79 protein-coding genes, 2 tRNA genes and 3 rRNA genes (1 of these 84 only partly in view) are annotated in these 115,343 nt (G+C 44.9%); 31 read left to right on the top strand and 53 right to left on the bottom strand.

The annotated features are described in order from the left end of the window. Positions 1-227: 227 nt before the first annotated feature. Positions 228-827, top strand: a complete 600-nt coding sequence (locus tag FSB76_RS27855) for a GNAT family N-acetyltransferase (RefSeq protein ID WP_147059319.1) — start codon at positions 228-230, stop codon at positions 825-827. A 425-nt stretch (positions 828-1,252) separates the two neighbouring features. Here FSB76_RS27855 and FSB76_RS27850 read toward each other — a convergent pair whose 3' ends face one another. From FSB76_RS27850 to FSB76_RS27830, 5 genes are all read right to left on the bottom strand, one after another. Beyond that, complete coding sequence (locus tag FSB76_RS27850; protein ID WP_147059317.1) at positions 1,253-3,577, bottom strand: S9 family peptidase; 2,325 nt, start codon at positions 3,575-3,577, stop codon at positions 1,253-1,255. Between the two features lie 366 nt (positions 3,578-3,943). Then, entirely contained in the window at positions 3,944-4,972 is a 1,029-nt protein-coding gene (locus FSB76_RS27845) for a class I fructose-bisphosphate aldolase (RefSeq protein WP_147059315.1), read from the bottom strand. A gap of 129 nt (positions 4,973-5,101) precedes the next feature. Beyond that, positions 5,102-6,829 (bottom strand): CocE/NonD family hydrolase, encoded by a 1,728-nt coding sequence (locus FSB76_RS27840; protein ID WP_147059313.1) that lies wholly within the window; start codon positions 6,827-6,829, stop codon positions 5,102-5,104. Between the two features lie 125 nt (positions 6,830-6,954). Further along, positions 6,955-7,653 carry a LytR/AlgR family response regulator transcription factor gene (locus FSB76_RS27835; RefSeq protein ID WP_147059311.1) on the bottom strand — a complete coding sequence of 233 codons (699 nt, stop codon included), beginning with the start codon at positions 7,651-7,653 and terminating at the stop codon, positions 6,955-6,957. A gap of 221 nt (positions 7,654-7,874) precedes the next feature. After that, entirely contained in the window at positions 7,875-8,732 is an 858-nt protein-coding gene (locus tag FSB76_RS27830) for a sensor histidine kinase (protein WP_147059309.1), read from the bottom strand. A 348-nt stretch (positions 8,733-9,080) separates the two neighbouring features. Here FSB76_RS27830 and FSB76_RS27825 point away from each other — a divergent pair, with 348 nt between their 5' ends. Beyond that, the gene (locus FSB76_RS27825) at positions 9,081-9,473 is read left to right on the top strand and encodes an RNA recognition motif domain-containing protein (RefSeq protein WP_147059307.1); all 393 of its coding nucleotides are present in this window, start codon (positions 9,081-9,083) and stop codon (positions 9,471-9,473) included. 182 nt (positions 9,474-9,655) lie between these two features. On the opposite strand, the gene FSB76_RS27820 is transcribed toward FSB76_RS27825, so the two are convergent. Beyond that, on the bottom strand, positions 9,656-10,336 hold the full coding sequence (locus FSB76_RS27820) for a response regulator transcription factor (protein ID WP_147059305.1): 681 nt from the start codon (positions 10,334-10,336) through the stop codon (positions 9,656-9,658). Between the two features lie 195 nt (positions 10,337-10,531). Here FSB76_RS27820 and FSB76_RS27815 point away from each other — a divergent pair, with 195 nt between their 5' ends. Together FSB76_RS27815 and FSB76_RS27810 are read left to right on the top strand one after the other, a co-directional pair. Next, entirely contained in the window at positions 10,532-13,384 is a 2,853-nt protein-coding gene (locus FSB76_RS27815) for a sensor histidine kinase (RefSeq protein WP_147059302.1), read from the top strand. Then, positions 13,385-14,080, top strand: a complete 696-nt coding sequence (locus FSB76_RS27810) for a response regulator (protein WP_147059300.1) — start codon at positions 13,385-13,387, stop codon at positions 14,078-14,080. Between the two features lie 194 nt (positions 14,081-14,274). Here the strand turns inward: FSB76_RS27810 and FSB76_RS27805 are convergent, their stop codons facing one another. Continuing rightward, positions 14,275-17,538 carry a glycosyl hydrolase gene (locus tag FSB76_RS27805; protein WP_147059298.1) on the bottom strand — a complete coding sequence of 1,088 codons (3,264 nt, stop codon included), beginning with the start codon at positions 17,536-17,538 and terminating at the stop codon, positions 14,275-14,277. A 333-nt stretch (positions 17,539-17,871) separates the two neighbouring features. Further along, positions 17,872-18,753, bottom strand: a complete 882-nt coding sequence (locus tag FSB76_RS27800) for a universal stress protein (protein WP_147059296.1) — start codon at positions 18,751-18,753, stop codon at positions 17,872-17,874. A 245-nt stretch (positions 18,754-18,998) separates the two neighbouring features. Between FSB76_RS27800 and FSB76_RS27795 the strand changes: the two genes are divergently transcribed. The 3 genes from FSB76_RS27795 to FSB76_RS27785 are packed head-to-tail and all read left to right on the top strand — an operon-like array spanning position 18,999 to position 21,183. Further along, complete coding sequence (locus tag FSB76_RS27795; RefSeq protein WP_147059294.1) at positions 18,999-19,859, top strand: universal stress protein; 861 nt, start codon at positions 18,999-19,001, stop codon at positions 19,857-19,859. Positions 19,860-19,885: 26 nt separating this feature from the next. Beyond that, positions 19,886-20,323: a hypothetical protein gene (locus FSB76_RS27790; RefSeq protein WP_147059292.1), complete on the top strand. Its 438-nt coding sequence runs from the start codon at positions 19,886-19,888 to the stop codon at positions 20,321-20,323. Between the two features lie 5 nt (positions 20,324-20,328). Continuing rightward, positions 20,329-21,183: an adenine nucleotide alpha hydrolase family protein gene (locus FSB76_RS27785; protein WP_147059289.1), complete on the top strand. Its 855-nt coding sequence runs from the start codon at positions 20,329-20,331 to the stop codon at positions 21,181-21,183. A 499-nt stretch (positions 21,184-21,682) separates the two neighbouring features. On the opposite strand, the gene FSB76_RS27780 is transcribed toward FSB76_RS27785, so the two are convergent. Together FSB76_RS27780 and FSB76_RS27775 are read right to left on the bottom strand one after the other, a co-directional pair. After that, on the bottom strand, positions 21,683-23,464 hold the full coding sequence (locus FSB76_RS27780; RefSeq protein WP_147059287.1) for a hypothetical protein: 1,782 nt from the start codon (positions 23,462-23,464) through the stop codon (positions 21,683-21,685). Positions 23,465-23,520: 56 nt separating this feature from the next. After that, positions 23,521-24,489, bottom strand: a complete 969-nt coding sequence (locus FSB76_RS27775) for a DUF542 domain-containing protein (protein ID WP_147059285.1) — start codon at positions 24,487-24,489, stop codon at positions 23,521-23,523. 120 nt (positions 24,490-24,609) lie between these two features. On the opposite strand from FSB76_RS27775, the gene FSB76_RS27770 reads away from it, so the two are divergent. The 11 genes from FSB76_RS27770 (at position 24,610) to adhP (ending at position 35,691) form a co-directional block, all read left to right on the top strand. Beyond that, positions 24,610-27,000, top strand: a complete 2,391-nt coding sequence (locus FSB76_RS27770) for a heavy metal translocating P-type ATPase (RefSeq protein ID WP_147059283.1) — start codon at positions 24,610-24,612, stop codon at positions 26,998-27,000. Next, positions 26,997-27,158 carry a cbb3-type cytochrome oxidase assembly protein CcoS gene (ccoS, locus tag FSB76_RS27765; RefSeq protein WP_090653105.1) on the top strand — a complete coding sequence of 54 codons (162 nt, stop codon included), beginning with the start codon at positions 26,997-26,999 and terminating at the stop codon, positions 27,156-27,158. The genes FSB76_RS27770 and ccoS overlap by 4 nt, the downstream gene beginning before the upstream one ends. Positions 27,159-27,243: 85 nt before the next feature. Beyond that, positions 27,244-29,370 (top strand): cytochrome-c oxidase, cbb3-type subunit I, encoded by a 2,127-nt coding sequence (gene ccoN, locus FSB76_RS27760; RefSeq protein WP_147059281.1) that lies wholly within the window; start codon positions 27,244-27,246, stop codon positions 29,368-29,370. An 8-nt stretch (positions 29,371-29,378) separates the two neighbouring features. Further along, on the top strand, positions 29,379-29,567 hold the full coding sequence (locus FSB76_RS27755; protein ID WP_090653107.1) for a hypothetical protein: 189 nt from the start codon (positions 29,379-29,381) through the stop codon (positions 29,565-29,567). Next, entirely contained in the window at positions 29,564-30,463 is a 900-nt protein-coding gene (locus FSB76_RS27750; protein ID WP_147059279.1) for a cbb3-type cytochrome c oxidase N-terminal domain-containing protein, read from the top strand. Before FSB76_RS27755 ends, FSB76_RS27750 begins: the two co-directional genes overlap by 4 nt. Positions 30,464-30,465: 2 nt before the next feature. Then, positions 30,466-31,836, top strand: a complete 1,371-nt coding sequence (gene ccoG, locus FSB76_RS27745) for a cytochrome c oxidase accessory protein CcoG (protein WP_147059277.1) — start codon at positions 30,466-30,468, stop codon at positions 31,834-31,836. 4 nt (positions 31,837-31,840) lie between these two features. Next, positions 31,841-32,263, top strand: a complete 423-nt coding sequence (locus tag FSB76_RS27740; protein ID WP_158643002.1) for a FixH family protein — start codon at positions 31,841-31,843, stop codon at positions 32,261-32,263. Then, entirely contained in the window at positions 32,260-32,949 is a 690-nt protein-coding gene (locus tag FSB76_RS27735) for a sulfite exporter TauE/SafE family protein (RefSeq protein ID WP_147059273.1), read from the top strand. Before FSB76_RS27740 ends, FSB76_RS27735 begins: the two co-directional genes overlap by 4 nt. Before the next feature lie 110 nt (positions 32,950-33,059). Further along, entirely contained in the window at positions 33,060-33,800 is a 741-nt protein-coding gene (locus tag FSB76_RS27730; protein ID WP_147059271.1) for a YoaK family protein, read from the top strand. 499 nt (positions 33,801-34,299) lie between these two features. Beyond that, on the top strand, positions 34,300-34,647 hold the full coding sequence (locus tag FSB76_RS27725; RefSeq protein ID WP_147059269.1) for a hypothetical protein: 348 nt from the start codon (positions 34,300-34,302) through the stop codon (positions 34,645-34,647). Between the two features lie 9 nt (positions 34,648-34,656). Beyond that, positions 34,657-35,691, top strand: a complete 1,035-nt coding sequence (adhP, locus tag FSB76_RS27720; RefSeq protein ID WP_147059267.1) for an alcohol dehydrogenase AdhP — start codon at positions 34,657-34,659, stop codon at positions 35,689-35,691. 449 nt (positions 35,692-36,140) lie between these two features. Here adhP and hemN read toward each other — a convergent pair whose 3' ends face one another. The 4 genes from hemN to FSB76_RS27700 form a co-directional block, all read right to left on the bottom strand. After that, positions 36,141-37,511, bottom strand: coding sequence for an oxygen-independent coproporphyrinogen III oxidase (gene hemN / locus FSB76_RS27715; protein ID WP_147059265.1), 1,371 nt, complete (start codon positions 37,509-37,511; stop codon positions 36,141-36,143). Beyond that, the gene (locus FSB76_RS27710; RefSeq protein ID WP_147059263.1) at positions 37,501-38,544 is read right to left on the bottom strand and encodes a 2-hydroxyacid dehydrogenase; all 1,044 of its coding nucleotides are present in this window, start codon (positions 38,542-38,544) and stop codon (positions 37,501-37,503) included. Before FSB76_RS27710 ends, hemN begins: the two co-directional genes overlap by 11 nt. Positions 38,545-38,625: 81 nt before the next feature. Then, positions 38,626-39,675 carry a response regulator gene (locus FSB76_RS27705; protein WP_147059262.1) on the bottom strand — a complete coding sequence of 350 codons (1,050 nt, stop codon included), beginning with the start codon at positions 39,673-39,675 and terminating at the stop codon, positions 38,626-38,628. Further along, positions 39,672-40,859: a PAS domain-containing sensor histidine kinase gene (locus FSB76_RS27700; RefSeq protein WP_147059260.1), complete on the bottom strand. Its 1,188-nt coding sequence runs from the start codon at positions 40,857-40,859 to the stop codon at positions 39,672-39,674. The genes FSB76_RS27705 and FSB76_RS27700 overlap by 4 nt, the downstream gene beginning before the upstream one ends. Before the next feature lie 272 nt (positions 40,860-41,131). Between FSB76_RS27700 and FSB76_RS27695 the strand changes: the two genes are divergently transcribed. The 3 genes from FSB76_RS27695 (at position 41,132) to FSB76_RS27685 (ending at position 43,962) form a co-directional block, all read left to right on the top strand. Beyond that, on the top strand, positions 41,132-41,851 hold the full coding sequence (locus tag FSB76_RS27695; protein ID WP_147059258.1) for an LOG family protein: 720 nt from the start codon (positions 41,132-41,134) through the stop codon (positions 41,849-41,851). 97 nt (positions 41,852-41,948) lie between these two features. Then, on the top strand, positions 41,949-42,362 hold the full coding sequence (locus FSB76_RS27690) for a hypothetical protein (RefSeq protein ID WP_147059256.1): 414 nt from the start codon (positions 41,949-41,951) through the stop codon (positions 42,360-42,362). A gap of 157 nt (positions 42,363-42,519) precedes the next feature. Then, positions 42,520-43,962, top strand: coding sequence for a L,D-transpeptidase scaffold domain-containing protein (locus FSB76_RS27685; protein ID WP_147059254.1), 1,443 nt, complete (start codon positions 42,520-42,522; stop codon positions 43,960-43,962). Positions 43,963-44,068: 106 nt separating this feature from the next. On the opposite strand, the gene FSB76_RS27680 is transcribed toward FSB76_RS27685, so the two are convergent. The 7 genes from FSB76_RS27680 to FSB76_RS27650 form a co-directional block, all read right to left on the bottom strand. Next, positions 44,069-44,614 carry a DUF6886 family protein gene (locus FSB76_RS27680; RefSeq protein WP_147059251.1) on the bottom strand — a complete coding sequence of 182 codons (546 nt, stop codon included), beginning with the start codon at positions 44,612-44,614 and terminating at the stop codon, positions 44,069-44,071. 92 nt (positions 44,615-44,706) lie between these two features. After that, the gene (gene cysQ, locus FSB76_RS27675; protein ID WP_147059249.1) at positions 44,707-45,483 is read right to left on the bottom strand and encodes a 3'(2'),5'-bisphosphate nucleotidase CysQ; all 777 of its coding nucleotides are present in this window, start codon (positions 45,481-45,483) and stop codon (positions 44,707-44,709) included. Positions 45,484-45,511: 28 nt separating this feature from the next. Then, positions 45,512-46,195: a MarR family winged helix-turn-helix transcriptional regulator gene (locus FSB76_RS27670; protein ID WP_147059247.1), complete on the bottom strand. Its 684-nt coding sequence runs from the start codon at positions 46,193-46,195 to the stop codon at positions 45,512-45,514. A 63-nt stretch (positions 46,196-46,258) separates the two neighbouring features. After that, entirely contained in the window at positions 46,259-46,714 is a 456-nt protein-coding gene (locus FSB76_RS27665) for a sterol desaturase family protein (protein ID WP_147059245.1), read from the bottom strand. 19 nt (positions 46,715-46,733) lie between these two features. Further along, positions 46,734-47,249 carry an isopentenyl-diphosphate Delta-isomerase gene (gene idi, locus FSB76_RS27660; protein ID WP_147059244.1) on the bottom strand — a complete coding sequence of 172 codons (516 nt, stop codon included), beginning with the start codon at positions 47,247-47,249 and terminating at the stop codon, positions 46,734-46,736. Positions 47,250-47,302: 53 nt separating this feature from the next. Then, positions 47,303-48,139 carry a phytoene/squalene synthase family protein gene (locus tag FSB76_RS27655; protein ID WP_147059241.1) on the bottom strand — a complete coding sequence of 279 codons (837 nt, stop codon included), beginning with the start codon at positions 48,137-48,139 and terminating at the stop codon, positions 47,303-47,305. Beyond that, entirely contained in the window at positions 48,136-49,626 is a 1,491-nt protein-coding gene (locus FSB76_RS27650) for a phytoene desaturase family protein (RefSeq protein WP_147059239.1), read from the bottom strand. The genes FSB76_RS27655 and FSB76_RS27650 overlap by 4 nt, the downstream gene beginning before the upstream one ends. A gap of 277 nt (positions 49,627-49,903) precedes the next feature. Between FSB76_RS27650 and FSB76_RS27645 the strand changes: the two genes are divergently transcribed. Then, positions 49,904-51,802, top strand: a complete 1,899-nt coding sequence (locus FSB76_RS27645; RefSeq protein ID WP_147059237.1) for a T9SS type B sorting domain-containing protein — start codon at positions 49,904-49,906, stop codon at positions 51,800-51,802. A gap of 735 nt (positions 51,803-52,537) precedes the next feature. Here the strand turns inward: FSB76_RS27645 and FSB76_RS27640 are convergent. The 5 genes from FSB76_RS27640 to FSB76_RS27620 form a co-directional block, all read right to left on the bottom strand. After that, positions 52,538-53,134, bottom strand: coding sequence for a hypothetical protein (locus FSB76_RS27640; RefSeq protein ID WP_147059235.1), 597 nt, complete (start codon positions 53,132-53,134; stop codon positions 52,538-52,540). Positions 53,135-53,155: 21 nt separating this feature from the next. Further along, complete coding sequence (locus tag FSB76_RS27635; protein WP_147059233.1) at positions 53,156-56,707, bottom strand: DUF6443 domain-containing protein; 3,552 nt, start codon at positions 56,705-56,707, stop codon at positions 53,156-53,158. 45 nt (positions 56,708-56,752) lie between these two features. Beyond that, positions 56,753-61,234, bottom strand: coding sequence for a hypothetical protein (locus tag FSB76_RS27630; protein WP_147059231.1), 4,482 nt, complete (start codon positions 61,232-61,234; stop codon positions 56,753-56,755). A gap of 67 nt (positions 61,235-61,301) precedes the next feature. Beyond that, positions 61,302-61,661, bottom strand: coding sequence for a hypothetical protein (locus FSB76_RS27625; RefSeq protein ID WP_147059229.1), 360 nt, complete (start codon positions 61,659-61,661; stop codon positions 61,302-61,304). 1,033 nt (positions 61,662-62,694) lie between these two features. Next, positions 62,695-62,883, bottom strand: coding sequence for a hypothetical protein (locus tag FSB76_RS27620; protein ID WP_147059226.1), 189 nt, complete (start codon positions 62,881-62,883; stop codon positions 62,695-62,697). Between the two features lie 42 nt (positions 62,884-62,925). Here FSB76_RS27620 and FSB76_RS27615 point away from each other — a divergent pair, with 42 nt between their 5' ends. Next, positions 62,926-63,597: a hypothetical protein gene (locus FSB76_RS27615; RefSeq protein ID WP_147059224.1), complete on the top strand. Its 672-nt coding sequence runs from the start codon at positions 62,926-62,928 to the stop codon at positions 63,595-63,597. 372 nt (positions 63,598-63,969) lie between these two features. On the opposite strand, the gene rrf is transcribed toward FSB76_RS27615, so the two are convergent. The 19 genes from rrf to FSB76_RS27525 form a co-directional block, all read right to left on the bottom strand. Beyond that, positions 63,970-64,081, bottom strand: a 5S ribosomal RNA gene (gene rrf, locus FSB76_RS27610). A gap of 196 nt (positions 64,082-64,277) precedes the next feature. After that, positions 64,278-67,157, bottom strand: a 23S ribosomal RNA gene (locus FSB76_RS27605). 261 nt (positions 67,158-67,418) lie between these two features. Beyond that, positions 67,419-67,495: transfer RNA gene (locus tag FSB76_RS27600), tRNA-Ala, on the bottom strand. An 88-nt stretch (positions 67,496-67,583) separates the two neighbouring features. After that, positions 67,584-67,658 (bottom strand) — tRNA-Ile (locus FSB76_RS27595). A 292-nt stretch (positions 67,659-67,950) separates the two neighbouring features. Then, positions 67,951-69,472 (bottom strand): 16S ribosomal RNA (locus tag FSB76_RS27590). Together the 16S, 23S and 5S rRNA genes with 2 tRNA genes alongside form the textbook arrangement of a ribosomal RNA operon. Before the next feature lie 184 nt (positions 69,473-69,656). After that, positions 69,657-69,788, bottom strand: coding sequence for a hypothetical protein (locus tag FSB76_RS32765; RefSeq protein WP_262713490.1), 132 nt, complete (start codon positions 69,786-69,788; stop codon positions 69,657-69,659). Between the two features lie 539 nt (positions 69,789-70,327). Beyond that, the gene (locus tag FSB76_RS27585) at positions 70,328-70,936 is read right to left on the bottom strand and encodes a porin family protein (protein ID WP_147059222.1); all 609 of its coding nucleotides are present in this window, start codon (positions 70,934-70,936) and stop codon (positions 70,328-70,330) included. A gap of 380 nt (positions 70,937-71,316) precedes the next feature. Further along, a complete protein-coding gene (locus FSB76_RS27580; protein WP_394349443.1) occupies positions 71,317-72,228 on the bottom strand; it encodes an SDR family oxidoreductase in 912 nt (303 codons plus the stop codon). A 6-nt stretch (positions 72,229-72,234) separates the two neighbouring features. Further along, entirely contained in the window at positions 72,235-73,011 is a 777-nt protein-coding gene (locus FSB76_RS27575) for an enoyl-CoA hydratase/isomerase family protein (RefSeq protein ID WP_147059220.1), read from the bottom strand. Positions 73,012-73,019: 8 nt separating this feature from the next. Continuing rightward, on the bottom strand, positions 73,020-74,834 hold the full coding sequence (locus FSB76_RS27570; protein WP_147059219.1) for an AMP-dependent synthetase/ligase: 1,815 nt from the start codon (positions 74,832-74,834) through the stop codon (positions 73,020-73,022). A gap of 32 nt (positions 74,835-74,866) precedes the next feature. Continuing rightward, on the bottom strand, positions 74,867-76,042 hold the full coding sequence (locus FSB76_RS27565; protein ID WP_147059217.1) for an acetyl-CoA C-acyltransferase: 1,176 nt from the start codon (positions 76,040-76,042) through the stop codon (positions 74,867-74,869). A 28-nt stretch (positions 76,043-76,070) separates the two neighbouring features. Continuing rightward, positions 76,071-78,452: a 3-hydroxyacyl-CoA dehydrogenase/enoyl-CoA hydratase family protein gene (locus FSB76_RS27560; RefSeq protein WP_147059214.1), complete on the bottom strand. Its 2,382-nt coding sequence runs from the start codon at positions 78,450-78,452 to the stop codon at positions 76,071-76,073. A 28-nt stretch (positions 78,453-78,480) separates the two neighbouring features. Further along, positions 78,481-78,933: a DUF2147 domain-containing protein gene (locus FSB76_RS27555; RefSeq protein ID WP_147059212.1), complete on the bottom strand. Its 453-nt coding sequence runs from the start codon at positions 78,931-78,933 to the stop codon at positions 78,481-78,483. Between the two features lie 399 nt (positions 78,934-79,332). Beyond that, positions 79,333-79,596 carry an acyl-CoA-binding protein gene (locus FSB76_RS27550; protein ID WP_147059210.1) on the bottom strand — a complete coding sequence of 88 codons (264 nt, stop codon included), beginning with the start codon at positions 79,594-79,596 and terminating at the stop codon, positions 79,333-79,335. Positions 79,597-79,996: 400 nt separating this feature from the next. Next, on the bottom strand, positions 79,997-80,446 hold the full coding sequence (locus FSB76_RS27545) for an acyl-CoA thioesterase (RefSeq protein ID WP_147059208.1): 450 nt from the start codon (positions 80,444-80,446) through the stop codon (positions 79,997-79,999). 12 nt (positions 80,447-80,458) lie between these two features. Next, on the bottom strand, positions 80,459-81,436 hold the full coding sequence (locus tag FSB76_RS27540; protein WP_147059206.1) for an electron transfer flavoprotein subunit alpha/FixB family protein: 978 nt from the start codon (positions 81,434-81,436) through the stop codon (positions 80,459-80,461). A 62-nt stretch (positions 81,437-81,498) separates the two neighbouring features. Beyond that, a complete protein-coding gene (locus tag FSB76_RS27535) occupies positions 81,499-82,242 on the bottom strand; it encodes an electron transfer flavoprotein subunit beta/FixA family protein (RefSeq protein ID WP_147059204.1) in 744 nt (247 codons plus the stop codon). A gap of 341 nt (positions 82,243-82,583) precedes the next feature. Continuing rightward, positions 82,584-84,380, bottom strand: coding sequence for an acyl-CoA dehydrogenase family protein (locus FSB76_RS27530; protein ID WP_147059202.1), 1,797 nt, complete (start codon positions 84,378-84,380; stop codon positions 82,584-82,586). 521 nt (positions 84,381-84,901) lie between these two features. After that, positions 84,902-85,789, bottom strand: coding sequence for a helix-turn-helix domain-containing protein (locus FSB76_RS27525; RefSeq protein ID WP_147059200.1), 888 nt, complete (start codon positions 85,787-85,789; stop codon positions 84,902-84,904). A 233-nt stretch (positions 85,790-86,022) separates the two neighbouring features. Between FSB76_RS27525 and FSB76_RS27520 the strand changes: the two genes are divergently transcribed. Then, positions 86,023-87,246 (top strand): OmpP1/FadL family transporter, encoded by a 1,224-nt coding sequence (locus tag FSB76_RS27520; protein WP_147059198.1) that lies wholly within the window; start codon positions 86,023-86,025, stop codon positions 87,244-87,246. Positions 87,247-87,266: 20 nt separating this feature from the next. Continuing rightward, positions 87,267-88,586 carry an SGNH/GDSL hydrolase family protein gene (locus FSB76_RS27515; RefSeq protein WP_147059196.1) on the top strand — a complete coding sequence of 440 codons (1,320 nt, stop codon included), beginning with the start codon at positions 87,267-87,269 and terminating at the stop codon, positions 88,584-88,586. Between the two features lie 129 nt (positions 88,587-88,715). On the opposite strand, the gene FSB76_RS32580 is transcribed toward FSB76_RS27515, so the two are convergent. The 4 genes from FSB76_RS32580 to FSB76_RS27500 all read right to left on the bottom strand — a co-directional run bounded on the left by FSB76_RS32580 (position 88,716) and on the right by FSB76_RS27500 (position 99,508). After that, positions 88,716-89,057, bottom strand: coding sequence for a patatin-like phospholipase family protein (locus FSB76_RS32580; RefSeq protein ID WP_225976332.1), 342 nt, complete (start codon positions 89,055-89,057; stop codon positions 88,716-88,718). Further along, positions 89,048-89,524 carry a patatin-like phospholipase family protein gene (locus FSB76_RS32575; protein ID WP_225976331.1) on the bottom strand — a complete coding sequence of 159 codons (477 nt, stop codon included), beginning with the start codon at positions 89,522-89,524 and terminating at the stop codon, positions 89,048-89,050. The genes FSB76_RS32580 and FSB76_RS32575 overlap by 10 nt, the downstream gene beginning before the upstream one ends. A 285-nt stretch (positions 89,525-89,809) precedes the next feature. After that, a complete protein-coding gene (locus tag FSB76_RS27505; RefSeq protein ID WP_147059194.1) occupies positions 89,810-90,757 on the bottom strand; it encodes a PorP/SprF family type IX secretion system membrane protein in 948 nt (315 codons plus the stop codon). Between the two features lie 9 nt (positions 90,758-90,766). Then, complete coding sequence (locus FSB76_RS27500) at positions 90,767-99,508, bottom strand: cellulose binding domain-containing protein (protein ID WP_147059193.1); 8,742 nt, start codon at positions 99,506-99,508, stop codon at positions 90,767-90,769. A 743-nt stretch (positions 99,509-100,251) separates the two neighbouring features. On the opposite strand from FSB76_RS27500, the gene FSB76_RS27495 reads away from it, so the two are divergent. The 6 genes from FSB76_RS27495 (at position 100,252) to FSB76_RS27470 (ending at position 111,417) form a co-directional block, all read left to right on the top strand. Beyond that, positions 100,252-103,377 carry a SusC/RagA family TonB-linked outer membrane protein gene (locus tag FSB76_RS27495; protein WP_147059191.1) on the top strand — a complete coding sequence of 1,042 codons (3,126 nt, stop codon included), beginning with the start codon at positions 100,252-100,254 and terminating at the stop codon, positions 103,375-103,377. A gap of 12 nt (positions 103,378-103,389) precedes the next feature. Continuing rightward, positions 103,390-105,039: a RagB/SusD family nutrient uptake outer membrane protein gene (locus FSB76_RS27490; protein WP_158643001.1), complete on the top strand. Its 1,650-nt coding sequence runs from the start codon at positions 103,390-103,392 to the stop codon at positions 105,037-105,039. Between the two features lie 76 nt (positions 105,040-105,115). Continuing rightward, a complete protein-coding gene (locus tag FSB76_RS27485; protein WP_147059187.1) occupies positions 105,116-106,126 on the top strand; it encodes a winged helix-turn-helix domain-containing protein in 1,011 nt (336 codons plus the stop codon). A gap of 8 nt (positions 106,127-106,134) precedes the next feature. After that, entirely contained in the window at positions 106,135-107,733 is a 1,599-nt protein-coding gene (locus tag FSB76_RS27480; protein WP_147059185.1) for a solute:sodium symporter family transporter, read from the top strand. A gap of 151 nt (positions 107,734-107,884) precedes the next feature. Next, on the top strand, positions 107,885-109,330 hold the full coding sequence (locus tag FSB76_RS27475; RefSeq protein WP_147059183.1) for a hypothetical protein: 1,446 nt from the start codon (positions 107,885-107,887) through the stop codon (positions 109,328-109,330). A gap of 29 nt (positions 109,331-109,359) precedes the next feature. Beyond that, entirely contained in the window at positions 109,360-111,417 is a 2,058-nt protein-coding gene (locus FSB76_RS27470; RefSeq protein ID WP_147059181.1) for a hypothetical protein, read from the top strand. Between the two features lie 101 nt (positions 111,418-111,518). Here FSB76_RS27470 and FSB76_RS27465 read toward each other — a convergent pair whose 3' ends face one another. From FSB76_RS27465 to FSB76_RS27450, 4 genes are all read right to left on the bottom strand, one after another. Next, complete coding sequence (locus FSB76_RS27465; RefSeq protein ID WP_147059179.1) at positions 111,519-112,298, bottom strand: glycoside hydrolase family 16 protein; 780 nt, start codon at positions 112,296-112,298, stop codon at positions 111,519-111,521. Between the two features lie 146 nt (positions 112,299-112,444). Beyond that, positions 112,445-113,785: a glycoside hydrolase family 18 protein gene (locus FSB76_RS27460; RefSeq protein WP_147059177.1), complete on the bottom strand. Its 1,341-nt coding sequence runs from the start codon at positions 113,783-113,785 to the stop codon at positions 112,445-112,447. A gap of 25 nt (positions 113,786-113,810) precedes the next feature. After that, positions 113,811-114,824 carry a glycosyl hydrolase family 18 protein gene (locus FSB76_RS27455; RefSeq protein ID WP_147059175.1) on the bottom strand — a complete coding sequence of 338 codons (1,014 nt, stop codon included), beginning with the start codon at positions 114,822-114,824 and terminating at the stop codon, positions 113,811-113,813. Positions 114,825-114,843: 19 nt separating this feature from the next. After that, positions 114,844-115,343: the end of a SusD/RagB family nutrient-binding outer membrane lipoprotein gene (locus tag FSB76_RS27450; RefSeq protein ID WP_158643000.1), read on the bottom strand. It continues 1,087 nt past the right edge of the window; 500 of the gene's 1,587 nt are visible here — the last part of the coding sequence; its start codon lies off the right edge, out of view; the stop codon is at positions 114,844-114,846.

Genomic DNA, 115,343 nt, shown 5'->3' with positions numbered 1-115,343 from the left:
AAATATTTTCACGTTACCCGCGTTAACATGATGGCAGCACAAATCGGGAAGGGATTGTGCGTGCGACTACAAAACATGTAATTAAGTAACCTGTTAACTTCTGCTTCGTTCTTCCCAATGCCATGCTAAAGGATTATACAACGCCGGCTCCGTTGTCGATTAAAGCGCTTTACTGCTAATTCTTAAAAATCCTTATACCTTTAGCTTTATAAAAATTAACTATACTAATGACCTCCTACTTTGATCCGGCAGCCAGTTATGTTTTAGAAGATGAACGGGTACTACTCCGCCCGCTACAGGCAGATGACCTGGAAAACCTGCTTCCTTTTGCCATAAACGAGCCTGCCACCTGGCAATACTCCAACGTAAGCGCCAAATACGAAGAAGGCATGCGCCGTTATGTTAATGATGCCCTTAAAGCCCGCGCAGCAGGCCGCGAGTATCCTTTTATAGTGATTGATAAGCAAACCGGCCAATATGCCGGCAGCACCCGTTATTACGATATACAGCCCAAACTAAACTCGCTCCAGCTAGGCTATACCTGGTATGGCGAAAAATTCAGGGGAACGGGTTTAAATAAGCATTGCAAATTACTGCTTTTGCAATTCGCTTTCGAAGAGTTGAATATGATGCGGGTTGAATTCAGGGCCGATGCACGTAACGAACGCAGCATAGCCGCCATGAAAAGCATTGGCTGCCAGGTTGAGGGTATTTTACGCAGCAACATGCCACTGGAAGATGGCGGCAGGCGCAACTCCATTGTACTGAGTATTTTAAAAAATGAATGGGAAAACGGGGTTAAGAAAAGGCTGAAGGGGAAGCTATAAAAAAGAAAACGAAGGCCGTGTGCAAATCCCCTCTCGAGAGCTACTGTGTGTACACATGTTTTATATGAGATAATAATTTTGAAAAGCACTCCGTTAGGAGTGAAATGTCGGTAGAATAATTAAGTACCCCTCCTTTTTCGTGCCGTAGGTACGAAACTGGCCACTAAAATTGGGCATTTATCAATGCTCATTTGATACGAAATGTTCAATAGTGACGTACCTACGGCACGTAAAGCTATTTTTGATCTATTTCTACCGACATTCAACCCCTCCGGGGTTTTTCCTAAAAGATGAGTACACACAGTAGCTCTCGGGAGAGGCGGAGGGGTGTGTTTATCGAACATGCATATCGAACAACACACCCCTGTCACATCACAGCCCAACCCGCCCCCTCTCAAAAGGGGATTTGTTAAAATAATTACAATTTATTGTGTCTTATTCCTCGGATCTGTTTTGGATTTCAACACGTATTCGTGCGGTGTTTCTACGCCCAACAGGTTCTTTACAAAGTAATCCCAGCGGCGGCGCATCATGTAGGGCGAGTAAGGGCCATAACCATGCGGCATGTTGGGGAATACTACCAGATCATAATCTTTGTTAGCTTTTTCCAGCGCTTCAATTACCAAAAGGGTATTGTACGGCGGTACGTTATTATCCATTAAACCATGGGCCAGCATTAGCTTGCCTTTTAAGTTTTTGGCATACGTTTCGTTGGCGTGGGCGGCATAATCGGAGTTTGATACCAGGCCATCGTACCGTTCGCCCCAGTCATCCTCGTAGTTGCGGTTGTCATGGTTACCCGATTCGGAAATACCTACCTTAAAGAAATCCGGGTAGCGGAACATGGCCGCAGCCGTTGCAAAGCCACCGCCCGAGTGGCCCCAGATGCCTACTTTATTGGTATCAATAGGGTATTGTTTTGATAACTGCCGGATACCCGCAATCTGATCGGGCAAGGTATTTTCAGACATGTTACCGTAGCTCATATCATGGTAACTTTTTGAACGCAGCGGGTTACTGGTGCCTTCAATTACTACCACAATAAAGCCCAGCTCGGCCAGTGATTGATTATCGCCTCTTGAAGCCACAAACGACCAGCTACCCACGCTTCCGCCTTGCGGACCCGGATATATGTAATCAATAACCGGGTATTTTTTGCCGGCGTCCATATTGGTCGGTGTAAAAATAAGTCCGTAAATGTCGGTTTTACCATCGCCTGCAATCAATTTAACCGGGGTTGGCGCTTTCCAGCCGGTAGCGGTTAGCCTTGATACATCGGCTTTTTCCAGGTTGGTTATCAGCTTGCCATCCATACTGCGTAAAACGGTAACCGGCGGAACGTCTGGTTTAGAATAGCTGTCAACAAAATACCCGCCACCTGGCGATAAGGTAATGTTATGGTTGCATTCTTCGGGTGTCAGCACAGTAAAGTGCTTACCATCAAACCCTGCTTTACATAACTGGCTGTAATATGGGTTCTCTTTTTCAAGGCCATCGGCAATAAAATACACCGCGCGGGTTTTCTCATCAAATTTCAACACTCTTGTAACTACAAAATCGCCTTTGGTAATTTGATTTTTTACTTTACCGGTAGCTGCATCGTACAGATACAAATGCCCCCAGTTGTCGCGCTCAGAAAACCAGATAATCTCGTTGGTTTTGGGCAAAAACTTCCAGTTAATAGTACCCCAGCCCGATTCGTACTGGGTTTTAACGGTTTCTTCAAAAACCTCTTTAACGGCGCCTGTTGTCGCATCGGCAATGCGGAATTTCTCGTTTTTATGATCGCGCGATGTAGATACAAAGGCCAGCTTTGAAGCGTCGGCACTCCAATCCACATCATCAAATGTGCCGCTGCTGCTGATGTCGTCGCTTAGGGTAGCGCGGTGTGCATCGGGTGGCACCTGTAGGGTGATTACTTTAGGATGATCAACTTCAATAATCACCCGTGTTATCATAGCAATTTCATCGCCCGGTAAAGGGTATTTCCATTGTTTTAATACCGGTTTGCCCACGTTGGTGGTAACCAGGTACATATCGCTTACCTTACGCTGATCCTGCTTAAAGGTGGCTATCTTCTTCGAATCGGGCGACCAGCGTAAAATTGCCGCGTCGGAGTTTTGCCAGCCCGCATTATCTGTAGCGTAGCCAAAATCTTTAATACCATCGGTAGTTAGCTGGGTTTGGCTGCCTGTTTTTGTATCGCGTACCCAAAGGTTGTAGTCCTTGATATAGGCTGCCCGGCTGCCATCTGGCGACAATACTTCTTCTGTTTTACCCCTGCGTCCGCCAGGCTGCATGCGGCCATGTTCAGGTTCTGCTCCGGCAGTAACAAGGTCTGTGGTCAGGTCATACTGCCAGTGTTTATCGGCTGCCGTAAACATTATTTTTTTACCATCGGCCGAGAAGCTGATGGTTTGAAAAGGCAGCATATTGCCATCGTATTTGTTGCCCGAAGCTGCCGAAAGCAGCTGGGCCAGTTTTTGATGGTCAAAGGCTGCTTCGCGTGTTTTTTTAACTGGATCAACCAATACAAATTCGCTGCCCTGGGCGGTGAGTACGCGGTACCAGAATTTGTCGCCCGGTAACCAGTTAGGCCTTACATCGGCCCTGTCAACAAACGGGGCGGTATTGTATGACATGAAACTTTCGGCATGTTCATAATCCTTTGTAGTTAAGGGGCTACCCTGCTGGGCATACGCCGACATAACCCAGGCAAACGCCGGAATGGTGAGTAAATATTTATTCATGAGTGTCAACTTATGTTTAAAGCGCAAATTAATGCTTTTTTTTAATTGAACGTGTTTAAAGATTGTTACAGAAATAGAATCAAGAGGCAAGAATCAAGAGTTAAGACTTTTTGGGGTAAGGGTTAAAAGCCGATGCGCTGCACTACAAAGAAGCCACCCGGTTAATCTATCGGAGGACTTGATTATATAAAACTAAATAGAAAATTAAACAACCGTTGGTTGCTACTGGCTAACTTATTCACACATGGGTATTTAAAACCTAAGCATGTAATATTTAGCGCCCGGAAATATCGGGCTAAAAATCAAATTCTTCGTTGCATTTGCTACAATGCAAAATTGTTGTTTTTGGCTGGCGGAGATGTAAAACTACGCTTCGTTCACTTCCATATCGGCGGTGTAAACACCTATTTTGGCTGCGCTGTTACAGGCTGCGCGGTGTACTAATGCACGTTGGGCAGCAATAATATTTTCGTCGTTTCCATTCCAAAGTTCCAGCGCAGGTTGCTGTATCGCCCGTGAAAAAGAATAGGTGAGTACCCAGGGCATCACATCGCCAAAGCGGGTATGCATGCGGTTTAACCGCTCCGATGCAAGCGCGGCCGATTGCCCGCCCGACAGAAAAGCTATCCCCGGTACCGATGCCGGTACTGTTTTTAAAAAGCATTTAACTGTTGCTTCGGCCACTTCATCGAGCCCCGGTTTTTCGGCGCTGTCCTCACCCGACAGTATCATATTAGGTTTCAGGATCATGCCTTCCAGGTCAACCCGGTGTTGGTACAAAGCATTAAATACGGCATGTATTACCTCGGTAGTAACCTCTGCACATCTTTGCAATGAATGATCGCCGTCCATCACTACTTCGGGCTCCACTATGGGTACCAAACCTGCTTCCTGGCAAAACATGGCGTAGCGGGCAAGCGTATAGGCGTTTGCTTTTATGCAGGTTGATGATGGGATATCGGCACCTATAGTGATAACAGCCCTCCATTTGGCAAAACGGGCTCCCATTTGGTAATATTTTTTCAAACGATCGCCCAGGCCGTCTAATCCTTCGGTTATCTTTTCGCCGGGGAAACCCACCATGGGGATGGCACCTTCATCAACTTTGATACCCGGAATTATCCCTTTGCGCTTCAAAATATCTATGAACAGCGTGCCATCGGCAGTACTTTGATGAATGGTTTCATCAAACAGGATTGCACCGCTAATGTATTCCTCCAACCCGGGCGCGTTTACTATCAGATCCCGGTATTTGCGGCGGTATTCTTCGGTTTGGGGGATGCCAAGTTCCTGGAAACGTTTGTTACAGGTGGTGGTGCTTTCGTCCATGGCCAGCAAACCCTTGTTGCCTTGCATCAGTTGGTAAGCGATGGTTTTTAATGTCGAGGTATCCATAATCATCCTTGTGTTAAGCAGGTGTGGATATTAACACCAATCGGCACTCACTTGTTTTATAGTTAATGATATACCTCATTTTTTTGACACAGGGTTTACCCATTGCCTACAGGATTTTTAATACCGCCCTCATTTTGATACCGGTACATCTATATAACTGCTGTTGTACCATTTTACTTTAAGCGGTGTTTTTGCATTGTTAATATTTTCAAGGCTTACATCTTTGCCGGTACCATAGTTAACCTGGCAAAAATTATTTTTGTTTACGTTAATAATCACCAGCAAACGGCTGCCTTTACGCAGTTGCCTGCTTACTACCTTGGTATTTGAAAACGGAAGCGTCGTTATTTTACCAGGTTGCAACAGTTTGCGGTTGCTGATATCCCGCGAATAACTGGCCCGCCCCAAAAAGTAGGTAAGCTCAAAATATTCGCCGTTAGGCATCACTTCGTAAAGCACTATGCTATAGTCAAAATCTTTTTTGTTGATAGCAGCCGTAATTTGCCCGAGGAAAGCGCCGTTCACAATAAGCGGTTGTTTTAAACTATCGCTTATAAAGGTAAACCCGTTGCTATAAATATCTTTTTGAATAATAGGGAACGGATAAGCATAATTGTTAGATGTTGTACGGTCGGCAAAATCAACTTCCTGTTCAAGGTACGCCGGTGTGATTGGCTTTTGGGGGGATAATCTAAACTGATCATCCTTTTTTACATTGCTCAGGTACAGCCGGAGCATGCTTTGGTGCATTTTATCAAGGGATGGGGCATGATCCCAGCGGTTGGCGCCCATAACCTCGTAATTGACCCTGTCTTTGATAATGCCAGGCTTTTTACCTTGTTTCATGATATAATCAAACCATTCAAAAGTAATTGCTTTGGTGTTGATGATAGCTACCGAATCAACCTGGTAGCCCCGTAAAACAGGCTCTCCTCCCCTTTGCGTGCCAAAATGATCGTACGGACCGAGTATCAGGTAATAGTCGGCCCTGGGATTGTATTTGGCCAACTGGCGCAGGTAATACAAACCGGATGTTTGCCCGTCGTCATAATAGCCATCAAAAGCCAGCACCGGGATATTGATTTTTTCAAATTCCTTACCGTAGGGAATCATGGCTTGCCAGTATTTATCAAAACCGGGGTGCTTAAGCCAGCGTTGCAGCCATTTATTAGGCGCATGGTCAACACTGTCAATTTTGTTGTAGGCGGCACCACTTTGGTACCAGCTTTCATTCAAATTACGCCAGCGTTGTTGGTTACTATAAGTAGCTGTATCAAGGTATTTATTATTACTTACGTAAAAGGCCCAGCCATAATTGACGTTAATAAACACATTATTTTCCATAGGCAAACCCATTCCTGGAATGGCCGAAACATAAGGCACAATGGTTTTAAGCGCCGGATGCACCTTATATTTTAAACCCGCCCATTGCGCAAAGCCCGAATAACTACCCCCATACATCCCCACTTTGCCATTGCTCCAGCTTTGTTTGCTTATCCAGTCAATTACCCAGTAAACATCTTCAGCATCGTGTTCATAAGGTACTACTTCTTCGGGGCTTAAACGCTTGCCGCGTACATCGGCCACTACGCCTACATAGCCATGATCGGCAGCGTATTTGGCTTCAGTCAAACTTCTTTTAGTATCCGAGTAAATAAAAAACAACAAGGCTGCCGGTTGCGGCCCGGCCACATCGCGCCGACGCACAACCACAGCCGATAAAGTATGCCCCTTTGGGGTTTTAATAAGCACGCTATCATTAATAACATACTTTTCCAAATCAGCATTGGGCGATTTTTGGGCAAAAAGAGTTGCCCCCTGGCTTATTAAAGCCAGCAATAGCATTAGTTTTTTCATGTTTATCTTTTAGTTTATGATGAGCAAAGCAGAAAGCTTTTTTTGTATTAACAGTTGTTATTTATTAGTCCAATTACAATCCAGCCTTTTACCTTTCAGCTTTAGCCTTTCACCTCTTCCTTAAATTACGTTTTCAGCTTCCCCTTAAACTTTACAGATTGCCTTTCCGACACTTCAACTACCTGCCCGGTTTTCAAACTGATGCTCAGCTTTCCGCCTGGCAGATGGCTGATTTGATCGATGTAGGTCAGGTTGATGATTTGGGCCCTGTTTACCCTAAAGAAAGTCTTTGCGTCCAACCTTTCTTCCATCTGGTTTAGTGAGCGTTTCAGGAAGGCTTTTTTATCGCCAAAATATAATACAGCATAATTATCCATCGATTCAACCAGGTGAATTTCGTCTATTTTTAAAAAATAGCATTTGCTGCCATCTTTTATAAAAATTTGCCTGTTATCCGTGGTTGTGGTTAGCTTAGCCCTCACTTTTTCCATTGCTTTCGCAAAACGTTCGTCGCGGATAGGTTTTACCAGATAATCGAGCGCATCGGCCTCAAAGGCTTTTACAGCATACTGGTCAAAAGCCGTGGTAAAAATAATTTCGGGCACAGTGTCAAGCATTTCCAACAAATCAAATCCCGATTTTTCGGGCATTTGTACATCCAGAAATACTAATTGAGGCTGATGCTTTTGTATTAAAAGCTTTGCATCATCGGCATTTGCCGCCTCGGCGACAATTTCGACATCGGGGTAATAACTTAGCGCCGTCCTTACCTCTTCGCGGGCAAGCCGTTCGTCATCCACAATAACAACCTGTATCTTTTTCATGATGCTGGCAAAATAAGGGTTGATGAAACTTTTTCTCCATATACCTCCTCCATTATAAAACTGGCCTGGTTTTGATATTGCAGTTGTAAACGGTCTCGCAGGTTTTTTAAACCAAGGCCGTGCTGGTTAGCTGCAGGAGTACATTTGCCGGGGTTTAAAACGGTGATATGGATTTTTCCGTTAGTGTTTTTAATAGTTAATTTAATTTCGCCGCCATCTTTCTACTGCGTAATGCCGTGTTTGATAGCGTTTTCAACAAGGGTCTGAATGCTTAGCGGAGGTATTAAATAATGTTCTACACCCTCTTCCATATCAACGGTAAACTGCAATCTTTCTTCAAAACGGATCTTCTCAAGCTCCAGGTAATCTGTCACTAAATTAACTTCATCATGTAATGACATAAGGCTTACATTACCGCCGTACAAAGTGGCGCGCAGCAAATCGGACAGTAAATCTATAGCCCGCCTGGCTTTGGCCGGGTTGGTATTTGTTAACGCTTTAACACTATTGAGTGAGTTGAAAAAGAAATGCGGATTAAGCTGTGCTGATAATTGCTGCAGCTGCGCATCGCGGGCAACTACCTGTAAACGGGCATTATCGGTAGCCGTGCCAATCTCCATAAGGGCATAATGATACAGGTGAAAAGCAAGCACCCAAATGGCCATCAGCCTGATACCTGTGGCCAATAACACCAGGTAGTTTTCACGAAAAAAAGTCCAAAAGCTTTCGCTGTAGGCAAATGTAAAATAATAGCGGGCTGCATAAAGTTTACCAGCAACCAGCAGCATATAACATACCCCCATTAAAAGCACCGCCGGAATAAGGCGCACAGCCATTTTTTGTACTTTTAAATGGGTAAAGTTAAACCTATGCGCAAAGCGATAATAAGCATGGGTAATCAGGATGCCAATGCCGATGTCAAGAATAAAATGAAACAGCGCGAGCGTGTAACTATATTGCCCGCTATGGCCGCCGGCATGCATTTGCATCCAGGCCGAAAAGCCCCAGAACAAACCAGCTGCCGACCAGCCAATGAGCTGGCATAACCAATATAACGATATACTTTTTTGCTGTGTCAATGTTGTGCTGTATGTCTTAACAAAACAAACCAACAAAAACTATTTGGTAATATAAAGCAAAAATACATAGGCGCGGCTGTTTGGGGATGAACGGGAATTTAAAGTCAGTATTCGGCTTTCCCGGGCCGGTTTACAGCATAGGTGATGAAGCTTTTATTTTTTTAACCCAACCATTTTAAGGGCGAAAACCCGGCAAACCTACTGTTAACCAATAATATCTGATTTGATAAGCTCCGATAGGCGGCTTTGATCAAAAAAAATATTCAGAATTTTAGCTATTAATATAAAACGAAACCGATATTCGTTGGTTATTGAGTAACTTTAAATCTAAATAAAGCATTAAAGCTAATGGTGAAATTATTTGTCGGGGGATTCCCTTTGGACATGACTGAACTTGACCTGGTTAAAATAATTAACCTGCATGGGGAAGTGAGTACGATTAAGATAGTACGGGATAAAAAAACGAGGATTTGTAAAGGCTATGCCTTTTTAGAAATGAAGGACCGTGAAGGCGCCGAAAACGCCGTAATTGCCTTAGATGGCACCCCTATGGGCGACAGGACACTGAACGTAAAGATAAACGAGGAAAACGCGGTAAAGCCGCCACCACCCAAACGAAGTTTTGGAGGATATAACAGCAATAATAACCGCAGTGGCAGCAGCTACGGCAGCAGCAGCAATTATAAAAGACCTGTTGCTGGCGATGCCCCAAAAGCCAAACGACCAAGAAGAGCGACATAAAAAACGTGTGAACCTTTTGGCAACAGCTGCATTTTTAAACGGCATAGTTTGGCGCTATGCTATTTAAGCTTTTGAAGCAACGCCATCTCTTTATGTCTTTTTTGATTTTAAACTCAAAAAGTGACGGTCGAATTATTAAGTTATTGATCGTGGATTTGCATATATGTAAACCCTCCTACTCGTCAAACCAAATCAAAAGCGCGCGCGTATTGTGATAGTTCAAAAGATGTGTTTGCCTTTAGTTTGTGCTTGATATTTTTGCGATGCGTATCAACCGTACCTACAGCAATAAATAACAGGTTGGCTATTTCGGGCGAGCTTTTACCCAGCACCATGAGGCGCAAAATTTCGCACTCGCGTTTAGACAGGCTGGAGAACTTGCTTATGTTTTTACGCAGAAAAGTGTTTTCATCAAGCATCCGCTCCACTTTGGCCGTTACATGCTGAACAGGATCAACCTTAAAAGCCATATTAATCACCAGTAAAGGGAGCCCTTCATCATCGCGCATTAAAATTTTCATGGTACTCAGGTGCCACACCCATTCGGGACTGCCATTTATTTTTACCTGCTGAAAAAAGGTGATATCTTCGTCTGTGTTTCTTTCAACCATGTCTTTTACCTTCGGCACATAAGAGTTTGCATCCTCCGGGTTAAAATATTTTGCCGTATACTCGGCTGTAGAATAGCTTCTAAATTCGGCTAAAGTTATACCTAGCTGGCTTAATCCATTTTGGCTCATGTATTCCAATTTAAAATCGGGCATCCGGTGTATAATGGTTACGCCCGGCAACAGGTTGGCAACAGCATGTATTTTATCAATTTCGGCTTGAATTTTCAGTTCCAAATGGGGTATTTTATCCATCAAAATATCATAATTAAGGGATGGTAATATAATGAATGTTTAAAGACGTTTTTTTTAATATTAACAAGTGTTATTGATTGCGGGCTATTTATTTTTATATTTATCAATTGATACAACTATAAAAAAACGTGCTGCTTAAATAATTGTATGATTATTAAAAATAAGCTGCAATGTTAAGTTGATACAAATAATAAAATGTTTCTAAAAAGCCCCATTGTTAAACTTTTACTATTAATTCAATTTTTAGCTTTGGGCGCATACGCCGGTACCCCATACCAGGTTGTTTATCTGAAAAATTATAGCGCAAACGATGGCCTTCCGGGTTCGCAGGTCAATTATTTAATGCAGGATAGTAAAGGCTTTATCTGGATAGCCACGGATAAAGGCGTAAGCCGTTTTGACGGTCAGCACTTTAAAAATTTCACAACAACCGATGGGCTCGAAAGCAATGAAGCATTCCGCATAGCCGAAGACAATTATCACCGGATTTTTTTTTATTGCAATAACTACCGGGTTTGTTACTACGAAAACGGGCTTATACACAAACTTACGTCAACTCAGCGGGTTTTGGTGCAGCCTTTTGCCAACATGTTTTTTAACCGTTACAATGAACTTTGCGTAAATTATGGGCTAAAAACCAAAGTTTATAGTTTTGCGGAACTGAAATGCCGAAACCATCCGGGCCAACAACCACTCATCAGTATTTACGGTGCAGGCGAAGAAGAGATTCCCCTTTCTGAAAACGACCTTACGCTACTCAGAAATGAGCTTGGCACTGCTCATTTCAACGATTCAACAGCCAAAATCAACACCAAACCTTATAGATTGGCCATACAACAAAATCATTTATTGTTGATAACTAAAGATTGGGTACACGTCTATCAATATCAAAAAGGCACACTCATCCCACTTACTAAAATTAGTTTTACCGGTAATGTAACTTCGGTTTACCTCACTGGCAAAAATACTTTTGCAGTTACAACCGTAAAACAAGGCACATACATTATTAACTATATTACAGGCCAGCGGAAAAATTATCTTAACAACCAAATTACTACCTCTACGCTTATTGACCGCGAAAACAATTTATGGTTTGGTACTTATGAAAGCGGTATTTTTTTAAGCACCAATCCCGAAGTAAAAGTTATCAATAAAGAAAGCGGCCTGGTTAATGAAAACGTTTTAAAGCTAAACATAGCCGGCGGCTATCTTTTTACGGGACACATTTTAACAGGACTGAGTTATATGAAACTTGGTGCTGATCAAAATTCACCTATTGGCACGCTATATTTGAAACAAAACCGGTCGGATTTTAACCGGGTAACCAGTTTATTGCCAATTACAGGCAATAAACTAATGATTGGTACCGATAATGGTATCTTTGGGTTAAACCTATCAAATAACAATCCGTTATCCTGGCAGCCAATACTGTATCAAGGAGGCCCGGTAAAGGGCATTGTTCAACATCGTGATACAATTTATTTCCTTACCTCGCAGGGAATTGTGACGTTACCAGACGGAGCCGGCTGCGAATTTTCTCCAATCCGGGTAACATCATTAGCCTGGCAAAAAAATCAGCTGCTTGTAGGTTCACTATATGGATTATATAAAATTGCCACCCCAATTAACATTAACCACTTTAAATATGTGCGGATATTTGCTGATAAAGGAATAAATGCTGTAAAGTGCCTGGCGTCAAATGAACAAGTATTGGCTATTGGCACCGAAGATAAAGGATTGTTCCTGTTAGCAGGTAAAGCAGTTAGCCAATTTACCACGCCTGTTATTTCATCGGGCAACATCCGCAAACTTGTGTGGACGGATGCCAATACACTTTGGGCATGCACAGCCAATGGTGTAAGCATCATTAACTTTAGCAATAATTACCAAACTTACCGGGTAAGCCGGTTAAATACCAGTAACGGGCTTCCGTCAGATAATGTTGCCGATGTTGTGCGCAACCGGAGCGATTATTATATAGCTACCGACCAGGGAATTGCTATTACCCAAAATTTGTGGAATACCAACCTGCCCAGGCCAATACTGCTTGATGATGGCACACCCCTTAAACAAAACAGCTTTACTTATGGCCAGCCTGTTGTATTTAATTGCGTAGCCCTATCATACAAGAGTATGGGCAAAATACAATATAGGTTTAGGCTTAAAGATGTTGATAAAAACTGGACAGCCGCGCCAACCGGCGAAAAAAGGTTTGACCTGCTGCCGCCCGGCAACTACGAGTTAGAAGCAGTAGCTGCCGATAGGTTTAACCAGCTAAGCCAACCGCTTTTATTTCAATTTACCGTTATGCCACTATGGTACCAGCAGCTTTGGCTGCAAGCTATAGCAGTAATAGGCATTATAGTTTTGGCTTTTTTGTTGATACGGAAATATTACCTGTCTATCATTGGTTTACAGAAAAAGGATTATGAAAACGCCCTTGCCCTGCAACGTGAACGCCAGCGCATTAGCAGCGAAGTGCATGATGATTTGGGTGCAAGTATATCGGGCATTAAACTGCAAACCGAATTACTAAGCCGGAAAGTTGCCAACCAGCCGGCTTTTAAGGAAATAGACGCCATTCATGATGCTATTACCGATATATCTACCCAGGTAAGGTTAATTATCTGGAGCCTTGACGTTGAAAACGATGAAGTGAGCAGCCTGGTAAATTTCATCCAGAAACAAACCATTAAAATATTTGATTGCTGCGACATTCGCCTCCATGAAAGTATCTCGGTTGGGGAAACCAGCATAGCAATTAGCGGCGAAAAAAGACGGCAGGTGTACCTGTTGGTGAAAGAAGCTTTAAACAATATTATTAAGCACTCCAATGCCCAAAACGCGTTCCTGGCAATCAGCCTCTACAAAAACCGGTTGCATATTAGTATCAGGGATGATGGCCGGGGCTTTGTGCCCGATGTGCGTAAACACGAAACCATGGGCATCCGCAACATTTATGCGCGTGCAAAAAGGTTGAATGCCGATTTAAAAATTGACACCGCTCCTGGCAAAGGTACCTCCATCAGCTTTAAGCTGAACCTTTAAATGGTGGCCATAATAGGTATTTTAAACAAGGATATTTTTAGGATATTAGCATCTACATTTATCGCAAGCATGCTCCAGATAATTTTATTAGAGGATAATTTACATTACCGGCGTGGCCTGGAACAAATTATTCATGATATGAGCGGTGTAAACCTTATGGGATCATACACCAATGCCGAAATTGTACTAAAAAAAATAAACGAGCTAAAGCCCGATATTTTTATTGTTGACATAAACCTGGAAGGCATGTCGGGTATTGAATTCATAAAGCGGGCAAAACCAGTGATGCCCCAGGCAGAATTTTTGATGTGTACGATAAATGATGACAATACCCACATTTTTGAATCGCTTAAAAGCGGCGCCACCGGCTATATACTTAAAGAATCATCGGCCACCGAAATCAGGAACGCAATAACCGAAATAGCGGCGGGTGGATCGCCGATGAGTGCTTATATATCGCGCAAGGTGATTGCGTCATTTAATGATGCCCCTCCAAAACCGGCCGCCACTACAGAAAACCTGACGGAACGGGAGGTAGAAGTACTTAACCACCTGGCGCGGGGCCTCCAGTACAAAGAAATAGCCGACAGGCTTGATATCAGCACGGGAACCGTAAAAAAGCATATACGTAACACCTACACCAAGCTACAGGTACAAAACAAAGTGGAGGCCATAAACAAATTTCGCGCGATATAATATACCCCTTTTTCAGTATTGCAGGGCTTGGCGTTTAGCGCTAATTTAGCGTCATAAAGAAACTATTGGAATACGTTATTAACTAACCCAACAGCCATTTATAAACCTAAACCTTATCACTTTAATAAACTTAACGTTTATTAAAGGTTTGATTTTAAATATCAAACCTTCAACAATCCCGCAATAATTTCTTATTAATAAACTACAGTATTTATAGTTACAGGCCCTGTAAGCCCTGATGGTTGCAACCTGCTATTTTCGTTATACGGGTTTACCACAGTCCATGTTTTTCTTTGATCGGCCTGCAGCTTGCTATCGCCAATCAGGCGGTTAACCCAGGTATTTACTACTGTAATATCAATGGTGTTTAAACCCGGTTTAACGGCTTTGGTAACATCCAGCTGATAGGGCGCTGTCCAAACGCCACCTACATCTATCCCATTTATCTTCACCTTAGCCATTGCTGTAACAGCGCCGAGGTTAAGTATTAAATGCTCACCATTTAAGGCTTTAATTGCTTTAAAGGTGTTATGATATACGGCATGCCCCGAAAAGTATTTGATGCTGTCTTCTGCCCTTTCAGTCCAGTCGGTAAGTTTATCAAAAACTACCGGCTTAGCGGGTCCCCATCGTTTGCTGTCAAATTTCACTGTCCATGGCGTATTTAATTTAACCACATTTTTTCCTTCGGGAAAGTTAACATCAACATTAGGTTTATTGCCCGCTTTGCTGTTTTTACGAAAAACAATAAAGGCACTTTGATTGGCCGATAGCCTAAGTGGCACCTCTGTAACGCCACCTTTTTGCTTAAATGAAGGCAAATCGCGGGCCGCTCCGGTTACTGCATCCCATAGCTCGGGTTGCTTTCCATAAACCCTGAAGGTTGCATTTAATTCAACTTCTTTATTGGTTTGGTTTGATACAAAGTATACATCGCCATTATCCAGTTTGCGGTGGATGAACAAGGCTTCATCCGTTTTGTTAAATTTACAATCGGGTATAACATTTACCAGGTCAAGCGCCTGTTGCATATCCAAACCGGTAATTACCAAGCCTTTGCCATAGCTATGTTTTGTTATTTTTTCCCCGTCAATATCTCCCCAAAGTTCGGCGGCTATTTTTTTAACCTCAACATCTGCGGGGCCATAATTTTGCAAACCGGGCGACCGTTTTGGCGCAGGCCCTAAAATAGTTAGCCCCTGCCCTACCAGTTCCTTTATTTTTTTGAGCAATTGCGGCCGCATGGTTTCCAGTTTAGGCAGCACCAGTATTTTGTAGGCCATACCTCCTGGCAATACCAGTTTACCATTTGCCACAGTTGCACGTTCATTTAATATCTCGGCATTAATGTAGTCAAACGAATAGCCCTTCGGCAGTTCAGGATCGCGGATGCCCGTCATTTTAGGTGCATCTTCGCCAATAAAATAAGCAACGTCTGCTACGTATTTACCCTGGCGTAACATATATCCGCAACGTTTAAGGTATTGGGTAAACATATCCATATCGTAAAACCAGGTATTTAACCGGTTAAACTCGTTTGAAAAACCTGCGTTTACGCCCGGCACTTTATCTTCGTAAGGCTGTTCAATATAAACATGGAGTAAGGTATTGTTAATACCTTCTGTAAAAAAGCGGTCGCCACGCTGTTTCATTACAGCCGGGTAGCGCGAATATGCGCCGCCGCCGCAGGTAAATGACTCGGCCGATACTTTGTTTTTGCCATAAATATGCGCGCATGACGATGCCGCCCTGTTTTCGATATTACCCAGGTCGCCTTCGCTCCAAAACTCGCCACCTACCTCGTCCGACTGGCCGCCATACTGCAAAAACTCGCCGGGGAATCCCCAGTGACCATAATTTTCCAGCCAGGTAGTAAGGCCGTTTTTATGGCTGATATCCCTTAAACCTGCAACATATTGATAGGCAACCTCGTCGGCAATAAACCTCCGCATATCCCATAAAAACCTGTCAGACATATCCTGGCTGCCCACAACGTTACCGCTCATCACCGGGATGTAGGGAGTTGGATCGTAGCCAAACGATGCTTTAAATTTATCTGTTAAGCCATCTGTCCAGTTTTGGCCGCCGGTTTCATAGCTATCTTCAACGGTTACCTTAAAACTCTTACGATCGGCTGCCGGTATGCGGCGCAATATCTCGCCCAAAAAGGCATTAAAATGTTCGGCAATGTGTTTTTTGCTCATTTTGTCGGTTTCAAAACCCCGCCCTTCAGGCGATGCGGGACCGTTTGTTACCTGGGTAGGTGTCATCCCACTGCGCATAATTATCCAGTTACCGGCCGGAACGTTCCATTTTAAGGTACCATCGGCGGCAAGGTATTTTGAAATATCAATTACTTTTTGCGGGTCTATTACGTAACGTGCATCGTCAACAACAGGCTGCACCGGCCATTGATACTCTTTCCAATAAGGGAAGGGTGTCTGGAACATTTTAGCCAGCGTTTTCTCGATATAATTTTCAACAACCGGCGATGCGGATAACTTCAGTTCGGCAATTGCGCTATGCTGGCTTTCGTTATTGAAAACAATTCTGAAGTTTTTGGCCGTAGTGGCTGGTATTGATACACCTGCTGCGCCATAGGGGCTGAAACCCACGTTAAGTTCGCTATTGCTTCTGTCAACCACAAAATGTTTAATGGTTTGGTAGGTGCCATTGATATCGGCCTGAATGTCGCCTTCAAAACGCATGGCGGTTTTGGCGGGGTAAATAGTTAGGCCACGCGCGGTAAATGAAGAGCCGGCTTTTATTTCAATGGTAAATGTTTTATTGTCGGGCAGTTCTAAAACGGTATTCTCATTACCATCCATGATGTTGGTGATATTACCCACTGAAGGCTGCGTGCTGATTACCGGTTTTAAATCACCAATTGTTAAATCATTATCCTGGGGTGCAGGATAGGCCAGCAGCTTAACATCCTGGAACTGATCGGCAGGCTTGCTCAATTTCCCGTTAAAAACGATGGGGCCTTTTACCTGTTTCACCGATGATGTGAGATAGCGCATGGCCTGCTCCGGCTTAACCCAAGGGCCGCCAGACTGGCTCCATCCCGGACCATTAAAAATCCCGATATCTATACCAAGTTTTGTGGCAGTTTTTAACGCGGTATGCAAAATATCCCACCACTCGGCCGAGAATAATTTCACCTTGCCATATGGAGTTTCGGGGATACCAATATTGCCAATGAAGGCCCGGTTGATGCCTACCCGCTTCATTGATTCCAGATCTTTGATAACCCCTTGTTTCGAGATATTATCCGACATCCAATACCAGTATATACTGGTTTGGATAGAATCGGGGGGCATTTTAAACCCGGATAGTAGTTTTTGCGAATATTTTTTTTGTTGCTGTTTTACCTGGGCAATACCGGGCAAATTGGTAACAAACAAAACAGCGAGGGTTAACAATAACCTAAAAACGTTTTTATAAATATACTGCATGTAATGCGGATAAGTGATTTATGAGCTAAATAAGAATATTTGAATCCTGGCAAATGCACTGTTCAACGGTGTTATGTTTCAGGTTAAAATATCTTCGGTTTATATTCAGCTATTTTAAATCAATAAAATAAAACCGGCAACCTCCACTGTCTGCTTCGCTTATCTATTCTGTCGGCTGATATATTTTTGAGTTCTGCCAAACAAATCCGCACGAATTACCGGCTGGCGCCTAAAACAAGCTATGTTTAAACAACCGAATCCCCGATGCTGCTTGCACCAGGGATCCGCCTGTTTCACTTGTATGGTAATTGGTTTAATGACAGATAAAATATATTATTTTCCGGCAGCAATTGCGGGGTAAACCAGTAACGGTATTTCAACATGTTTAGCCAGCCGCTGCGTGTAACTACCTGAAAAAATCCTTTCTAAAAAATTTTGATGCCGGTGCACGGTAGCTATCATATCAATTTGCCCGTGTTTACATAACCAGTCAAGCCCCTCGTCTACGTCGGCGCTTTTTACATTTCTGTAATATATTTTAGGATAATTGATTTTATCGGTTACCTCACTTAAAAATTGGGTTATCTGTTTATCATCCATCCGGGCGTCCTCATCCGGGCTGGTAATGTGGGCAATTAGAATTTCGGCGTTAAAATACCTGGCTATTTCGGCCACCGAATTTAACACATCAATATCTCCGGCCAACATATCGGTAGTGAAAGCTATTTTTTTAAGGGGTTTAAATTTAACCTTTCGCGGCACCAACAGCACCGGAAATTTAGCATGATCAATTACCGACCGGGTGCTACTGCCCATAAACAGCCTGCTTAATTCGCCAGCGCCCGACATTCCCATTACAACCAGCGATAAACGCTTTTCATCAACAACTCTTTCCACTACATCAGCTACCAAACCCATGTGGCATGAATAGTCAACATGAGGCGTAAAATTGCCTGCGTTAGCTGCAAGTTCATGCGCCATCTCCTTTTCCATTTCGCCGGCGGTTACGCTTAACGCATCCATGGTGGCAGTTTCCAGGTGCGAATAATCAGATGTTGCCCATGCATCCGGATTAACTGCCAACGTTTGAACGGGTATTAATATAGCGTGACAAATATGTACGCCAACCCTTAACCGCGTTGCCAACTGCAATGCATAATGGCTTGCATTTACCGCGCAGGGAGAAAAATCTGTAGGGACCAATATTTTATTCATAACCAAGGAACTAACTATTATTAATAACAAATATCTGTTGGCTAAGCCTTACAATAAATGATAACGGGCATAAAGACAGATGATAACGATCACCCAGGTTACAAAATTGGGCTAATCCGTAGCATTTTGATGCTTCCAAATTATTGGCCCGCGCGATACTATATCATAATAATAAGTGACGGGCATCACTTTTTAAACAACCTCATTTCCTGAATTTTACTCAAAATAATTAAACAATTAAAGCCATGAAAAAAGTATTGATTGCTACCGATTTTTCAGAGAACGCCAAAAACGCTGCCATTTTTGGTTATAAGTTGGCCGTGCAAACAAAAAGTGATATTGAGATATGTACGGCGATGACAATACCTGCCGAAATACCCCAGGCCGGCGTAATTGTATGGCCTATGGAAGAATATCACGTGATTGAAGAAGGCGCACTAAACGAACTAAAGCAGTTAAAAAAAGTGCTTGAAGCCCAGCACGCAGCCGGCGATTTTAAACCCAACATTACCTTTAAAGCCGAACCAGGTACAGCCACAGATGTAATAAAAGCATTGGCGGCCAAGGATCATGTTGAACTAATAGTTGCCGGAACCCATGACGCCGGAGGCTTAAGCGGCCTAATGCTGGGCAACCATGCGCGTAACATGATTGATGCAACGCCAACCCCACTGCTACTTATCCCGTCGGGCTTTAAGTTTAGCCCGGTTAAAACCATTGCTGTGGCACTTGATATGAAACATAAGGGTGATGATTTTGCAACCATTACCGCTATACAGCCGCTGGCAACTTTATTGGATGCCACCATGCAGTTGGTGCACGTTTGCCATGAAGGCGAAAATACCGATGAAGCAGAAATATACCTGGCCGAGATAGAGCAGGAGGTTAAACAAATTGCAGGATATGCTAAAACAACCTCGTTGATTATTAAACAGGCACCAACCGAAACCGGGCTTAACTGGCTATGCAACTATGGAAATGTTGACATGCTGGCTATGGTGCACCACCATCGCGGTTTAGTTGCCTCGCTGTTTACCGGCAGCCATACTAAAAAAATGGCAGGGCACATTGCATTGCCTTTATTAGTAATACCTGCAAAATCATAACACCTGCTTCAATAAAAATTACCACCATGAATAAGTTAACACCCGATACCGGATTAGAAGACGAAATACAGGAGTTATATATTTTAGCCAGCCACTGGATGAAAGACATTTGTTTTATGGAAGATGAACTCCGTTTTTTTAACAACATTCTTGATAAATATAACACCGCAAACCTTACGGCTGATATGGTGGCAAAAAAGGACGAATTTGAACAGGAATTAATTAAACAGGCAAAAAACATCGATGATCTTAAATCCGGCATACCGGTGTTCCTCGTATTTCTTAAACCGTTTGTAGGTAATGACAAAGAAGCGATGGGGCTTCAATTTATTGAGAAATACAGTACCCTGGCAGGAGCCCTATCCGACTCTATGACGGCGTTAAAGGCGACAAAAAATAAGTTGTTTGCTTACGCTGAAAGAATTATAGCAACCGGCAAAACCATACCTGAATTAAAAAATTGACCTACATGAAATCTATCGCAGTACTGACCGACTTTTCAGAAAAATCTGGCCATGCGGCTAAATATGCATTGCATATTGCAAAAAAAATGAAGGTCAACGTAAGGCTTTACCATTTGCAGCTAACACCATCAGCATTATATGCCCAGCCGGTGTTAAGCGGACAGGGCTATCCCGAAGAACCGGTAATTGATACCAGGCTCACAGAATTTTCAGAAGCGTTGGCGTCCGATTTAATAAAACGGGTGTTTCCGGGATCTTTTATGCCCCGGATATCATTTTATGCCGGCAGTGCCGATATGGTAGATGTGATGACCGAGATTATCAACAATTCAGAAACAGCTATGATTGTTACTGCGCCACTTGAAAGCGATGATTTAGCGTCTTTTATGACCAGCGATGCATGCAGCAGGATAATAGACTGGACAACAGTTCCGGTTTTGGTAGTACCCGAACACGCTCCCATACGCTATATTGAAAAAATGGCGTTTGCCACTACATTGGATGCCGGCGATATATTATCAATAGCTGAACTTGGCAACTTAATGGACGGTTTCCATGCCGAATTAATGGTTGCACACCTGGATATTAACCCGGCAAATGATAACATAAAAGCCGCCGAAAAGGAGCTTAACCGTAAACTTTATACCGACCTGAATTGCGGCGGCGTATACTTTCGCAGCGTGCCCGATATTAAAAGTCAAAAAGATTGGGAGTGGCTAAAAGCCAATAAACGGACGGACTTACTGGCCGTGGCTAAACGCCCGAAAGAACAAATGACATCATTTTTTAAACGTGGGCAAGGCAGCCACATAACTCACCATATAACCATCCCGGTTATGGTATTGCCTAAAAGGCCCTGATAATTACATCATAAGTAAAGCCCCTGCATAAGCCGGGGCTTTACTTTTTTATAAAACAATACTTTTAAAATCAATCTGCGTAGTAAAATTTCGCGAAACATTGAAGGAAGAATAACGTTTATAGCAACGCGGCGAGTCGACTCACCCCGACGAGGCTACGCCCGTCTGCCCCTCTCTCCGCTTCGCGCATAGAGGGGCGAAAAAATAATTTTTCTTTCCACAACCCTCTCTGCGGCGCAGCCGGAGAGAGGGTCGGCCAGCGCAGCGTAGCCGGGGTGAGTCGTGGCCAGCGTTTAAGCGAATGTTTGTGTAAAACCAAACATCTCTCATAGGGTAACCTTTCGAAGCATAATGGGCAAAGCCCCTTCGCCAGGCCTGCGCACCCCAAAAAGCAAACATTTGCGGTCTCAACAGCATGGTTCTCGGCTTAAACAGATTTTTACAGGCAAAAAAGCAGCCCGAATTAACCGGGCCACCGCTAAATTCCTTTAAGCAATACCTATATCGCTATATTGCTTAACTGCTCTTCTGATGTACTCAAATCGTTTATCCAATCCTGTATTAAACCAGATGTTTGATTTGCCGAACTGGAAAACAGCTCTTTATAGTAAGCAATACCATCCTGCAGCTGCAACTTAAATTTGTTTAATTGTTTCTTCTTTTTTTCGGTAATATCTTTCAGCTGCGATTGTAAATCGTTTTGAAGATAATCAATATAAAGGTTCAATTCCTTTATAAACATATGCGGCCTTTTTATTTTTTCAAGCAAATCTGTAGCGCCATAAATATGGTGCACCATTTCGTCTAACGAATAGGTTCTTGAAAAATATGCCAGGTTAGGCCCGGGGCATATGGCAACCGCTTTATTTTCCCTTGGCTTTAATAAATCATATTTGATATAGGCAGATGCGCACAGGCCCTCGCAAAGGCATATTTTTTCGGTTACCGCCTTGTATTGCTGTTCATATTCATCTGCCGCAAGCCCAAGGGTTTGCAATTGTTCTATTTTCAAGTGCTGATATTCCCTTGATGCGGTACAAATAGGTGTTTCGGTAAACTCTGTATTACTTACCAGGTACTTTTTAGTACAGGGGCTTCCAGGGCGCCCTCTTTCAAGTCTGCTCAACCGCAATTCTTCAGAAGTGCTCTTTTTAAAATTGTTAAACTGTATACCCAGGGGCGACGATCCGCTTAAATAAAAATCTTCTTCCGTAGCGGTTTCCAGTTGTGCAAGTGTATCGTCATCAACGTTGGTTACTTCCGGTACCAATAAAAATGGGCTGCCCCACCCTGTTCCGTCCATATCATAGTGGTCTAACAGAAACCGGTTTTCATCTGCAGTGCCAATGCCGCCCTGTACCGTAAGCTTTTGCTTTGGTGCATGCGCTATAACTATTCCTTTTTGTAATAATACGGCCTGGTAAGTGCTAAACAACTCGTCAAGCATTTCCTGCCTTTTTTGTTTAAACTCTTCTAAAATAGGGCCAAGTAAAAAGCCTTCGGTAGCAAACGCGTGCCCACCACAGTTAAGGCCCGATTCTATCCTGAACTCGGATACCCATAGTCCTTTTTTTACCAAAAACTTAGCCTGGATAAATGCCGACCTGAAGTCGCTTACCTTTAAAACAACCTTTTTTAAAAGTTGCCCCTCATCGCCGGGGAAAAACCCAGGAAAAGCTTCCAGGTAACTGTACAGGCGAGGGTTCATGCCTGCTGATAAAATAATTGACGATTGGAGCTTACTTTCGGCAAAACCGCGCAGCGCCGCCAAGGCATCGGTAAACGTATCGCCGGTATAATCGCCATTGGCCGTATAGTTCATTTTATCTAATTTCGACATGATGTTTACATCAATGCTTCCCGGTTTCATCTCTTTAACCAACCTTCGCTGAAATACCTTTTTTTGTGCTCCTTCCGGATAATCAAGCATCAGATCGTAACCCTGCCGCAGCCTCGATTGCTCGGGCAGCAGTTCAAAATACCTGCGCAGGTCATTTCCTTTATCAAAATCCATATTGCGCAAATGATCAAACTGGCGGGTAACAAGCAAGTTCACCAGGTCAAGGTAGGCGGTAATGCGTTTTGCCCGGTAATCGGGTTCTTTTTTGGTTATAGCTATGTAAGGTTCATCATTTAGATGACAGTGGTAAGCCCGCATTCTTTCAATTAATTCATCGTCTACGATAGAAATAACAGACGATATGCCATAACGTGCAACCTTTAACGGGGTATCAATGGAGTACCCAAGACCCAAAACCGGGATATGAAATGTGTGAATCATTATTTTTTTATATTTAAAAAACGGAACTTAATTTAACATCGGCCAACAACAGCTTATCAGTGGGGAATTTGCATCGACCTCATTTTATTGCGAATGGTTATCACTTTAGGGAGAAGTAAATTATTTTCAAGATGGAAATTGAATAGCAGGTCATCTTCATACTCCTGGAGAAGTTTATACAAAATATTATAGGATGAAGAAACATAACGGGGCACCTGGTAATTATTGGTTAGCTGCCGGATAAGGCGAAAATCGGCCGCTATTTTTTCATGTGTTGCCATCATATCATAAAAGGTGGTTAAAATATCAACTGTTGTATCCTTAGCAGGCAAGCAATCTTTATTATAACACTCCGATAGCTTAACAATGTCAGGAAACAGCGACGCCTCTTCCATCAGTATATCGCGCATCATAATTTCCCCGGCATTAAAAAAAAGATTACTAACCCGGCCAATCTGCGGATGACTGTCTTTATATCCAACGGCAACTTTTTGAGCCAGTTCGGCAATAAAAGGCGTGTTTATTTTGATGTATTGATGGTTAAGATTGATAAGGTAACGGCATAAAAACGCCGGGGCCCAACTTAACAGGTTAATGGTTTGTACCGCAGGTTGGGTTAAACAAATATCAAGCTGCGTACGCAGGTCGTCTATATTCAAATAATAGTCTGTGCAAACCTGTTCCAGGGTCCTTTTGCCATCGCAGCTAAAATCCACGTCCAATTTTTTAAATACAGCGGCGTTCCGGTAATCGCGGGATACCATATCGCCTATGGTTTCACTATTTGCTCCCGGAGTTTTCCTGGTGAGCTGAACACGCCAGGCCTCGGGACCATCATCCAGCGTTTCCCAGCCGAACGCCTGTCTGCATTCGGCCTGTAAACGAAAATATAGCGGCCTCAGGTTCTGGTCATGAATGATCACTACCGACTGACCGATCTCCATCGCACTTAGCCTTTCAAAAATATCAATGTGCATTGTGCCAGAATCAATCATCCTGGCATCAAAAGTTTCCGGCCTGTTCATCAACTACAAATCTATCGGCATTCATAGCTCCAAAAAATGACGAGGGTCACATTAGCCTATAACGTCCATCATTTATACTCCCGCCCTTTAAATGGACTTTTGGTAAACCAGAATAAAAAGATGACGAACGACACAATTCTTGTTAAAACATCATGCTACCATTGCGGAGACGAGTGTTTAACCACCTCATTTATAGCCGATGAAAAACAATTTTGCTGCCAGGGCTGTAAAAGTGTTTACCAGATATTGGCAGGCAACGGCCTTGGGAGCTATTACAATTACAATGATCACCCGGGCGCAACCCGCGAACGGGTTACCAAAAAATTTGACTATTTAAGCGAACCATCCATAGTTAACGATTTGTTGGATTATACCGATGACCATGTCACTATCATCACTTTATATATACCCCACATTCATTGCAGTTCGTGTTTATGGCTGCTTGAGCAGTTAAACAGGTTTAACCCGGCCATCCATTACTCCAGGGTCGATTTTATAAAAAAGCAATTAATAGTACGTTTTGATCATCGCATTTGCAGCCTGCAGCAATTGGTAGAGTTGCTTTATGATATTGGCTACGAGCCATTGATTAGCCTGCAGGATGTTATCAAAAAGCAAAACACAGCCGGTAAAGGTAACCTGGTTCAAAAAATTGCAGTAGCAGGTTTTTGTTTTGGCAATGTTATGTTGCTAAGCTTTCCTGAATACTTTGGGCTATCGGCCTTTGAGCAAACTTTTAAACATTTCTTCGGCTATCTAAACATTGTATTCACATTACCCGTGGTATTTTTTTGCGGCAGAGATTACTTTGTTTCTGCCGCAAAAAATTTAAAAGCCAGGATACTTAATATCGATTTTCCGCTGGCGCTGGGTATTGCTGTTCTTTTTATTCGCACAGTAACAGAAGTATTGGCCCACACGGGTGCCGGTTATGCCGATACGCTTTGCGGCCTGGTTTTCTTTTTGCTGGTGGGGAAATTTGTACAGCAAAAAACATATCACCATATCTCGTTCGAGCGCGATTACCGCTCATTTTTCCCCGTTGCCGTTCAGGTATTAACAGAGGATACTGAAAAGTCTATCCCCCTTGCAAAAATTGTTACCGGCCAGCGCATATTGATACGGCATAATGAGATTATCCCGGCAGATGCCATCCTGCTAAAGGGCGATGCACTTATTGATTTTAGCTTTGTTACCGGCGAAGCAATCCCGGTAAATAAAACATGGGGCGAAATCATTTACGCAGGCGGCCGGCAAACAGGCGATGCTATTGAGCTTGAAGTAGTAAAGCCTGTATCGCAAAGTTACCTTACCCAGCTTTGGAATAACGAGGCTTTTACCCGGAAACAAGACAGCAGGGTAAAAACATTTAGCGAAACCGTAAGTAAGTACTTTACCGTTGTACTCCTGATTATAGCATTTGGATCGTTATTGGCCTGGCTATTTACCGATTACCGGCGCGGCATTGATGCTTTTACCGCCGTACTTATTATTGCCTGCCCCTGCGCCCTTGCACTAAGCACACCATTTACCATGGCCGCGGCACTAAGCATATTTGACAGAAACCTTTTTTACCTTAAAAACACCCGGATTGTTGAACAGCTGGCAGCAATAGACACTATTGTAATGGATAAAACCGGCACTATATCAACAGGTAACAGCAAAAGCGTAATACTACAGGGCCAGCTTACTGAAAAGCAAAAGCAATTGATATACAGCGCCTGCGCCAACTCGATACACCCTTTAAGCCGGATGATCTGTCAATTTTTAGGCGACTATAAAAAACTACCGGTAACAGATTATAAAGAGATTGCCGGCAAAGGAATTACAGTAAATATAGAAAACTTCACTTTACGCATGGGTAGCGGGGCCTTTGTATTTGGCTTTGACGAAGGTGGCGTGCGCAATACCAGCGTACATATCATGATCAATAACCACTACCTTGGCTATTTTCAATTTGCCCAGGAATACAGGGAGGGGATGGAAAACATCAGCTCTTTAACTGATAACTATGACCTGTTTTTGCTATCAGGCGATCATGATCATGAGCGTACAGATCTGGTGCAATTTTTTAAGGCCGACAAGGCCATGCATTTTAACCAGTCGCCCCAGGACAAGCTGGATTTTATAGAAGCACTTCAACAAAAAGGAAAACAGGTTTTAATGCTGGGCGACGGGTTAAACGACTCGGGCGCACTAAAACAAAGTGATGTTGGCATAGCCGTTACAGACGATGTAAACAATTTCTCGCCGGGGTGTGATGCCATTTTAGATGGAAAATCATTTAGCAAACTACCCTCTTTTCTTCGCTTTGCCAGTGACACGGTAAACGTTATACGGATGTCGTTCCTCATCTCGCTTACCTACAATATTATAGGCCTTAGTTATGCGGTTACCGGCCATTTATCGCCGTTAATAGCCGCCATTTTAATGCCTTTAAGTACTGTTACCATTATTTCATTTACTACCCTGGCAACTCATTTTGCCGCCAAAAAACGAAAACTCATATGAACATCATTTATTTTTTAATTGGCTGCAGCGTTTTGCTTGCGCTGATATTTTTAGCCGCCTTTTTTTGGGCGCAGCGCAGCGGTCAAAATGATGATCTGTACACACCCTCCATGCGTATCCTGCTTGATGATGACGATGCCGAGGCCGATAAAAAGTGATGTTAATCATATTTAAAGCAAACTGTCATCATTCTGTCACCCATTGCACATCAATAATTTTACACCCATAAAAAGACAACATTTTATGCAGCCCGAAAAATTTTACTATGACAACAAAATCGTCCGGAATTTTGGTATCGCTACCGTAATCTGGGGGATAATCGGCATGACTGTAGGCTTAATTGTAGCCATTCAGCTTTATCACCCGGCCGCCAACATGGGTAACCAGTACACTACATACGGTCGTATCCGCCCGTTACACACCAACGCGGTAATATTTGCCTTTGTGGGCAATGCCATTTTTATGGGCGTTTATTACTCGTTGCAACGCCTGCTCAAGGCAAGGATGTTTAGCGATGTACTTAGCCAAATCCATTTCTGGGGTTGGCAGCTTATTATTTTATCGGCAGTAATTACACTTCCCTTAGGTTTAACCACATCACATGAATATGCCGAACTGGAATGGCCTATAGATATCGCCATCACCATAATTTGGGTTGTGTTTGGCTGGAACATGTTTGGCACTATATTTAAACGCCGCGAAAGGCACTTATACGTAGCCATTTGGTTTTACATAGCCACGTTTGTTACCATAGCCGTGTTACACATTGTAAACTCATTTGAGTTACCGGTATCTGCATTTAAAAGCTATATGGTTTATGCCGGCGTTCAGGATGCCCTGGTACAATGGTGGTATGGCCATAACGCAGTCGCGTTTTTCCTGACTACCCCTTACCTGGGTATGATGTATTACTTTTTGCCCAAAATGGCCAACCGCCCTATTTACTCTTATAAATTAAGTATCCTGCACTTTTGGGCGCTTATATTTATCTATATATGGGCCGGCCCTCACCATCTTTTATATACCACCTTACCCGGCTGGGCACAATCATTAGGCGTAGCTTTTTCTATTATGCTGATAGCGCCAAGCTGGGGCGGTATGATAAACGGATTGTTAACCCTGCGCGGTTCATGGGATAAGGTAAGGGACGATGTGATCCTGAAGTTCATGGTTGTAGGTTTAACCGCCTACGGTATGGCCACTTTTGAAGGCCCTATGCTTTCCCTTAAACAAGTAAACGGTATAGCGCACTTTAGCGACTGGATTATTGCACACGTGCACGTTGGCGCTTTAGGCTGGAATGGTTTCTTAACCTTTGCTATCCTGTACTGGTTAATCCCACGTATTTATAAAACAGAGCTGTTCTCCAAAAAAATGGCTTCCTTCCACTTCTGGATAGGCACACTGGGTATCCTATTTTATGCCATACCCATGTACTGGGCCGGTTTTACACAAAGCCTGATGCTGAAAGAGTTTACCGCCGAAGGCATGCTGAAATATCCAAACTTTTTGGAGTCTACCTTGCAGATATTACCAATGCACATGATGCGGTCTGCAGGCGGCGCTATGTATTTATTGGGTGTAATAGTAATGGCTTATAACCTTACCCGCACAGCCTTGCAAGGCAAGCTGGTTGCTGATGAAGCAGCGCAGGCAATGCCACTTGAGCCCGTTCATATGATTGCGAGGGAAAACAGCTGGCACCGCAGGCTGGAACGTAAGCCCATACAAATGCTCATTGCTGCCCTGTTGGTTATCCTTGTAGGTACTTTTATCGAATTGATGCCAACGTTAACGGTATCTTCAAATATCCCAACCATTGCCGCTGTAAAACCTTATACACCACTTGAACTTCAGGGCCGCGACTTATACATCCGCGAGGGTTGTGTTGGCTGCCACTCGCAAACTATCCGCCCTTTCAGGTCCGAAACAGAACGGTATGGGGAATATAGCAAGGCCGGCGAATTTGTGTACGATCACCCGTTTTTATGGGGATCAAAACGTACCGGGCCCGACCTGGCCCGCGAAGGTCAAAAATATGGTAACGCCTGGCACTACAATCACCTGATGGATCCGCGCCTGATGTCGCCGGGAAGTATCATGCCTAATTACGACTGGCTGATAACCCAAAACCTGGATACGACATCAACCCGCGCAAAAATAAACGCTATGCGCAAATTAGGTGTACCATATCCGGCAGGTTATGAAAACATAGCTAACCAGGACCTCGAAAAACAGGAAAAAGAAATTAGGGACAACCTTTATGCCGACCACATTAAGGTTAAAAGCAACAAGGAAATCATCGCCCTAATTGCTTACCTGCAACGGTTAGGAACAGACATTAAAGCAAACAAAACTGCCAATAAATAATCACCATCATGTTTAAGCAATTTACAGAAAACATCAACGCAAACCAGGCATACCTGCTGTTCTCGTTGGGGATATTCTTTGTATTTTTTATTGTAGTAACCATTATGCTCATTCGCATCAGGAAGCCACATGTTCAATATATGAGCGATTTGCCATTAGAAGATAGTTTAACAGATCAACAACCTTTTCAGTCATGAAGTACCAACGCATTATATTAATATCAGCATTTGTATTATTTATTCAGCCCGTTATGGCTGATGGTCTTATTCCGGGTGATGTAATGAATTATATTGCTTATGGAGTTGTTGTTGGCATGTTGCTGCTTTTTTTAATAGCTATGCTGGTACTGGTAAAAACCTTTAACGTTTTAGCACGTGTAATGCTTAAACAGCAGGGATTATCAGAAGCCGAAATAGCCGAGCAAATGAACCCTGTTAAGGAAAAGAAAGCCAGGAAACCAAAAGCAGAAGTTTGGCAAAAGCTTCTTTCACTCAGGCCCCTGGAAGAGGAACATGAACTCCTTATACAGCATGATTACGATGGCATACAGGAGCTTGACAACCCAATACCCGGCTGGTTTATGTATCTTTTTTATGGCACCATTATTTTTGGAGCAGGCTACCTGCTTAACTACCATGTATTTAAAACCGGGCAGTTGCAATATGCCGAGTATAAAACAGAAATGGCACAGGCCGACATCGAAAAAAAGGCGTTCCTGAGCAAAGCCGCCAACCGGGTTGATGAAAACACTGTAAAACTGGTGAAAGATCCGGCAGTACTTGCAGCTGGCGAAGGGATATTTAAAGCCAATTGCGTTGCTTGTCACGGCGATCATGCCCAGGGAAATGTTGGACCCAACCTTACCGACGATTTTTGGCTGCATGGCAGCAAAATAAACGATTTGTTTAAAACCATTAAATACGGCGTGCTTGCCAAAGGTATGCCTACCTGGGAAAAACAATTATCGCCAAAGCAAATTGCCGATGTGGCCAACTACGTTAAATCATTACACGGTACTCACCCCGCCGGCGCAAAAGAGCCGCAGGGAACAAAAGAGACCGATACAGACGATAAACTTGCAGCAAATAAATAACCATGGACGGATTACTGGTAGCGAAAGAGACGAATAAGCGCAAGTGGATATACCCGCTAATCCGTAAAGGAAAACTATATAAATGGCGCTCGTGGATTAGCTATGGCTACCTGCTGCTATTTTTTGCAGGGCCGCTTATCAGGATCAACGGGCAGCCATTGCTGCTGCTGAATTTTATGGAGAGGCGTTTTGTTATCCTGGGGCAGGTTTTCTGGCCCCAGGATATCTTCCTGTTTGTTTTAGCGTCGTTGGTATTTGTGGTTTGCGTGGTATTGTTCACTATCGCGTTCGGCCGTGTTTTTTGCGGCTGGATTTGTCCGCAAACCATCTTTATGGAAATGTTTTTCAGAAAGATTGAAAACTGGATTGAGGGCGACGGCAGTAAACAAAAAAAATTAGATGCAGGCCCCTGGAACAGGGAGAAAATACTAAAAAAAGGCAGCAAGCATTTCCTGTTTATTATATTCTCGTTCCTGATAGCCAACACCTTTTTAGCTTACCTTGTAGGCAGCGATGTGCTGTTTAAAATAATCACCGAGCCGGTGGAACTGCACCTGGTTGGCTTTTTAAGTATCTGGGTTTTTACTATTGTTTTTTACCTGGTTTACAGCCAGGTACGGGAGTTGGTTTGCACGGTGGTATGCCCCTACGGCCGCTTGCAAGGTGTGCTGTTAGATAGGGATACGCTGGTAGTAGCCTACGATGAGGTTCGCGGAGAGCCAAGAGGAAAGCTTTCAAAAACCAGCGATAACAGCGCAAAAGGCGATTGTGTAGACTGTGGCCTATGCGTATCGGTTTGCCCTACGGGTATAGATATCAGGCATGGCACACAAATGGAGTGCATTAATTGCACCGCTTGTATTGATGTATGCAACGAGGTAATGGATAAAATCCATAAACCATTAAACCTGGTAGGGTTTTACTCAGAGAACATGATCCACAAGCAGCAAAAGCCGTCGTTTACCGGCAGAATGATGGGCTATAGCGGCATCATCGCTGTTTTAATGACCGTGCTTTGTTACTTTATTTTCAGCAGGGCCGATATGGACCTGGCGGTTATGCGCAGTGCAGGCATGCTGTACCAGGAACAGAAAGGCGGCCTGGTAAGTAATATTTACAATGCCGAGGTTATTAATAAATCAAACCAAAGCCGCGATATCGTTATTCAACCGGATGATCCGGCTATAAAAATTAAATACATACAGGCTCCGGGCAAAGTCGCGGCCGGCGCATCTGTTAAAACTGTGTTTTTTTTATTGATCCCGGCCTCACATATCAGCTCGGCAAAAACGGATGTAAAAATCAACCTTTTGTTAAATAACAAAGTAATTCAAACGGTAAGTACAGCGTTTGTGGGACCATCAAATGATTAAAAATATGAATTGGGGAAAAGGAATAGTTGCAGGCATGGCCATGTTCATGCTGTTTATTATATTCATGTGTGTACGGATGTTTGCCCTGCCGGCCGATGAATATGACCATCATTATTATGAAAAAGGGCTAAACTTTGATAAAGACTATGCAAAAGAAAAGCAGGTTGTTACCGACCATGCCCAGCCTGCAATCCAGGTAAATGGCAAACTGGTGAATATAACGTTTACAGCACCCGCAACAGGAAGCATTAAATTTATACGGCCATCCAGCCAGGCGCTTGATAAAACTTTCCCGATAAACACAGAGCTTGACAGGGTTGCCAACGTATCTGCTACTTCGCTTGTTAAAGGCCGATGGCATATTGTACTGGAGTGGCAAAGCAACCGCAAGCCGTACCTGTACGAAAAGGAGGTGGATATAGAATGAGTAATAACCAGGTAGCTTTTTTTATTGGCCTGTTTGGCAGTGTGCATTGTATTGGTATGTGCGGCCCGCTTGCTTTTGCAGTACCATCCTTTCATTCAAAATGGTGGATGGTGGTAGTTGATAAATTTGTTTACAATGCCGGCCGTGTTATCACCTATACGTTGCTGGGTTTGCTGATAGGCTTATTGGGCAGGCAGCTTTGGCTGGCCGGTTTACAACAAAGCGTGGCCGTTATTAGCGGCATTTTAATTATCATGGCCGGCTTTTCGCGTATGTTTAAAGTCAGGTTCAGTCAAAGTAAGCTGATGCCCAAAATGTTGGCGCCAATCAACAAGCTTATCGGTTTTGCGCTAAAACATAAGGCTGGCCACTTTGCAGTGGGTTTGCTTAACGGTTTCCTGCCCTGCGGGTTTGTTTATCTTGCACTTATCGGCGCGGTAAATACCGACTCTGTCTATGCATCTGCGCAATATATGTTTTGGTTTGGAGTAGGCACTTTCCCGTTAATGTTGCTGGCTACGGTAAGCATGGGTTTTATCGGCCCGCAGGTTCGTCGCCGTATTAATATGGCCATGCCCTACCTTATGGTTTGTTTAGGTTTGTGGTTTGTGCTGCGCGGATTAGGTTTAGATATCCCTTATTTAAGCCCCGCCAAACAATCACAGGGAATAACCAACTGCCATTAGGATAGTCATTAGTCGAAAGTCTTAAGTTCTAAGTCAAAAATTACAATTTTAAACTCAGGGCTTCAGGCTTCGAGCTTAAGACTTAGTACTTACCACTTATTTTATAAAGAATGCTAAGACATCTGGGTACTAAAAGAACGTATAATCACAATGTAAAGCTCGCTTCATTGCTTGGGCTTACCGCGGGTTTTGTAAATGCGGCCGGGTTTCTTGGGTTTAGCGTGCTTACCACCAATGTAACCGGCCACGCGGCATTGTTTGCTGAGCAAATTGCATTGCAAAACTGGCAAACGGCCAGGGTAATTGCCTTATGGATGTTCCTTTTTTTAGCCGGAGCATTTGTATCAAGCTTTATTGTTTCCCGCATCGGCAAAAACCAGCAATACTCCTATGTAATCCCCATTTTAATTGAAATTACTATACTCTTGAGCGTAGCGTTGTTTGGCTACCGGTATGATCATAGCTTAGTAGGCAAAGAGATATTTGCCGGCAGCCTGCTGTTTGCCATGGGCCTGCAAAACGCGCTGGTATCAATGGTTTCGGGCTCGGTTGTACGCACCACTCATCTTACCGGTACATTTACCGACCTGGGGATTGAACTTGCCCAGTTCTTCCGGCACAAAGCAGAAGACAGGACGGCCTTGAAAGCTAAAATAAAATTACGGGTGGCTATTATTTTTTTCTTTATGTGCGGGGCACTGGCCGGTGCTTATATTTTTCGCTGGCTGCATTTTTATTGTTTTCTTGTCCCTGTTATTATCTTAATATACACCCTGTTGTATGATATTTTCCGTATAGCGGTTAAACAATATTACCGGAGTTTGCAGGGGCGATTAAAGAAATCGATTTAAACAATAATGCCGAAGATTTTTAATTTCCAACCAAAGGGATACTGTAATCTTTTTAGGTCCCACCTGTGATATGTTGAATATTTACTCAAGCATTGGCTTTGAACGCTGACTAAGACTCACCCGGCGAGGCTGCGCCCGCCACTCTCTCTTCGGCTTCGCCGGAAAGAGGGGCTTGAAAATTTATTATTTATTTTTCCTTTATAATATATTGATATTCAACGCCCGCCACCCTCTTTCCACCGCAGGTGAAGAGAGGGTGGCGGGCGCAGCCTCGCCGGGTGAGTCTTAACCAACATGCGATATTCGTCATTCTCCCTTCAGAATTTCGCGAAATTTTACCACTCAGCATGACAGTCTTTATTTTTGATGTCACTTCAGCTTCAGAATTTCGCGAAATTTTACCACTCAGTATGACGATCATCACTTTTTGCAGTGCCTGTTATCATGGTGCACCCTATTGATTCCCCGGATATTTGTGGTATAAAAAATAAATTGAATCATGGAAACTACAATGAGTACCCGTGTCCAATGGACCGCCCAACCCACTACAAAAAAAAGCACCAATAGCTTAGCTTACAAATGGAACACCTTTGTTAACAGCCAAACCGAAAGCAAAACATTGTGGTTTTTGGTATCACTGGTTTTCCAGGGCGTGTTTTTTTTGCCGGTACCTGCCTTTTTAATATATTATTTTAATGCGCCAATACTTGTTTTGGTTGTAACCTTAACTTTATTTTTTGCCAACATTATAGCCGGTATGGGCGGCGCCGGTATTAAAACCCTGCTTACCCTGTTTGCTGCAAGCATAGCACTTCATGTGTTAATGCTGATTGCCTTCATCATATAATTTACACTTATGATTCCTCAAAAAATGAAAGCCGCCGTGATACGTGAGTTTGGCGCACCATTACAAATTGAAGATGTGGAGGTTAAAACCCCGAACGCAAACCAGATACTGGTTAAAGTAATTGCATGTGGTGTTTGCCATACCGATTTACACGCCTGCAATGGCGACTGGCCGGTTAAACCCAAGCTACCCCTTATACCCGGCCACGAAGCTATTGGCTATGTGGTAGCAATGGGCGCCGATGTTAAAAACGTAAAAGAGGGCGATATTGTAGGCGTGCCATGGCTGCACAGTGCCTGCGGCTGCTGCGAGTTTTGTATCACCGGCTGGGAAACGCTTTGCGGAACACAGCAAAATGGCGGATACAGTGTAGACGGCGGCTTCGCCGAATATGTTTTGGCCGATCCGCGTTATGTGGCGCACTTCCCGGCGGGCATCAATTTTACCGAGATGGCGCCAATTATTTGTGCCGGCGTAACTGTGTATAAAGGACTAAAAGAAACCGAAGTTAAGCCAGGCGAATGGGTGGCTATATCCGGCGTTGGCGGTTTAGGGCACCTTGCCGTACAATATGCAAAAGCTATGGGCATGCATGTGGCTGCAATTGATGTGGCTGATGATAAACTGGAACTTGCAAAAAAACTGGGTGCCGAACTGGTTGTTAACGCCAAAGAGCAGGATCCCGGCGCTTATCTGCAAAAAGAAACCGGGGGAATGCATGGAGTACTTGTTACCGCGGTATCGCCAATTGCTTTCAGCCAGGGAATATCAGCCCTGCGGCGTAAAGGTACCATCGCGCTGAACGGATTACCGAAGGGCGCCTTTGATTTGCCGATATTTGAAACCGTGCTTAACCGCTACACCGTAAGAGGATCAATAGTCGGCACCCGTAAAGATATGGAAGAAGCCATTGCATTTGCTGTTGAAGGCAAGGTTAAGGCAACCGTGCATGCTGCTAAATTAGAGGATATCAACACTGTTTTTGATGATATGAAAGCCGGCAAAATTGACGGCCGGGTTGTGTTGGAGATAGCCAAACCGTAAAAACTCGCCCCAAAAACCAACATCATAATCCAAACAAAAGCCAGGAACTTAAGTGTTACCTGGCTTTTGTTTGGGTTAAAACCACTATAGAAAAAAGCTTAAAGCCGAATGCAAAAATTCGGCTGAAGCCAACGGCAATCAACTAATGCATGTAAGTCTACGTGTACCCACATCGTTTCAAGGAAAAATGTCATTTCGACGAGGTACGAGGAGAAATCTTCTACGCCCTGCTATTTCTACAATACTTCGAGGAATGTAGGGCGTAAAAGATTTCTCCTCTCCCCCTGAACACGTGCCCTTCCGATTCGTCGAAATGACATTTTGTTTTTACTAATTAAGATATTCGAGAGATGTGGGTGCACAGTAATGAGCGATTGATAAATTATTAAACGCCAAATACCCGACACCTAATCATAACGACTTGGCATCGGGTATTCGGCATCCATAATTTATATAGCCATACTAAACAACTGCGTAGCGGGCTTATCGGCCCATAGCCGGGCATCAAGGCACATACAAATGTTACGCAGGTAGCGTTTGCCCATTTCGGTAACTGTAAGCCCCAGGGAGGTTAATTCAACCAGGCCGTCGTCGGCCAGGGCATCTAATCTATCCAATCCGTCGGCTACGGCAGTGCAAGGCTCGCCATGATGGTTCCATACTGTTTGGCCCGTGCACATAATGTTCAGGATATGCTTCCTGACTATCAAATCCTCAGCAGTTAAAATATGGCCTTTAAATACGGGCAGTTGGCCATCGGTTATCAGTTGAAAGTACTCCTCAACCGTTTTTACGTTTTGCGCAAAGCCGTACCACGAGTCGCTGATGGCGGATACCCCCAGGCCAACCTGTAACTGGGTATGCTGATGAGTGTAGCCCATAAAATTGCGGTGTAGCTTGCCATTTTGTTCTGCATGCAAAAGCGTATCGCCGGGTAATGCAAAATGATCCATGCCAATTTCGTGGTAACCATAGTGCATTAATAAAGCCCTCCCGGTTTCGTGAAGTTTGGTTTTGGCGGCGGCATCGGGCAGGTCCTGTTCAGTAAAACGCCTTTGGCCGGGTTTTATCCAGGGCACATGGGCATAGCTATAAAATGCTATCCTATCCGGCCTGAATAAGGCTACCTTGTTCATGGTATCGGCAAGGCCGGCCAAAGTTTGTAAAGGCAGTCCGTATATCAAATCGTAATTGATTGATGTATAGCCTATCCGGCGGGCTTGCTGGGTTACGGCCATCACCTGGTCGGCAGTTTGATGGCGGTTGATGATAAACTGTACTTTGGGATCAAAATCCTGTATGCCTAATGATAGCCTTCTGAAGCCCAGATCATACAAAACCTGCAGATGGCCTACCGTTGTATTTGCCGGGTGTGCTTCAAAACTAAATTCGGCATCGGCGTGTATAGTTGCATTTTTAATAATGCCTTTTATAAGCGTTTGCAGGTTTTTGGGGCTAAAAAAAGTAGGCGTACCTCCACCCATATGAATTTCTTTTATCACCGGCCGGTCGTTAAAAATCGCCAGGTACATATCCCATTCTTTTAAAACCGCGGCTAGATAAGGTTCTTCAACCCTGTGATTTTTGGTAATACGCGTATTGCAGCCGCAATAAGTACACAAACTTTCGCAATAAGGCAAATGGATGTATAAACTGATACCCGATTGCGCATTGCTTTCGGTAAATGAAAACTTTACAGATTGCTGCCACAGCTCAGGGCTAAAGGTATTGGCATCCCAATAAGGCATTGTTGGATAACTGGTGTAGCGCGGAACAGCTACATTATATTTATCGGTAAGCAGGAGCGATTTATTTTCCATTATTAACTTCGGTCAGTATATTGTTGGGTACCGTTTTCTGGCATTCTTTGGCGCAGGCGCAGGCTTTACCTACACATTTGTTTTGCTGCCACAAATCAAGACTTTTTATAGTTGAATTTGCTATTTCCTGTAGCGCTTCGCGGGTAAGGTATGCCTGGTGTGGTGTTACCAGCACATTCGGGTGCTCCATCAACTTATTTAATAAAGGATCTTTTATGGCATCTTTTTGGTGATCTTCAAAGAACAAGCCTTTTTCAAATTCATACACATCAATACCCAGGTATCCTATTTTGCCGCTTTTTATCGCCGAAAGCGCATCGGCGGTATTGACAAGCAAACCGCGGGAGGTGTTTATCAGCATCACTCCGTTTTTCATTTTCGCAATACTTTCGGTATTTATAAAATGCCGGGTATCGGCTGTTAACGGAACGTGCAGGGTTATGATGTCTGCATTTTCCAGTAAATATTCCAGTGATACAGGTTTGGTGTAAGGTTCATCAGCCGGAAAAAAAAGATCATAACCAATAACATCACAACCCAGCCCATGGTAAATTGCAGCTGCGGCCCTACCGGTGCTGCCCAGCCCAACAATGCCTACGGTTTTGCCTGCAAAATTAAAACCGATGAGGCCATCGTTCCTAAAATCAAATGCGTGGCTATGCTGATCGGCTTTAACTACCTGCCGGTTAAGGGCGAAGGCCATGGCTACGGCATGCTCGGCAATGGCCTGCGGCGAGTAAGAAGGTACGTTTGCAATTTTTATGTGGTGCGCGGCGGCGGCATCTTTGTTGATATGATCGGTACCCGACGACCTGGTAACGATATATTTAACGCCAAGTGCGGCCAGTTTGCCTATCACAACAGCCGAAACATCATCGTTGGTAAACACAATAACGGCGTCTTTACCCTCGGCATAAATAGCGGTATCTGGCCCCAAAGGATTTGAAATCAGGGTGATATCGTGCTTCTTTTGATTAGCCTTCGCCAGGTATTCTTTTTCAAAAGGTTTTATACTGTATGCTACCGCTTTCATTATACGTTGTTTATAAAAACAAAGCTACAATTGCGCGGGCCGCAATAGTATGAGCGCAATCAACCCAAAAAATGATCGTTATCAGTTTTTCATTTTAGATAACTTTTCTGGTTTGAGAATAGTTATCAGGCTGCCTTTTTTTTCTATCAGTCCTTCATCTTTAAAATCAGATAGTGTGCGGCTTACGGTTTCTGTAGCCATACCGGCCATGGCGGCCAGGTCTTCCCGGGTGATCTTTATTCCCTCATTATCCGCATCCTGCCGGTGCAGGCGGGTTAAAGCTTCGGCCATGCGTTTACGTACCGAGTGATAAGCCAGCTGCATGAGCTGGTCTTCCTTATCGCGGATATCATTGGCCAGTAATTTTATAAATTCGCGGGCTACATCGGGATAATGGTTCAGCAGGTGATCTATCTGGTCTTTGGGGATAAGGCAAAGCGTACTATCTTCAAGCGCAGTTGCTGTATCCGAATAAGGTTCGTTAGATAAAACGGCGTTAATACCCAGGTAGTCATCATCCACATAAATGCCGGTCATCAGTTCGCGCCCGTCCTCGGCAAGTTTTATTGTTTTTATCCGGCCGGTTATTACCAGGTAAAGGCCGTTACCCTTGTCACTCTCGTAATAAATTACCTGGTTCTTTTTAACCTGGCGGCCTTTACGCTCGGCAATTATCTTTCTTAATTCGGCCAGGCCATCATTTTTTGCAATCAGGCTGTTCAACCTGTCAAGCGATTTACTGTAAAAGTTTTGGTGCAGCTCTTTTTTCTTCAACCGGCTTTCAATGGCGTTTAAAAGCTCCATATCATCAAAAGGCTTGGTAAGGTAATCATCGGCACCCAATTCCATCCCTTTGCGCAAATCAACCCGCTCGGCTTTAGCTGTTAAAAATATAAAAGGAATTGCAGCCGTATCGGTGTTTTTGTTCAGCATGTATAAAACGCCATAGCCATCCAGCTCGGGCATCATAATATCGCATAAAATAATATCAGGCAATTCTTTTATAGCAAGCTCCACCCCTTTTTTGCCATTATTGGCATCAAATACCTGGTAGTTGGCCAACTCAAGAATTTCAACTACGTTTTCGCGGATGTCATTGTTATCTTCAATAATCAAAACTTTTTTACTCATGATATTGGAAAAGTTATGGTGAACAAAGTTCCCTGGTTTATATCGCTTTTAAATTCAATACGGCCATCCATCAAACTGGTGTAGCGCGCCACAATATTAAGGCCCAGGCCGGTACCCGGAATATTACCTGTATTATGCGCACGGAAAAATGCTTCAAACAAATGTTTTTGATCGGTATCGGGTATGCCTATGCCATTATCTTTAATGGTTATTACACAATTGCTATCGGCAATTTCGGTATTAAACTCGATAAAAGTATTTTCGCCCGAATATTTTATCGCATTCGATATCAGGTTTATAACACAGTTTTTAAGCAGGTTTGGATCAAGATTTACTATACTGCGTGTACCGGTATGCTGATAAATGATGTTTTGGTTTTGCTTGGCAACCATTTGCAGCTCTTCGGTAATCTCTTCCGAAAATTTCACCAGGTCAAACGGCGTATAACTTGGTTCAACCCGGCCGGCCTCCAGTTTTTCGAGCGACAGGAAATCATTAAGGATGGTAGTTAAATTACCCACCGCATTTTTAATTTTTGCCACATGCTTGCGGATGTTGGCATTATCATAAGGCTGTGCGTATTTTTCAACTAATGATGCCGATAACTGCACCGCGCTTAAGGGCGTCCTGAATTCGTGCGATGCCATAGATACAAAACGGCTTTTCAAATGGCCCAGTTCTTTCTCTTTTTCAAGCGAAACACTCACCTCTTCTTTTGCCTGCTGCAACGCCTGTACCGTATTTTTAAGGGTTTGGGTGCGCTGCTCAACTAAATCTTCCAGGTGGGCGGCGTAATCTTTTAATTGTTCTTCGGCTTCTTTTTCCCGTGAAAGGTCATGTATAAAACCGGCGTATATTTTTCTGCCTGCAAAATCAACCTCGCTTACGGCAAGCCTGAAAGGGAAGGTTGTGCCATCTGTTCGTAAACCCGTAACCTCGCGGCCAATGCCAATAATGTGCGGGTCGTGTGTTTGCTGATAACGGTGTATATATTCGTCATGCTGTGCCTTGTAAGGCTGCGGCATTAATACCGATATATTTTTACCAACAACGTCTTCGGGGGTACACAAAAACAGCTTACATGCCGATGGGTTAATTGTTTCTACAATGCCCCGCCCGTTGATAGTAATTATACCATCAATAGCGTTTTCAATAATTGCTTTTAGTAAGGCTGCACTTTCCATAAAAAGGTGTTATCAATAAACTGACGAACGTCACAAATATTGGTATAAACAGCCAATTAAAATATAATAGTTTTCATGTTTAAATGTGACGGTAGTCATTTTTTCCATTGTACCGGCTGGTTGCTATTAACCCGCCACTGTTAACCCGCGCTGTTTATAAACTGATAACAACCACTTACTTTAATGAGCATAGTCATGTTTTAAAGGGCGATTAACATCAACCTTTGTATGGTATTCAACTTTATTATATATAACCTCCTATAACCCCAATTATGAATAATGCCGAGATCCAGTTTCTTGAAGGCCCGCATTCAAGGCTAAGCGAACTCAAATTTACGTTTAAAACCATGGCCGACCTGATACATGGCTTTAGGGCCCTGCATTTTATAGGTCCGTGTATAACCGTCTTCGGCTCGGCCCGGTATAAGGAAGACCACCCCTACTACCAGCTTACCAGGAAAGCAGCGGCCGAATTTGCCAAACTGGGTTTTACTATACTAACAGGCGGGGGACCAGGCTTAATGGAAGCGGCCAACCGCGGCGCCAGAGATGTCGGCGGGCGATCGGTAGGCTGCAACATTCAGCTGCCTGTTGAACAAAAACCAAACCCCTACCTGGACAAGTGGGTATACATGAAGCACTTTTTTTTGCGTAAGGTACTGTTAGTAAAATACTCTTTTGCATTTATAGTGATGCCTGGCGGCTACGGCACTTTAGATGAATACTTTGAAGCGCTTACCCTGATCCAAACACATAAAATAAACAATTTCCCGGTTATCATCTTCGGGACCGAATACCATAAAGAGCTGCTTGAACATATACAGGTGATGAAAAAGAACGCGACTATAGGCGAATTTGATGCCGACCTTTACCTGGTTACCGATGATATTGAAGAAGCCGTAAACCTTATTAAAGAAAAAAGTATTAAACAATATGGTCTTAAAGCAAAGGCAAAACCTAAACCAATTAAATGGCTGTTTGAGCGCGCTTAATTTGCATAAGGTGACGATGGTCATTTTTTTAGTATTAAAGCCCTGGTAATTTTACCAGCCAGTAAATAACACTATTTTAATAATTACTAAAATTGGTATGCAAGCTACTACATCAATATCTGCACGTTCATTACAGTATTACATCATAGCCCGGCGCTGGTTATCCGATCTTGAATTTTTCAAGATAGAAACATCGTTCCTGCAAAGATTACTTGATAAGCATATTGCCGGTTTGCAGGATATGAACCACATCCATCAGCTGATTGCCGCCGGCAAGGCTTTAAAGCACCTGCAGGACATAGAAGTTGAAGAACTGCTGACAAGGCAGGTAAGGCTGTTGGAATTGATGTCTGAAGATATTATTCCGGAAGATACCGATGCACTTGCATCCACTCAGATAAAGCTGGCCAACTTTATGGCCAACCTAACCCGCGAATTCAGACAAGTTAAGCAAGACTTGTTTAATTTGGTGCTGGACACCGCACAGGTAAATAACAATATTACAACTTAATTTGACCCCTTATTATTTAATAATCGCGAGCGCCTGTTTACACGGGCGCTTTTTTATTTTCCATGAATTTATCCTGCTTAAAATCAAGTTAAAACATGCCTGAAGTCATTATTTCGGGGCCTTCATGTAACGATTTTTACAGGATAATTTAATTGGCATGAAACCGAAACTTTACAAAGGCATTTTATTGGCAGGCATAACCATGCTCGTGCTATCAGTTACCGGTGTTAAAGCCGCATTTGCTGCCAACAATAGCAGTAACCCGGCCGATACGCTATTAGGTAAGGAGATTCAAAGGCAGCTGGCCAACAAGGATGTGGAGTTGCAGTTATACTACCCCAAATCGGTAACCCGCGTGTACGCACAGGCGGGCTTTATGCCCGTATGGTTAAAACCACAAAATTACGAAGGGCCGGCCTGGCAGGCGCTGCGGCTGATTGACTGCGTGTTGCAATTCGGACTTTCGCACGCCGACTACCATCCTAAAGAATTGACTAACGGTCAACTACATAACATTTTGGATACCCCTAAAAAGGTACGCCTTGAGCAACGGGCTTTGTTTGATATTATGTTAACCGATGCCATCATCAACCTGATAAATAACCTGCATTACGGAAAACTAAACCCGGAGTATCCGGCAAACAAAATTGATGCTTTGGTTGATGCCGGTTTTATGGCTGATAAAACCCTGGCGCTGGCCCTGTTGCAAAAAAACTTAATAACTACTATAACCTCCGCCCAGCCAACCATGCCGGAATACGCAGAACTAAGGCGAAAACTTTACCTGCTTGAAGGCCTGCGCCAAAACAATTGTTACGAGCTTCCGCAAGCCCAGGAACGCAAAATTGCTATTAACATGGAACGCCTGAGATGGGTTAATACCGATGATAAATATTACATCCATATCAATATTCCATCGTACAGCTTAAAACTGCATATTAAAGATTCAACCTGTAATTTTAAAGTGATTGTGGGCAGACCAGAAACCCCTACGCCTACCCTGCAAAGCGCAGTAACCTATTTAACAACTGCTCCCGAATGGAAAGTTCCGGCAGCAATGTTCGCTGCTACCATACTGCCAAACGCCATCAGCGACACCGCATACCTAAACAATAATCACTACGGATTATACACCAAGGCCGGCGAATTTATTGAACCAACCCCGGCTAATTTAGCCAAAATAAAAAATAGCCCGGCCCAATATTATGCCAGGCAAACCATAGGCTGCGACAACGCGCTGGGATTGGTAGTGTTCCGTTTTGATAACGTTTATAAAATATACCTGCATGATACACCGCAGCAATCGCTATTTGCAAAAAAGAACCGGGCCTTAAGCAACGGCTGTATCCGCATTGAACAGGCACGCCGGTTTGCAACCCTTTTGCTAAAAAATGACGACTCGGCCGACAAGATCAAGGCTTTGGATAAAGGACTGAACACCTACTTTAAGCAAAACATCTACCTTAAAAAACCAATGCCCATCAAAATCACCTATTTAACCTGCGAAATAAAAGATGGCGAACTGATAATCCTCGGCGACATTTACAATTTAGATAACAGCCTGGAGATGGCTTTGTACGGAACCGATACCCTGTTATGATTTTATAAGAGTAACTTGAATACCGGCCACTAAAGAATTACCAGGCATTCAAATTCGCTATGTCCTTATTTTATCTATGCTAATGGCATCAGTAGGCCACCGGCGTTTATTTAGCGTTCCTCATCCGGATATTTGAGAAGTTAAGTGATGATTGGCTTACATCATTGGCCAGTTGAATAATCGATGGCGTAAAACGCAGTTCGACATTACGCCAAAGTAATTCGCCGATGATATCATTTACCGGTGTAACCGATGTTGGTACGACCGGTTGATAGCAGATATAATATCCCGCACAGGCATCAAGCAGTGTAAAACCATCCGCAGGCAGTTGATAGCAATATAAGGTAGCTTCTAAGATTCGCTGATACCAGCCAGACTCAACAACCACAACATGATTGGCCGTAGTACTTCCCATAAACCTTTCCTTATCTGCCCATAAAGTTTCGGCATTAAGATAAAAAGTAACCCGCGGGCAATTGCGTGGCAACAGGTAGTTGTGTAATAAGGAGGCATCAATGGCAAACACTACATCGCCTTTTATTTCGGAAAAATATGACGGCGATGGCCTTGGCTCAAATAGCTGGATGCCCGGTTGTTCGCTTACATGAAAAAGGCCGCTTTGCTTATTTAATTGCGGGTGGTAGTTTAACATTTTTGCAAGGTATCTTATGCAAAGTTGTGTTTTATATCTGAGTGTGATTAAGCCTAATTAGATTTTTTTGTCCGAAATTATACCTGTCCCTCCTATCCCGCCTTTACCAAAAAACTTCCGTTTAATAACGATGGCTTGTTGTATTCAAATGGCTCGCCATCGGGCCTGCTCATTGTAGCGCCACTATAAACGGCTATGGCCTGGCCGGCGGCGGTATCCCACTCCATGGTTGGGCCCTGCCGGTAGTAAATATGAGCTTTACCTTCGGCTATCAGGCAAAATTTAATGGAGCTTCCGATAGAAATTGTTTCTGAAACAGGGTATCGCGCCAGCAGCGATGCTTCCTCTGCTGATGCATGCGAACGGCTGCCCACAGATATCCATTCCGTTGCCTTTACATCTGCATAAATTTGCGTTTTCCCGCCTTCGGCTGTTTCCTTCCAGCTGCCAATGCCCTCACCTCCATAATAAAGATCGCCGGTTACGGGTACGTAGATGATGCCTAAAACCGGGGTATTGTTGTGCATGAGCGCAATGTTCACGGTAAACTCGCCGTTGCGTTTAATAAACTCCTTTGTACCATCAAGCGGATCAACGCACCAGTAGTACTCCCAATTTTTCCTGGTCTCATAGGGAATATCCTTGCCTTCTTCAGAAATTATCGGGATAGCAGGAGTAAGCGCGGTTAAACCTTCGGTAATGATATCATGGGATACCTTATCCGCCAGCGTTAAAGGCGACAAATCATCTTTCAGCGTTACTTCGATATCCGTATTGTAAACGCTTAAAATACCGGAGCCGGCTTGCTTTGCCAATAACAATAACGCGGTAAGTTCGCCCGGCGAGATGATTGAGGTGTTATTTTCCATATAGGTTCACAAAAAGTTGCGTTTGTTTTTAATCAACGCTTTCTTCAATAAAAGCTTTCATATCGGCCTTTGTGCTAATGGTTTTCTTTTCATGATGTTCGTAATGAAAATCTTCCAGCTTTTGCAACAGGTGCTGCAGCGTAAGTTTTTCGGGAATGCTGAGCTTGCCGGTTATCATTTTGCCTGCATAGCTGGTATCCACAAAAACCTCGTATAATAACTGCTTGCCCTTATCGGTAATGCCCACGTATTTGCCGCGTTTATCTTCGGGGTTATCCCATTGCGTGGCCAGGCCTGCGGCTATCAGCCTCCTGATCACTTCTGTGCCCGATGTTTTTTCCTGCAGGTTATAGTTAATCAGCTCGCTTTTTGTTAAATGATCATGCGTAAGCAAAATAGCCAGCCCGGTAAATTCCTCAGCGGTTTGCAGCGGGGTGCCATCCAGCGCTTTTTTAATGTAAAATTTGGCATAACGGCTCATAAATACAAACAGCCTGCCTATATTATTATCAAGCTGGTAGGCCACTTCAAGAGCCATTTTTTCGCTGTTACCAAAACGGATATCGCCATTAACATAATCGTCGGCAGGATCGGCCACGTGATTAAGCAGAAAACCGGTAAAATCCTGAATAGAAACTTCATCGCCTTTGTTCTCTTTCTCCATCTCTTCTACAAGGCTTATCAATTGATGAATGAGTTTGTATGATTTCATGATTTTTCTATCTAACGGTTACCGCAGTTGTTGCCAAATTTATATAAGTTTTATCTTGTTATGCTATTTTCCGTCTCCCGGGCCTATCCGGAAGTATTTAAACGGCACCCACAACATGCCGAAACACTCCCCCGCTTCTTTCCCAATATGCTTATGGTGCATTTTATGCGCCCTGCGAATGGCCTTTAAATACCAGTTTTGCGAATTGCGCAATACTTTAATACGCTGATGTATAAATAAATCGTGCACAAAAAAGTAGCAGGCGCCATACAACGTAATACCAATACCCACACAAGTAAAAACCGGCATAGCCCCTAAAATACCCGCGGCCAGGCAACTTATACCGGGTATAGCGAAGATGAGGAAGAACAGGTCGTTTTTTTCCAGGTAGCCGGGCTGCTCTTTTTTGTGATGGTCGCGGTGCCATACCCATAACAAACCGTGCATTATATATTTATGGGTAAACCAGGCAACACCCTCCATCGCAAAAAATGTGACTATGATAATTAAAGCATTCATTATTGCGGGTTAATTGTGGTTATTGGTAATAATTTGCATACACCTGATCAAAGCAGATCTTCAGCCATGCCGTATAATCGGCAGGATGTTCATCCAACTCCCGGGCAAGTTCATCCAGGCCGATGTAGCGGTAGGCTTCTACCTCATCGGGCGAAGGATTGGGCACCGTATTGCTGACGCCAAAAAACACGTGGTCATATTCGTTCTCAATAAGATTTGCCTGCACTGCAGCACGATAACTGAAGCTAAAAACATGGTTTAGCTGGCAATCCATACCCATCTCTTCCATTAAACGGCGATGGGCGGCTTCCAGTGTATCCTCACCTGGCCGCGGGTGGCTGCAGCAGGTGTTTGTCCATTTGCCGCCCGAGTGGTATTTATCCAGTGCGCGCTGCTGCAATAGCAACTCGCCTTTCAGGTTAAAAACAAATACCGAAAATGCACGGTGCTTTTTACCCTGCAGGTGGGCCTCCATCTTTTCCATGGCACCCACTTCGTTATCATCATCGTCAACCAAAATAACGTATTCTTCCATCAGGTTTGTTTTATCAGTATTTTTTTGTGATTTCTTTCTTTTAATAACCGTATTCACAATACATTTAGTTTGTACCGCACCAGCGAATCAAACATCAGCCAAAATTTATGCCCGTTGGATACCCGGATGCGTTGTTCCATTACCCTCGCGGCCGGCACATTGGCTATTTTACGAAATAACTGCTTATAATAAACATAAGCAAGATAAACCCCTTTACGACATGAACGGGGCAGTTGCCTTATACCATCCAACGCCTCATTAAACTCGCGAAGAATATCCTGCTCGATAGCCTTTTTATCCCGATCAGAAAAAGATGAGAGGTTTACTTCCGGAAAATAAGTTCTGTTTAATTCCTGATAATCCGCGTTTGCGTCTCTTAAAAAATTCACTTTTTGAAACGCCGATCCTAATTTCATAGCAGGCACACGCAGTCGTTCAAACTCATCAGTATTGCCGTTGGTAAACACATGCAGGCACATTAAACCCACTACCTGCGCCGAACCAAGAATATATTCCTCGTATTTATCGGGGGTATACTCCTGCACCGCCAGGTCCATTTCCATGCTCTTTAAAAACTGCCTGATAAGGTCATGGTTGATGTGATATTTATTAACAACCTGCTGAAAAGAATTGAGTACCGGGTTGATGCTGATGCCACGGCTTATCGCGCGGAAACAATCTTCTTTAAACTCCGCTAACAGCAAGGCCTTGGGATAATCGTGAAAGCTATCCACAATTTCGTCGGCCAGCCTTACAAAGCCATAAATGGCATATATAGGATCACGAAGCTCTTTGTTTAAAAAATAGATACCCAGCGAAAAACTGGTACTGTATAGCCGGGTGGTTTCCCTGCTGCACGTTGCAGATAATTTATCGAATCTCGCTTTCATTTATTTTTGGTTGAATATTTAATTAATTGTTGGGCCGAAACTTTACCTGATATGATTGACGGCGGCACACCGGGGCCTGGTACCGTAAGCTGCCCGGCATAAAATAAATTACCTATCCGGCGGTTGCTGATGGATGGCTTTAGATTTGCCGTTTGCATGAGCGTATTGGCCAACCCATAAGCATTGCCTTTGTAGGAGTTATAATCGGCAACAAAATCATTTATACAATAGCTTTGCTTGTAATCCAGATGTTGCCTTATAGCTACGCCGCTAAAATGTTCCAACCTGTCCATAATCAAATTAAAATATTTTTCCCTCAGGTCGTCGTTATCTTCAATCCCGGGTGCAAGCGGCATCAGGATAAACAGGTTTTCGTGCCCTGCGGGTGCTACGGTATCATCGGTTTTTGATGGGCAGCAAACATAAAACAGTGGTTTTGAAGGCCATTGGGGCTCTTTATATATTTCCTGCGCGTGCTGTTTTAAATCGGCGTCAAAAAATAAAGTGTGGTGGTCAAGCCTGTTTATTTTGCGGGTAATTCCAAGGTAAAAAATAAGGCTTGATGGCGCCATTACCCGTTTGTCCCAGTATGATTCCTGGTAGTTTCTGAATGGTGGCTCCAGTAGTTTTTCTTCTACATGATGATAATCGGCCGCAGCGATAACGCCGTCATAGGCCCTTGTATCGTTGGCAGTAACAATTGCCGAAACCCGGTTGTTGGCCACCTTAATTGAAGTAACAGCCGTATTGGTAAAAAATTTTACGCCCTGCGCTTTGCAAACTTCCTGCATCCCTTCAATAATTTTGCCGAAACCACCCTTCGGATACCAGGTACCCAACTGCAGGCCGGCGTAATTCATGAGGCTGTATAAGGCCGGGGTATCTTCGGGCATGGCGCCTAAAAACAGTACCGGGAACTCCATGAGCGCTATTAGCCTGGGGTTTTTAAAAAACTTCCTGACGTGTTTGCTAAAAGCGGTAAACACCTGCAATTTAAAAACCCCTTTAAACAGGTCCCAATCCCAAAATTCGGTGAGCGACAAACCCGGTTTGTAAACCAGTTTATCCATCCCCGTTTTATATTTATAAGCGGCCTCGGCCAAAAACAGTTTTAATTGTGCCACGCTGCCGGTTTCTATCGACTCAAACAACTGGCACAACGCGTTGAAATCGGCAGGCACGGCCATAACATCATCGTCACCAAAAACTACCGAAAATCCGGGATCCAGTTGTTTCAATTCATAAAAATCGGAAGGCTTGTAACCAAAATCAGCGAAGAATTTTTCGAACACTTCGGGCATCCAGTACCAGCTTGGGCCCATATCAAACAAGTACCCGTTATTGGTGTTTAACTGCCGGGCACGGCCGCCTATAGTTGCATTTTTTTCAATCACATCAACCTGGTACCCGGCCTTTGCCAGGTATGCAGCGGCACTTAAACCGGCAAAGCCAGAGCCAATAACAGCAAAATTGGTTTTATCGTTCAAAATCAGCTAAAATGATTGTTATGTAAATATGGTTCATCAACCCGGATAAACCAACTAATCAGCCAACAAATATAGTACTTAACTGTATCAATAATTAAATTATTGTATAATATAGTACCAAAATGGAGAAATTATTTACAACCTCGTGTTTTACAATAAACCCTGTTAACCCAGGTTTGCCGCAGGCGTCATGATTAGTTAAGTTAATATTAGCCTTATATTTACAAAAAATTACAGCGTTTACCAGTCGTTTTAACTTGGCTGCTTACGAAGTTATATGAAAAAACACCTGCATCTACCGTTAATAATTGCTTTACTGCTACTGGTAATGATAAAAGCCTGGGCAACGCCGGGCCGACGGGAAAATGATGCTTTTAAAATATTATCCAAATCTACAACCGCCGCGCCACAGTTAATAATTGGCGAGGTAACCGGGGCTATTTCTGCCTGCGTCGGTACGGCCTCTGCAAGCCCGGCCGTTCAGCAATTTACGGTGTCGGCAAGTGGTTTATCTGCCGATGTTACGGTTACAGCCCCTGCTGATTTCGAGGTGTCGCTTACCGCCGATGGTACTTATAGCGCAAGTGTTGTACTTACACAAACCTCCGGTTTAATATCCGGCCAGGTGGTTTACGTACGTTCGTCGGCACAGGCCGCGGCGGGTAATATTTCGGGCGATGTCGCGCTCACTTCGGGCGAAGTAACCCAAACAGCAAGGGTAAGCGGCCATATTAATCCGCTGCCTCTGGTTAGCCCCATCCCCGATCAAACCGTGCAAAACGGACAGCTTACCAACGGCGTTATTTTTACAGGCAACGCCCGCAGCTTCAGCTGGACAAATGATAACACTACCATCGGCCTGGCCGCAAGCGGCAACCGGGGTATACCTTCGTTTACAGCCGTAAACACGGGTACCACACCCGTTACCGCGCACATTACCGTTACCCCCGCGCCTGCAAGCTATGCCTATGCAGCCAACAGCTCGTCAAACTCGGTTTCGCTTATCAATACCATTACCAATAATGTCGAGCAGGTTATTACCGACGGGATGCCGCCAAACTCCAGCCCGCAGCGGCTGGTGTTTAGTCCCGATAAAAGCCTGCTGTATGCAGAAAACGAGGGCTCGCACACCATAGCTGTAATTAGTACCGTCGCCAATAAAGTAATCACCACTTTCCCGGCCGGGTTCGATCCTGTTGGGATGGTTATCAGTCCCGATGGCAGCAAGTTATATGTTACCGATGGCAGCATCAACCAGCTAACCACCATCAACACCACCAATTACGCCGTTATAAAAACCGTTACCACAGGCGATACCCCGTATGATTTAACCATCAGTGCCGACGGTAAAAAACTTTACATCATCAATGCCGGCTCAAACATTGTGCAGTTTTATGACATCGCCACCGGTTATTTTGAATATGCCATCATTACCGGCACAACGCCCAACAGTGTCATCATCAGTCCCGATAATAAAACACTGTACGTAGCCAATTATAACTCGCACGATGTAGCTGTTATAGATATTGCTGCCAGGCGTATCCTGTATAAAATAGACGTTGGCACAGCCGCCAACTGCCTGGCCATAAGCCCCGATGGAGCAAGGCTTTACGTATCCCAGATTAACGACAAAAAAGTCACCGTCATCAATACCCTGACCCGCAGCATTGTAACCACTGTCGATGTAGGCCAAAACCCGGCAGGTATAACCATCAACAGCGATGGCAGCAAGGTTTATGTGGTTAATTCCCTTTCGCCCTATATATCCGTTATCAACGCGGCTACCAACACCGTTGCGCAACAAATCCCCGTTCAATCCGGCGGCAGGTTCATGGCTATTTTAAGCGATAATGAATGCCCTGGTTTGCCCGTTCAGTTTTCCATTACCGTAAACCCATCTGCAGTTGCGGTTGGTATCAGCATCCCCAACAGCTTCTCGCCCAATGGCGATGGCAGCAACGATCTGTGGGCCATCACGGGCTTAAGCGCCTACCCCCAAAACACGGTAGAAGTATTTAACCGGTACGGCCAGCGCATATTCAGATCAGCCGGCTACAACACCTCCTGGGACGGTACCTTTAACGGCCAACTCGTTCCGCCTGCGACCTATTACTACATCGTAAACCTGAAGAACGGCAAGAAAGCGCTATCGGGCAGCGTGACGGTGGTGAGGTAGTGGGGGGGGTTTTGAGTTTGCAGTGGGCAGTGAGCAGTGGGTGCATGTCGGCGAGTTGACTCACCCCGACGAGGCTGCGCCCGTCTGCCCCTCTCTCCGACTGCGTCGCATAGAGGGGCAAGAAGTTTTTTTCAAACCCTCTTTGCGGCGAAGCCGGAGAGAGGGTGGTCCAGCGAAGCGTAGACCGGGGTGAGTCGAAACCAGCGTTCAAAGCCAATGTTTGTATAACACCTAACATGTCATGGATAGGTACGAAGAATCTATTGGCGAACTTTTCTATCGGTCATGCACAGCTGACAGATCCTTCGTTCCTGCCATTGACACATTTGTAACTATTTGATTATCAATTGAAAAAAGTGTCATTTGCAATGCGATCATTTGTGCGCAAATAAAGGTTACTCAGGATGACAGGAAAATAAACAACCATTGCCCCAGTCATTTTTTTTGACTTTTTAATTTTAACTTTTGACTTAAATCTTGGCGTACCCCTGCCGGTAGAAGCAGGGTCAGGCTATTCACTCATACTACACAGGCATTAGCCACAGGCCGGTACCCGTTTCTATCCTTTACGCGAGCTGCGGGTATACAAAAACACCCGGATGAAATTAAACATCCGGGTGTTGCATATTCATTTAGCGAAAATACCGTAGTTATAAACTACAAGCGTAGCCGTTCGAAGTCGGAGACATTCGAACAGCGGAAGACTACGGGCAGATGGGGTTAAAAGCTGAATATTTATCGATATCTATTCAAAACCGGAGCATTAACGTAGTTTGCACGCAAACTGTCAAAAACCAGAAAATCTTTATATGAATATTGAGCGTTAATTTGATTTTTCTGAAAAAATGGACTCTTATAATATACGGTTTGCGCCACAGTTACATATCGGGGAACGTTAAACTCGAGCCTTTCAATAAATGACGATCCAGGTTTTATGTCACGCATTGGCAGAACCCGAAATTGATTAAAAAATGTTACCTGCTTTTTATATTCTTCTACAGAATCGGCTTTAATGCCCTTTATTTCCCGGGTTGTATAAAACTCAAAGGCCAATACATGCTTATATCGATAATAACGAGTAACACCATATTTAAATTTGTTGACCGTTTCAAAATGAAGCGTATCATCATTGTTTGTAAAGTCCGGCATATATTTTCCCGGGATATAAATGCTGCTATCTGTATTATTTGTAATCTTAACATAAACCGTATCATTGTCTTTGAGACAAATTATTGACACACTACCTTGCCCTATTTCTTTTTTTCGATTTGCGAAATTGCATGAGCACATGAACGTGCATAAAACGACATAAAAAAATACAAAATTTTTCATATTACAAGATACGAATTAAAACTAATGATTGAAGTTACTTTCTTTATGCAGGGGATCAAGTGGTCTTAAAGGTACGTTGAGATCTTTCCGAATTTCGTTTTCATCGTCAACTGCATTCCCTTTAGTTGACCCCCGCATTATCGGAAGTCCGTGTCCTACAATTTCATGCATAATGATCAATGATGCATCGTCGGGAACGATCTTCCCATTATCTAATATACTGTTGTTAGGATTACCTGATATCGTTATAACAGGATCACCTGCAATACCTGGCCTTTGGTCTATAGACATACTATTTGCTGGCTTCGCAGGTGTAGATGTCACACCACCTCCTGCATTGAGATCAACTGATAGCGTTGCATTGTTTTCGCCTTTAAATGTTTGACCCATAACAAGCGTAAGTGTTTTAGGATTTCTAATCGCTTCATTAAGCCTGTTAGAATATTTTGAGGATCCCGCTTTGTTGTCTTTTGCATTTTTATCAACCGTAAGATAGCCATTTTTGAAGGTGTATTGTGTTTTTGATCTGAAGTTAAGATAACCAAGTAGCTGTGCCTGCTGCTCCTTTTTAGGAGCTCTTACTTTTTCGGGGCCCATTCCATCGGGATCAGTAAACCTCATCGGGTCATCAAATACATAATTATAAGGTGACCACCTCCTCATCTTCTCAGCCAACGGGTCCACAGCTGCCCATCTTGCAATCACCGGATCATAGAACCTTGCGCCATAATCGTAAAGTCCCGTCTCGTCCTGCAACTCCTTGTGATTGTAAAGATAGTGATTTGGAGAACTTGGCAAAGTACCGATCAAACTTTGTATGGTATACCCAAACGCATAATAATCATTTCTTTGCGAATTCAGCGGCGTAAGCTGGTTCGCCGCGTCCGACGGGTCCCAAGTGGTGGTCAACCTGGTGTTGCCCAGGTGGTCCTTCAGGTCATACTCGTATTTGTACACCGTTCCGTTTTTCCTCGCCCTGCCTTCTTCGGTCTGGATAAAGGAAATCACGGGATAGGTGCCCGTATACTCGTACTGGATGCCGTTCACGTACTCCGTGACAGTGGTCGTGCTTCCGCTTGTCGACAGCTTCCTCAGTTTCCTGCCCGCGGCATCGTAGATGTAGGCAACCGATATGCCTGCCCTGACCGCCGTCTGCGGCAGGTTGAGCATGTTGTAGGTTTGGGTAAGTCCCTTGTTCAGGTCCATCAGCTGGTTGCCGTTGCCGTCATAGGTGTATTCTGCCGCCTGGTTCGCGCCGTTGATGAAGCCCGCTGCCGTGCCCAGTTCGTCGATCCGATCTATCTTGTTCCCACTTACGTATGTGTACGTCAGGCTGTCAATCGCTATGCGGGAGCTTGCAGGCTTGTCGTACCTGTTCAGCTTCGTGATGTTGCCCATCACGTCGTAGGTCACGTTCTCATTATAAAAATTGTCGTTGGGGGTCGTGGTGGTGCTCACCGCGTTGGTTAGCCTGTTAATCTTGTCGTAGGCGTAGTTATAGGTAAGGGCCGGGTAGCTGGTGCCCGACAGGGCCGTCGTCTTCACCGTGGTGCTGCCAATGTTTCCGTTGTACTGCGGCGTTGCCGCGTTGTCGTACTTCAGCTCCATGCCAAACTGGTCGTTGGTATCGGTATTGGTAATCCCGCCGTCGACACTTAGGGTGGGGTTGTTGATGTTCGTCAGCCAGCCCCTTGGGTTGTAGCGGTAGTCTACGTTCTGCAGGAAGTTGGAGGTACCGTTGATGGAATGCAGGCCTTTTTTGGTCAGCTGGCCTATCTCGTTGTAACTGGCCAGCGACACCCGCACGGCGCCCTGGATGGTGTTGGTGCTGTCCTGAAGCTGGCTGGCGCCTGTTCTTCGCCTGCCCATATGATCGTAAGAATAAGCCTCCGAGGATAGCAGCTTACGTACGGGAGCCGTTTTGGCCGCGTTGGCCACATAATGCTGCCGGAGATTGGATAACGCCTGCTTGTTAAAGTTGTATCCGGTGATTACGTCGTCGTAGTTGTACTGGCTCAGTGCCGACGAGCCGCCCACGTAATGCTGGCTGAAGGTGCGGATCACCTGCCCGTCCTCGTCGTAATAGGACACGCTCCACAGGTAGTCGCCCGTGGTGTTCAGCACCAGGGCTTTTGTTGCGGTTTGTAAACCGGTTGTCCGCTTGGTGTACAGCGTATTGCTTTGCTGGTTGTACAAAGATGGAATACCGAGCACGTTGGTATACAGGTCATAATAAGACACCGTGAGCGTTGTGGTATAGGTATTGGGCCAGGCATTGCCCGTGTAGCCGGTGCTGCCCGTGGTAGCGGGAGCCTCCCAAAGCGTGGTAACCGCATCGGCCAGCGCCTGTACGGCTACGTGGTTATCGGTACCGCTGCTGCCGTTTTGAAAAATGCCCGTAATCACCGGCCTGCCCAGCGCGTCGTACTTGGTTATCGTCCATTCCTGGCTCGCCTTCATCCGCTGTACCGAATCCTGGGTAGCTATAGCCTGGTCGATGCTGTTATAAATGATAAACTCCCAGCCCTTGCCCGGTACTTTTTTCTGAAACAGCCTTCCGCGGGCATCGTAACGGTACTGGTAGCAGAAGTTGCCAAGCGCACTCTGGCTGACGGCCGCATTGGCATCGGGGCTTGCTCCCGGCGGCAGTACGAAGCACAGGTTCCCAAGGTCGTCATACACGTAATAGGTGCTCAGCATCTCGGCCGTGCTGCCTTTAATGTTATACGTCCGTTTAAGCACTACATGGCCGTCCTTGTCCTTGTACTCCTCCGTGGTGCCAAAGCAACCGTCGGTGGGTTTCCAGTTTTCGTTGCGGGCAATACTCACAAACAGCTGCCCGCTGCCGTAGGTGGCCGTATTGCCTGCGCGTACCAACGAGCGGCTGCCGTTGGTGTTCACCGTCGCGGTATACAGGGCCGCCATCCGGCTGCCGGTATTGGACGAGGTGACGTTAGTGGTGCTGAATGCGCTTTGGTCGTTGATGGTTTGAACCATGCGCAGCGTGTTTTTGTTGCTGGCCGCATCCGGCGCGGCCCCGGGCTGCCAGGCCTGCCCGGGCGCACCCTGCTCAATTACCGTGTTCAGTGGCGAGGCCTCAAAGCCGGTAACCGAATATGGATAAGGTGTAAGCACCACCCCGCTCGTCTGCTGCCCCTCGGCGGTACCGTTTGCCGGATTATAAAAAGCCCTTACACCTGCACCCGTGGTAAGTGCGTCGCTGCGGTAAGCGCCGTAGCTGGTATTGGTTGTCCGGTAGGGCAAATACGTTACGGCTTCCCTCCCAAAGGCATCATAAGTATGGGGCAGAATCACGTCGTACCCCGCAGGCGATGCCTGCATCTGTACCGTTTGCAGCGGCCGGCCAAGGCCGTCCACGTAGTCTATCGTCGTCATTACAGAATCCTTGACCCCCGTCAGCTGGTCAAGCCGGGTATTGGTAGCGATGGGTACGCGCGGCACCCTGGTACGGATGTAGTTTTGCGTGGAGGTTTGGCCGTGCGCCGCGCTTACGGTGAAAAACACTCCTGCCATTAGCAGGAAACTCTTATATATTTTTTTTGGCAATTCCATTTGTTTGTCTGAATAAGTGTTTAAGGTTATACCATGATGGAATTATTAGTTCTCGGGGTTTACCGGTATATAGCCGGTGCCTGGCTGTACGGTTATCTGTGTACTGGGCGTGTAGCAGATCTGCTTATCCGCCGTGCCGAAGCAGCCCGAAATGATGATCGATCCGCTGGTTGCCTGGTTGGTGCCCGCCGTTATGGTAATCGTGGCGTTGGTAGTAGTCACCTCGGGGTTTGGCGTGCGCCCATCGGCATACGAGCGGCTGGTTACATAGCTGTAATTAACCGTAAGGGTAACCGGCGCGTTTACCAAAACAGTGCAATTGGCATCGCTGTAGGTATTAAACTTCAGCGTGTTATACGTTAGCCCGTTGCTTACGCTGGTGCTGCCTACCGTTTGCTTTACATAAACAGTTGCAGGCAAGGGGCACGCGGTGGTATTGGTACCGTTGCTTACCCACCGGGTCTGGTTGTAGGTGACGCTCAGGGGATTGGTATCGGCCTGCTGCTTCTGCTGCTCGCCTGTATTGGCGCCGCCCGACTGTACGCACATCGTGGTGCCGTTATCTGTCCACACCGGCGCCAGCGATACATAGTTATAGCTGTAGTTTTTCAGTATCTTGCCGTTCTGGTCCCTGATGTTCAGCAGCCTGGCCAGTCCATCGTATTCGTAATAGGTGGTCATGTTCCGGGCGTCGGTAGCGCTGGTCATACCTACCAGCGGCTCGTAGGTATAAGTACTCATCTGCGCGTCCGATGGGTACAGCCTCACATCATCAAACCATACCTTGGTTCCCCCGTTCAGTGCGCCGTTGTTATCAACCCTTAGGGTCATCTGCGTTACGTCAGCCGGTACAAGGTAATCTTTCTCTATATACGTCCAGCTACCGGTAACCGTTGTTGTCGCGAAGTCGGCGTACGTTGTATAGCCCGTTTCCCCGGCACGCTTCATGAGTAAATACAGGTCGGCCGTTGGCCCGTTGCTGTATACCCAGCCCGAATAATGATATTTTCTTGCTGCCGTTTGCGAAATGGTGAGCCAGTTGCTGTTCAGGGAAGTAACCTCCGTAGTATTGGTATTGTCTATCCTGCCCGAAGACAAACCGGTACGCTTAAATGCGGCGTCGTAAGCCGTCAGGTTGGCATCCCAGCCAACCGGCTCATCAAAACTGCTGAACATGATCTCGTTATATCTGGCGTTGCTGGCCTGCGCTATGGGATATTGCTTGTTATAGCCCCATATATACGCATCGTTGGCGCCCAGGTACTTATGCTGCTGCACCAGGTTTCCCCATGAATCGTAGTTGTCAAACACCACATAGGGTTTATAACGGCTGTCTGTTATCGTGGCGCTGGCCGTAATTGATGCCGGCGTAAAACCGGTTATGGGGGTAATGCTGTTATCCATCTGCATCACATCCGGCATAGGCATGGTTGTTTTGTACTTGGTAAACAAGGCATTGGTTACCCGCGCGTTGCTGCCGTCGGCGTTAGTTATTTTTACATATTTTTCTATCAGCGGTTTAACCAGGTTTTTTGCCACCAGCTTGCTTATACCCAGGGCTGTCGAATCGGTAACCGTTCCGGTGAGGGTGTAATCCAGCGGGTACTTGTTGTAGGTTGTTACTGTTTCGCCCTTGCTGTTGCTGGTAACTGCACTGGTGAGTTGCAGGTGCTGGGGGTTGTCGTAATTATATACGGTGTTGGTTTCGGCATATTTGGTATTGGTATTATCCAGCGGATCGTAGATCTTTTGATTGGTTTGGCCCAGGTAGCTGAATTTCGACCGCAACGAAAAATAGGTCACGATGTCGCGGTTATCCGGACTTATCGGCAGGCCTGTCGACAGTGCGCCATCCTCAAAATGATACCCGGTGGGTACCCGGCATTCCAGGCCGTATACATCATTCTGGATGGCCGGGGTTTCGTAATAAGTATTCGTCAACTCCTTTACTTTCACAAACTGCCCCGAAACATTCTTATAGGTTACTTCCGACAGCAGGTTACCGTTCCCCAACTCCGGCACGTTCGACGCAAAGGGGGCCTGCACGGGCAGGCTGTACTGGCTGTAGTCGGATACGTGATCGGGCTGGTTAACATAGGAGTAAACCGTCTTGCCGTTCTCCCCGTTCTCTCCTTCCAGCACCTCTACCTGGTCGTACCCTACCACTGCGCCACCGGCCGATCCGTTCAGCGGGATATTACTGTCGGCCGAGCGCATCATGTGCGTGCCCAGCGTAGGTGTAGGGATGGTCAGAGAACCATAATGCCTCACCTGGGTATCATACGAAAATGTAAAATTAGTATAAACCGGATGCGACATCCGCCTGCCATATGTATACTCCTTGGTACCCGAGCCATCCTTATTGGCAAAGTAATGGTAGTTGAATTTTTTAACATTAATATTCGCCGGATTGGCCGCATCGTGATCTATGATCCTTTTAATACGCAGCCCACCGCCGGTGGTGTATGTTGAATTGCCCGCCACCGCGCCTGAATTCTGTGAGCCGGTTTGCGTATAATACGTAAACGTGAAGTGAATGTCCTGGATGGCCGAAAAGGATGGATCAACATGCACTTTCAGCTTATACTTTGCGGGCGGCAGCGTCAGGTTATTCATGTTATAAGTAAAGGCAGGGCCGCTGCAGGTCATGCAGTTATCCGTACCGCCACCAGAACAGGTCGGAAAGTAGGAGGCGTCCTTATGAAACATCAGCGTAGTGCCCGTCACGTCATAAAAATCAAATGTCAGCTTATCCGTGGTCGGGAACGGATTTGGCATGTTGGTACAGGCGCTGAGGTCCGAAAAGCGGATCACAATCCGTACCGAAACCGTGCTATTGGCGCTCGGTTGCAGCGGGTTGGGTACGTACATATACTCGTCCGAGATATCCAGCGTATCCGACGGTGTCACCTTTTGCCCTACCTGGTTGTCGTAGTTCAGCGTCACCGATTTGGATTGCACGGTAAAGGTTTTGTTAAAATAGCTGAAATCGTTCACCCTCGATTGCTGCTCGTCAAAGTCATTAGCCTCAAACTGGAACTCCGTTGTCCCGCCCGTAGGGTACTGAATACTGGACAGCGCGTAGGTACCCACCAGGGTGGCGTTGGGCTCCCGTTCCGGGCCCGGAAGCCCCATATAAGCCGTGATCGGGTCCGGAGAGCTCAGCGGGATCACGCTGGGTATCAGGGTAGACGTATTGGTAATGCCGTTATAATAACCCCAATGGTCGCGTGCGAAAGAGCCTTTGGAGGGCAGGTAATTTGATTCGTTATACGTGAAGGTATAAGGGTTTTCGCTAACGGCCGTTCCGCCGTAATAACCGGTTTGCTGTACGTTTACCAGCTTCAGCCGCTTGGCGGTGTTGGCATTCCCGGTTCCGGCGTCGTCATCCGTATCGCCATGGTCAAAATAGCCGTACGTCATTGTTATTGTTTTTAAGGGCGTGGTGCTTACTACCCCTGCGGCGTTTTTGGTATAAACAGATATATTATCCAGCTTCTTGTCATCCACCAGGTCGTCGCGGTCCGAATAGTTGAATTTAACCACGCCGGCATTGAAATCGATATTATCCAGCACCAGCAACGTATATTCCTTGCCCGGTGCGGCTCCGCTCTGGTGGCCCGTATTGTGCGTCTGGAAATAGGGCTGGTCGCTGAAGCCGCTGATTACCGCCGGGTCATAATAGTCCCAGGTTTCTGACCAGCCGCCTATTGTTTTTACCGTACGGTTCACCGTTGTGTAGTTAAACGTGATACTGTTGCCGGCGGGCGAGGTAATCTTAGTAAGGTACCATGCCGATTTATGGTCGCCTCCCTCATCGTGGTAGGTTTCGTAAGCCGTAAAGTCATATATAAACCCGTCGTCCGATACGATCTTCCAGCTGGCACCGCCGGTTACTGTAGTAATCTGTAGTTTTTCCTGCCGCTCGATGATCGCCTGGTAGTCCCTGTTCAGCACAAACTTGCCCGAACGCCCGTTAAGGGAATAGTTATACTGGTCGGGCTGAAAATCATACGGAGGCGCATTGTTAAACTCAGCTGTAAGGTCTTTGGTAAACATCGTCGGCGACTGGTTCTTGTTAAACAGGTTCAGGATGGTGCCGTGGCTGATGACATCCCGCGGCCCCTGGCCACCGGAAAAGTCGGGGAGATTATTAAATGTACTGTGAAAGTACACGGAACCGTTAAAATCATCGTCGCCGATGACATTGCGTGAAATGGAGCTTAATGCATTTAACGCCCAGCCTAATCCTACCTGGCTGGCTTCCTCGGCCACTTTAATGCCCGAGGCATGGTAGCTGAGTGAGATAGGATAGCTGATATCCCTGAACTTGATGGTATAAACCGGGATACTGATATTGGGCAGGCCCGTATAATTGCTTATGGGAATATTCCCGTATTTCTGGAAGGCCTGCATATTGGGCGACGGTGGCACTACCTTGGCCAGTGTCGGAGCCTGGGCAAGCGAGGTTTTAAACGGCACAATAAAAATGCAGAAAAGCAGTAAGTTTCTAAGGATAGGGTTCATATATGAAAATAAAAAAGTGGGATCTTTAAAAGCAGCGGATTTTAAGAATGATGATGAAAGCTCCTGTTTAATTTCCAGCCCGGTTAAGCGTGCAATGTACCACCGAACCATTCAGGCTGATGTTCATACCGATAGAATCGGCGTAGACGATACCGTTGTGGTACACGTCGAGCCCGTTAACGGTAACTTTAAAGTGCAGCCCCGCGGTATCCAGCTTGCCCTGGTCAATCGGGAACTCTCCAAGCGGGCTTTTAGCCGTACCAGCTACGGAATCGCCGATGAGCGTAAAATTATAGGTTAATGGGTAGGCGGTGCTGTCGGCCTGGCGAAGGGAGCCGGTCCATTTGCCGCTTAAGTTGGTCGCGCTCACAAAGCAAAAGGCAAAGCAGCCGCATAATACGGCGGTGATAAGGATTCTTGGTTTCATTTAGTTATCGGGGTATCAATAGTTTCGGGGTTTAAGTTAATAACAATCAAATTATTTTGCAACAGGTATTTTCACCTGGTAGCGCCCCGTTAAAACACGGGGTAGACGATGCGTTTGGTTGGATGGGTTAACTTCGTTAACGGTCCGCGCCGCCTGCACGTTTTGGGGGATGAACAGCAACATTAGATGCTAAACTACAAATCCCTGAACCGGACACTACAAATTTACAGCAGGCGGCTGAATATAATGGTGACACTACTTTGTCAGTAGTTGCAAGTAGTTAGTAGCGGATAGCAAGATTTTTAATTTTACCCCCTTTGGCGCAGTGTTGTGCTGCTACATGTGTGAGCGTCACTTGTGACTTCCTTTAAACAAATACCATTCATAACACAGGTGAGCCAATGCTCAAATCTTTACTCAACACCTGCGCTAAAACGTATTAGCTCCCCCGATGACATGCACAAATATTGGATGCTTCTAAACTGCACGATCAGTTTAGTGTTAACCATGATAAAATACAAATAATTGATTATCAAATATTTATAAAAAACATTTTCGAAATGTGTTAAGTTATGTTAACCCACTTTATAGGCGTTTGCACGCGCAACAGGCCTGCGCCGCCAAATGGGTGGGCAACTTATAAACCGTTTTAGCATGTAAACCTATGGCCGATATGATTAAGTTACGCCTTCCGGAGGTAAGTATTCCGACTGCCGCCCCGATAACATTGGAATGTGTACGCATGCAGATCGTCTTATTTTCGTAGAGCATTGAAGCCTAAGGTTTCCGGCGTTCGCGTTAGGGATTGCAATGGGTACCGGCCTGCGCGTAATGCCTGCAGGCGTATGAATGGAAAGCCCGGCCCCGTTTCTACCAACGGGGAAACGCCCGGAGTAGATTTGAGATGTGAGATTTTTTTGAGTGGTGGAGTTTTTTTATAGGATGACCAGGCTTTGGGGCAAAAGTAATTGGAACGGGTTGCCCTCCATTTAAATCGGGTGCTATTTCATCTGCTGATTTTGCAGCCAACAACCTATGTAGCAAAGCAAAGGCCTGCCACTATCCAGGTAACCGCATAAAACCCGCGCAAAAACGGCGATAATGCCTCCCCGACATAACCGGACGCCGGCAAGGTGTAAAAGTGCGTCGAAACGCTGCGGAGGTCGCCCGCAAACATTCGTGTTGCAAATACCGGCGGGTGGCGATGCAGAATTGAAAGCATTTATGTACCTTAGTTACAGCGCATTCTCATGCGTGGCAATTTATGCACCTTGCACAATTAATTTCAATTTACACCTGGATTGTTGTTACAGCATTTGGCAATGGCAATTATAAAAACGCGCAATTAACCGTTAATAACAAAGTTGATTATACCGCCTTTAAAAAAAATGTAATTGACCATAAAAGCCTGCTGGTTAACCACCCGGCAAAAGATATTGGCAATTATTTGTTCAAACTGATAGATGAGGATATTTATAACTATTGGGCGGGTACCCCCTGGGAATTTCATGGAACTACCCAACAACCCAAAACAGGAAGTATTGCCTGCGGGTATTTTATCACCAATACCTTAACAGACCTCGGTTTTAAGCTCGACCGCGTCGGCCTTGCCGAAGTACGCTCCGGCGACATGATCAAAAAGCTCTGCGTGGGCATTGAATCATTTAATAGCCTTGCTAAACTGAATAGCTACCTGGCCAGGCAGCCGGTTAACTCGGTTTTCATTGTTGGCCTTGATTTCCATACCGGCTATATTGTTAAAACCACTACCGGTTGCTACTTTTTGCATTCCAGCTATATCAACAAGGAAGGAGTAGTGCGCGAAAAAACAGACACATCGCCGGCACTAAGCAGCAATAAATTTTTCATGATTGGCGGCCTGACAGCCAACAAAAATCTGCTGCGAAATTGGGTTGCCGATAAGTCCTTACTATAAGTAATTTTTCAACTACCGACTATTATACGTGTTGTACCTTTTAGCATATTTATTACCTATTAATACCAATAACATATGCAAAAAGTACATCTTTTTACCACAAACGTATACTTTTTGTAAGCGGATTTCAGCAAAGCCGGGGTTTATCGCCCAAATAGAGGATTTGGATATTGAGGGAGGTCGGTTTCATACCCGGATCAGAGCCTGCCGAACACCTAAACTACTGATTGCAAGCAAAGTAAATGTTCGCCCCCGAACACCCGAACGGTATGGTAGCAAACCGAACACCAATGAACTAATGAACGAGTGAACCAATGAACTAACAGGACACAAAAAAGCCCTTGACTGTTTCCAGCAAGGGCTTGATTTAAGATTTGGCACCGACCTACTCTCCCACGTTTTACCGCAGTACCATCGGCTCTGGCGGGCTTGACTTCTCTGTTCGGAATGGGAAGAGGTAGACACCGCCGATATAGGCACCTGAATTTCTTTTAGATTTGAGTATTGAGATTTGAGTATTGAGATTGACTTGCGTCTTTATCTCATATCTCACATCTAATATCTCATATCTATGACATATTATTGAAAGAAGTAAGTAAATCAGAGAAAACAACAATATTGTATTGTTCGGTTATACGTACCACGTCAAACGTTTTACGTATAACCTATTATTACCTGCTATGAGAAAGCTTCGGGCAATTAGTATCACTCGGCTATGATGTCACCACCTTTATACCTATGACCTATCAACGTAGTAGTCTGCTACGACCCTCAATGGAAGTCTCATCTTGTGGCTAGTTTCGCACTTAGATGCTTTCAGCGCTTATCTATTCCCAACGTAGCTACTCTGCAATACAGCTGGCGCCATAACAGATTCACCAGAGGTTAGTCCAACCCGGTCCTCTCGTACTAAGGTCAGCCCCACTCAAACTTCCTGCGCCCACAACAGATAGGGACCGAACTGTCTCGCGACGTTCTGAACCCAGCTCGCGTGCCACTTTAATGAGCGAACAGCTCAACCCTTGGGACCTTCTCCAGCCCCAGGATGTGACGAGCCGACATCGAGGTGCCAAACCTCCCCGTCGATATGAGCTCTTGGGGGAGATCAGCCTGTTATCCCCAGCGTACCTTTTATCCTTTGAGCGATGGCCCTTCCATGCAGAACCACCGGATCACTATATCCGTCTTTCGACCCTGCTCGGCTTGTCTGCCTCACAGTCAAGCAAGCTTATGCTATTGCACTCCACGTACGGTTACCAAGCGTACTGAGCTTACCTTTGAAAGCCTCCGTTACCTTTTTGGAGGCGACCACCCCAGTCAAACTACCCGCCAAACAATGTCCTCCGCAGTGCAGAGTTAGACACCAAATACAGAAAGGGTGGTATTTCAACGTTGACTAACCAACTCCTAGCGAAGCTGGATCACAGTCTCCCACCTATCCTACACATCCTGTATCCGATATCAATGTTAAGTTGTAGTGAAGGTGCATGGGGTCTTTCCGTCCCGTTGCGGGTAACCGGCGTCTTCACCGATACCACAATTTCACCGAGCTCATGGCTGAGACAGCGCCCAGATCGTTACACCATTCGTGCAGGTCGGAACTTACCCGACAAGGAATTTCGCTACCTTAGGACCGTTATAGTTACGGCCGCCGTTTACCGGGGCTTCGATTCAATGCTTCGCCTTGCGACTAACATCCCCTCTTAACCTTCCGGCACCGGGCAGGTGTCAGGCCATATACGTCATCTTTCGATTTTGCATAGCCATGTGTTTTTGTTAAACAGTCGCCTGGGCCTTTTCACTGCGGCTTCCATTGCTGAAAGCGCCCCTTCTCCCGAAGTTACAGGGCCATTTTGCCGAGTTCCTTAGCCATGATTCACTCGAGCACCTTAGGATTCTCTCCTCGACTACCTGTGTCGGTTTACGGTACGGGTTTTTATAACCTGAAGCTTAGCGGGTTTTCTTGGAAGTCTGATTACCTGAACTATCACCTTGTCCGAAGATTCGGTGTACTATCAGCTTTCAGCAAGTCTTGCGTACTTAACTACAAAACCTATACCTACAGCCTTTAACGAACTATTCCGTCAGTTCGCGTCAGTGTCACTACTCCGTCACCGCATCGCAGTTATAAAAAGTACTGGAATATTAACCAGTTGTCCATCGGCTACGCCCTTCGGCTTCACCTTAGGCCCCGACTAACCCTGATCCGATTAGCGTTGATCAGGAAACCTTAGTCTTTCGGTGGGCGGGTTTCTCTCCCGCCTTATCGTTACTTATGCCTACATTTGCTTTTCTATTCCCTCCACAGTCGGTTGTCCCTCCTGCTTCGCCGGATAATAGAATGCTCCCCTACCAGATGCATTACTGCAAATCCATAGCTTCGGTATACTGCTTGATGCCCGTTTATTATCCATGCCCGATCGCTCGACTAGTGAGCTGTTACGCACTCTTTAAATGAATGGCTGCTTCCAAGCCAACATCCTAGCTGTCTGTGCAATCGGACCTCGTTAGTTCAACTTAGCAGTAATTTGGGGACCTTAGCTGATGGTCTGGGTTCTTTCCCTCTCGGCCCTGGACCTTAGCACCCAGAGCCTCACTCCAGCGTATATTATAAAGCATTCGGAGTTTATCTGGATTTGGTAGGATTTGACTCCCCCGCACCCAATTAGTAGCTCTACCTCTTTATAACTCAACCGCCAGGCTGTTCCTAAAAACATTTCGGGGAGTACGAGCTATTTCCCAGTTTGATTAGCCTTTCACCCCTACCCACAAATCATCCGGAAACTTTTCAACGTTTATCGGTTCGGTCCTCCAGTACCTGTTACGGCACCTTCAACCTGTCCATGGGTAGATCACAAGGTTTCGCGTCTACCTCCCCTGACTATACGCCCTATTCAGACTCGCTTTCGCTTCGGATCCGTGTCTTAAACACTTAACCTTGCCAGGAAAGAGTAACTCGTAGGCTCATTATGCAAAAGGCACGCCGTCACAGAACAAGTCTGCTCCGACCGCTTGTAAGTACACGGTTTCAGGTTCTATTTCACTCCCCTGTTCGGGGTTCTTTTCACCTTTCCCTCACGGTACTGGTTCACTATCGGTCTCTCAGGAGTATTTAGCCTTACCGGATGGTGCCGGCAGATTCCCACAAGGCGTCTCCGACCTCGCGGTACTCAGGATACCACTATCCTATCATCCATTACCCGTACGCAGCTGTCATGCTCTATGGCTGGGTTTCCCACCCCATTCCGGTTTTGTTTGATATTCATGTTGTGGTCCTACAACCCCAATTATGCCGTAACATAATTGGTTTGGGCTTCTTCCCTTTCGCTCGCCACTACTCAGGAAATCATTATTATTTTCTCTTCCTCTGCTTACTTAGATGTTTCAGTTCAGCAGGTTTGCGCATTTATGCAATTAGTCTTCAACTAATTAGGTTTCCCCATTCAGAAATCTGCGGATCAATTCATATTTGCTGATCCCCGCAGCTTATCGCAGCTTATCACGTCTTTCATCGCCTCTGAGAGCCAAGGCATCCCCCGTGTACCCTTTCTTACTTTCTTCTACTATACCGCCTTTTGCCCGGTATGTATGCTTTTTGATATGGTTGCCGTTCATTGGTTCACTCGTTCATTAGTTCATTGGCATTGCTACCTCTTTACCTTTGTCCTCGTAATCCTTTAAAGCCAACAACCGTCTCTATACTGTTGTCTTCTCTTTTTTATTACTTCTTCCAATATGTCAAAGAACTTTACCCCTATTCCATTTAAGTATTAAATGGTTTATTTGCATTATATCCTATTCCTTTCGGAAAACGGAGGGTGTGGTGGAGAATAACGGATTCGAACCGTTGACCCCCTGCGTGCAAGGCAGGTGCTCTAGCCAGCTGAGCTAATCCCCCTTAGATGAATGATTGAATTATTGATTGTCTGAATTATTGAATACTTCTATTCATTAATTCTATAATTATACAATTCAATAATTGCTTGTAGTCCCGAGCAGATTTGAACTGCTGACCCCTACATTATCAGTGTAGTGCTCTAACCAAACTGAGCTACAGGACTGGGTGCGATTTCGGACGTCGGATTTACGATTTGTGATTCTCCTATTCCCGATTTCTTTCAATCTCGTATCACCTTTTGATCATCGCCACACTAATGGCTTTCATCTTTTGGGTTTCCTTTTTTGTTTAATTATTGAATGACTGAATTAGTGAATTAGTGATTTGTTGTTTTGTATTATATATAGTATATAACCTATTCAACTTAATCTAACTATTCAAACTCAATCAACCAATTTTAAGAAATAATCATGTAGGTAACTTGTACAATAACTAATGTATTGATACTGCTCCAGAAAGGAGGTATTCCAGCCACACCTTCCGGTACGGCTACCTTGTTACGACTTAGCCCCAGTTACCGACTTTACCCTAGGACGCTCCTTGCGGTTACGCACTTCAGGCACTTCCAGCTTCCATGGCTTGACGGGCGGTGTGTACAAGGCCCGGGAACGTATTCACCGCGTCATTGCTGATACGCGATTACTAGCGAATCCAACTTCACGGGGTCGAGTTGCAGACCCCGATCCGAACTGTGAATGGCTTTTGGAGATTGGCATCCTGTTGCCAGGTAGCTGCCCTCTGTACCATCCATTGTAGCACGTGTGTAGCCCCGGACGTAAGGGCCATGATGACTTGACGTCGTCCCCTCCTTCCTCTCTATTTGCATAGGCAGTCTGTTTAGAGTCCCCACCTTAACGTGCTGGCAACTAAACATAGGGGTTGCGCTCGTTGCGGGACTTAACCCAACACCTCACGGCACGAGCTGACGACAGCCATGCAGCACCTAGTTTCGTGTCCCGAAGGACTTGAGCGTCTCTGCTCAATTCACTAACTTTCAAGCCCGGGTAAGGTTCCTCGCGTATCATCGAATTAAACCACATGCTCCTCCGCTTGTGCGGGCCCCCGTCAATTCCTTTGAGTTTCACCCTTGCGGGCGTACTCCCCAGGTGGAATACTTAACGCTTTCGCTTAGACGCTGACCGTATATCGCCAACATCGAGTATTCATCGTTTAGGGCGTGGACTACCAGGGTATCTAATCCTGTTTGATCCCCACGCTTTCGTGCCTCAGTGTCAATCAAACCATAGTAAGCTGCCTTCGCAATTGGTGTTCTGTGACATATCTATGCATTTCACCGCTACTTGTCACATTCCGCCTACCTCTAGTTCATTCAAGCTCATCAGTATCAAAGGCACTGCGATAGTTAAGCTACCGTCTTTCACCCCTGACTTAATAAGCCACCTACGCACCCTTTAAACCCAATAAATCCGGATAACGCTTGGATCCTCCGTATTACCGCGGCTGCTGGCACGGAGTTAGCCGATCCTTATTCTTACAGTACATTCAGCTCGATACACGTATCGAGGTTTATTCCCGTACAAAAGCAGTTTACAACCCGTAGGGCCGTCTTCCTGCACGCGGCATGGCTGGTTCAGGCTTCCGCCCATTGACCAATATTCCTTACTGCTGCCTCCCGTAGGAGTCTGGTCCGTGTCTCAGTACCAGTGTGGGGGGTCATCCTCTCAGATCCCCTAAACATCGTAGCCTTGGTAAGCCGTTACCTTACCAACTAGCTAATGTTCCGCATGCCCATCTTGTTCCTATAAATATTTGATTAAATTGCGATGCCACAACTTAATGTTATGCGGTCTTAATCTCTCTTTCGAGAGGCTATCCCCCTGAACAAGGTAGGTTACATACGTGTTACGCACCCGTGCGCCACTCTCAAGGAAAGCAAGCTCTCCTATCCCGTCCGACTTGCATGTATTAGGCCTGCCGCTAGCGTTCATCCTGAGCCAGGATCAAACTCTCCATTGTAAAATGTCTCGTTTGTTCACTGACCCTATTATTAATAATAGAATCTGTATAATCATTATATCTTTATACAGTATCTAAATTTTGTTATCATAACTCCTCTTACTTACTTGCGTTTGTTTGAGTTGTTACACTACATGATTTTCTATTTCTTAAAAGAACTTTTCCGCTTCATCATCCGAATCCGCTATATAATCTTTACAAGTTGCCTTGTGTGATTTGTCATTTCTATTACCAGAATCGCTCCGGCTTTTTTAACTTCTTTTGCTTCGTAAAGCAACCCTCCGTTTGGGTCTGCAAAGGTAGTAACCTTTTTCATTTTTCCAAAACTTATTTTTTCTTTTTTTTCTTGCGAAATTTCTAAGTTTTGAACCCGTTTCCTCCTGACTTTCGTCCCTCGTAGCGGGCTGCAAAGGTAGCAACCTTTTTCTATTTCCGAAATTTTATTTGAAGTATTTTTGTTTTCCTCTTTCCTTTATCTTCTTCTCTATCCTACCCGCCGAAAAACAGCCTCTATAACCTTTCTAAGAACAATTCCGCTTCCTTATTTGCGGGCTGCAAAGGTAGCCATTTTTAACACTCCTGCAAACCATTCTTAATATTTATTTAATAATAAACTCTAACTCGCTATTGATCAGAGAAAAAAAACATATCGGATAGCTATAATTAGCGGATTAATCGAAAAATGCACCGGCTAACTTATTGCAGGCGCACATTAGCTTATAAATTAGCCGTTAAAAACCGTTTCGCCCCGGGCGACTTACTCTTTGCCAAGTTTTTTGAATAACAAAAAAATGCCCCGATGCGCTGTGCAACCGGGACATTCACTATTATATATAAATTTCAAGGTGGATTCTATTAAAAAACGTAGAAAATACTGGCCTGGATACTGTTATTCTTAAAGTCGCCTAAAATAGGAGACGGTGTTTCCTGCACTTTTTGCAATCCATAAACGTACCTGGCACCAATACCCAAACCAATTTTAGATTGATAGCCAATACCACCTGCCATACCAAAATCAATCTTTTTAGCAAATTTAGCATCGGTTATGCCCCCGAGGTCTTCTTTTACTTTAAAACTGGCCTGCGGGCCCGCTTCAACAAAGAAACCCGAGTTAGTACGGTATTTAAAAAGAATTGGGACAGATGCATAGGAAAGCTTTATATCTTGTGTGCCGAGCGTACCGCCCTTAACTTTGGCACCTTGCAAAGAGTACAAAAACTCTTCCTGAACCATAAAATTATCTGTAAACTTATAGGCAACCGTAAATCCGGCATGAAAGCCAGGTAATGGATCTGTAGGAAAATTGGCGCTTGTAAAATTACTGTAGTTTCCTCCCGCAGTAATGCCAAACTCTAATTTTTTCATCAGCTTTTGACCGAAACTCTGACTTTCGGAAGTTGTTTGACTGAAACCTTTGATTGATATCGCAACCAAAAACACTAACATTGAAAATAACTTTTTCATAAATTGTTCTTTTATTTTGACTTTTTTGAGCACTGCCTACTGGCCTATTGCTTGATTTAGGTCAAAGGTGGGCAGCGAAGCGGTGGCATTACAGCAAAATGTGAACGAAGCGGGCAAAGTTGGGCCGGAAGCGGGCTATAAAAGATTCAACTAAAAGTCCTGATATTTATAAAGTAGGCTGGTACATGACCTGGTCAGCCGCAACAGAGTGCTTGATGCAATTACAGACTACAGTTTGAGTTAGTCAACTTTCATTATTTATGATATAAGTTACCACTATATGTAAGTGACTAATCGAATCATTGTAGTATCCGGGCGGATATTTCTACTTAATAGTCAAAATTAGCTTACGTTAAATCAATTGTGTTTTTGATGGATGGCTATGCCGAGCGGGTAGACTTTTCAATATCATCCCACATTCCGGGAGGTATCATTTCGAGTGCGCTGAACTGGCCGGCGCCTTGCAGCCACTCGCCGCCATCTATGGTAATTACCTCGCCATTAATGTAACCCGAAAAATCGGACACCAGGAAAGCGGCCAGGTTGGCCAGCTCCTGGTGCTCGCCTACCCGCTTGAGGGGTACTCGGTTTTTAAAATCAAACTTTTGGGCCATGTCTCCCGGAAGCAGCCGTTCCCAGGCTCCTTTGGTTGGAAACGGGCCGGGCGCAATGGCGTTTGTCCTGATGCCATGCCTGCCCCACTCTACCGCCAGTGACCTGGTCATGGCCAGCACACCACCCTTGGCACAGGCCGAGGGTACCACATAAGCCGAACCGGTAAAAGCATAGGTGGTAATAATATTCAGTATGTTGCCGGGTAGTTTTTCGCTGATCCAATATTTGCCCAAGGCCAGCGAACAATTGGCCGAGCCCTTTAACACGATATCAATGATTGCCGAGAACGCATTTGCCGACAAGCGCTCGGTAGGCGAAATAAAATTACCGGCCGCGTTGTTCAACAATACATCTACCCTGCCAAAAGTTGCAATGGCTTGTTGCAGCATCTTTTCAACTTCGTCGTACTTTCGTACATCGCAGGCAATTGGTAGTACCTTGCCCCCGGTTGCCGATTTCATTTCGGCAGCCGTTTGTTGCAGCACATCCAACTTGCGGCTGGTGATAACCAGGTTGGCGCCCAGTTGCAAAAAGTAAGTGCCCATGGCCTTACCCAAACCGGTGCCGCCACCTGTTATAATGATGGTTTTACCTTTCAGAGCATCGTCCCTTAACATACCGCCGCCAATTGCGGGAGTTGGGCCTTTAGCATTATCGGGAGTTGAAGGATCTGTCATCATCAATTAGTTTGCGGTTGTACTTTTTGCTTTTAAATTCCGGATCATCATTTGCAGGCCTTGCCTTGTTGCGGGTGCCCACCACTGTTCCAGCATCTTATTTAAAGTTTCGGCCTGATCGGCTTTTAACTTGCCTATCAACTCTTTACGTAAATTCAGTTTACTCTCGCTCCAGGTAACGGGGTTAAGCTTCATATAGGCGGTTACCTTTGCTACAGCGGCCTTCATTAAACTATCCGGTTCGGCAATTTCATCAATCAATCCGGCTTCCAGCGCTTCATCCACTTTTAGCAGTTTACCCTCCAATAAATATTGGTACGCTTTGCGCTGGCCAAGCCAAAATGAATACAAATTAAAAACACTATCGGGTACTATAATGCCTACCGGGATTTCATTTAGCCCGATAATGAACGACCCGGCAGCCATTACCCGGTAATCGCAGCAAATGGCTAATACGCAGCCCCCGGCGGGGCTATGGCCGCTTATAGCAGCAACTATCGGTTTCCTGAAAGCTGCCAAAGCGTTTTGAAGGGCCAAAAAATCAACCCAAAACGCGCGGCTTTGCTCCTCATCATAATCATAAGCCTCAATCAGGTCGATGCCCGACGAAAAAAAACCTTCTTTACCCGTTAAAATCACCCCGCCCACATTATCATCATTCTCGAGTTTGTGTATACAATCAGTCAGTTCTATAATCATCTGATGATTTATGGGATTTGAACGCCCCCTATCAAGCGTAATCACTACCAATCTGTCTTGTATTGTTGTTTGAAATGTACTCATCTGCTAAATCAGTTTACAAGGGTTGGGTTATCGCTCACTTCGCTGGGATACATTTTATCTATCTGGGCTTTATACTTTTCGGCTATTATTTTCCGTTTCATTTTCCCCGTTGGTGTAAGCTCACCGCTATCTATCGACCATTCATCCGGAAGCAAGGTTATTTTCTTTACCTGTTCAACATGGTTAAACTCGGGGTTATAGGTATTAATAATTGATTGGTATAATTCAATCACCCTGGCATCTTTAACCAGGTCCCTGTTGGATGAAAACGGGATCTCGTGTTGCTTGCACCAGGGTTTTAAATGGGTGTAAGAAGGTACAATCAATGCCGAAACAAATTTTCTCTCCGAGCCACACACCATCATCTGCTCAATAAAATAATTTTCTTTCATTTTATTCTCGATGGGTAATGGCGCTACATATTTGCCGCCGGATGTTTTAAAGATCTCTTTTTTACGATCGGTTATTTTCAGGAAGGAATCCTTGTCCAGTTCGCCGATGTCGCCGGTATGAAACCATTCGTCTTCTATCACTTCAGCCGTAAGTTCGGGGTTTTTATAATATCCGGCCATAACGTTGGGGCCTTTGCAAAGGATTTCGCCGTCGGCAGCTATCTTAGCCTCCACACCGCCCAGCAAAGGGCCTACTGTTCCAAATTTTCTGCCGCTTTTTTCATAACGGTTAACAGCAATTACGGGCGAAGTTTCTGTAAGCCCATAGCCCTCCAATATAACGATGCCGGCTGCGGTGAAAATCCTCTCGAGCTTAATAGGACAGGCCGAGCTGCCAACCACTATCGATTTTATATTGCCGCCTATAGCGTTGCGCCATTTGCTGAACACCAGTTTATCGGCTACGGCGAGTTTAATTTTGTACCCCAGGCTGCTGTCATTAATTTCATACGCTTCGGCCACTTTTACCGCCCAAAAAAAGATCTTCCTTTTAATGCCGGTAAGTTTCTGACCCTCGACCATAATTTTTTCAAACACTTTTTCGAGCAAACGCGGAACGGCTGTAAAAAGAGAAGGTTTTACCTCTTTCAAATTCGCGCCAATGGTATCCATATTCTCGGCATAGTAAATAGAAAAACCATTGAAGAGATAAACATAGGTACACATTTTTTCGAAAATGTGGTTAAGGGGCAAAAAGCTCAAAACACATTTTTCTTTCAGTGGTATCCGGGAAAGCACATCGCCAGATGCTGCGGCATTGCTCATGATGTTTTTATGGGTAAGCATTACCCCTTTTGGGCGGCCTGTAGTACCCGAAGTATAAATAATGGTTGCGATATCATTTTCGGTGATCTGATTGCTTATTTGCTTTATTTGTTGCAGCCGGCCTTCTTTTAAAGGCTTAAGCAATGTGCCCCAATGCGTGCATTCATCTATATGATCGAAAGTAAAGATGCCTTTTAGCGATGGGATATTTAGATGTACCTCTTTAACCTTATCGCACAAATCTTTACTGCTTACAAATACATATTTAACTTCGGCCTCGTTTAATATCTGCTCAATATCCCTGGTGCCTGTATTAGGATATAACGGAACCAATACGGCACCTGTTTGCTGCACTGCAAGGTCGGTTATTACCCATTCGGGCCTGCCGTTACTGATCAGGCCAATTTTATCGCGACCTTCGGTAGTGCCATCACCGGCCGACACGCCCAGATCCAACAAAGCAGCAGATAACTGGTAAATCAAATCATGCGCCTCTTTTGTGCTGTACGCCTTCCAGGCACCGCTCTCTTTCGCATTCAAAAAATTCGCCCTGGGCGCTTTGGCCTGGGTGTTTATGCAGTCAAATAACCTTGTCGCGCGTTCCATATTGCAACAATTATTTTAATAAAGGTTGCCCCTTATAGTAATTCAAATACACCCGCTGCGCCTTGCCCGGTGCCTACACACATGGTAACAATACCATATTTTTTTTCACGCCTTTTTAGTTCATTAAAAAGCTGAACCGAAAGTTTGGCCCCTGTACAGCCAAGCGGGTGGCCCAATGCAATAGCACCGCCATTTACATTAACGATGTCGGGATCAAGCTCCAGCCCTTTAATAATAGCTAATGACTGCGATGCAAATGCCTCATTCAATTCTATCAAATCAATATCCTGCTGTTTCATCCCCGCCATTTTTAATACTTTGGGTATAGCTACCAATGGCCCTATCCCCATAATACGTGGCGGCACACCCGCAACAGCGTAATTAACCAGCCTTGCAATAGGGTTAAGATTATTGGCTTTTAAAAACCGTTCGCTCACCACCATTACAAAGGCTGCGCCATCACTTGTTTGCGATGAGTTGCCGGCTGTTACCATCCCCTTTGCATCAAAAACCGGCCTTAGTTTGGCCAACGCATCAATGGATGTATCTGCACGCGGCCCTTCATCCACGTCTACCTTAAACTCCCTTTTCTTTTTCTTCCCGCTTTCGTCAATATAGGTTTCTACTATATTTACCGGGGCTATTTCATCTTTAAACTTACCCGTTTTGATGGCATTGATAGCTTTTTGGTGGGAGTTATAAGCAAATTGATCCTGCTCTTCGCGGCTAACATTGTATTCTTTTGCCACGGCTTCCGCTGTAAGGCCCATACCCCAGTAATAATCAGGATGCGCCAGGGCAACATCGGCATTTGGCACAATGCGCCAGCCGCCCATCGGAATCAGGCTCATGCTTTCTACACCGCCTGCAATAATGCAATCGGCAATGCCGCTGTGTATTTTTGCCGAAGCTATCGCGATAGTTTCCAGGCCGGATGAGCAGTAGCGATTTACCGTCATGCCGGGTACTTTATCGGTATCCAATGCCATTAACGAGATAAGCCTGGCTACGTTTAAGCCCTGCTCGGCCTCGGGGGTTGCGTTGCCCACAATCACATCGTCTATCTGCTCCTTATCAACATTAGGCACCGAAGCCATTAACTGCCTGATAACATCTGCGGCAAGCGTATCCGGCCGGGTAAACCTAAATCCACCCCGGGTAGCTTTTCCAACAGCGCTGCGGCTGGCTGCCACTATGTATGCGTTCATTTTATCGAGATTTTGTACTTATTAAAACTTAGTTCCTTAACACTTTTCCGCCTGTTAAAATAGATTGTATCCGTTCAAGCGTTTTCTTTTCGGCGCAAAGCGAAATAAAGGCTTCGCGCTCCAGGTTCAGCAAATACTCTTCGCTTACTATCGAGGGCTGAGATAAATCGCCTCCCGAAAGCACATAGGCCAGCTTCTGGGATATTTTTACGTCATGTTCGCTAATGTAGTTGCCGCTGTACATGGTATTGGCGCCCACATACCCAAGGCCAAGGGCCTGCTTGCCCAATACCCTGATATCGCTGCGCGGAATAGGCTGCACATATCCCTCATTTGCCATCTGCAGGCATTGTTGTTTTGCTTCGGCAAGCAACCTGTCGCGCGATACTACTACCACATCCCGTCCCTTTTTAAGATACCCAAACTCAAAAGCCTCATAGGCCGATGTAGATACCTTTGCCTGGCCAATCGTTAAAAACCTGTCGCGGAAATTATTCAGCTCAACATCACCTTCCTGTAACTCATCCGAAAGCCGCAGGGCAAATTCCTTTGTTCCGCCGCCGCCGGGTATCAAACCAACGCCAAATTCAACCAAACCCATATATAATTCGGCATGGGCTACCACTTTATCGGCATGTAAACACATTTCGCAGCCACCTCCCAAAGCCATCTGATGAGGCGCTATTACAACCGGGATAGATGAGTAACGGATCCGCATCATGGTATTCTGGAAGGTTTTCACTACCACATTCAGCTCGTCAAACTCCTGCTCAACAGCCATCATAAATATCATACCTACATTTGCCCCGGCACTAAAATTGGCACCTTCGTTTGACATTACCAGGCCTTTGTAGCTGGTTTCGGCAAGGGTAATAGCCTTGTTAATGCCCTCAATTACTTCGCCGCCTATGGTATTCATTTTAGTATGAAACTCCAGGTTTAATATACCATCGCCAATATCGGTAATGGTGGTTCCGCTGTTTTTCCATACGGTATTTGTAGCACGGATGGTATCCAGCAATATAAATCCTTCGGTGCCCGGAATTGTTTTGTAGCCTTTTGCCGGAATATCGTAATACAACCGTTTACCATTCTCAATTTTGTAGAAGCTTTTTGCACCGGCGGCAAGCATATCATATACCCATTGGGCAGGTTTATTGCCTGCTGCTTCCATAGCTTTTACGGTATCTTCAACACCCAGCGCGTCCCATTTTTCAAAAGGGCCCATTTCCCAGCCAAAGCCGGCCTTTGTGGCTGCATCTATTTTATAAAGCTCATCGGCTATTTCGGGAATACGATTACCGGCGTATGCAAATAACTCGTAAAACGTTGCCCGGTAAAAATCACCGGCTTTATCTTTTGCAGCGATTAAGATTTTGAGGCGGGCCGGAAGACTGTCAATTGCTTTGGTAGTTTCCAGCGAGGCGAATTTTACTTTTTGAGAAGGCTTATATTCCAGCGTTTTTAAATCGAGGGCATAAAACTGGTTTACGCCATCAACTTTCTCCTTTTTATAAAAGCCCTGGCCCGTTTTACTGCCCAGCCAGTTATTTTTTACCATGCCATCTACAAATGATGGCACCTTAAATAAGTCCCTGGCTTCATCAGCCGGGGCGTTTTGATAAAGGCCGTTGGCAACGTGTACCATGGTATCTAAACCCACCACATCATTGGTGCGGAACGTTGCCGATTTAGGATGGCCTATTACCGGCCCGGTCAGCTTATCTACTTCTTCCACCGTCATGCCGGTTTTCTCTACGTATTGCAGCACGCTCATGATGCTGAACACCCCAATGCGGTTGCCTATAAATGCAGGGGTATCTTTGGCCAAAACGGTGGTTTTGCCCAGGTACTTGCTGCCATAGTCCATTAAAAAGTCAACAACGTTTGCTGATGTATCTTTTGTGGGGATGATCTCCAATAGTTTTAAATACCGGGGCGGGTTAAAAAAGTGGCTGCCGCAAAAATGCTTTTTAAAATCATCGCTCCGGCCTTCGGCCATTAAATGTATAGGGATTCCGGAGGTGTTTGAGGTAATGAGTGTACCGGGTTTCCTGTATTTTTCTACTGTTTCAAATACCTGGCGTTTAATGTCAAGCCGTTCAACAACTACCTCGATAACCCAATCGCAATCGGCAATTTTGGGCATATCGTCGGTAAAATTCCCGGTGGTGATACGTTTAGCAAATGATTTTAGATAAATGGGCGACGGATTGGATTTCAAAGCAAAATCCAACGCATCGTTAACAATTTTATTCCGGGCTTTTTTATCATCCGGCGGGGCATCTTTAGGTACAATATCAAGCAACAGCACCTGTACGCCGGTATTTGCGAAATGGCAGGCTATGCGGCTACCCATTACTCCCGACCCCAGTACTGCAACTTTTTTTATAATTCGTTTAGCATCCATCAGTAAAGCTTGTTTATTAAAATTTTATTTATTCGGCCCGCGACCAGGTGGTGGTACGCCCAAACAGCGAAATGCCGATATAGCCGCGGATATCTAAGGTTTTGCCTTTATAGGTTATTTTGCAGGAGTATGTTTTACCGTTTAGCGGATCATAAATGGTGCCGCCTGTATACTTGTCGTCACCGTCTTTTTCAAAATCGGCCAATACAGGTAGGCCCAGCCGGGGCCGTGTGCGCAATTTTTCGTCAACGTTCATTTCGTCAACTTTTGGTTTGCCGTTTTTAAGGGGTTCTTTAAGCCACACTACCTTGCCATAAAACTTACCATTGTTTTCTTTTGTGATCTGGATTTTGGCGCTTTTTACATCGTTATACCACATGCCCTCAATTCTGTCTGCCTGTGCTTTTACGCATACGCTTACCGATAACAGAGTTAGCAGGGTTAGTGCAAAACGGATAGGTTGTTTTTTTGATGCAGACATTGTTTCAGGTATTATTTTTACAAAAAAACCATCTCTTTTTTTGAGGCATATCCATGCTTTTAAGACTTACAAAACAGTAATCCCGGCATCAGAAGCCATCTCTAAATAAGAAACAGGTAGAATTATAAAATGATTAAAATAATTTAGCCCCGCTAATTAACGGGATGGTTTATAATAACAAATATCAGCTTATGCGGCGCTTAACAAAGGTTAAAACGACGGAAACATTTGTCAATATTTCGGAAATTAAAGTTAGCCTCTTTTGTTTGATAATTACGCTACTAAATAATATTAAGTCGGAAGTCCAAAGTCTGAAGTCTTAAGTCCAAAGTCTGGATTGTCATTTTTGACTCAAGACTCAAGACTCAAGACTTCAGACTTTGGACTTCCGACTTAAGGCTATCCGCCTTTCAGACTTGCTACCAAATTAATATATAGCTGCATTGCAACATCGGCGGCCATACCCTGCAGTTTTAGCCAGGCATCATATTTTGCTTTGGCCACAAAATCAAACATCGCCGGAGTATTTTGAGTATCAATATCGCCTGCTGTTGCCTGTTTGTACAGACTGTATAAGCTTAACAGTGTTTCGTTATCCGGTTTTGATGGCAGTTGTTTGCTTTCGGCAACCGCTTTTTCAAAGGTGTTCTTTAAATCGGTCATGGTTAAATTTTTAATTTGTAAATGTGTGGGAATAGTTTCCACAAGAGCCACCTCTATATCCCTTCCTCCGGGCTATCGTGTACACATATCTTTTGAATCTTATCAACTAATAAAACCGAATGTCATTTCGAGCGAACCAGAAAGGGCCTGGCGAGCAGGGGGTGAGGAGAAATCTTCGACACCCTGCATTCCGACAGGCGGGTTGTGATGCAAATCGTTAAAGATTTCTCTTTCGCGCCCCCCTCCTTCCCCTTCAGGCTCTATCGAAATGACATTTTTTTTACTAAAAGATATGTGTACACACGATAGCCCTGTAGGGGAGATTTTAGCTTCGCACCCGATATAAATTCGGAATCGACCATTTTTTCAAATTTAAAGTGCGGAAATTATTTTTTTTATTTTAATCACTTTCAGGTTTGCGTTCTTCAATATAATCACTACTCCGGGGGGCATTCATAAACATCTGGCTTAGTTCTGCGGGTAATATGGCCAGCCTGCGTTTTTCCATATCTATCCAGGCCCCTTCGGCATTTACTATTGCGGCTTTAACGCCATCGCCCCGGTACAACTCGTGCCTTATTGCCCAGCGGGAACCGTCGGGCCGCGAGCTGATAAGTTCGCAGCTTACCCGGATCAGGTCATTAATTCCAATCTCGCGCAGGTAAATCAATTCTTCTCTGAACAATACGGGGCCTATTTTATATTCATAAAGTTTGGGGAGTTTTAAACCCAGGTTTTCCAGCATGGTTATACGTGCCTGTGCTGCAAAATCGGCATAAGCGGAATGCCGCATGTGCTGGTTTGAATCTATTTGCGACCATAATACCTGGCCTTTATAAAAAAATTCCATAACCTTATTGTTTTATTTATGCTGTTGCTTAAACTTCCTGACGGCGGCCGTCAGCCTTGGCAAAATCTCCATGGCATCGCCCACAACACCGTAATTGGCAGCTTTAAAAAAAGGAGCTTCAGGATCTTTGTTAATTACCACAATTATTTTTGAACCGTTAACACCCGCCAGGTGCTGGATGGCGCCTGATATGCCCACCGCTATATATAAATTGGGGCGCACCGTACCGCCTGTTTGGCCAACATGCTCGTGATGTGGCCGCCAGTGCGAATCGGCCACCGGGCGCGAGCAGGCTGTAGCAGCGCCCAGTTCTTTTGCCAGCTCTTCCAGTATGCCCCAGTTTTCGGGCCCTTTCATTCCGCGGCCGCCGGAGACAACCAGTTCGGCATCAGCAAGCGCCACCTCGCCGGTCACTTTATTTACGGCTTTCACTTTTACGCCAAAATCTCCTTCGCCAAAGCTTACATCCAATTGCTCTATAGCTGCTCTCCCTTCAATTTTAGTTGCCGGGAAAGTATTCGGCATCAGCATAATTACCTTTACATCGCTTAAAATATTTACATAGGCAAAAGCTTTGCCCGAGAATACGGCTTTTTTAATCACAAATCCTTTTTCGGTATCGGGATACGACAATGCACCCGCCACCAAGCCGGCCCCTAATTTCACGGCCACCCGCGGGGCAACCATCCTGCCACCGATATCATGAAGCGTTACAATTATTTTACTCCCTTCATTTTGCGCTGCAGCTATCAATGCGCCGGCGTAAGCCCGCGCATGCAACTCGTCTAGACGGCTATCAGCAACATGTAAAACTTTTTGAGCGCCATATTGGCCAAGGCTTTCCATTTCGGCAGCGGCAACGGCGCCTAAAACAAGGGCAGTTACCGTGGTACCCGTTTGCTTAGCTATTTGCGTTGCATAGTGTACAGCCTCAAAATTTTTCTTTTTTATCGTTCCCCCGGTATGTTCTATCAATACAATTACAGACATTTTTTTAAGTTTTTTAAGGTGAAATATGCCCGTTACAAGCAGCGGACATGAAAAATCAGCTATCAGATTACTTTGGCCTCGGTATGCAGCAATGCTACCAACTCGTCCATATTATCGGGGCTTACAAGTTTTATCCCGGCTTTGGCTGGCGGTAATTCATACGCTAATATTTGGGTAAGCGGTGCTATTTTTGTAGGCATAACAACCTTTAACGGTCGTGTACGCGCAGCCATTATACCACGCATGTTGGGTATGCGCGCTTCGGCAACACCTTTTTGGCAGGATATTACCACAGGTAAGTTACAAACATCGGTTTCCTCGCCGCCTTCTATTTCACGGGTTACCACTGCCGTATTACCTTCTACCTGTATACCTGTTGCAAAGCCAATATAATCAATGTCCAGCAACCCGGCCAGCATGGTGCCTGTAGTACCGTTATTGTAATCGATAGATTCTTTGCCGCATAAAATAAGATCATAACCGGCCCCGGCAGCATATTCGGCTATATAACCGGCAGTTTCATAAGGATCATTGCTATCGGCATCAATGCGGACGGCTTCATCGCCACCCAGTGCAAGTGCTTTCCGGATCACTGGCTCGACATTGGCAGAACCAACAGTGATGAGGTGCACCTGGGTAGCTATGCCACTTTCTTTTAGTTCTATCGCCCGGATGAGGGCATACCATTCATCGTAAGGGTTAATTACATAAGTAACCCCATCGCTGCTGATGGCGGTATTGTTATTTTTTAATACTATTTTGGTACTGGTATCCGGCACCTGGCTTATACACACTAATACTTTCATTATTAGATTTTTATTTTTTAGGTTGATGTTATTAAGGGCGGTTGGATTGCTAATGAGGTATTTGGTTTTATGCAAACATTCGGTTGAACGCTGGTCACGACTCACCCCGGCTGCGCTGCGCTGGCCGACCCTCTTTCCGGCTGCGCCGCAAAGAGGGTGAAGCTCATTTTTGTTTTTCTTTTCCCCCGCCCCTCTATGCGACGCAGTCGGAGAGAGGGGCAGACGGGCGTAGCCTCGTCGGGGTGAGTCGTCGCCGACATGCGATAGACGTCATTGTCACCTTCAGAATTTCGCTAATCCAGCCTTACGAAGTTTTAAAACTTCGTAAGGCTTTCCCAGACTTAAAAACAATATTTATTTTCGGCTATCAGTTTTGCGGCAACATTCCTGCGTGCCTGGGTGGTATTAAAATCTTCGGTTTTGGTGAAACGCTTAAGTCCCATCAGCATCATTCTTCTTTCATCGCCTTCGGCAAATGAGTTTAATGCCTCCCTGCCTGCTTTTGCAAGATGCTCTGCCGCATCGTTAATATATATGCGCATGATATCCAGTTGTTCTTTGCAGGCTTCTTCTCCTCTTAAGCCTACCAGCTTTTCTACCCGCAGTTGCAACGATTCGCTCACGTAAAGCTCTATCAGCATGTCGGCCAGGTTCATCAGCACTTCCTGCTCTTTACCCAATTGTGTCATCAGTTTTTGCACGGCGCCGCCTGCTACCATCAATATGGCCTTTTTAAAATTGGCTATATATTTCTTTTCTTTAGCAAACAGTCCATCATCTTCAGCCGCGCCAAAATCGGGGATGCTTACCAGTTCGCCTGCTACTTTTTGAGCCGGCCCCATCAGGTCAAGTTCGCCTTTCATAGCGCGTTTAAGCATCATATCAACCGTTAACAACCGGTTTATTTCGTTAGTTCCCTCAAAGATCCGGTTGATCCTTGAATCGCGGTACGCCCTGTCCATTGGTGCCTCGGCGCTGTAGCCCATACCACCATATATTTGTACACCCTCATCGGTTACATAATCCAAAACTTCGGATGCATGAACTTTAAGGATTGCAGCTTCAATGGCATATTGCTCAGTTCCTTTTAATTTGGCTTTGGTTTCATCAAGTCCTGATGCCATCAGCATTTCGGTAGCTTCCTCCATATTCTGACAGGCACGGTACACTGCCGACTCCGACGCATAAGTGCGGATAGCCTGTTGGGCCAATTTATATTTTATAGCTCCGTATTTTGAAATAGAGCGGCCAAACTGTTCGCGTTCGTTGGCATAACGCACCGATGCGGTAATTACATCCTTGCTTGCCCCTACCGTACCGCCACCTAATTTGATACGGCCAAGATTTAATATATTAACCGCTATCTTGAACCCGTTCTGGCGTTCGGACAGCAGGTTCTCTACCGGTACTTTGCAATCGTTAAAAAACACCTGCCGGGTCGAGCTCCCTTTGATACCCATTTTGTGTTCTTCGGTATTTAATGAAAGACCTTCAAAATCTTTCTCGACAATAAAGGCACTCAGGTTTTCATCATCATCTATTTTGGCAAAAACAGTAAAGACATCGGCGAAGCCCGCATTGGTGATCCACATTTTTTGACCTGTGATGAGATAATGTTTACCATCAGCAGATAGCTTCGCCTTTGTTTTGCCTGAGTTGGCATCCGAGCCTGCGGATGGCTCGGTTAGGCAATAAGCGCCTTTCCACTCGCCGCTTGCCAGTTTAGGAACATATTTTTGTTTTTGCGCTTCGGTACCGTAATACAGTATCGGCATGGTACCTATACCTGTATGTGCCGAAAACGCAACAGAAAACGAATGCCCAGCCCCCAATTTCTCGGTAACCAGCATAGATGTTTTAAAATCTTTACCAAAGCCGCCGTATTCTTCGGGTACCGATATGCCTAATAGGCCAAGCGCGCCGGCCTCGTCCATTAAATAACGCATCAGTCCTTCCTCCTGCTCGTCAATACGTTGCAGGTTGGGGGTTACCTGCTGGGCAAGAAAATTGGTACATGTTTCGGCAATCATCAACTGCTCTTCATTCCATTCTTCGGGAATAAAAATGCTGTCTGCAGCAGTTTCCCTGATCAGAAATTCGCCTCCTTTTATGGCTTTCATTGGTTCAGTGGCATTCATAAATAAGTATTTAATGGTTGTGTTTTATCCCGTTTTAAAATTCAGCCGATTATACTAATCACTATTTTATATCAATAATTATCAGCATGTAACAAGCGCCCCGGTTTAAAGGGCAGCAATTGGTTTTATAATCAGGAGTAAAATTAGCAGCGATGATAAACTAAAGAAAGGGCTGCAATGCGGAGATATTAGTCAAAAAGTCGGATTGGGGTTGGGGTGAGTGGTTGATTGAGTTGGATTGGGTTGATTGGGTTGGAATAAGTTGACTAAGTTGGATTGAGTTGGGTTTGAGGTTAAATCAGACTGTTTTGCTGTTGTGTTGCGCAACAGTTTCATTTCTGAACCGGGATTAAACAGATTTATCAGATTTTTGGATTTTGATTTTTGCACCCAACCCAATCAACTTATTCCAACCCAATCCAACTCAATCAACTCAATCAACCCAATCCAACTCAATAAACCCAGTCAACCCAATCCAACTTAATCAACCCAATCAACCACTCACCTAATCAACCACCCCCTCAATGCCCCGATACCGCCCTGTAATCGGACGGCGACATGCCTGCATGTTTTTTGAAATATTTGCCGAAGGAGGATTGATCGGGGAAATGGATATCCTCGGCAACGCGGGCGATGCTTACGTCGTGGTTTCTTAATAATACTTTGGCTTCGAGTATTACCGCATCGTCTATCCATTCGCCGGCCGTTCTGCCGGTAACTTCCTTAACCGTTTCTGTTAAATGTTTAGGTGATACATAAAGCGCATCAGCATAGTACTGCACGTTACGGTGTTCTTTATAGTGATGAAAAACCAGTTCCTGGAAAAGTACGTTCAGTTCTTGTTTCCGGGTTTGCTTGCCTTTTATAATGATGTGCTGCTTTTCGTAAATGGCCTGTATTTCGTAAAGCAGGGTCATCAAAATACTCCGAGAAATTTCAACATTGTAGGGATGCCCTTCGCGGTCTAATTTTTTCTGAATCAATAAATAAATCTCCAGTATCATTTTAGCATCCGCTTTATCCGGATAGATTACCGGGATAGACGCACTTTTAAAATAACTGAATGACTCTAAAAAATGGCTATTAACGCTATTTTCTGTTAAAAAGGCTTTGCTGAAAACAACAAAACGGCATAAAAAATCATCGCTGCTATTATAAATTCGTAAAACATGAAAAGGGGTTGCCAAAAGCATGGCATCGGGCCGGGCATCGTATACCTGCAGGTTAACTTCAACCTTGGCCGTGCCGCGTGTGCAGATACCTATTATATAACCATCCGACCGGTATGGATATTCGCTTAAACTTAACAGCTGTTTTTCGTCAACAACAAAAAAATCAGCGCCGGCCAGCTTGTCGGCATACAGATCGGCAAATTTTGATAAGCTTAATTGTCCAACCTTATTACTCATGTATATTTAATTATAATTATTTAATTCTTCTATTTTGCAAAAAAGCCCTCAGAATGGCGAAATTCTTAAAGTATTTTTTGCCCCTTAACTTAAATATAGGCGTTATCCGACTTTTTGACTAATATCTCCGCATTATAGCCCTTTTTTTCTTTTCAATCCAAACTAATTTTATTCCCGATAGTTTCAAATTGTAATCCACATACATTTGCCTATTATAAACCAATTATATTTTTATGAGAAAAGTTTTACTTTTGATGCTTTTTATAGCACCGCTAACGGCTTTTTCCCAGGGTTTCCAGGTAAACCTGGAAGGGCAAAAGCAAATAGGTATGGGCCATACCGGGGTGGGTACCCTTCAGGATGGTGCTTCGGTATTTTTTAACCCCGGTGCAGTAGCCATGCTGCCAGAAAACTACATACAGGGCGGTATAAGCCCGTTATTTTTCAAATCTGATTTTAATCCGGCCGGCACATCGGTTCAAAACCGCACTTCCAATAAGATTGCAACTCCATTCGAGTTTTACGGGGTTTGGGGGCCAAAATCGTCTTTTTGGAAATTAGGCCTTGGTGTTTATACACCCTTTGGCGGTTTAACCGATTGGGGTAACACCTGGCAGGGTAAATACGTGCTGGAAAGCCTTAATCTGAAAGCTATTTATTTTCAACCTACACTAAGCATTAAACTGGCCGATTTCCTGAGTATTGGCGGCGGTTTTGTTTATAACCACGGCAGTGTTGACCTTACGCGTGCCATACCCCTGGCAAACAGCTCCGGTGAACCGGGCCAGGCCGAATTGAAAGGCAGCGGCAAAGGCTACGGATGGAATGCCGGTATCTACATTAAAACAGAATCGGGCGTAACGGTTGGGATAACTCACCGTTCGCAGGTAAATACCACCATTTCTAATGGTAATGCTATTTTTAAGGTACCTACATCAATACAAAGCAGTTTCCCCCAGCCTAATACATTTACTTCAACTATTCCGTTACCGGCCACCAACTCTATCGGCTTTGGCTTTTATCCTTGCAGCAAATGGATCCTGGCACTTGATGTTAACATAGTTAACTGGGACGCTTATAAAACACTATCATTTGATTATAAAACCAATACCTCCGCTTTGCAGGATACCCACTCGGCCAGGAATTACCAACAGGCGTATAGTTTCCGTGGGGGGGCTCAATACAAAGCTACCAATAATGTTGCCCTGCGGTTTGGTGGCGGCTATGCCAGCACTGCTGTTGCAGATGGTTATGTAACGCCCGAAGCCCCGGATGCCAACCGTGTTTATGGCACACTGGGCTTAGGTTATACATTAGCCAAGCACCTGGATATAGATATCTCGTTTGAGTATGAACACCTGATGCAGCGTACCCAAACCAATATCGAATCGCAGCTATCGGGAACATTTAAAACTGATGTATATATCCCAGGTATCTCATTGGCTTATCACTGGTAATTCTTAAAAGAAATTAATACATGAAAACACTTAAACAGCATATTTATATTATTGCAGGTTTACTTTTATTAGGTGCCTGCAAGCCCGAGATCCATACTCCAAAACCGGTTGCCGGCTCGGCCGATTTCTCGAGGTACATATCGGTAGGTAATTCACTTACAGCAGGCTATGCCGATGGTGGTTTATACCTGGCTGGGCAACAGGTATCCTACCCCAGCATTATTGGCAAGCAAATGCAGGCGGTGGGTGGCGGAGCGTTTACCCAGCCATTGTTCAGCACAGCGCAATCAAACGGATCGGGTTATTTGTCGTTAACCGGCTTTAATGCCGATGGTACGCCAATAACTACCCCGGTTACCACAAACCTTGGTATCCGTGGCCAGGTAACTGTACCGGGGTTTGGCAACGTTATTTTATATACCAAATACTCGGGCGATATTAATAACTATGGTGTACCGGGTATTAAGCTACTACATATTACTTATGCGCCCTATGGCAACCTTAACGGGTATTTTGAACGCCTGCTGCCGGGAAATCCGCCAACAAACTCAACCACCTATCTTGATTTTGTAATGGCAAAGCCATTTACCTTTTTCTCAAACTGGCTGGGGAACAATGATGCTTTAAGTTATGCTACATCAGGCGGAGCCGGAGATGTGCTGACAGATAAAAACACATTTGCCTATTTGTATAATGTATTGATTACAACCCTTACCGCCAAAGGCCAAAAAGGCGTAGTTGCGACGATACCCGATGTAACGTCTATACCTTATTTTAATACCATTACCGTTTCGGCCATATTGGCTGGTGTACAAAAAGCAAACCCGGCTGCCCAGGCGCTTTATATTAAGGCACTGGTTTCGGGTAGTACTTATGCCCCACGCGCGGCTACAACCAATGACCTTATTGTACTTACCTTCCCGACAAGCAAAATTGGCCAGCCGGTTGCAACACCCTTTGGCAACCTGCCTTATGGCTTAACCCCTTACACACCTATAGATAACCAATATGTACTTGATGAAAAAGAGGCTGCACTTACCGAAGACTATGTTACATCATACAACAATACCATAAAAACGATAGCGATAGCAAAAGGCCTGGCCATTTTTGACGCCTACACCTTTCTGCGAAATATAAAACAAAACGGACTGGTAGTTGACGGGGTAAGTGTTAATTCCAATTATATCAGCGGAGGTCTGTTTTCATTAGATGGGGTGCACCTCACACCACGCGGTTATGCTATAGTGGCCGATGAATTTATCAAAGCCATTAATGATAAATACAATTCGTCTATCCCGCGGGTAAATATTTCAGATTATAATGGGGTTAAATTCCCTTAATTCAGTTTGCAAAGCCCCCTCTAAATCTCCCCCGGGCAGGGGAGACTTTAACTGCTCTGTCGAATTATTGATCAAAGGATAAGCTACTCATCACCGGGTAGCTTATCCTTTTTTATGGCCGGCCTGATTTTACTTTTTTTGTGCCAAGATAAGTTCTTTCAGCTTTTCGTTGCCGTTGATGGTTTTTAAGCCTTCTTCGTAGCCTATCATAAAAATTTCGTCTACGGCATCGGTATCAAAAATACCGTAACCGCCTAAATCGTGCGGCTCAATAACTATATCGCACAACATTTTGTGGGTATTAAGCCCCGAGTTGATGGCTATCATAGCGGCCCTGTCAACCAGGTTACCAAATGATTTGATAGAAGTAACCACCGGTAAATGGTTACAGGATGAACCAATAATCAGGTCGCAATTGCCCACCAATGGTTCTACCGGGAAATTATTAAGGATCCCGCCATCTATATACATCCGGTTGTTGATTGTAATAGGCTTAAAAATCCGGGTAAGCAGCACGAAGCCAAAACGGCCATGTCCAGCTCGCCATCGGTAAAATAAACCAGCTTTGCTTCTCCCAGGTCGACAGCGGAGACAGTAATGCGCGTTTTAAGATTTTCGAAGGAATTATGCGGGATATATTTTGATATTAAAAACCGGGCTTTCAATATCGATATCAAACCATCGCCACCAAAAGACGGGCGCAGCAGCTTAAGCAGGCTGTTGTCTTTAATCAGCTGCAATATTTCTTTTGGCGCATATCCCCCGGCAAAAAAAGCCGCGGCAATTGCCCCGGCGCTTGTACCCGATATATGCGAGAATTTAATACCATAATCTGTTAGCGCCTGCAATACGCCTAAATGCGACACACCTCTTACACCGCCACCTGAAAGTGCCAGTCCTATTTTTTTAGCCTTACCTTGATCGATACCTGAATTCATTGTGTATTTTTTTGCGCGCCTTATTGTTGCGCCAGGCAATAAGGCTTACTTTAATTCAAATAAGGTTAAAAATTTCGTCATATCATATTTTTATATGTTTTAAACGGGTCAAACGCCAAAACATGGTTAACATAACTTAACACATTTCAAATAAAATATTTTCAAGTATTTGATAGTCAATATCTTATGTTTAACCATGGTTAACACTAAATTTAGCTTTTCACCGTGTGAGTACAACATCCCGGAAAAAAATTCAGGCTAAAAAAAGAATGCCGGGAATTGTAGTTACAACAGATTAGGGTTGGATGCCGCCCCATTGCCAAACCGGTAGCTGATAGATATTTCATGCGTAGCATTATTAAAACCGCCCAAATTGCCCGACGAGGTGCCAAACTGGTAGCTGTAACCAACATGGAAGGCGTTCATATTTATGGTAACAATACCGGCCATTGCCTTATCGGTACTATAATTGATGCCAATGCCCAATGCCTGTTTCATGTACATTGTACCCGATACATTGGCCACAAGCGGCACTCCTCTGGCATAGGCAACCAATGTGGCCGGTTTAAATTTGATATCCTCGCTGATATTGGTGAGCAACGCTCCCGAAAAGTAATAATGGCTCCTGAAATTGGAATTGTTTTGAATAGATGCCGTACCCAGGCTGGTTATCGTGAGCTCGGGTGCCGAGATGCCCAGGTAATACCAGCCGGTATAATAGATTACGCCAAATCCAATATTGGGTTTGGTTCCCCTGACATCATTCCTGAAGGTTGGATCATTGGAATCCAATGTAGAATAATTGGCGGCATAGCTCCGTACACCCGCATTGAGCGATACCGCTAAATAACTGTACGGATCCAGCTGGATCCCTTTGGCAAAATAGGCATTTACTTCGGTCTGGTGTTCTATGGCTAACTGGTTATTAAATACGATCAGCCCGGCTGCGCCGTCAATCGGTTCGATGGGCAGGTTCCCGTTGATCAGGTAGGTTACCGGTGCCCCCTCTACCCCTACCCATTGCCTGCGTGCCAGGGTATGTATTGATCCGGCTTTATCCAACAGGGAATAGGCCGGGTTAAAGGGCGTCAGGTTATCCATGTACTGGGTATAGCTGAAGGCCTGCTGCTGTGCAGCAGCGCTGTTGCCTGTTACTATAAGTAACAGGCACAGGCTTAATGCAACAAGCAGGGGGTTCTTGTTATTATAAATTTTAGTCCTATCCGGGATCATGACGTGCTATCAGTATTTAATGATGATGAAACCCGTTTTATGTTTATTTTCGGTACCTGCCTGGTATTCCAGCGTGTAAAAATAGGTGCCCGGCTGCTGCATGGCGCCGCTGATGCTGGAATGCCCGTCAAATACTTTCGAGCTGTTATCATAGCCTTTCGCTTCAAATACTTTAACGCCGCTGCGGTTCATGATCGTTAATTTATTATCCGGGTAGGCGGTTAAGCCGTCTATGATCAGCACATCATTAATCCCATCCCCGTTTGGAGAAAGCCCCTGGTGTACTACAATCCCTTCATTGCGGATATCGCGCTGCGGCGGAGCCAGGGCCAGCGGGGCGCTCTTGAAGGACATGGAGCCTGCTGAAGGTTCTGTGCCGTAAATCAGCTGCCCTTTATAATAAAGCGTAATATGGTTATTCTCTTTCATGACATCTTTGGCCAGGTAGGAGTAATCATTCAGCTCATTAAAGTTCGACCAGTCTGCTTTGGCAATCCGGTACTGGATATTGCCCGATGAGCTTAAAGGGTAAAGGGTGCCGGCTGAGGAATTTACCGCAAGCTCCAGATAAGTATCGGCCCCGGTAAGCGCAGTACTTAAGGGTACAAAATTACCGCTGATGTTACCGCTGCCTTTTTTGGCATAATCTATCCAGTAGTTCAGGCTCTGTGTGCCGTCTTTGGTAAACCAGTAACGGGCCGTAATGTCGCCAAAGGCTACCGGTACATTCCCGGTATTATTGATGGACAGGTAGGTGCTGATGGTATTGCCGCCGGTGCCGGTGTTTTGGTTCTGGTAAAACACGTTCAGGCTGGTAAGCGGGGTAGCGGCTGCCGGCTCGCTTCCCCATACCAGCATCCCGTTGCGGTAAAGCGTGATATGGTTGTTAGCGGCATAGCTGCCGGTATTGCTTTGATAGGAATAATCATCCGCCTCGTTCAGCAATCCCCAGTCCTGGTTGGCCAACCGGGATTGTATTTGCCCGGTATTGCTGCCCGCGCCCAGGTTGCCTGTTGTGCTGAAGCTATATTCCACATAACCCAGGGCGCCGTTCCGGGGCTGATCCAGGGCAACATATTTCATTTTTACATTGCTGTTCCCCAGTTGGGCATAATCTATCCAGGTATTAATGCCTGCATAATTCTCCGCGGTGAGCCAGTAACGCATGGTTAATTCACTGTAGGCTACGCCAACGGAATCGGCATTCACTACTTTCACATATGGGCGGGCAATGTTATTGGTCAGTTGCCCGGCATCACCATCCTGGTATTGTACCTGCAGGTTAAGCGGGATAACAGTAAAGGTCCGGCTAAGCGTGGTGTCTTTATAAGTTGCATTACCCGGCTGGCTGGCTGTAATAACAGTTGTCCCGGTGCCGGTGATATGAACCAGCCCGTTGGTTACCGTTGCAACGTTTGCATTGCTGCTGCCAAAGCTTACCGGCAGCGCCGATGAAGCGGTTGCGGAAATGCTGAAATCAGCATCGCCTGGCCGTTTTGCGGGCAGGGCATTGAACGTAATTGTTTGGGCCAGTTTGTTTACCGTAAGGCTTTGGCTTACCGGACTTGCCGCAAGGTAGGTAGCATTCCCGGTCTGGAAAGCGGTGATGTTTACGGTACCTGCACCCACTATATGTATTTTGCCGTTCAGTAAGGTAGCTATCGTGGTATCACTGCTGGTATAGCTTACCGGTAAACCCGAACTTACCGTGGCACCTGCACTAAAATTGGTATCGACAACGGTTTTGGGGTTTAAAGTATTGAAAGCTATAGTTTGAGCCAGCTTGTTTACCGTGAGGCTTTGACTTACCGGACTTGCCGCAAGGTAGGTAGCATTCCCGGCCTGCGAAGCGGTAATAATAGTGCTGCCTGCTCCCTTGATATGGATTTTACCATTCAGGATGCTTGCAACTGTTGTATCGGCGCTTGTGTAAGAGGCCAACAGGCCCGAGCTTGCTGTGGCGCCTGCACTAAAATTAGTATCGATAACCGTTTTGGGGCTTAAAGTACTAAAAGTTATTGTTTGGGCCAGTTTGCTTACCGTAAGGCTCTGGCTTACCGGACTTGCAGGTAGATAAGTAGCATTGCCGGCCTGGGAAGCGGTAATAACAGTGCTGCCTGCTCCCTTGATATGGATTTTACCATTCACGATGCTTGCAACTGTTGTATCGGCGCTTGTGTAAGATGCCAACAGGCCTGAACTTGCTGTGGCACCCGCATCAAAATCGGCATCGTTAACGTTTTTGGTCGTTAACGCATTAAACGTGATGGATTGACTGGCTTTATTTATCGTTAGTTTTAGCGTATCCGCCCCCCCGCTGCTGCCGGTTGCGTTAAGTGCGCTAACGAGTACCGAAAATGTACCTGCAGTTAACGGTGTTCCGGAAATTACACCGTTTCCGGTGTTCATGCTTAAACCGGTAGGCAAGCCGGTTGCGCTGAAATGATAAGCCGAATTTGTTGCCTTAATAGTATCAACAAACGCCGAGCCGTAAACTCCGCTGGCTGTTTTACTGCTGGTGAGTTTTGGAATGGCTGTAGAAATACTTACTGTGTCAAACTTTGCCTGCGACAAAACAGCGGTATTGTGGCTGCAATCAGTTAAACCTACATAAATGGACGAAGGCATAGTTATAGTTTGGGGCGTTCCAACTAAAGTCCAGGTATTGCCATCAGGGGAGCGGTAGGCTGTAAATGTATTGCCGGCCCGTACCAGTTTTTCCCAATATGGCGCTACGATACCAGTTGTTGAGCTTGATGCACTTGAACCGGCCGTTGCCGTACGACGAATAAATTCAACACCAACTCCCGGGGTAATATCAACCATGGTATGAATGGAGTTTGCGAGGAGTGTTGCGCGCATCATAATGCCGGCCTTTGCATTTGCCGAGACGGCTGTTGTAGTGCCGTAACTTTGCAATGAGGCAACGTGTGCAACAATAGCACCATCGCCGGTTAATGGCTGGTAATTGAAATGAAATGCATCTGCATTACCCCAAATGTCGCCGCCGGAACCATATAGTGTCATACCGCCTGCATAACCTGCATTACCTGTTTGGCCTACTGTACCTATATCGGCATGTGTCCATACCGTATTTACTACAGGCTGGCTTATTGGTGTGGCTGTGGCCGAAGCGCTGTAGGAGCCGGTACCAACTGCACTGTTACCCGAAACAACATACGAGTAAGGTGTTCCGTTGGTTAACCCGGTTGCACTGTAAGTTAAAGCCGCAGTTGTTGCCACCGGTGTATAAACCCCATTTGTTACACTGCTGATGGTGTAATTGGTTGCCGTGCTTGAAGCATTCCAGCTCAGGTCAACCCGTCCGTTCCAGCTTGTGGCAATAACCGAAGCAGGGGCGGGTGGTACCAATGTGATTGACGCCTGGGCAGAAGCCAAACTCTCAAGCGAGTTTACAATTGCCGTAATAATGTAATAATACGGGCCACCTGATGTAGATGCCGCATCAACATAACTTGTTGTTGAAACATTGGATGCTATTGTTGTAAAAGGGCCGCCGCTTGTTGTGGCGCGTTTAATATTATAACCCGTTGCACCCGCAGATGCAGTCCAGCTTAGCGAAACCTGGTTAGTACCTGTTGCAGTAAGGCCAACTGGAGCAGGCGGCAACATAGCTGTAACTGCCGCAAGGAGTTCTGAAGCACTTAAGGCACGGTTATAGATTTTGAAGTCATCGATAGTTCCGTTTAAAAGAGGGTCAGCAGACCATTGCGATTTGCCGATATAATTCTGGGTGGTGCTTCCCATAGTGGACGGGTTAAGTGTCATCGCGCTATTGCGGCCAACCTCTACACCATTAACATACAATATGGCCGTATTTCCTGATTGGGTAACAGCCAAATTTGTCCATACACCGGTTGATATGGCAGCGGTGCCGTTTATGCCTTGCTCTGCCACGCCGCCGCTTGTGATAGCAAAACGAGGGAATCCGGTGGAGCCTTTGGGTGCCAGGAACATATAATTGGTAGTGCTTGAGCCAAAATCAAAAACACGCCCCCAGGTAGCAGCAACATCAAGCCTAACCCAGGCTGATATGGTAAAAGCAGTTGTTGTACTTAAAATACCAGCCGGAAGTGTGGCATAAGAATTTGCCGCGCCATTTAATGAGAGCGCCTGTCCGGATAGGCCCGTAGTATGCGTAGCTGTAGCTGCCAGTGTGGCGTGGTTGGCACCCCAGGCATCAATTGCCTTTGCTCCGCTTAATTCATCAAATTTGTAGTAATCTTTCTGGCCAGGGTTAGGTTTGGCAATCACCTCCGCACTGGTTGAAACTTCGGTAGCACCATCAACAGCAGTAATTACATAATAATAAGTGCTGCCGTTAGTTACTGCTGCATCGGTATATGAAGCGGTACTAACATTGGCAAGTGTGGTATAAGGACCACCAGATGTGGTTGAGCGCTTAACATTGTATGTAAAGCTGGGTATAGGCAGCCACTCTACAATATCTTTGGCATCTCCGGCCGCTACCAGCACACCGCTAACAACGTTGCTCTGCACAGTTAATATAAGGGTTTCTGTATCCGTAGTGCTGCCGTTTGAGGCGGTTAGGGTAACGGAGAATGTACCCGCCTGGGTTACGGTGCCTGAGATTACTCCGGAAAGCGTATCAATACTAAGTCCTGTTGGAAGCCCGCTTGCCCCAAATTTATTAGGCGATTTGATGGCTGCGGTATTATAGGTCATGGCTTTCCCAACCAAAACAGTATCGGTTAAAGCACTGGTAATGGTAACAGGCACGGTACGGTCGTCTAATAATACCACATCATTGCCTGTTCCGCCTTTATAGGTTATCCGGAAATTATATCCGCCAACGGTTATCAGGGCCAGTTCGGGCAAATTTTTAAAAGTCCCTGTAATCGCACTGGTGCCGCTATTGTCAATAATAGTATAGGATGTACCCGAGGGCAGTGTTCCGGCAGTACCTGTTACCGACAATTGAGGAGAATTGACCAGGGTGACGCCGGTAGTTGTTATTTTATCGCCGGATGCACTACCAAGGTCAACTTCGGCATTGTAAGTGGCATCGGATTTTAAGGTTAAAGCACCGGTTATCAACGAACCGATAGCTTGGTTTCCGGGCTCAAGTATCGCACCTGTTCCGCTTCCGGTCCCGATAGTAACTGATCCTGAACCCTTACCAGTTCCGCCGAATGAACCGGCTGTGACCGTAAGAGCGCTGTTAAATACGCCGGATAACGGATCGTTATTAAGCAAGAATTTTCCGCCATTGATGGTTGTGGTGCCGCCATATGAATTATTGCCGCTAAAAATAAGTACGCCCGAGCCTACTTTTTCAACATTCATCGAGCCCGACATAACACCGCCAAAATTTGTATTAAGATTTAAAGCCCCAATGCTGATTGTTGGACTCCCCCCGGCATCTGTACGGATAGCCCCCCTCCCGCTAAGCGCACCAAAACTGATGGTACCTGTAGCGAACAGTATGCCCTGGCAGTCGTTTCCATTGGCATCCAGGTTCCAATAGGCTTTGGCACTGCCTGATTGGGGAACTTCAAAACGCACCCGGTTGTTACCACTCCTGAGTTTGGAAACGAAGGTGCCAGTAAAATTGCTGTTATCGCCAAACAGGTGTAAGCCTGCGTAAACGTTTCCGTCCTGTATAATTGTGCCGCTGCCCAAAAGCTTGCCATAAAGGTTTATGGCGTTACTCGTTTGATAAAAATAACTGGTTTTTCCCGCAGCTATTTCAAAATCGTTATAAAATGTAGCATCGCCGTTTACCGAGAACAATGCACCACCATTCATAATAATTTTACCCGTGCCCAGCGGCCCGGATGTTGGCGCCGAAGGCGTTCCTGTGCCAATGCCCGATACCTCCATCCCATATACAGGAGGCCAGCTTTGCCCGTTACCGTTAAGGGTGGTGTTACCTGTATAAGTATTGTTTCCGGATACATAAAGATATCCTATACCATTTTTAAGCAAACTTCCGTTTCCTCTTATTCCGCCGGTGAGGGATATGGTACCATTGGTTACGGTATTTACATTGAGTAAAGTATCTAAAACAATGGGCATGCTCAGGGTATGCGAGGTTGTGGCGTTATTAACCAGGTCATTCCTTAAATGAAGCGTATCGCCGGCTATGTTGTAGCTATTTGCGCCTGCATTAAATTGCATTCTTGAAACCGCCAGCCCTTTAATATCATTAGTTAAAACGGTATCGGCCGATGAATTAAAGGTTATAATGGCCGGGCTTACAGGTATAGCGTTTTCTACCCAGTTGGAAGCAAGTTTTAATGAATCGGTTACGGTGGCCGGCTTCCACGTGTATGAGCCGGAACCCGGCACCCCGAATGCCTCGGTTGAATTGGCGCTTTCTTTGGTTTGCCCAACCGACGAAATCACATAATAATAAGGGCTTCCGTTGCTTACATTTACATCGGCATAGCTGGTACCCGGTACGTTGGCCACAGTTGCATATGGGCCGCCGCTAACGGTGCTTCTTTTTACATTATAAGTTGTTGCCCCCGGGGCGGTGGTCCAGCTTAAATCAATCTCTTTGTTTTTATTAACCACAGCGGGTTGGGCAGGGGCCGCAGGCGGAACTGAAGCAAAGACCTCGTTGGAGTTACCACTTTCCAGATTCCCGGTAAGGGCAGTAATAACATAATAGTTATTTACTTCGGGCACGGGAGAAACATCAGTAAAGCTGGTACCGCTAACCCCTGCCTGGATTGTTGTATATGCACCTCCGGAGCTTAGCGAACGTTTTACCGAATAACCGGTAGCGTTGGCTGAGACTGCCCAGGTTAGTTTAATTTGCGTAGCGTTAACCACCGATGCCGCTGCCGAAGCAGGCGCTGCGGGCGTTTGGTTATTGATAACGTTGAGGATAAGGGTTGCCGTACCTGTGCCGCTGGCATTGGTAGCTGCTATGGCAACTTCACTTTGCCCTAAAGCAGTAGGTGTGCCGGAAATAATACCGGTAGCCGCATCAAGGCTAAGCCCGGCTGGCAAGCCGCTGGCACTATAAGAAGATGGATTAGCGCTGGCGGTAATATTATAACTGAAAGGTGTGCCAATAGTGGCTGTGACTGTGGTAGCGCTGCTGATATCCGGAGAGCTGGCCGGCGCAGTTTGACTATAAGCTACATTGCTGAACGTGGCGGTATTAACTGCTGAAGCATTACCAGAGATGGTATAAAACCCGGCATACAGATCGGTTGGGAAACCTGTTGCAGAATACCAGCAACTAAGATTGGTCCAGTTAATACCGTCCTGCGAATGGTAGGCGAATATACGCGTACCTACCCGTTCTATTTTTAACCACCAGGGAGCTTTGGGCTGCCAATGATTGCCTATGCCCCCAGTAGCGTTGAGAAAAATATCCCAAAATGCGGAACCGGCAGCCAGCGATTGACGTAACATAACGCCGCAGCCGCCGGTATTGAGCGACATGCTGTTAACTTTTACAACCAGGCCGGCATTACCGCTGATCTTTTTAAAATTGAAGCTAAAGGCATTACTGGTAGAAGTTCCGGCAGAATTAACTGTCCAGACCCCGTTATTCAACGAAGTGCTACCCGCCAGCCCGGTATTACCAATATCCAGGCTGGTTACGTTACTCACTGCCTGTACATTATCGGCAGGGTAAACAACCGGCGTTAAAGGTGTGGCATGCGAGGTATCGGAAGATTTTAAATACAAAAACGAAAAACCATCTTCGCCTGCCAACGCACGTATTTGCTCGGTATATGGTATTGGGATACCTTTACGGAGTGCATATGCTCCCTTGATGATATTATTAAAAGGGTGTCTGTGAACATACCCCGGCTGGATTCCCCAGTTTGTCCAATAACTGGCGTAGGCCCCGAATGGTATAAAAGATAAAGTACCGGCAGGCGACTGGCTATACTGGCTATATAACTCGCCTATTTTAAGTAAACGATTATCAAATTCTGCAAACATGTCAACACCTTGTTTCCAGGCTACTTCGGCGCTCCACCCAAGCGCCTGGATCTGCTCAAACCAGTGGTCATCACGACCGGAGTCGCCAACTTCACCGTTAGGTAAGCTATTCCGCAAGCCGCCGCCTGCATCCATACGGTATACCTCAAGGGCTTGCTGCCATAAAACAGGATCTTTTAAATAGGCCGATATACCAATTGCTATTGCTGTTTGAAGAGCCCCTTTATTGGCATCTCTTGTAGGGTAAGGCGACCAGGAAGTTGGAAATAAAACATTACGAAAATAATTATTGACATGAGTATCGTTTGCGGCTGTCCATCCCGGGAAGGTGCTTCTTAAAATATCGGCCCCCACAACAAAATAAGCTACCCGGTCGCCAATATCAAGCATATTTTCTCCGCCACCCCAGGTAGTATTGGTAACCGCCCATGCATCCAGCATATTGGTGGCCTTACGGGCGTATGTGGAATCGCCTGTAAAAACATACATGAACGCCAGGTTATGAATAGCTATCATATCATCCAGCCATGCCGGGTTGTTCAAATTAGGTGCACGGGTTACGGTGGCGAAGGGCCCTTTCATCCCATAACCCAATTGCGAATGCGAATCATTTTTGAGGGAGTTATATCCGGTAAGCCAGGGCTCGGTATTGATATTGGCCTTTAGCTGGGCCAAATCGGCCTGGGTAAAGGGGACTCCCGGGCTTGCAAAGGTTTGGGCATTTACTTTGTTGGCAATAGCCGACGACAAAAGCAACATTACCACCATTACTAAAAAATAAGTAACTTTTTTTCTCATATAATTTAATGTTACACCGGTTTACGGATAGGTTGTTTAGCTTGGGTTATATAGATGTTTTGATGTTTTCGACACTCAAAATTTTAGCTATTGCCTGTTTTCACATCATAGTTAGCCCTGCTACACAGGGATAATTCACTAAAATATTAGTACAATAACTTTCCGGGATTCTCCCGTTTTGTTTTAGAAAATACAGCTTTTGCTTAACTCTTGATTAAACACCATTCACCGGCATGCATGAACTGTAAGGTTTATTTGCTTATTGATTTAAAATCAAATGTCGGGGCTAAAATGCAGACACATGGGTGAACCAGCGACCAATTATAGGGGACAAAGTAGCATTCGCGATGCTTTGCCTGTTATTTTTCACACTACTGTTATGATTATCCTGAATTTTGGTCAGGGCGGTTTTCCCGGCAGATTCCGGCAGCCGGCATGTTTAGTTGAGGAAAACAGCGCTCTGACGATAAACCTATCTGAATTATGAGATGCACAATGAAGTTATTTGCCTCGTCTCCGGGTATTTAGCTGCATTCATTATCGACCTCCTTTATCATTTGCGATCATAATTAAAGCTTGTACAAGCCTAAAATAAGCCAGTTGTAACGCAGATATCAAAAGTTACTTTTTATCATAACAAAAAAATAAAAAAAACATTTGGTTGTATCAAAAAAGCCTCTTACTTTTATTAAAGAATAGAACAGAACAGAATAACCAATTATTCAACAACCAAACCAATTATTATGAAAAAAAAAGTACCACCTAAAAAACTGGGCATGTATGTATTATGCCTTATTTTACTACTTTGTTACCAGCAGGGTTTTACCCAACAAAAAAGAAGTGTAGCTGGCCATGTAACCGACGAACATGGCCAGCCCCTCCCGGGAGTAAGTATTTTGCTTGACGGAACTGCTGAAGGCACAAGCACCGATGTGAATGGATTTTACAAGATCAACGTTCCTGAAGCTAATACAAAGCTCTCGTTCTCTTTTATCGGCTATTTGAAAAAAACAGTAGCGGTTACCAAAAACTGGAATGGAGATGTAGCTATGGCGCCAGACAAAACCTCGGGAAACCTTGGAGAAGTAGTAGTGATTGGCTACGGTACCAGGAAAAAAGCAAACCTCACCGGAGCTGTAAGTACCATTAAAGGGACAGAACTGGAGAAGTCGCCCGTTGCTAACGTATCCAATACGCTTGCGGGCGCCGTACCGGGACTAATTGTTAACACCCGGAGCGGCGAACCAGGCACAGATGATGCCAGTATCCTCATTAGGGGGAAAGGAACCCTGGGCAATACAAGCCCGCTGGTTGTGATCGATGGAGTTCCTGACCGTGGTTTTAACCGTTTAGACCCGGCAGATATCGAATCTTTCACCGTTTTAAAAGACGCTGCAGGGGCTATTTACGGTGCCAGGGCGGCAAACGGTGTTATATTAATTACTACCAAAAGGGGTACAGCGGGGAAAACCACCTTATCATTTACGTCTAATTTTTCTATGACCCAGCCTACCCGGGTCCCCAAAATGTTAAATTCATGGGAGTTTGCGCAATCGGCTAATGAATATGACGACCTGGTTGGCCAGCAACATGAATATACCGCTGATGATATTCAGAAGTATAAAGATGGATCCGACCCGCTTGGCCACCCGAACACCAATTGGTGGAAAGCGGTGATGAGAAACTGGGCAACGCAAACCAATAACATATTAACGTTAAGGGGTGGTTCGGATAAGGTAAAGTATTACATCTCGGGCCAGCACCTGTTCCAGAACAGTATGTACAATAGTGGCACAGATTATTACAAAAATGACAATGGCAGGGCTAATATCGACATCTCGGCTACCGATAACTTCAAAATTGGTGTAGATGTGATGTACCGCAACGAATATAAAAATGGCGAAGCCCCCGGGTATGATGCCAATGCTATATTCAACCAGCTTTGGGCGGCTTATCCGTACCTGGTTCCGGTTTATCCTAACGGTAAGGTGGGTGTCGGCATTGGTGGAGGGCCGCAAAATGCCATGGTATATGTATTAAATGGAGGTTTGGGTTATACCCACAACAATTATGATTATTTACAAACCAAAACCTCCTTTAGCTGGGCATTACCCAAAGTTACCCCTGGGCTACACCTGGATGGTTACTTTGCATATGACGTAAACTCCAATCAATACAAGGGATTTAACGCGTTGCCCCCACCCGCCTATAGCTACAATAAAACAACCGGTAATTATGACGAGGTAACCTCTACTATTCCCCCTAATTTATCGATAACTAATAGCAGAACGGTAAGCAGGCTAATTAACCTTAAATTGGGTTACGAGCACAAATTCAAAAAGCATGGCATCGAAGCATTTGTAGCCTACGAGCAGCAACAGCAAACTTATACGGAACTGGATGCCTACAGAACCGGGTTTCTGAGTAATAATGTTACCGAATTATTTGCAGGCAGCACCGTTGGCGAAACCAACAATTCTGTTACCACGCAATTTGCCCGTCAAAACTTCATCAGCAGGTTGTCTTACAACTATGACGACAGGTACCTGTTAGACTATAATATGCGTTATGATGGCTCTCCTAATTTTCCGGCGGGTAAACGCTTTGGCTTTTTCCCCTCTCTATCTGCGGCGTGGAGAATTTCGCAGGAAAGTTTCTTTCACTCGTCTGTTATTGATGATCTGAAATTAAGGGGATCATGGGGAAAAACAGGTAACGATGCTGTTAATGCCTTCCAATATATCCAAACTTATGGTCTTCAGGCCGGTCAAATTTCGCAATACCTGGGAGCAGGATATTATTTTGGCCCGAATGCTACGCAGGTACCCGGTTTTTCTTTAGGCCCCACCCCCAATAGCAACATTACCTGGGAAGTAGCTACGAGTACCAATCTTGGTTTGGATGCACAGCTATTTCACTCATTTTCGGTGAGTATTGATGCTTTTCACTCGGCCAGGAACAGCATTCTTGTAAAACCAAGCGCAGCGATACCTGGCTACACCGGACTCACTTTGCCCGATGTAAACCTGGGTAAAGTCAACAGTAAAGGCCTTGAGCTTGACCTGGGCTATAGTAAAAAACTGAATGAGGATTTTTCGTTCAACGTTAACGGCAATTTGACCTATGCCGTAAACAAGGTTGTATATGGCGCCGAGCCTGCCAATGTACCGGCCTACCAGAAAGTAACAGGCTACCCTACCGATTCATATCTTTTATACCAGGCAGATGGCATTTTTCAGAACACAGCCGAACTAAATGCTTATCCTCATCCAACAAATACAGGTGTTGGAGATATCAGGTACAAGGATGTAAATGGCGATGGTGTAATAAATGACCTGGACAAGGTACGGAACACTTTGTCAAATACCCCACAGATAATGTATGGGCTTACGTTGGGAGGTAAATACAAGAATTTTGATTTTACAATTTTCTTCCAGGGACAGGCAAAAGCCCAGGCTCTTTTAATGCCCGGCGGTTTAAATATGCCCGAAGAGTTTTTCACTGGCCGCTGGCAAAAGGAAGGCGACAATACCTACCCCCGCACCTTCAACGGCCCCACCGAAAGAACATTCGGCTCAAATACTTACCCATCTACCTTTTGGCTGCGGAACGATGCTTTTCTTCGGTTGAAAAATGTAGAGATTGGTTATAGCTTTTCCAAAGAGTTGTTAAGCAGAATTAAAGTAAAAGGCGCCAGGATATTCATCAGCGGAAACAATTTATTTTCGATTGACAAATTCGGCCCCTCTTTTGACCCCGAAAGTCCGTCTAACATAAGCTCACTGCTAAACCCTAACTCTTCTCAAAATTACGGAAGAACCTATCCGCTTCAACGGATCATCAATCTTGGCGTAAATGTTACATTTTAAATGATTTGTGTGATGAAAAAAATATATACAATCTTTAGTTTAACACTATTGTTTTTTACGGGCATCTCCTGTAAAAAAGTGCTCGACTTACAGCCAACCAGTTCCTTTTCAACCAACACGGTTTGGACAGACCCTGCCCTTATCCAGGTATTTGTTAACCAGATATATAAAGAATCTGTATTTGCATTTAAGGATGGCGGATTTGGATGGGGTTCGCAAACGGATGAATTGTACAGTAATTTTAACTGGTGCAATGAAAACACCTACATCCTGGGCCAGGCTACCCCTGATAACCAGGGTAGCTCCTTCCCATTAAATTACAGTTCGACGCTTAATTACTGGACAACCCTTTATAGTACTATACAAAAAACCAACCAGTTTTTTCAAAATGTGGTACAGGCAGATACAGTAGGCCATGGAGCGCAACTTAACAATATGAAAGGCGAAGTCCATTTTTTAAGGGCATTATGCTACTTTGAGTTGTTAAAGCGTTTCGGCGGGGTACCATTGATCACCAAAGTTTACACGGTTAATGATAATACCTTTAACGAATCAAGGGCTACCTGGGACCAGACAAGGGATTTTATTCTGGCCGATATAGCCGCTGCCGCCGCCATACTGCCCAAAACCTATAGCAGCGCCGATTATGGCAAAGCAACCCTGGGTGCTGCGCTCGCGCTCAAATCGCGCCTGTTGCTGTATGCTGCAAGCCCTACCTACAACACCGGGAATGATGCAAGCCGCTGGCAGGCCGCTTCCGACGCGGCAAAGGCAGTTATCGATCTTGGTCAATATTCGTTGCATGGCAATTCATCAACTTATAACACCATTTTTACCGATTTTTTCAACAGCGAGGTGATCTTCTCGCGGGTGTTTAGCGCTACCGTACAGGAAGACCGGTACAACACGCTTTACCGCGACCTTAGCCCGAATGGCTATAACGGTTATAGTGCTTATAACGTGCTGGAGCAAATGGTTGAGGACTTTGACATGGCCGACGGAACGCCGTTTAGCTGGGCTAATAGCGGAACAAATCCGTACCAGAACAGGGATCCCCGGTTTTATGCAGACATCCTGTATAACGGTGCTCCTTTTCAGGGTCGTGGCGCGCAATTTTATGAAGGCGGCCTCGATTCAAAAGAAAGTTCTTTGTCTCCGTGGAATGCTTCGAAAACAGGGTATACCATGCGAAAAATGGTTGATGAAAGCTATAATTTTAATATTCAGCCGTATAGCGCCTGTCAATGGGTATCTTTCCGTTTGGCCGAAATTTATTTAAATTATGCAGAGGCGCAGGCAGCGCTTGGCAACAGCGGGCAGGCACTACTTTACCTGAATAAGATAAGGGACAGGGCCGGAATGCCGGCAATAACCGCAACCGGGGCCGCTTTAACAGACGCCATTCGCCACGAAAGGCGAATAGAGCTGTGTTTTGAAGGCCACCGTTATTTTGACCTGCGCCGTTGGGGAATAGCCGAAATTGGCTCAAAAGATGGATTGGGTATTACCATTACACCAACCTCGCCGGCCAATACTTCCTTTACTTATAAGGTAGTCACCATGCAAAAAAGAACCTGGGTACCCAGTTTTTATTACTATCCTATTCCCCGCAAGGAGATACAGATTAACCCTAACCTAAAACAAAACCCCAATTACAACTAAAACATACTACGCTTAAAAAAAGGCAGCAAAGCAGCTGCCTTTTTTTGCTTACTTTGCCTAAAACTACGCGTACTCAATGGATAGAATTTTCGAAGAAATAAGGAAGCTGGCCGAAATCCCATCTTACTCAAAGCACGACCGCTTTGTACAGGGGATTATTAATTCTATAGATGAAAAAATAATTGGCCAGGACGAAATGCTGCCATCTGTAAACCGGCTAATTAAAGAGCTTGGTTTTTCAAGGGAAACCATTGTGAAAGGCTATAAAGATTTAATTAGCCGCGGAATTGTAGAAGCGAAGAACCGTTTGGGTTATTTTGTAGGTAACGGCAATACCGGGCAAACTTTAAACGTGGCGTTGCTGATGTATAACCTGGATACATTTGAAGAGCAGTTTTACCGGAATTTCAGGCACGAGCTGGGCGCGAATGTACAGCTAACCCCTTATTTCCACCACGGTAATATCGAAATATTTGAAACTATCCTGCTGCAAATAAAAGGCAAATATGGCATGTACGTAGTTGCTCCTATTCCGCATCCTAAAACAAAAGAATTATTGGAGACCATCCCACGTAATAAATTCCTGATGTTTGACCGCTTTGAACAATTGGACGGCGAGTTTAACCACATTACCCAGGAGTTTGGAGATGCATCCTACGCTGTTTTTTCAAAGCTGGCCCCCCAAATAAAACAGTTTGATGAATTTATATTTTATCATTCGGCAAATTCATTAGATCCGAAGGAGATTGTAGATTCCTTTAAAAAGTTTTTGAAAGAATTTAACATCAAAGGCCGGATAGAAGAAGAATACCTTCCCGGTTCCGTTGAAAAGGGAAAGGTATATTTTACACTGGACAACTTTGCCTTATGGCAAATTATGCGCGATTGTAAAACCCAAAAACTTAAGCCAGGTAAGGACCTCGGCGTGTTATCACATAACGATGAGCCCGCTAAAGAGATCATCGGTATAACCACCTTTTCTGCTGATTTCTCGAACATGGGAAAAATGGCCGGCCATGCTGTTTTATCAAAAGAAAAAATACAGCTTACCGTTCCTATGAACCTGTTTGAGCGGCATACGCTTTAGGCCTGGTTATGAACGCCAGCATGATCATCGGCTTCCTCTTTTTTACCGGGATAGTAGCTTTTGCCTTCTGGTACAAATCTGGCAAAACCAAGGTCAGTACATTAAATGGGCTATTCTTTGCCAACAGGAGCCTGGGATTTTTACTTGTTGGCGGTGGCCTGTTGTTCACCAATATCAATACAGCCTCTATCATTGGCGAAAACGAGCTAACCTATACCAATAACATGACTGTTATGGCCTGGGGCGTAAGTTCGGTATTGGCCATGCTGCTGGTATCAGAATTTATTATGCCGCTGTACATTAAAATGGGTATAGCAACCACACCCGATTTTTTGACCACAAGGTATGGTCGCGGTGTTGGTAAATTGGTTTCGGTTATATTTTTGGTCAGCTACATATTCAACCTGCTACCATCGGTGCTTTACGCAGGGGCCGTGGCCTTTAATGGCTTGTTTCATTTTTCTTATGTTTGGAAAATAGAATACTCCACGGTTATCCTCATCCTGGTTTGGATAATGGGAACAATCGGCTGCCTTTTTTCTATGCTGGGTGGGTTAAGGGCCATTACCACATTAGATATCCTGCTTGGGGTTGGCTTTTTTACCGGCGGAATCCTGCTGCCATTCTTTGGGTTAAAATATATAGGGCATGGCGATATCCGGGTAGGTTTACACCAGTTGCTTACCGTGCATAAGGAGCATTTGAATAGCATCGGCTCATCGTCAGATGCCATCCCTTTTGGCACCTTATTTACCGGCATGTTACTGGTCAATCTTTATTACTGGGGTACCGAGCAATATATCATCCAGCAGGTGCTTTCCTCAAAAGACCTTAAAACTTCGCAAAAAGGTTTGGCCGTAGCCTCTTTAGGAAAACTGATCTCGCCCCTGCTTTTAAACATACCCGGTATTATAGCGGTACACGTTTTTTCAAAAATGAATAATACCGCCGAAGTGTTCCCGCGGCTGGACAGCCTGGTTTCCCCTCCTTTTATAGCTGGTTTTATTGCCGCGGTGATATTTGTTGCCGCCCTTACCACTTTTAATGCGGGCCTTAACAGTTCCAGCACGTTGTTTATGCTAAATATTTATAAGCCCTGGCTACACAAACATTCAAAACAGGTACCCGAAAAAAAACTGTTAAGAACAGCCAAACAATTTGAAATTGTGGTTTGCCTGGCTGCCATGTTTATTGCCCCGCTCATCCTATTTGTAAAAAATGGCTTTTATACTTATGTGCAAATAGTTAACGGCTTTTTTAACGTGCCCATATTTACCATTATGTTTATGGGCTTTGTCACAACAAAAGTTCCGGCAATTGCGGCTAAAGTAGGTTTGATCTTTTTTATTGTATGTTATGCCCTTTCGCAGTTAGTTTTTGATACACATATCCATTTTCTCCATATCCTGGCTATTTTATTTGTGGTTACTTGTGGCATTATGCTGGTTATTGGCAAATTATACCCCATGCCCGTTCCGTATACACTGAAGCTTAATAACGCGGTAGATATAAAGCCCTGGAAAAACCGCCACTATTATACCGTGATATTACTTGTACTCATGATTGCATTATTTGTCCTTTTCTCACCGCTTATTCTTGCAAAATAATTTTGGCACTATAAAAATATTTAATAATTTTATAGAATAGAACAGAATAGTATTTTTCCAAACAGGCGGAGTTTTATTCGATGAAACAGCGATCATACAAGTTCAAATTTAGTTTACCAATTCATTTAACCTTATAATTATAACTTACAACATGGTTTTGCTTAAATACAAAGCAGCTTTAATCTTATTCCTTTTTACGGGCTATAAAATTATCGCCCAGGAAAAGGAGGTCACTTTTAACTCATCTGATAAAGAGCTTGTGCAGTCATTCAACTGGGCTAAGGAAACAGCGCTGCATTATAAAGGTGCTGATACCGACCCTGTAGGCCCATGGTATGAATCGGCCCTGCCGCCCAGATCGGCATTTTGCATGCGCGATGTATCCCACCAATGCATCGGCGCCGAGATATTAGGATTGAGCCGCCAAAATACCAATATGTTTAACCTGTTTGCGGCTAACATATCCCAGTCAAAAGACTGGTGCTCCTATTGGGAAATTAACAAATGGGCAAAGCCGGCACCTGATGATTACCGGAACGATAAAGAATTTTGGTATAACCTGCCCGCCAATTTCGATATTTTAAATGCAAGCTGGCGGATGTACCTCTGGACGGGTGACAGCCATTATATTGATGCCCCGGCCTTTGTCAATTTCCAGCAAAAAACGGTAAAGGAATATATAGATGCCTGGGTGCTTTATCCCGATTCTATGCTCAAAAGGCCCGCTCATCCCAATGCGCCGGCGCCTTATAACGAAAACGATGCTTTCCACAGGTGCCGTGGATTACCTTCTTACTCGGAAGGCGTGCCGAACTTAAAAACAGGTGCCGACCTGGTTGCCGCCCTGTACCGGGGAATGCTCACCTATTCGGAAATTTTGGCAACAAAAGGAAAGCTTAAAGAAGCTGCGCTTTATGCACAAAAAGCACAACAATACAGGAAACACCTGGAGGCCGACTGGTGGAACGAAAAAGATAATCAGTACTACACCTATTACAGTAACAGCAACCAATTTGGTATGCAGGAAGGAGAAACCTTTCTGCTTTGGTTTGATGCCTTGAAAGATACTGTAAGAGCAAATAAAACCGTTAAACGTGTAGCTGCTTCGAGGTGGAACGTTGAAAACATGTCCTACTACCCTTACCTGCTTTATAAATTTGGCGAATGGGAAAAGGCAAGGGAATACATCCTATTCCTGTCAAACCCATCAACAGCAAGGCGGGAATATCCTGAAGTATCTTACGGTGTAATTGAAGGAGTTGTGCAGGGCTTAATGGGTGTTGCTCCCGATGCACGGACCAAAACGCTGGGCACCATTTACAAAACCAACAGTGCAGATAGTGCATTTGTTAATCACTTATCTCTTTTACGCACTACCGTTAATTTAACCCATGTGGGCAGGCAGCAATCAATTATTACTAATACCGGTAAACAATCTTTTAAATGGAAAGCGATGTTCTATGGTACATTTAAGCGGGCTAATATCAATGGAAATACCGTTGCCTTAAAAAAAGGGGCTGATGACCAAAACAGGATGATATCTTTTGTAGAAACAACCGTAACACCCGGTAAAAAAGTAAACATCAAAGTATATTAATCTTATCGCAATTTCCATCGTTCGTCTTTATGAATTTTTTAAAAAAATTGTTTTTTTCAACTTTAGTAATCCTGTCCGCTCATTTAACAATCTATGCACAGCAACAAAATTTACCGGTACAAAATGACAGGTGGGCCATCCAAAAAAATGGCAGTATATCCTGGAAAATAGATAACAGGCTTCCGCATGCAGACCATATCGAAATGTCGGGCGAAAAAGTTTCGCTGTGGGTTGGCTACCGTGTAGATACGCCTGGTTTAGCTAACGTTACCCGTACAGTAGTTTTCCCTACGTTCAGAATGTTACCCGATGATACCCGAAGCCATATAACACACACCTTTCAGGATAATGACCTGCCCCGCATCTTTATCAATAATAAACTGCTGACAATTAATGCCCCCCAGGGAGTAGCGGCCGATGAGATCCCCCTGAAGGTGAAGAGCATTAGCCAGCACGGTATTATGCGCATATCCGCCCAAGCCGGGAACACCAGGCTGGTAGATATAGAGAGGAGCCTGTTCCCCTCGGTAGATAAACCATTAGCCATAGAAAGATTTAAGCTGACAAACGTTAGCGCTAAACCGGTAACCGTTTCGATGGAAAAGTTAAAACGGGAGGTAACAACAGACCCGCTTACCAGCAAATCATCACCTCATACGGTCATCATTAAATCGGTTAATGACGGTAACCACGTATTGCGGCCCGGTCAATCTTTCACCTTTTCGATTTGCTTTCTTGCCACCGATCATCCTGATACTTTAGCTTCGGTAAATCCCGACCTGGAAGAAAAAGCCAGAGAAAAACGGATAGCAGAAATCATGAGTACCCTGCAACTGCAAACGCCCGATAGCATACTAAATACCGAATTTGCCTTTGCCAAAATACGCGCTACCGAAAGTATCTTTAAAACCAAAAACGGCTATATGCACGGACCGGGCGGCCTATCCTACTACGCGGCTATCTGGGCCAATGACCAGGCAGAATACGTTAGCCCTTATTTTGCTTTTTCGGGCGATAGGATAGGAAACCTATCGGCCATGAATTGTTACCGGCTATTTGCCCGTTATATGAATCCGCAGTATAAACCGATACCAAGCTCTATAGTTGCCGAAGGAGATACCACCTGGAATGGTGCAGGCGACCGCGGCGACCAGGCCATGATTGCCTATGGCGCATCAAGATACGCGTTGACCTATGGGAACATTGATTCGGCTAAAAAATTATGGCCCTTAATAACCTGGTGCCTTGAATACAGTCGCAGGCACATTAACCAGCAAGGGGTAGTAACATCTGATGCGGATGAACTGGAAGGGCGGTTTCCGGCAGGCAAAGCAAATTTATCTACCAACTGTTTATATTATGATGCGTTGATCTCCGCTGCTTTCCTCAGTAAACAACTTCATCTATCCGGCAAAATAACTGCCAATTATAACCAGGAAGCCGCCCGGTTAAAAACCAATATCGAGCAGTATTTCGGGGCAACGGTTGATAACTACAAAACATACAGGTACTATGAAACTAACAATACTTTACGCGCCTGGATCTGTATGCCCTTGGCTATGGGAATTTTTGACCGGAGTAAAGGCACTATCGACGCGCTGTTTTCCCCGCAACTATGGACAGCCGATGGTTTAGCTACCGAACAGGGAAAAGATACTTTCTGGGATCGATCTACCTTATACGCCTTACGGGGAGTGCTGCAGGCTGGTGAAACGGAGAAAGCACTTACGTTTTTACACTATTATTCACGCAGAAGACTTTTGGGCGAGCACGTTCCCTACCCTGTTGAAGCCTATCCCGAAGGGAATCAAAGGCACTTATCGGCCGAAAGCGGCTTATACTGCCGGATTTTTATTGAAGGGCTATTTGGAATCAGGCCGACCGGATTAAATAAATTCAACTGTACCCCCAGGTTGCCCAAAAACTGGAAAACGATGGCTTTAAATAATATCCATGCCTTTGGGGCCGGGTTTGATTTAGAGGTTGCTAAACAAAAAAATGGAAAAATAGAAATAGCTATACTTAAGGGTAAGAGCAGACATACTTATGTTATTAGAAACGGAGAAACTGTGCATATCCAAATATAGTTTGTTGATGTGGAGATAATAAGACTTCATTAACCGCCTATTTAGAAAAGTAAAAGATAAAGCCAAGCGACTGAAAGCTTGGCTTTATCAAAAATGAACAATTAAAGCGCGGTAAACTTAAAGCTGTGAATAATTACTTCAACAGGCTGGTTATCAGATGGGGCATATCCGTTAAAAAGCCATAAATTGATATGTACCGGCATACTAAGTGTACTGATAGATGTGCCAGGCGTATTAAAAGTATCCGTCTGAAATTGATTCGCATCCCCATCCTGGAAACCATATAAGCTTTGCAGTTTTACACTGCTGCTGGTTCTCTTGAACCTATGGGTTGTATAAGTGCCATTAGGTGTGGTAAATGAATGAGTGGTCGATCCGGGGCTTCCGGTAACACCGGTTGCGGGCCAAATTGTATAGTTTAAATTGTCCCAGGCAGCATTTCCCCAACGGGCTATTTCGATATCCATTTCGTCGTGACCATCATTACCAGAATAGTTGTACATCCCGAAAACAATATTTTTGTCAAATGAGCCTAATGTTCCTTCAACCTGCCACTGGTAAGTTCCATAACCAAGGCTTGCTGTGGTATAAACCTCCGCGCATTCCCAATGATTATTTGATGCATTTTTCGCAATTTTTAAATGCAGCCAGCCATTGGCATCAACCCAGGCATTTGATCCGTTCCAGTAATTGGGCCCGGGGCTTACCTGCCCACTCGGAGCGCTCACAACCCAGGTATAACCGGCAAAGGACAATGTGCTGTTTACAGCTTTTTGTTTTGTAACAACAGCAGCCTTACTTGACGACTGTACGTTTGAGCTTTCTTTTTTACAAGCTGTAACCATCACAGCAGCAAGGAGTACCAAAAACATTTTTTTCATGGTGTTTGTAAATTAAATTGTTAAAAGAATTATATAGATTGTTTGTATTGCATGTTGTTATATAATTACCTTCTTAACCTGTTTTTAATAATCTTTTATGTTCCTACTCTTTAGCATTGTATTGCCCTCCGTATTATAAACCGATACTACTTTAAGGCCTGGTGAAGAACAGTCAACAGGGAGCTGGCGCCCGTTACGTCATAATCGGCAGCCCATAGGTATGCTCCTTTAAAGCCGTTTGCGTTGATGTAATTAGCCTTTTGAGTTACCAGGGGAACACCGTTAAAGTATACACCTTTGGCAATATCAGCCTTTTCTTTACCGGCGTTTGCAGGATCGGCGGCTATGATAGCTTTGTAGGTCATGTAATCATATGAGCCCCAGCTTTCGTTGTTACCCGCTGCATTAAGCGAGTTGTAACGCAAGCCAAAGGCCGGTATGCCAACCACAAGTTTGCTGGCAGGCAAATGAAAAGTTGTCCATATCTGAGCGCCCGATACCATAAAATCATAGCTTGATGATTGCCCCACAGGAGCATCCGGGCCGATATGAATATTATCTTCAAAAGCGTGAATATTCACCCAATCGGCCTTCGAAAGATCGGGGTATTCCCAATGCTGATAGTTTACCGGTGCAGTAACAGTAACTAAGGAGCCCGCCGGTAAGGCTGCTTTTAATGCCGTTAAAAACGGCCCGATAGCATGAATGTTGTCAGGCGCATTCCCCGAGTTGATATCTGTCATGTAAATATCTACACCATCCAGTTTTTTGCGGGCAACGTAAGCTTTTACCGAATCGATAAGCAACTTCATAGATGTTGGGTTACGGATGGCTGTGCCAAAATCATTGCTTTCATAAATTGCCCATCCATCGATACCTGAAAGGTGACCGCTGATGCCCATGATAACCGGTATGCCTGCAATGTGGGCGCGGGCCACAATTTCATTAACATGCTGGTTTACGTTCCCTTTGGATACATCGAGCGTACCATCCGCGGCAACTTTACCTACCTGGTACTCCAGGTGGGTGATATTACTCCAAACCACATCGGCGGCGGTACCATCTTCTGTAAGGTTGGCCAATACAACTTTTGTATAAGGTTTAAAGGTATAGGTTGATGGATTTACCAACACTTTGGTTTGGCGCGATGTTGAATCGCCGTTGTAAGTAGCTACCAGTTTGATGGTATATTCGCCACCCGCGGTTGGGGTAAACTTAAATGCAGGATCAGCCGACATCTCTTTGCCGTTCACCTGCCAGCTTATTTTAACCTTGCCTGCCGGCGTAAACAACACGCCCGAAAAACTGGCACTTGTCCCCTCGTTAATGATCTGGTTTGATCCAAACACTTTCAGGTTATCAAATATTCTTGGATAATAAGGGTTGGCATCCTCCTGTTTTTTTACTTCATCTTTTTTACACCCGGTAAATGCCATAAGCATTACCAGCATTAATACCGGTATAGGTGTATACTTAATCTTTTTCATGTTTAATATTTTAAAATAGTAATGATCATTTTGTATGTGATTTTATCACCGTATTAATAGTGCCCAGCAACGAGTTTGCCCCCGTGGCATCCTGCCGCAATTGCCATATCATGATGCCCCCGGCCTTTCCAATTGCCAGCTCCGTTTTGGCCTTTATGGTTGTAATGCCGTTGTAATAAATTATGCCTCCGCCACTAACTGTTACCTGGTCAAGGTTCACAGCATCGGGGTAAGCGGCAGCAATCTGGCTGAACGACATATCAGCCGGTGCATTTGTACCAAAGCCATAACCATAAAAGGGAACACCTAAACTGAGTTTTTCTTTGGCGATGCCACGCGTACCGCTCCAATAAGCCATGTCGTCAACCGCCATACTATAAGGCGAGTGCTGGCCAGGATTTGATGGTTTCCACAGTCCGGTTTTATCGTATGACATTACGTTGATAAAATCGAGCTTAGCCAAAGCGTTGTCCGGGTACCTGCTGGCATAAACCGTAGCAACGGCAGCGGTTGTAAGTTTACCTTTGGCTTTTAGCGCGGCAGCAAGGGCGGTAACAAATGATTCGTAGTTATTGTCAATCAGTTCCTGCTCAATATCCACATCTATGCCATCCAGCAAATTATCATCAACAAGCTTTACAAGGCCGGCTATAAATTTAGATTGCATGGCCGGGGTTATTAACTTGCTGAAATATGCCGGTGGAGTGCCGCCGGCAATAGATGCCAGTACCTGAACCTTATTATTATGGGCCAGTATGGCTACCTGTTTCAAATCGGCATTTGCAGTAAAATTCCCATCGGCATCCGGGTTAATGAAAGCCACATTGAGATGGGTTATTTTGCCCATATCAATAGCATTTGCCTCGTTAAGCAGGTTATCTTCGTACCTAAGGTAACCTACCACCCTAAAATTTGCAGCTACTGTTGTGGTAGTATCATATTTCACTTCGGCCTTTACATTGCTTTTTTTACAACCGATGGCATTCAGCAACACAAAAACAACAGCAGTCAGCAGAGCTTTATTTTTTAATATCTTCATTGGTTATCTTCTGTCAGGTTTATTGTTTATCCCACCAAACATGTGCTGTCCAGGTATCTTTGCCACCAAGCGCGGTAATTGCAGCAGCTATGTTTGCCGAGTTTTGCTCGCGCTCGGTTAAAGGGTATTCAAACCTGCGCGGTATAGTTGTTACGTCCGATTCGGCTGTTACACCAGGCACCAAAACAGGGTAGCCAGTGCGCCGCCATGTAGCATATGCTTCGGGTCCGTTCATCAATTGCGCGGCCCATATTTGGGTATCTATTTGCTGTAGCTCTTTACCCGGCGCAAGCTGGTTGTCCTGTTTAAATTTCAGGATCTCGGCGGCACTCAATGTTGGCCCGGTTGGGTATAAACCCAGTTGCAGACAGGCGGCCTCCAAACCGTTCTCAAAATGTTGTTTGGCTGTGCCACCTAATGCCAGGCTCCAGCGCGTATTGGCTTCGGCCAGCAAAAATTCAACTTCGGCATATGTCATGTGTAAATAAGGGGCATCGCTGCGCACCATAAAATCGGCCA

Origin of the sequence: Mucilaginibacter ginsenosidivorax, assembly GCF_007971525.1 — a bacterium.
Classification (GTDB): Bacteria; Bacteroidota; Bacteroidia; order Sphingobacteriales; family Sphingobacteriaceae; genus Mucilaginibacter; species Mucilaginibacter ginsenosidivorax.
Note: the sequence above shows the minus strand (reverse complement) of the source record. Positions and strands in the feature narration are given on the sequence as shown.

Bases quoted from the DNA above. Each gene is read 5' to 3' on its own strand.
- idi (WP_147059244.1), bottom strand. From the start codon at position 47,249: ATGGAAGAATACGTTATTTTGGTTGACGATGATGATAACGAAGTGGGT.
- FSB76_RS27815 (WP_147059302.1), top strand. From the start codon at position 10,532: ATGTTTCTAAAAAGCCCCATTGTTAAACTTTTACTATTAATTCAATTT.
- FSB76_RS27550 (WP_147059210.1), bottom strand. From the start codon at position 79,596: ATGACCGATTTAAAGAACACCTTTGAAAAAGCGGTTGCCGAAAGCAAA.
- FSB76_RS27770 (WP_147059283.1), top strand. From the start codon at position 24,610: ATGACGAACGACACAATTCTTGTTAAAACATCATGCTACCATTGCGGA.
- FSB76_RS27670 (WP_147059247.1), bottom strand. From the start codon at position 46,195: ATGAAATCATACAAACTCATTCATCAATTGATAAGCCTTGTAGAAGAG.
- FSB76_RS27810 (WP_147059300.1), top strand. From the start codon at position 13,385: ATGGTGGCCATAATAGGTATTTTAAACAAGGATATTTTTAGGATATTA.
- FSB76_RS27630 (WP_147059231.1), bottom strand. From the start codon at position 61,234: ATGAACCCTATCCTTAGAAACTTACTGCTTTTCTGCATTTTTATTGTG.
- FSB76_RS27665 (WP_147059245.1), bottom strand. From the start codon at position 46,714: ATGAATGCTTTAATTATCATAGTCACATTTTTTGCGATGGAGGGTGTT.
- FSB76_RS27640 (WP_147059235.1), bottom strand. From the start codon at position 53,134: ATGAAAAATTTTGTATTTTTTTATGTCGTTTTATGCACGTTCATGTGC.
- FSB76_RS27575 (WP_147059220.1), bottom strand. From the start codon at position 73,011: ATGAGTACATTTCAAACAACAATACAAGACAGATTGGTAGTGATTACG.
- FSB76_RS27735 (WP_147059273.1), top strand. From the start codon at position 32,260: ATGAGTAATAACCAGGTAGCTTTTTTTATTGGCCTGTTTGGCAGTGTG.
- FSB76_RS27835 (WP_147059311.1), bottom strand. From the start codon at position 7,653: ATGAAAAAGATACAGGTTGTTATTGTGGATGACGAACGGCTTGCCCGC.
- FSB76_RS27555 (WP_147059212.1), bottom strand. From the start codon at position 78,933: ATGTCTGCATCAAAAAAACAACCTATCCGTTTTGCACTAACCCTGCTA.
- FSB76_RS27850 (WP_147059317.1), bottom strand. From the start codon at position 3,577: ATGAATAAATATTTACTCACCATTCCGGCGTTTGCCTGGGTTATGTCG.
- FSB76_RS27740 (WP_158643002.1), top strand. From the start codon at position 31,841: ATGAATTGGGGAAAAGGAATAGTTGCAGGCATGGCCATGTTCATGCTG.
- FSB76_RS27485 (WP_147059187.1), top strand. From the start codon at position 105,116: ATGGATAGAATTTTCGAAGAAATAAGGAAGCTGGCCGAAATCCCATCT.
- FSB76_RS32575 (WP_225976331.1), bottom strand. From the start codon at position 89,524: ATGAATTCAGGTATCGATCAAGGTAAGGCTAAAAAAATAGGACTGGCA.
- FSB76_RS27625 (WP_147059229.1), bottom strand. From the start codon at position 61,661: ATGAAACCAAGAATCCTTATCACCGCCGTATTATGCGGCTGCTTTGCC.
- FSB76_RS27840 (WP_147059313.1), bottom strand. From the start codon at position 6,829: ATGAAAAAACTAATGCTATTGCTGGCTTTAATAAGCCAGGGGGCAACT.
- FSB76_RS32765 (WP_262713490.1), bottom strand. From the start codon at position 69,788: ATGAAAAAGGTTACTACCTTTGCAGACCCAAACGGAGGGTTGCTTTAC.
- FSB76_RS27655 (WP_147059241.1), bottom strand. From the start codon at position 48,139: ATGAAAGCGAGATTCGATAAATTATCTGCAACGTGCAGCAGGGAAACC.
- FSB76_RS27515 (WP_147059196.1), top strand. From the start codon at position 87,267: ATGAAAACACTTAAACAGCATATTTATATTATTGCAGGTTTACTTTTA.
- FSB76_RS27545 (WP_147059208.1), bottom strand. From the start codon at position 80,446: ATGGAATTTTTTTATAAAGGCCAGGTATTATGGTCGCAAATAGATTCA.
- FSB76_RS27780 (WP_147059287.1), bottom strand. From the start codon at position 23,464: ATGATTCACACATTTCATATCCCGGTTTTGGGTCTTGGGTACTCCATT.
- FSB76_RS27635 (WP_147059233.1), bottom strand. From the start codon at position 56,707: ATGGAATTGCCAAAAAAAATATATAAGAGTTTCCTGCTAATGGCAGGA.
- FSB76_RS27855 (WP_147059319.1), top strand. From the start codon at position 228: ATGACCTCCTACTTTGATCCGGCAGCCAGTTATGTTTTAGAAGATGAA.
- FSB76_RS27795 (WP_147059294.1), top strand. From the start codon at position 18,999: ATGAAAAAAGTATTGATTGCTACCGATTTTTCAGAGAACGCCAAAAAC.
- FSB76_RS27565 (WP_147059217.1), bottom strand. From the start codon at position 76,042: ATGAACGCATACATAGTGGCAGCCAGCCGCAGCGCTGTTGGAAAAGCT.
- FSB76_RS27785 (WP_147059289.1), top strand. From the start codon at position 20,329: ATGAAATCTATCGCAGTACTGACCGACTTTTCAGAAAAATCTGGCCAT.
- FSB76_RS27475 (WP_147059183.1), top strand. From the start codon at position 107,885: ATGGTTTTGCTTAAATACAAAGCAGCTTTAATCTTATTCCTTTTTACG.
- FSB76_RS27700 (WP_147059260.1), bottom strand. From the start codon at position 40,859: ATGGAAAGTGCAGCCTTACTAAAAGCAATTATTGAAAACGCTATTGAT.
- FSB76_RS27530 (WP_147059202.1), bottom strand. From the start codon at position 84,380: ATGAATGCCACTGAACCAATGAAAGCCATAAAAGGAGGCGAATTTCTG.
- FSB76_RS27750 (WP_147059279.1), top strand. From the start codon at position 29,564: ATGAAGTACCAACGCATTATATTAATATCAGCATTTGTATTATTTATT.
- FSB76_RS27690 (WP_147059256.1), top strand. From the start codon at position 41,949: ATGCAAGCTACTACATCAATATCTGCACGTTCATTACAGTATTACATC.
- FSB76_RS27520 (WP_147059198.1), top strand. From the start codon at position 86,023: ATGAGAAAAGTTTTACTTTTGATGCTTTTTATAGCACCGCTAACGGCT.
- FSB76_RS27805 (WP_147059298.1), bottom strand. From the start codon at position 17,538: ATGCAGTATATTTATAAAAACGTTTTTAGGTTATTGTTAACCCTCGCT.
- FSB76_RS27460 (WP_147059177.1), bottom strand. From the start codon at position 113,785: ATGAAAAAGATTAAGTATACACCTATACCGGTATTAATGCTGGTAATG.
- FSB76_RS27615 (WP_147059224.1), top strand. From the start codon at position 62,926: ATGCACCTTGCACAATTAATTTCAATTTACACCTGGATTGTTGTTACA.
- FSB76_RS27455 (WP_147059175.1), bottom strand. From the start codon at position 114,824: ATGAAGATATTAAAAAATAAAGCTCTGCTGACTGCTGTTGTTTTTGTG.
- FSB76_RS27680 (WP_147059251.1), bottom strand. From the start codon at position 44,614: ATGTTAAACTACCACCCGCAATTAAATAAGCAAAGCGGCCTTTTTCAT.
- FSB76_RS27725 (WP_147059269.1), top strand. From the start codon at position 34,300: ATGGAAACTACAATGAGTACCCGTGTCCAATGGACCGCCCAACCCACT.
- ccoN (WP_147059281.1), top strand. From the start codon at position 27,244: ATGCAGCCCGAAAAATTTTACTATGACAACAAAATCGTCCGGAATTTT.
- FSB76_RS27685 (WP_147059254.1), top strand. From the start codon at position 42,520: ATGAAACCGAAACTTTACAAAGGCATTTTATTGGCAGGCATAACCATG.
- FSB76_RS27560 (WP_147059214.1), bottom strand. From the start codon at position 78,452: ATGGATGCTAAACGAATTATAAAAAAAGTTGCAGTACTGGGGTCGGGA.
- FSB76_RS27495 (WP_147059191.1), top strand. From the start codon at position 100,252: ATGAAAAAAAAAGTACCACCTAAAAAACTGGGCATGTATGTATTATGC.
- FSB76_RS27620 (WP_147059226.1), bottom strand. From the start codon at position 62,883: ATGCTTTCAATTCTGCATCGCCACCCGCCGGTATTTGCAACACGAATG.
- FSB76_RS27535 (WP_147059204.1), bottom strand. From the start codon at position 82,242: ATGAAAGTATTAGTGTGTATAAGCCAGGTGCCGGATACCAGTACCAAA.
- ccoG (WP_147059277.1), top strand. From the start codon at position 30,466: ATGGACGGATTACTGGTAGCGAAAGAGACGAATAAGCGCAAGTGGATA.
- FSB76_RS27580 (WP_394349443.1), bottom strand. From the start codon at position 72,228: ATGACAGATCCTTCAACTCCCGATAATGCTAAAGGCCCAACTCCCGCA.
- FSB76_RS27570 (WP_147059219.1), bottom strand. From the start codon at position 74,834: ATGGAACGCGCGACAAGGTTATTTGACTGCATAAACACCCAGGCCAAA.
- FSB76_RS27710 (WP_147059263.1), bottom strand. From the start codon at position 38,544: ATGAAAGCGGTAGCATACAGTATAAAACCTTTTGAAAAAGAATACCTG.
- FSB76_RS32580 (WP_225976332.1), bottom strand. From the start codon at position 89,057: ATGTATATAGATGGCGGGATCCTTAATAATTTCCCGGTAGAACCATTG.
- FSB76_RS27540 (WP_147059206.1), bottom strand. From the start codon at position 81,436: ATGTCTGTAATTGTATTGATAGAACATACCGGGGGAACGATAAAAAAG.
- FSB76_RS27825 (WP_147059307.1), top strand. From the start codon at position 9,081: ATGGTGAAATTATTTGTCGGGGGATTCCCTTTGGACATGACTGAACTT.
- FSB76_RS27695 (WP_147059258.1), top strand. From the start codon at position 41,132: ATGAATAATGCCGAGATCCAGTTTCTTGAAGGCCCGCATTCAAGGCTA.
- hemN (WP_147059265.1), bottom strand. From the start codon at position 37,511: ATGGAAAATAAATCGCTCCTGCTTACCGATAAATATAATGTAGCTGTT.
- adhP (WP_147059267.1), top strand. From the start codon at position 34,657: ATGATTCCTCAAAAAATGAAAGCCGCCGTGATACGTGAGTTTGGCGCA.
- ccoS (WP_090653105.1), top strand. From the start codon at position 26,997: ATGAACATCATTTATTTTTTAATTGGCTGCAGCGTTTTGCTTGCGCTG.
- FSB76_RS27470 (WP_147059181.1), top strand. From the start codon at position 109,360: ATGAATTTTTTAAAAAAATTGTTTTTTTCAACTTTAGTAATCCTGTCC.
- FSB76_RS27755 (WP_090653107.1), top strand. From the start codon at position 29,379: ATGTTTAAGCAATTTACAGAAAACATCAACGCAAACCAGGCATACCTG.
- FSB76_RS27645 (WP_147059237.1), top strand. From the start codon at position 49,904: ATGAAAAAACACCTGCATCTACCGTTAATAATTGCTTTACTGCTACTG.
- FSB76_RS27465 (WP_147059179.1), bottom strand. From the start codon at position 112,298: ATGAAAAAAATGTTTTTGGTACTCCTTGCTGCTGTGATGGTTACAGCT.
- FSB76_RS27820 (WP_147059305.1), bottom strand. From the start codon at position 10,336: ATGGATAAAATACCCCATTTGGAACTGAAAATTCAAGCCGAAATTGAT.
- FSB76_RS27705 (WP_147059262.1), bottom strand. From the start codon at position 39,675: ATGAGTAAAAAAGTTTTGATTATTGAAGATAACAATGACATCCGCGAA.
- FSB76_RS27585 (WP_147059222.1), bottom strand. From the start codon at position 70,936: ATGAAAAAGTTATTTTCAATGTTAGTGTTTTTGGTTGCGATATCAATC.
- FSB76_RS27775 (WP_147059285.1), bottom strand. From the start codon at position 24,489: ATGAACAGGCCGGAAACTTTTGATGCCAGGATGATTGATTCTGGCACA.
- FSB76_RS27790 (WP_147059292.1), top strand. From the start codon at position 19,886: ATGAATAAGTTAACACCCGATACCGGATTAGAAGACGAAATACAGGAG.
- cysQ (WP_147059249.1), bottom strand. From the start codon at position 45,483: ATGGAAAATAACACCTCAATCATCTCGCCGGGCGAACTTACCGCGTTA.
- FSB76_RS27730 (WP_147059271.1), top strand. From the start codon at position 33,060: ATGCTAAGACATCTGGGTACTAAAAGAACGTATAATCACAATGTAAAG.
- FSB76_RS27500 (WP_147059193.1), bottom strand. From the start codon at position 99,508: ATGAGAAAAAAAGTTACTTATTTTTTAGTAATGGTGGTAATGTTGCTT.
- FSB76_RS27845 (WP_147059315.1), bottom strand. From the start codon at position 4,972: ATGGATACCTCGACATTAAAAACCATCGCTTACCAACTGATGCAAGGC.
- FSB76_RS27480 (WP_147059185.1), top strand. From the start codon at position 106,135: ATGAACGCCAGCATGATCATCGGCTTCCTCTTTTTTACCGGGATAGTA.
- FSB76_RS27490 (WP_158643001.1), top strand. From the start codon at position 103,390: ATGAAAAAAATATATACAATCTTTAGTTTAACACTATTGTTTTTTACG.
- FSB76_RS27525 (WP_147059200.1), bottom strand. From the start codon at position 85,789: ATGAGTAATAAGGTTGGACAATTAAGCTTATCAAAATTTGCCGATCTG.
- FSB76_RS27505 (WP_147059194.1), bottom strand. From the start codon at position 90,757: ATGATCCCGGATAGGACTAAAATTTATAATAACAAGAACCCCCTGCTT.
- FSB76_RS27800 (WP_147059296.1), bottom strand. From the start codon at position 18,753: ATGAATAAAATATTGGTCCCTACAGATTTTTCTCCCTGCGCGGTAAAT.